The 113519-nt window shown below is 63.1% G+C and carries 101 protein-coding genes (2 of these 101 running past the window's edge); 55 read left to right on the top strand and 46 right to left on the bottom strand.

The annotated features are described in order from the left end of the window. A protein-coding gene (locus J2Y48_RS16680; protein ID WP_310420214.1) for a zinc-binding dehydrogenase crosses the window boundary here: on the bottom strand, positions 1-805 show its 5' portion. It extends 197 nt beyond the left edge of the window; only the first 805 of its 1002 coding nucleotides appear in the window; its start codon is at positions 803-805; the stop codon falls past the left edge of the window. 299 nt (positions 806-1104) lie between these two features. Here J2Y48_RS16680 and J2Y48_RS16675 point away from each other — a divergent pair, with 299 nt between their 5' ends. From J2Y48_RS16675 to tcuB, 13 genes are all read left to right on the top strand, one after another. Continuing rightward, the gene (locus J2Y48_RS16675; RefSeq protein WP_310420212.1) at positions 1105-1689 is read left to right on the top strand and encodes a thiamine pyrophosphate-binding protein; all 585 of its coding nucleotides are present in this window, start codon (positions 1105-1107) and stop codon (positions 1687-1689) included. A gap of 14 nt (positions 1690-1703) precedes the next feature. Next, the gene (locus tag J2Y48_RS16670; protein WP_310420210.1) at positions 1704-2324 is read left to right on the top strand and encodes a thiamine pyrophosphate-dependent enzyme; all 621 of its coding nucleotides are present in this window, start codon (positions 1704-1706) and stop codon (positions 2322-2324) included. Positions 2325-2342: 18 nt separating this feature from the next. Next, on the top strand, positions 2343-3755 hold the full coding sequence (locus tag J2Y48_RS16665; RefSeq protein WP_310420208.1) for an aldehyde dehydrogenase family protein: 1413 nt from the start codon (positions 2343-2345) through the stop codon (positions 3753-3755). 22 nt (positions 3756-3777) lie between these two features. Continuing rightward, entirely contained in the window at positions 3778-5886 is a 2109-nt protein-coding gene (locus tag J2Y48_RS16660) for a hydantoinase/oxoprolinase family protein (RefSeq protein WP_310420206.1), read from the top strand. A 1-nt stretch (position 5887) separates the two neighbouring features. Then, complete coding sequence (locus tag J2Y48_RS16655) at positions 5888-7474, top strand: hydantoinase B/oxoprolinase family protein (RefSeq protein WP_310420204.1); 1587 nt, start codon at positions 5888-5890, stop codon at positions 7472-7474. A 15-nt stretch (positions 7475-7489) separates the two neighbouring features. Further along, the gene (locus tag J2Y48_RS16650) at positions 7490-7849 is read left to right on the top strand and encodes a RidA family protein (protein ID WP_310420202.1); all 360 of its coding nucleotides are present in this window, start codon (positions 7490-7492) and stop codon (positions 7847-7849) included. An 88-nt stretch (positions 7850-7937) separates the two neighbouring features. Beyond that, positions 7938-8972: an ABC transporter substrate-binding protein gene (locus J2Y48_RS16645; protein ID WP_310420200.1), complete on the top strand. Its 1035-nt coding sequence runs from the start codon at positions 7938-7940 to the stop codon at positions 8970-8972. Between the two features lie 171 nt (positions 8973-9143). Then, the gene (locus tag J2Y48_RS16640) at positions 9144-9941 is read left to right on the top strand and encodes an ABC transporter ATP-binding protein (RefSeq protein WP_310420197.1); all 798 of its coding nucleotides are present in this window, start codon (positions 9144-9146) and stop codon (positions 9939-9941) included. A gap of 37 nt (positions 9942-9978) precedes the next feature. Then, complete coding sequence (locus J2Y48_RS16635) at positions 9979-10713, top strand: ABC transporter permease (RefSeq protein WP_310420195.1); 735 nt, start codon at positions 9979-9981, stop codon at positions 10711-10713. Between the two features lie 29 nt (positions 10714-10742). Beyond that, positions 10743-11483, top strand: coding sequence for a sulfite exporter TauE/SafE family protein (locus J2Y48_RS16630; RefSeq protein WP_310420193.1), 741 nt, complete (start codon positions 10743-10745; stop codon positions 11481-11483). A 120-nt stretch (positions 11484-11603) separates the two neighbouring features. Then, the gene (locus tag J2Y48_RS16625; RefSeq protein ID WP_310420191.1) at positions 11604-12551 is read left to right on the top strand and encodes a LysR substrate-binding domain-containing protein; all 948 of its coding nucleotides are present in this window, start codon (positions 11604-11606) and stop codon (positions 12549-12551) included. A 137-nt stretch (positions 12552-12688) separates the two neighbouring features. Further along, on the top strand, positions 12689-14044 hold the full coding sequence (tcuA, locus tag J2Y48_RS16620) for an FAD-dependent tricarballylate dehydrogenase TcuA (protein WP_405030240.1): 1356 nt from the start codon (positions 12689-12691) through the stop codon (positions 14042-14044). A 2-nt stretch (positions 14045-14046) separates the two neighbouring features. After that, entirely contained in the window at positions 14047-15207 is a 1161-nt protein-coding gene (tcuB, locus tag J2Y48_RS16615; RefSeq protein ID WP_310420188.1) for a tricarballylate utilization 4Fe-4S protein TcuB, read from the top strand. Between the two features lie 175 nt (positions 15208-15382). On the opposite strand, the gene J2Y48_RS16610 is transcribed toward tcuB, so the two are convergent. The 12 genes from J2Y48_RS16610 to J2Y48_RS16555 form a co-directional block, all read right to left on the bottom strand. Beyond that, positions 15383-16756, bottom strand: coding sequence for an aspartate aminotransferase family protein (locus tag J2Y48_RS16610; protein ID WP_310420186.1), 1374 nt, complete (start codon positions 16754-16756; stop codon positions 15383-15385). A gap of 33 nt (positions 16757-16789) precedes the next feature. Beyond that, positions 16790-18286, bottom strand: coding sequence for an NAD-dependent succinate-semialdehyde dehydrogenase (locus tag J2Y48_RS16605; protein ID WP_310420184.1), 1497 nt, complete (start codon positions 18284-18286; stop codon positions 16790-16792). A 118-nt stretch (positions 18287-18404) separates the two neighbouring features. Further along, complete coding sequence (locus J2Y48_RS16600) at positions 18405-18887, bottom strand: Lrp/AsnC family transcriptional regulator (RefSeq protein WP_310420182.1); 483 nt, start codon at positions 18885-18887, stop codon at positions 18405-18407. A 141-nt stretch (positions 18888-19028) separates the two neighbouring features. Beyond that, positions 19029-20342, bottom strand: a complete 1314-nt coding sequence (locus J2Y48_RS16595) for an aspartate aminotransferase family protein (RefSeq protein WP_310420180.1) — start codon at positions 20340-20342, stop codon at positions 19029-19031. 14 nt (positions 20343-20356) lie between these two features. After that, complete coding sequence (locus J2Y48_RS16590; protein ID WP_310420178.1) at positions 20357-21025, bottom strand: isochorismatase family cysteine hydrolase; 669 nt, start codon at positions 21023-21025, stop codon at positions 20357-20359. Beyond that, complete coding sequence (locus tag J2Y48_RS16585) at positions 21022-22053, bottom strand: branched-chain amino acid ABC transporter permease (RefSeq protein WP_310420177.1); 1032 nt, start codon at positions 22051-22053, stop codon at positions 21022-21024. Before J2Y48_RS16585 ends, J2Y48_RS16590 begins: the two co-directional genes overlap by 4 nt. A 13-nt stretch (positions 22054-22066) precedes the next feature. After that, positions 22067-22957 carry a branched-chain amino acid ABC transporter permease gene (locus J2Y48_RS16580; RefSeq protein ID WP_310420175.1) on the bottom strand — a complete coding sequence of 297 codons (891 nt, stop codon included), beginning with the start codon at positions 22955-22957 and terminating at the stop codon, positions 22067-22069. A gap of 5 nt (positions 22958-22962) precedes the next feature. Beyond that, positions 22963-23670: an ABC transporter ATP-binding protein gene (locus J2Y48_RS16575; RefSeq protein WP_310420173.1), complete on the bottom strand. Its 708-nt coding sequence runs from the start codon at positions 23668-23670 to the stop codon at positions 22963-22965. Further along, positions 23663-24397, bottom strand: a complete 735-nt coding sequence (locus tag J2Y48_RS16570; protein ID WP_310420171.1) for an ABC transporter ATP-binding protein — start codon at positions 24395-24397, stop codon at positions 23663-23665. The genes J2Y48_RS16575 and J2Y48_RS16570 overlap by 8 nt, the downstream gene beginning before the upstream one ends. Before the next feature lie 52 nt (positions 24398-24449). Further along, positions 24450-25622 carry an ABC transporter substrate-binding protein gene (locus J2Y48_RS16565; RefSeq protein ID WP_310420169.1) on the bottom strand — a complete coding sequence of 391 codons (1173 nt, stop codon included), beginning with the start codon at positions 25620-25622 and terminating at the stop codon, positions 24450-24452. Positions 25623-25739: 117 nt separating this feature from the next. After that, on the bottom strand, positions 25740-26390 hold the full coding sequence (locus J2Y48_RS16560) for an isochorismatase family cysteine hydrolase (protein WP_310420167.1): 651 nt from the start codon (positions 26388-26390) through the stop codon (positions 25740-25742). Continuing rightward, complete coding sequence (locus J2Y48_RS16555) at positions 26380-27195, bottom strand: N-formylglutamate amidohydrolase (protein WP_310420165.1); 816 nt, start codon at positions 27193-27195, stop codon at positions 26380-26382. Before J2Y48_RS16555 ends, J2Y48_RS16560 begins: the two co-directional genes overlap by 11 nt. Before the next feature lie 157 nt (positions 27196-27352). On the opposite strand from J2Y48_RS16555, the gene J2Y48_RS16550 reads away from it, so the two are divergent. The 4 genes from J2Y48_RS16550 (at position 27353) to J2Y48_RS16535 (ending at position 32220) form a co-directional block, all read left to right on the top strand. Further along, positions 27353-28255 carry a MurR/RpiR family transcriptional regulator gene (locus tag J2Y48_RS16550; protein WP_310420163.1) on the top strand — a complete coding sequence of 301 codons (903 nt, stop codon included), beginning with the start codon at positions 27353-27355 and terminating at the stop codon, positions 28253-28255. Beyond that, the gene (locus tag J2Y48_RS16545; protein ID WP_310420161.1) at positions 28245-29558 is read left to right on the top strand and encodes a glutamine synthetase family protein; all 1314 of its coding nucleotides are present in this window, start codon (positions 28245-28247) and stop codon (positions 29556-29558) included. Before J2Y48_RS16550 ends, J2Y48_RS16545 begins: the two co-directional genes overlap by 11 nt. Positions 29559-29924: 366 nt before the next feature. Beyond that, entirely contained in the window at positions 29925-31157 is a 1233-nt protein-coding gene (locus tag J2Y48_RS16540; RefSeq protein ID WP_310420159.1) for a M24 family metallopeptidase, read from the top strand. A 190-nt stretch (positions 31158-31347) separates the two neighbouring features. After that, positions 31348-32220 (top strand): LysR family transcriptional regulator, encoded by an 873-nt coding sequence (locus tag J2Y48_RS16535; protein WP_310420157.1) that lies wholly within the window; start codon positions 31348-31350, stop codon positions 32218-32220. A gap of 34 nt (positions 32221-32254) precedes the next feature. On the opposite strand, the gene J2Y48_RS16530 is transcribed toward J2Y48_RS16535, so the two are convergent. Next, positions 32255-33148: a LysR family transcriptional regulator gene (locus J2Y48_RS16530; protein ID WP_310420155.1), complete on the bottom strand. Its 894-nt coding sequence runs from the start codon at positions 33146-33148 to the stop codon at positions 32255-32257. Positions 33149-33285: 137 nt separating this feature from the next. Here J2Y48_RS16530 and J2Y48_RS16525 point away from each other — a divergent pair, with 137 nt between their 5' ends. The 6 genes from J2Y48_RS16525 to J2Y48_RS16500 all read left to right on the top strand — a co-directional run bounded on the left by J2Y48_RS16525 (position 33286) and on the right by J2Y48_RS16500 (position 39071). Then, a complete protein-coding gene (locus J2Y48_RS16525) occupies positions 33286-34479 on the top strand; it encodes an MFS transporter (protein WP_310420153.1) in 1194 nt (397 codons plus the stop codon). Between the two features lie 70 nt (positions 34480-34549). Further along, positions 34550-35383 carry an aldo/keto reductase gene (locus J2Y48_RS16520; protein ID WP_310420151.1) on the top strand — a complete coding sequence of 278 codons (834 nt, stop codon included), beginning with the start codon at positions 34550-34552 and terminating at the stop codon, positions 35381-35383. Between the two features lie 332 nt (positions 35384-35715). Beyond that, entirely contained in the window at positions 35716-37215 is a 1500-nt protein-coding gene (locus tag J2Y48_RS16515; RefSeq protein WP_310420149.1) for an ATP-binding protein, read from the top strand. Beyond that, positions 37212-37793, top strand: a complete 582-nt coding sequence (locus J2Y48_RS16510; RefSeq protein WP_310420147.1) for a response regulator — start codon at positions 37212-37214, stop codon at positions 37791-37793. The genes J2Y48_RS16515 and J2Y48_RS16510 overlap by 4 nt, the downstream gene beginning before the upstream one ends. Before the next feature lie 94 nt (positions 37794-37887). Continuing rightward, entirely contained in the window at positions 37888-38373 is a 486-nt protein-coding gene (locus tag J2Y48_RS16505; RefSeq protein WP_310420145.1) for a heme-binding protein, read from the top strand. A gap of 53 nt (positions 38374-38426) precedes the next feature. After that, entirely contained in the window at positions 38427-39071 is a 645-nt protein-coding gene (locus J2Y48_RS16500; protein WP_310420143.1) for an ankyrin repeat domain-containing protein, read from the top strand. A gap of 63 nt (positions 39072-39134) precedes the next feature. Here J2Y48_RS16500 and J2Y48_RS16495 read toward each other — a convergent pair whose 3' ends face one another. The 5 genes from J2Y48_RS16495 to J2Y48_RS16475 form a co-directional block, all read right to left on the bottom strand. Beyond that, positions 39135-40589, bottom strand: coding sequence for an amidohydrolase family protein (locus J2Y48_RS16495; RefSeq protein WP_310420141.1), 1455 nt, complete (start codon positions 40587-40589; stop codon positions 39135-39137). Continuing rightward, the gene (locus tag J2Y48_RS16490) at positions 40582-41676 is read right to left on the bottom strand and encodes an amino acid ABC transporter permease (protein WP_310420139.1); all 1095 of its coding nucleotides are present in this window, start codon (positions 41674-41676) and stop codon (positions 40582-40584) included. Before J2Y48_RS16490 ends, J2Y48_RS16495 begins: the two co-directional genes overlap by 8 nt. A gap of 2 nt (positions 41677-41678) precedes the next feature. Further along, on the bottom strand, positions 41679-42827 hold the full coding sequence (locus J2Y48_RS16485; RefSeq protein ID WP_310420137.1) for an ABC transporter permease subunit: 1149 nt from the start codon (positions 42825-42827) through the stop codon (positions 41679-41681). A 68-nt stretch (positions 42828-42895) separates the two neighbouring features. Beyond that, complete coding sequence (locus J2Y48_RS16480; protein ID WP_310420135.1) at positions 42896-43924, bottom strand: amino acid ABC transporter substrate-binding protein; 1029 nt, start codon at positions 43922-43924, stop codon at positions 42896-42898. A 129-nt stretch (positions 43925-44053) separates the two neighbouring features. After that, entirely contained in the window at positions 44054-45529 is a 1476-nt protein-coding gene (locus tag J2Y48_RS16475; protein ID WP_310420133.1) for an amidohydrolase family protein, read from the bottom strand. A gap of 170 nt (positions 45530-45699) precedes the next feature. Here J2Y48_RS16475 and J2Y48_RS16470 point away from each other — a divergent pair, with 170 nt between their 5' ends. The 8 genes from J2Y48_RS16470 (at position 45700) to J2Y48_RS16435 (ending at position 55733) form a co-directional block, all read left to right on the top strand. Further along, positions 45700-47265: an ABC transporter substrate-binding protein gene (locus J2Y48_RS16470; RefSeq protein ID WP_310420132.1), complete on the top strand. Its 1566-nt coding sequence runs from the start codon at positions 45700-45702 to the stop codon at positions 47263-47265. Positions 47266-47365: 100 nt separating this feature from the next. Continuing rightward, a complete protein-coding gene (locus J2Y48_RS16465) occupies positions 47366-48865 on the top strand; it encodes an amidohydrolase family protein (protein ID WP_310420130.1) in 1500 nt (499 codons plus the stop codon). Between the two features lie 273 nt (positions 48866-49138). After that, positions 49139-50107 (top strand): ABC transporter permease, encoded by a 969-nt coding sequence (locus J2Y48_RS16460; RefSeq protein ID WP_310420128.1) that lies wholly within the window; start codon positions 49139-49141, stop codon positions 50105-50107. Between the two features lie 19 nt (positions 50108-50126). Then, complete coding sequence (locus tag J2Y48_RS16455; RefSeq protein ID WP_310420126.1) at positions 50127-51086, top strand: ABC transporter permease; 960 nt, start codon at positions 50127-50129, stop codon at positions 51084-51086. A 4-nt stretch (positions 51087-51090) separates the two neighbouring features. Then, positions 51091-52284 carry an amidohydrolase family protein gene (locus J2Y48_RS16450; RefSeq protein ID WP_310420124.1) on the top strand — a complete coding sequence of 398 codons (1194 nt, stop codon included), beginning with the start codon at positions 51091-51093 and terminating at the stop codon, positions 52282-52284. Further along, positions 52284-53771 carry an amidohydrolase family protein gene (locus J2Y48_RS16445; RefSeq protein ID WP_310420122.1) on the top strand — a complete coding sequence of 496 codons (1488 nt, stop codon included), beginning with the start codon at positions 52284-52286 and terminating at the stop codon, positions 53769-53771. Before J2Y48_RS16450 ends, J2Y48_RS16445 begins: the two co-directional genes overlap by 1 nt. Continuing rightward, positions 53764-54747: an ABC transporter ATP-binding protein gene (locus tag J2Y48_RS16440; protein ID WP_310420120.1), complete on the top strand. Its 984-nt coding sequence runs from the start codon at positions 53764-53766 to the stop codon at positions 54745-54747. Before J2Y48_RS16445 ends, J2Y48_RS16440 begins: the two co-directional genes overlap by 8 nt. Further along, complete coding sequence (locus tag J2Y48_RS16435) at positions 54744-55733, top strand: ABC transporter ATP-binding protein (protein ID WP_310420118.1); 990 nt, start codon at positions 54744-54746, stop codon at positions 55731-55733. The genes J2Y48_RS16440 and J2Y48_RS16435 overlap by 4 nt, the downstream gene beginning before the upstream one ends. Positions 55734-55742: 9 nt before the next feature. On the opposite strand, the gene J2Y48_RS16430 is transcribed toward J2Y48_RS16435, so the two are convergent. Beyond that, entirely contained in the window at positions 55743-56420 is a 678-nt protein-coding gene (locus J2Y48_RS16430) for a GntR family transcriptional regulator (RefSeq protein WP_310420116.1), read from the bottom strand. A gap of 131 nt (positions 56421-56551) precedes the next feature. Here J2Y48_RS16430 and J2Y48_RS16425 point away from each other — a divergent pair, with 131 nt between their 5' ends. Both J2Y48_RS16425 and J2Y48_RS16420 read left to right on the top strand, forming a co-directional pair. After that, positions 56552-57181: a flavin reductase family protein gene (locus tag J2Y48_RS16425; RefSeq protein ID WP_310420114.1), complete on the top strand. Its 630-nt coding sequence runs from the start codon at positions 56552-56554 to the stop codon at positions 57179-57181. A 22-nt stretch (positions 57182-57203) separates the two neighbouring features. Further along, positions 57204-57926, top strand: a complete 723-nt coding sequence (locus tag J2Y48_RS16420; RefSeq protein ID WP_310420112.1) for an aspartate/glutamate racemase family protein — start codon at positions 57204-57206, stop codon at positions 57924-57926. Positions 57927-58204: 278 nt separating this feature from the next. Here the strand turns inward: J2Y48_RS16420 and J2Y48_RS16415 are convergent, their stop codons facing one another. Further along, positions 58205-58894 (bottom strand): TetR/AcrR family transcriptional regulator, encoded by a 690-nt coding sequence (locus tag J2Y48_RS16415; protein WP_310420110.1) that lies wholly within the window; start codon positions 58892-58894, stop codon positions 58205-58207. A gap of 95 nt (positions 58895-58989) precedes the next feature. Here J2Y48_RS16415 and J2Y48_RS16410 point away from each other — a divergent pair, with 95 nt between their 5' ends. The 5 genes from J2Y48_RS16410 to J2Y48_RS16390 are packed head-to-tail and all read left to right on the top strand — an operon-like array spanning position 58990 to position 63532. Next, on the top strand, positions 58990-59355 hold the full coding sequence (locus J2Y48_RS16410; protein WP_310420108.1) for a hypothetical protein: 366 nt from the start codon (positions 58990-58992) through the stop codon (positions 59353-59355). Further along, positions 59352-60671, top strand: a complete 1320-nt coding sequence (locus J2Y48_RS16405; RefSeq protein WP_310420106.1) for an FAD-binding oxidoreductase — start codon at positions 59352-59354, stop codon at positions 60669-60671. The genes J2Y48_RS16410 and J2Y48_RS16405 overlap by 4 nt, the downstream gene beginning before the upstream one ends. Positions 60672-60700: 29 nt before the next feature. Then, positions 60701-61711: a TRAP transporter substrate-binding protein DctP gene (dctP, locus tag J2Y48_RS16400; protein ID WP_310420104.1), complete on the top strand. Its 1011-nt coding sequence runs from the start codon at positions 60701-60703 to the stop codon at positions 61709-61711. Beyond that, complete coding sequence (locus J2Y48_RS16395; protein WP_310420103.1) at positions 61708-62241, top strand: TRAP transporter small permease subunit; 534 nt, start codon at positions 61708-61710, stop codon at positions 62239-62241. The genes dctP and J2Y48_RS16395 overlap by 4 nt, the downstream gene beginning before the upstream one ends. A 1-nt stretch (position 62242) precedes the next feature. After that, a complete protein-coding gene (locus J2Y48_RS16390) occupies positions 62243-63532 on the top strand; it encodes a TRAP transporter large permease (RefSeq protein WP_310420101.1) in 1290 nt (429 codons plus the stop codon). On the opposite strand, the gene J2Y48_RS16385 is transcribed toward J2Y48_RS16390, so the two are convergent. From J2Y48_RS16385 to J2Y48_RS16375, 3 genes are all read right to left on the bottom strand, one after another. Further along, on the bottom strand, positions 63529-64836 hold the full coding sequence (locus J2Y48_RS16385) for an O-antigen ligase (protein ID WP_310420099.1): 1308 nt from the start codon (positions 64834-64836) through the stop codon (positions 63529-63531). The two genes, J2Y48_RS16390 and J2Y48_RS16385, sit on opposite strands and share 4 nt — an antisense overlap. Positions 64837-64843: 7 nt before the next feature. After that, positions 64844-66052, bottom strand: coding sequence for a polysaccharide biosynthesis/export family protein (locus J2Y48_RS16380; protein WP_310420353.1), 1209 nt, complete (start codon positions 66050-66052; stop codon positions 64844-64846). Between the two features lie 84 nt (positions 66053-66136). Further along, the gene (locus tag J2Y48_RS16375; RefSeq protein ID WP_310420097.1) at positions 66137-66814 is read right to left on the bottom strand and encodes a sugar transferase; all 678 of its coding nucleotides are present in this window, start codon (positions 66812-66814) and stop codon (positions 66137-66139) included. Positions 66815-67558: 744 nt separating this feature from the next. Here J2Y48_RS16375 and J2Y48_RS16370 point away from each other — a divergent pair. Further along, a complete protein-coding gene (locus J2Y48_RS16370) occupies positions 67559-67852 on the top strand; it encodes an exopolysaccharide production repressor protein (RefSeq protein WP_310420095.1) in 294 nt (97 codons plus the stop codon). 164 nt (positions 67853-68016) lie between these two features. Beyond that, positions 68017-69021 (top strand): glycosyltransferase family 2 protein, encoded by a 1005-nt coding sequence (locus J2Y48_RS16365; protein WP_310420093.1) that lies wholly within the window; start codon positions 68017-68019, stop codon positions 69019-69021. A gap of 21 nt (positions 69022-69042) precedes the next feature. On the opposite strand, the gene J2Y48_RS16360 is transcribed toward J2Y48_RS16365, so the two are convergent. Together J2Y48_RS16360 and J2Y48_RS16355 are read right to left on the bottom strand one after the other, a co-directional pair. Next, positions 69043-69984, bottom strand: coding sequence for a polysaccharide pyruvyl transferase family protein (locus J2Y48_RS16360; RefSeq protein ID WP_310420091.1), 942 nt, complete (start codon positions 69982-69984; stop codon positions 69043-69045). Positions 69985-70027: 43 nt separating this feature from the next. Continuing rightward, positions 70028-70987, bottom strand: a complete 960-nt coding sequence (locus J2Y48_RS16355; RefSeq protein WP_310420089.1) for a glycosyltransferase family 2 protein — start codon at positions 70985-70987, stop codon at positions 70028-70030. A 124-nt stretch (positions 70988-71111) separates the two neighbouring features. On the opposite strand from J2Y48_RS16355, the gene J2Y48_RS16350 reads away from it, so the two are divergent. The 9 genes from J2Y48_RS16350 (at position 71112) to J2Y48_RS16310 (ending at position 82517) form a co-directional block, all read left to right on the top strand. Further along, complete coding sequence (locus tag J2Y48_RS16350) at positions 71112-72593, top strand: lipopolysaccharide biosynthesis protein (protein ID WP_310420088.1); 1482 nt, start codon at positions 71112-71114, stop codon at positions 72591-72593. 398 nt (positions 72594-72991) lie between these two features. Beyond that, a complete protein-coding gene (locus tag J2Y48_RS16345; RefSeq protein ID WP_310420351.1) occupies positions 72992-74110 on the top strand; it encodes an acyltransferase in 1119 nt (372 codons plus the stop codon). 14 nt (positions 74111-74124) lie between these two features. Further along, a complete protein-coding gene (locus J2Y48_RS16340; protein ID WP_310420086.1) occupies positions 74125-74904 on the top strand; it encodes a glycoside hydrolase family 16 protein in 780 nt (259 codons plus the stop codon). A gap of 110 nt (positions 74905-75014) precedes the next feature. After that, positions 75015-76226, top strand: coding sequence for a glycosyltransferase (locus tag J2Y48_RS16335; protein WP_310420084.1), 1212 nt, complete (start codon positions 75015-75017; stop codon positions 76224-76226). Then, positions 76216-77241 carry a glycosyltransferase family 2 protein gene (locus tag J2Y48_RS16330; protein ID WP_310420082.1) on the top strand — a complete coding sequence of 342 codons (1026 nt, stop codon included), beginning with the start codon at positions 76216-76218 and terminating at the stop codon, positions 77239-77241. Before J2Y48_RS16335 ends, J2Y48_RS16330 begins: the two co-directional genes overlap by 11 nt. Next, positions 77238-78179 carry a glycosyltransferase family 2 protein gene (locus J2Y48_RS16325; protein WP_310420080.1) on the top strand — a complete coding sequence of 314 codons (942 nt, stop codon included), beginning with the start codon at positions 77238-77240 and terminating at the stop codon, positions 78177-78179. The genes J2Y48_RS16330 and J2Y48_RS16325 overlap by 4 nt, the downstream gene beginning before the upstream one ends. Then, positions 78176-79192, top strand: coding sequence for a glycosyltransferase family 2 protein (locus tag J2Y48_RS16320; RefSeq protein WP_310420077.1), 1017 nt, complete (start codon positions 78176-78178; stop codon positions 79190-79192). The genes J2Y48_RS16325 and J2Y48_RS16320 overlap by 4 nt, the downstream gene beginning before the upstream one ends. Before the next feature lie 4 nt (positions 79193-79196). Then, a complete protein-coding gene (locus J2Y48_RS16315) occupies positions 79197-80102 on the top strand; it encodes a UTP--glucose-1-phosphate uridylyltransferase (protein WP_310420074.1) in 906 nt (301 codons plus the stop codon). Positions 80103-80192: 90 nt separating this feature from the next. Next, positions 80193-82517 carry a Wzz/FepE/Etk N-terminal domain-containing protein gene (locus J2Y48_RS16310; protein ID WP_310420072.1) on the top strand — a complete coding sequence of 775 codons (2325 nt, stop codon included), beginning with the start codon at positions 80193-80195 and terminating at the stop codon, positions 82515-82517. A 17-nt stretch (positions 82518-82534) separates the two neighbouring features. Here the strand turns inward: J2Y48_RS16310 and J2Y48_RS16305 are convergent, their stop codons facing one another. The 6 genes from J2Y48_RS16305 to J2Y48_RS16280 form a co-directional block, all read right to left on the bottom strand. Further along, complete coding sequence (locus J2Y48_RS16305) at positions 82535-84520, bottom strand: FAD-dependent oxidoreductase (RefSeq protein ID WP_310420070.1); 1986 nt, start codon at positions 84518-84520, stop codon at positions 82535-82537. A 72-nt stretch (positions 84521-84592) separates the two neighbouring features. Further along, entirely contained in the window at positions 84593-85654 is a 1062-nt protein-coding gene (locus J2Y48_RS16300; RefSeq protein ID WP_310420068.1) for a glycine betaine/L-proline ABC transporter ATP-binding protein, read from the bottom strand. Beyond that, entirely contained in the window at positions 85647-86534 is an 888-nt protein-coding gene (locus J2Y48_RS16295) for a proline/glycine betaine ABC transporter permease (protein WP_310420066.1), read from the bottom strand. Before J2Y48_RS16295 ends, J2Y48_RS16300 begins: the two co-directional genes overlap by 8 nt. A gap of 100 nt (positions 86535-86634) precedes the next feature. Then, a complete protein-coding gene (locus J2Y48_RS16290; RefSeq protein ID WP_310420064.1) occupies positions 86635-87636 on the bottom strand; it encodes an ABC transporter substrate-binding protein in 1002 nt (333 codons plus the stop codon). A gap of 66 nt (positions 87637-87702) precedes the next feature. After that, positions 87703-88533, bottom strand: coding sequence for a pyrroline-5-carboxylate reductase family protein (locus tag J2Y48_RS16285; protein ID WP_405030239.1), 831 nt, complete (start codon positions 88531-88533; stop codon positions 87703-87705). After that, complete coding sequence (locus tag J2Y48_RS16280; protein WP_310420060.1) at positions 88511-89143, bottom strand: TetR/AcrR family transcriptional regulator; 633 nt, start codon at positions 89141-89143, stop codon at positions 88511-88513. The genes J2Y48_RS16285 and J2Y48_RS16280 overlap by 23 nt, the downstream gene beginning before the upstream one ends. Before the next feature lie 145 nt (positions 89144-89288). On the opposite strand from J2Y48_RS16280, the gene J2Y48_RS16275 reads away from it, so the two are divergent. Together J2Y48_RS16275 and J2Y48_RS16270 are read left to right on the top strand one after the other, a co-directional pair. Beyond that, a complete protein-coding gene (locus J2Y48_RS16275) occupies positions 89289-91325 on the top strand; it encodes an NADH:flavin oxidoreductase (RefSeq protein WP_310420058.1) in 2037 nt (678 codons plus the stop codon). Positions 91326-91327: 2 nt separating this feature from the next. Next, positions 91328-91933, top strand: coding sequence for a dimethylsulfoniopropionate lyase (locus tag J2Y48_RS16270; RefSeq protein ID WP_310420056.1), 606 nt, complete (start codon positions 91328-91330; stop codon positions 91931-91933). A 39-nt stretch (positions 91934-91972) separates the two neighbouring features. Here J2Y48_RS16270 and fabI read toward each other — a convergent pair whose 3' ends face one another. The 4 genes from fabI to J2Y48_RS16250 all read right to left on the bottom strand — a co-directional run bounded on the left by fabI (position 91973) and on the right by J2Y48_RS16250 (position 97154). Beyond that, positions 91973-92755, bottom strand: coding sequence for an enoyl-ACP reductase FabI (gene fabI, locus J2Y48_RS16265; protein ID WP_310420349.1), 783 nt, complete (start codon positions 92753-92755; stop codon positions 91973-91975). Between the two features lie 61 nt (positions 92756-92816). Further along, on the bottom strand, positions 92817-93986 hold the full coding sequence (locus J2Y48_RS16260) for an acetate kinase (RefSeq protein WP_310420053.1): 1170 nt from the start codon (positions 93984-93986) through the stop codon (positions 92817-92819). Between the two features lie 5 nt (positions 93987-93991). Further along, positions 93992-94957 (bottom strand): phosphate acetyltransferase, encoded by a 966-nt coding sequence (locus J2Y48_RS16255; protein ID WP_310420051.1) that lies wholly within the window; start codon positions 94955-94957, stop codon positions 93992-93994. A 70-nt stretch (positions 94958-95027) separates the two neighbouring features. Beyond that, positions 95028-97154, bottom strand: a complete 2127-nt coding sequence (locus J2Y48_RS16250) for a DUF3141 domain-containing protein (RefSeq protein ID WP_405030243.1) — start codon at positions 97152-97154, stop codon at positions 95028-95030. A gap of 474 nt (positions 97155-97628) precedes the next feature. Between J2Y48_RS16250 and J2Y48_RS16245 the strand changes: the two genes are divergently transcribed. The 4 genes from J2Y48_RS16245 (at position 97629) to J2Y48_RS16230 (ending at position 102516) form a co-directional block, all read left to right on the top strand. Next, complete coding sequence (locus J2Y48_RS16245; RefSeq protein ID WP_310420347.1) at positions 97629-98081, top strand: YqaA family protein; 453 nt, start codon at positions 97629-97631, stop codon at positions 98079-98081. Positions 98082-98180: 99 nt separating this feature from the next. Further along, the gene (locus J2Y48_RS16240; RefSeq protein WP_310420047.1) at positions 98181-98555 is read left to right on the top strand and encodes a hypothetical protein; all 375 of its coding nucleotides are present in this window, start codon (positions 98181-98183) and stop codon (positions 98553-98555) included. Between the two features lie 151 nt (positions 98556-98706). Beyond that, complete coding sequence (locus J2Y48_RS16235) at positions 98707-99162, top strand: DUF411 domain-containing protein (RefSeq protein WP_310420045.1); 456 nt, start codon at positions 98707-98709, stop codon at positions 99160-99162. A 321-nt stretch (positions 99163-99483) separates the two neighbouring features. Beyond that, positions 99484-102516, top strand: coding sequence for an aminotransferase class III-fold pyridoxal phosphate-dependent enzyme (locus J2Y48_RS16230; protein WP_310420043.1), 3033 nt, complete (start codon positions 99484-99486; stop codon positions 102514-102516). Between the two features lie 136 nt (positions 102517-102652). Here J2Y48_RS16230 and J2Y48_RS16225 read toward each other — a convergent pair whose 3' ends face one another. The 10 genes from J2Y48_RS16225 to J2Y48_RS16180 all read right to left on the bottom strand — a co-directional run. Beyond that, complete coding sequence (locus J2Y48_RS16225) at positions 102653-103786, bottom strand: P1 family peptidase (RefSeq protein ID WP_310420041.1); 1134 nt, start codon at positions 103784-103786, stop codon at positions 102653-102655. A 24-nt stretch (positions 103787-103810) separates the two neighbouring features. Then, entirely contained in the window at positions 103811-105079 is a 1269-nt protein-coding gene (locus J2Y48_RS16220) for a glycerate kinase (protein ID WP_310420039.1), read from the bottom strand. Between the two features lie 6 nt (positions 105080-105085). Further along, a complete protein-coding gene (locus tag J2Y48_RS16215) occupies positions 105086-105403 on the bottom strand; it encodes a Dabb family protein (protein ID WP_310420037.1) in 318 nt (105 codons plus the stop codon). A 9-nt stretch (positions 105404-105412) separates the two neighbouring features. Further along, complete coding sequence (locus J2Y48_RS16210) at positions 105413-107068, bottom strand: GMC family oxidoreductase N-terminal domain-containing protein (RefSeq protein WP_310420035.1); 1656 nt, start codon at positions 107066-107068, stop codon at positions 105413-105415. Between the two features lie 171 nt (positions 107069-107239). Continuing rightward, positions 107240-108016: a 3-ketoacyl-ACP reductase gene (locus J2Y48_RS16205; protein WP_310420033.1), complete on the bottom strand. Its 777-nt coding sequence runs from the start codon at positions 108014-108016 to the stop codon at positions 107240-107242. Next, a complete protein-coding gene (locus J2Y48_RS16200) occupies positions 108013-109521 on the bottom strand; it encodes a GMC family oxidoreductase (RefSeq protein WP_310420031.1) in 1509 nt (502 codons plus the stop codon). The genes J2Y48_RS16205 and J2Y48_RS16200 overlap by 4 nt, the downstream gene beginning before the upstream one ends. A gap of 9 nt (positions 109522-109530) precedes the next feature. Continuing rightward, entirely contained in the window at positions 109531-110646 is a 1116-nt protein-coding gene (locus J2Y48_RS16195; protein ID WP_310420029.1) for a sn-glycerol-3-phosphate ABC transporter ATP-binding protein UgpC, read from the bottom strand. A 5-nt stretch (positions 110647-110651) separates the two neighbouring features. Further along, on the bottom strand, positions 110652-111533 hold the full coding sequence (locus tag J2Y48_RS16190; RefSeq protein ID WP_310420026.1) for a carbohydrate ABC transporter permease: 882 nt from the start codon (positions 111531-111533) through the stop codon (positions 110652-110654). Continuing rightward, complete coding sequence (locus J2Y48_RS16185; protein WP_310420024.1) at positions 111530-112411, bottom strand: sugar ABC transporter permease; 882 nt, start codon at positions 112409-112411, stop codon at positions 111530-111532. The genes J2Y48_RS16190 and J2Y48_RS16185 overlap by 4 nt, the downstream gene beginning before the upstream one ends. Positions 112412-112611: 200 nt before the next feature. Next, positions 112612-113519, bottom strand: partial view of an ABC transporter substrate-binding protein gene (locus tag J2Y48_RS16180; protein ID WP_310420345.1) — the 3' portion only. The gene runs 307 nt beyond the window's last position; 908 of the gene's 1215 nt are visible here — the last part of the coding sequence; its start codon lies beyond the right edge, outside the window — the gene reads right to left on this strand; it ends in the stop codon at positions 112612-112614.

Below are 113519 nucleotides of genomic sequence, written 5' to 3'. Positions count from 1 at the left end.
AGCGCACATCGATGTCGCAGAGGTGGCCGGCCGTGGAGCCGCAGGTGAGGATCCGCCCGCCGGTCGCCATGCTTCGCTGGGTCTGGATCCAGGTGTCGCCGCCCGTGAAGTTGATGGCGACGTCGACGCCGGTTTTCCCGGTGGCGGTCCAAACCGCCCGCGAAAACTCCGGCGTCTCGACATAGTTGATGATGTGGTCTGCACCCAGCGCCTTGAGCTTCTCGCCCTTCTCCTCGCTCGACGTACAGGCGTAGACCTCGCAGCCGACCATTTTTGCGAACTGCAGGCACGAAACGCCGACGCCGCCGCTTGCGCCAAGGATCAGGACCTTTTCACCGGCCTTTATGTGGCCCCTTGTGAACAGCATGCGGTGGGATGTGCCATAGGCGATCGGAAGCGCTGCCGCGTCCTCGAAGCTCACATTGTCCGGGATCTCGATCAACTGGCGTCCGTCGACGGCGATGTATTCGCACAGGCCGCCATTGCCGTTTTCGCCGAGCACCCCTCCCGTGGGGAAACGGGGGAAAAGGACGACGCGCTTGCCGAGCCACTTGTCAGAAACGCCGGCGCCGACAGCGCGGACGATGCCAGCAATATCGCCGCCCGGAATGCGCGGCATGGTCGTCGGCATGTCAGGCATGCCGCGGATCACAAAGACATCCATGTAGTTGAGGCCGCACGCCTTGATTTCCACGAGGGCTTGGCCGTCGCTCGCCTGGGGGACAGGCCACTCTTCCAGATTGAGCTGGTCGACGCCGCCATGAGCGCGAATGGCCATTGCTCTCATGGTTGTATTGTTCGCCATGATTGAAACACTCCGTTGCTGATCGAGGGGGAGAATAGGTGTGCGGCGGCGTCGCCACAAATGATTAGAAAATCGGTATTAATCAGTTTTGATTATTAATGCCGGGAAGCGGACAGTTTCGTTGTGGCGCCCAGATGTGGGTTCTCTCAAAGCCGCAAACGCAATCAGGACCCTTGCCGGCGGTCCTCCTATGTCGGACATGATTTATCTGAAAAAACGAATAATAAGCGCAAAATAATCATTTGCGCTTCTAGCTGCCCGCAATTAGCGTTTTCATATCGAGGCTGGCAGCGGCCAAAATGAAATTGCTGTCAGCCGGCTTGTTGAGGCCGAATAACAATAAATCCGAGGTGAATTCAGTGGCATCGGACAGTTTTTCAGAGGAATGGGCAAGCACGTTTGTTCGTGTCCTCAAGGACAATAATGTAGATCTCGTTACCTACATTCCGGACAACGTTCTGCGCCCGCTTATCGATGCAATCGAGGCAGACCCGTACTTTACGGTGGTTGTTCCGACCCGTGAGGAAGAGGCCGTCGCCATTGTAGCGGGCGCCTACATGGCCGGACGCCGCGGCATCACCCTGATGCAGACGAGCGGGTTTGCCACCATTGCCAACACACTGGCGTCGTTGGCCTGTCCGTTCCAGCTGCCGGTGGTGATGGTGATTTCGGAGCGGGGCACGCTTGGAGAGTTCCAGCTCGGCCAATCCATGGTCTGCCGGACGATGCGCCCAGTCCTTCAGAGCCTCGGCATCGAAAACTTCGCCATCCAGGACAAGTCGCAGGTCGAGTTCATCGCGGGCAACATGATCCGCCAGGCGTTCGCCACCAAGACCCCCGCCGCGATCATCCTGTCGCCCCTGTTAACCAAGCGGCCGCATTGAGGAGACGGGCAAAGATGTCTGTTATCGAAAGCACCACATCCCGCCATACGGCCAAGGTCATGAACCGGAGCGCGCTGACGCGGCGCCTGGTGGCGAAGCTGAACAACGAGGAAGCCGTCATCGGCGGCATCGGCAACAGCAATTTCGATCTCTGGGCAAGCGGACAGCGCCCCCAGAACTTCTACATGCTGGGCAGCATGGGGCTGGCAAGTTCGATCGCGCTGGGCGTTGCGCTTGCGCAGCCGAAACGCAAGGTTTTCGCGCTTGACGGCGATGGATCGATCCTGATGCAGCTCGGTTCTCTCGGAACGGTCGCCTCAGTCAATCCTGCCAACCTCTGCATTATCCTGTGGGACAACGGCCTGTACCAGATCACCGGTTCCCAGAAGACGCTGACATCGCGCGGAGTGGATCTGGTCGCCATTGCGCGGGGCGCCGGCCTTGCCCAATCCGAGTGGGCTCAGGACGAAGAGCATTTCGAGGCGCTCGTCGATGCTGCACTCAATCAGGATGGTCCCAGACTGATCAGCGTTCGTATCGACGGCGAAAAGCCTGCCGGAACCACCGACCGCGACCCGGCCAGGATCCGTATCAACTTCATGCGCGGCCTCGCAGAGTCATCAAATCCTGTCTGAACCCGGGAAGGGCACGTCATGTCTAAGCTTCTGATTGCCGGGAGATGGTGTGAAGGCGAGAGCATCGACACCCTGCGCGACAGTTTCTCCGGAACGGCGTACGGCGAGATGCATGTCGCATCGGCCGAACAGGTGGAGGAAGCCATCACCGGGGCGGTCGAGGCGGTCGCTGAATCCACGCTTGGTCCCTACGATCGCTATTGCATTCTCATGGACGCTGCGCGCCTGCTCCGCTCCCGGCGGGAGCAGTTGGTCGCCACGATGCGGAAGGAGGCCGGCTTCACGCGGGCCGATGGCGAGAACGAGGTCAATCGCTGCACTCAGACGCTTGAGTTGTCAGCCGAGGAGGCCAAGCGTTTGAATGGTGAGCTCGTGCCGATGCTGGCTGCTTCGGGGGCGCGGGATCGAATGGGATTCACCATCCGCGCGCCGCGCGGTGTGATCTGTGCGATTACCCCGTTCAATTCGCCCTTGAATACCCTTGCCCATAAGGTCGGCCCGGCAATTGCGGCGGGAAACGCGGTTGTCATAAAGCCGTCCAGCTACACCCCTCTGTCGGCGGTAGCGCTGTGCGAGGTCCTGCTGGAGGCCGGCCTGCCGCCGCGCCTGCTCTCGCTTCTTCACGGACCGGGCGGCCGCATCGGGCGTCAGCTGCTTTCGGACCAGCGTATCGCCTACTACGCCTTTACCGGCAGCACGCAGGTGGGCAGGGAAATCCAGCAGGCCGCGGGCCTGCGCGGCACGCAGCTCGAACTCGGCAGCATCGCGAGCACGATTGTCTGTGACGACGCCGATATCGATCTGGCGATTCCGAAGATACTGAACGCTGGTTTCAGGAAGGCGGGCCAGGTCTGCACGTCAGTCCAGCGGCTGTTGGTCGACCGCCGCATTCACGATGTGTTCGTCCGGCGACTGGTTGAAGCAGTTCGCACGGTCAAGGCCGGTGATCCCGCCGATCCGGATGTGCTGGTCGGGCCAATGATCAGTCTCGCTCATGCAGAGCGCGCCGAGAGTTGGGTATCCGAAGCTGTGGCAGCGGGGGCCAAGGTGCTCGTCGGCGGAACGCGTGAGGGCGCGGTCATGGCGCCGACCGTTCTTGCCAATGTCAACGAGCGCATGAAGGTGGTTTGCGAGGAGATCTTCGCGCCGGTCCTGAGCATCATTCCCTTCGACACGGTCGAGGAGGCGGTCGAGCGGGCCAATGCGAGCCCGTACGGGCTTGCGGCCGGCTTGTTCACGTCCAACCTGCACCGCGCCCTTCGAATGGCCCAGTCTCTCCGTTTCGGAGGCGTACACGTCAACGAAGCTTCGAGTGCGCGGGTGGATGTGATGCCATTCGGCGGCGTGAAGGACAGTGGTTTTGGCCGTGAAGGCCCCGCCTACGCCGTTCGGGAAATGTCCGAAGAACGATTGATAACGATTTCCTATTGAAGCCTAGAACAGGTTGCGACAAATGAGTGAAACACCCAATCAAGAAAGCCGGCTGCGGGTAGCAGTCGACATCGGCGGCACTTTTACTGATGGTGTGGCCACGATGGAGCCCGCCGGGCGGATATGGGTCGCCAAATCGCCCACCACGCCAGCTGATCCGGGGCAAGCGGTTTCGACGGTGCTGGAGGACCTGCTACGTCAGGTGGACACGACGCTCGGGGAGGGGGCGGCCAATCTGCGGGAAGTCGTGCACGGCACAACGCTGATTACCAATACTCTCATCGAACGAAAAGGCGTGAAAACGGCCCTGGTGACCACGAAGGGGATGAAGGACGTCCTCAACATCGGTCGCGAGTGGCGCTACGATATCTATGACCTCGACATCGAGCTGCCCAAGCCGCTGATCGACGACGAGTGCCGGGTCGAGGTGGATGCCCGTATGGACGCGCGCGGCGAGGAACTCGACGCCCTCACGGACGAGGACCTGGACGGGCTCATTCGCGAACTTTCGCAGATCGACACGGATTCGATCGCGGTCTCGCTGCTGCACTCGTATACCAACACGGACCACGAAAAGCGTATCGGCGAAAAGTTGCGGGCCGCGTTGCCGGGCAAGTCGATCTCTCTTTCTTCCGATCTGGCGCGCGAGATCAAGGAATTCGAGCGGACGTCCACCGTTGCGGCAAACGCCTATGTGAAGCCGATCGTCGAGGACTACCTCGAGGAACTCGATTCGCGCATCGCCAGCGTAAAACCTGGCACGCCGCTTCGCGTCATGGTCTCCAGCGGCGGGTTCTGTTCGGCAAAGACGGGCGCGGATTCGCCTATTCTCCTCCTGGAGTCCGGCCCTGCTGCCGGTGTGCTGTCGGCATTGAACACCGCCCAACAGGTCGGCGTCGACAAGGTGCTCGCCTTCGACATGGGCGGCACCACCGCAAAGGCTTGTGTCGCGGTCGATGGGGACGCGCCGGTGACCCACAGCTTCGAATGCGCTCGCGTCGAGCGCTTCAAGCGCGGGTCCGGTCTGCCCATCCTCATTCCGAGCATCGAACTTATCGAGATCGGTGCGGGCGGCGGCTCGATCGCTCATTGCAACCGCCTCGGCTTGCTCAACGTGGGGCCGGAATCGTCGGGATCCGTGCCCGGACCGGCCTGCTACGGGCGGGGAGGAACGGATGTCACTGTTACCGATGCCGACCTCCTGCTCGGCTATCTGAACGGTGAAAACTTCCTCGGCGGCTCGATGACGCTGAACAAGGCGGCCGCGCAGGCGGCGGTGACGCGTCTGGCCGATCAGCTGGGCGTGTCGCCGCTCGACGCCACCTGGGGCATCTGCAACATGGTGAACGAGAACATGGCGAGCGCCGCGCGGATCCATATTGCCGAAAACGGCCACGATCCACGGGATTTCGCCATGATCGCGACCGGCGGTGCCGGTCCTGTCCACGCCGTCGACGTGGCGCGCAAGCTGCGCATTCCCCGTGTGATCGTGCCAATCGCCGCCGGTGCCGGATCCTGCCTCGGCATGCTCGCCGCGCCGCCGCGTATCGACCGCGCCTGGTCGCGTCCGCAACTGCTTGCGGACATCGATTGGTCCGACGTCGCCGACAATCTCGAAGCGCTGCGCAAGGACGCATTGGGCGAGCTGGAGGCCGCGGGTGCGACCACGATCGAATGGACCGTCGGCGCGGAGATGCGCTACGAAGGGCAGGGCGCGGAAATATCCGTGATGGTGCCTTACGAGGACCTGGCCGGCGAACCCGCTCGAACGTTGCTGAGCGCCTTTGAGGCCCAGTACGAGAAGTTGTACGGTCGATTGGTCCCGAATGCGGCTGCCCAGGTCATGACCTGGCGGCTGGTGGGACGCGCACCAAACAAGGCACACGCCTTCGAATGGGGCGACGACCGGATCAAGGCCGTCCCGTCCGGCCGGCGTGAGATCTTCCTTCCGCTGCTCAAGCAGTTTGCCGAGGTGCCGGTCTACAACCGCTACTCGACCCCGCCGGGCGCGGTCCTGCAAGGGCCGCTCATTCTCGAAGAGCGGGAATCGACCATCGTCGTCGCCGTCGCCGCTGATGTGGCCATCCTGAGCGATCTGACCGTCTCTGTAACAATCAAGGAATTCGATTGACATGAACACGATCGAACGCATCAGGACGGCAGCGCCTGAACAGAAGCCGACAGCAACATCGAAGTTCGACCCGATCGAACTGGAGATCCTCTGGAAACGTCTCATCAGCATCGTCGATGAAGCATCCGCCGCTTTCGTGCGCACCTGTTTCTCGACTTTGGTTCGCGACGGCAACGATTTCGCGATCGTTCTCACCGACACCAAGGGCCGGTCGCTGGCGCAGTCGACGATGAGCCTTCCGGGTTTCATCGGCTGCCTGCCGAACACCGTCCGGCATTTCCTCGAGAAATATCCGGCCGATACCATTCGCCAGGGCGATGTTTTCATCACGAACGACCCATGGAAAGGCTCGGGCCACGTACACGATGTGACGACTGTGACGCCCCTGTTCTACAAGGACAAGCTCGTGGGGTTCGCTGCAGTCGTCTCCCACCTGCCCGACATTGGCGGCAAACTGCGCAGCAACAGCAGCCGTGAGATTTACGAGGAAGGCCTCCAGATCCCGATGATGAAGCTGCTGGACGGGGGCAAGCCCAACGACGTCCTCATCGAGATGATTACCGAGAACATCCGCGTTCCGGAGCAGGGAATGGGTGACATTTGGGCGCAGGTTGCCGGCTGCCGCACCATGGGCGAGCGCCTGAAGGGTCTGCTCGACGTGGTCGATCTCGACGAACTCGGCGCAGAGGTCCGCCGCCGGTCGGAAATGGCCATGCGGGAGGCCATTCGCAAGATTCCGGATGGCGTCTACCACTCGCAGGTCCAGCATGACGGCTTCGAGGAACCCGTCATCATCAAGTGCGCGCTGACCGTCAAAGGTGACGAGATCACGATCGATTATTCCGGGACGAGCCCGCAGCTTCCCTACGCACTAAATGTCGTGCCAATCTACACGTTCGCCTATACGGTCTACGGCATCAAGGCTGTCCTTTGCCCCGACATCCCTAACAACGAAGGCAGTTTTGTTCCGATTTCCACAAGCGCACCGCAAGGATCCCTGCTCAATCCCTCCTATCCTGCTGCTTCCGGTGGCCGCAGCGCGATCGGCCACTTGCTGCCGCACGCGGTCTTCCAGGCCTGGGCGGATGTCATGCCCGAACGCATCTGGGCCGCAGGTTCGCCGAATTCGTCGCTGACGATGTCGGGTGAGTACCGCTCCAAACGCTTTGCCGTCGTCAACTTCCTCAATGCGGGACAGGGCGCCAATGCCAAGCGGGCGGGCTTCTCGGCAACAAGCTTTCCGGCCAACCTCGGCAACACGCCGGTGGAAATGATGGAAAGCCTGGCGCCCATCCGTGTCCTGCGTCGTGAATTGAGAACGGGCAGCGGCGGCGCAGGAAAGAACAACGGCGGCAACGGCCTCAGCTTCGAGTTCGAAGTTCTTCAAGATGCGTCCGACGTGATGACGTCCTTCCTGATGACGCAGTGCAAGTCCCCCACCAACGGTTTGAATGGTGGTGGAAAAGGCGAGCCCGGCCAACTGCTTGTGAACGGCGAACGGGTCGATCCGACCCTACCCCGCGTCCTCAGGGCAGGGGACCGTGTGCTGATGCAAACCGCTGGCGGCGGCGGCTACGGCGCGGTGTAAGGAGGAAACGACGACATGACGAAGAACGCTGACATTTCCCACATCGACCAGAACCAGCGACGCAGCCGCGCGATCGTTCACAATGGGCTCGTCTACACCGCTGGCCAGGTGCCGGACGATCTTTCGCTGGATATCGCAGGACAGGCACGGCAAGTGCTCGACAAGATCGACGCGCTTCTTGCGGAGGCCGGAACGGACAAGTCGCGCGCGCTCACCGCGCAGGTCTGGCTGAGCAGTCGCGATGACCTGGCGGCCTTCAACGCGATTTGGGACAGCTGGGTTGTCCCCGACCACACGCCGACCCGAATTTGTGGCCGTGTAGACATGAACAATCCGGCTTGCAGGGTGGAGATACAGGTCACGGCGGCAGTCTGAAAAACCGGAAGGTAGATATCTCCAGGCGAATCGAAAAAAATAAGAAAAATACGAAACTAGGGAACGATCAAAAAATTGGGAGCATACGATGCTGAATCGCAGATCATTTCTTGTGAAATCCGCCCAATTGTCGGCATTGGCCGCTGTCGGGCTTCCCTCCGTGGCCTCGGCTCAGGAGAAAACTGTCCCATTCTCACTCGATTTCCGCATCTATGGCGGAAATAGCCCGTTCTTTCTCGGGAACGCAGCGGGAATATACCAGGAACTCGGCTTCTCGGCCAATCTGGAGGGCGCCTCCGGATCGGCAGAATCCATCCGCCGGGTTGCAACCGGAACGCACCAGTTCGGCTATGCCGACATTCAGACATTGATCGAATTTGCCGTTGCCAATCCGGAGGCAACGCCCAAGCTGATCCTGCCGATCCTGGATCACTCACCCGCCAGCATCATGACGATCGGCGGGGAGTCGATAAAGTCGCTCGCAGACCTCAAGGGCAAGAAGATCGGCGTCGCTGCAAATTCGGCGGCGACGAAGATCATGCCGGTCGTGCTCAAGCTCAACGACATTGCGCCGGACGAGATCGAATTCACGGCCGTCGATGTCCGCATCCGCGACACCATGCTGATGCAGGGGGAGGTCGATGGCGTCGTGGGCTACGACTACACCTCGGTCTTCAATTTCATCGAGAACGGGGTCAAGCGCGAGAACATCAATATCCTGTACTTCGATCAGTTTGGCTTCGACTTCCCGGGCAACGCATTGATTGCCAGCCAGAAGATGATCGCCGAAGAGCCCGACTTGTGCCGTGCCGTCGCTCTTGGCACGGCTCGGGCATGGGGGGCGACGTACAAGGATACGGAAGCGGCAATCAATGCCACCGTCGCCCGCGAACCTCTGCTCAAGCCGGATGTCGAACTGCAGCGCATGAAGTTCATTCTGGAAACGCATGTCCAGACTGAATCGGTCAAGCAGAACGGTATTGGTTATCTGGATCCCGCGCGTGTTTCGAAGGGACTCGGGCTGATGGCCGAGGGCTTCGGATGGGAGAAAGCCCCAGAACTTGCGGACTTCTACGACGCCTCCTTCCTGCCCAGCGCCGAAGAACTGAAAATCCTTGGCTGACGGCGCGCTTTTATGACTGCGTCGGCCCCGTCCTGGCGGGGCGGCGCTCACTGTTTTTTTGAATGATGCAGGTGTTGGTCGTGGGTCTGCGCAGAGGACGGGTTCACGACACCTTATCCCCAGTTGCGGGAGATCAGGCCGCCGGTGTCGTGTGGTGCATGGAGCCGAAGAATGAGCAATTTTGTGAAACTGGAGGGTGTTGACCTCCGGTACGGCGGCAGCAGAGGCGTTCTTGCGCTCAACGGGACGGATATCGAGATCAAACGCGGCGAGTTCGCTGCGGTCGTCGGCCCCTCCGGTTGTGGCAAGTCGTCTTTGATGAAGCTGGTGACCGGGCTCACTCCCCCGACGGCAGGTAAGATCACGGTCGCGGGTCAGGAAGTCACCGGGCCGCTCAAATGCGTCGGCATGGCATTTCAGAATCCGACGCTGCTGCCGTGGCGAAAGCTTCTGGACAACGTGATGCTTCCGCTTGAGATCGTGCAACCGCATCGCCGCCGTCTTCCGCTCCACCGTCAGGAATACGTCGAGAAGGCGAAGAGCCTGCTGAAGATGGTAGGCCTGAACGGATTCGAGGAGCGGCATCCCTGGGAGTTGTCAGGGGGCATGCAACAGAGGGCGAACCTGTGTCGGGCGCTGATCCATGAGCCGGATCTGCTGATGCTCGACGAGCCATTCGGCGCCTTGGACGCATTCACCCGTGAAGAACTGTGGGGCGTGCTTCAAGACATATGGATGGAGAAGAAGTTCACGACGATCCTGGTGACCCACGACCTTCGCGAAGCCGCCTACCTGGCCGATGTGATCTACGTGATGAGTGCCCGGCCCGGACGGGTGATCGCGACCCATCGAGTGGACCTTCCGAGGCCGAGGACGATCGAAACGACGTTCGAGCCTGCGTTCCTGGAAATCGTTCACGCTATACGAAATCAGATCGCGCAGATCCGCGATGAGATCAAGGCCGCCTGACATGACGACGTCCAAGAATTATGTCCTCCATCTCGCCATGCCCTGGCTGGTGATCGTCGTCCTCCTTCTCGTGTGGGAAGGGGCCGTTTTCCTCTTCAACGTACCGTCGTTCATCATGCCGTCTCCGACGGCGATCGTGCATGCCTTCGCGGAATATCAACCCATCATCCTGCATCACGCCGCGCTGACCATGACTAACACCATGATCGGCTTCGGGTTGGGTGTGGTTGTCGGGCTGCTGCTGGGCATTCTCATCGGTACGGTGCCGCTGGCCTATTCCGGGCTCTATCCGGTGCTGATCGGCTTCAATTCCGTCCCGAAGGTCGCGCTGGTGCCCATCATCGTCCTGTGGCTGGGTATCGGCCAGCCCACGGCCATCGCGACAGCATTCGTCCTGTGCTTCTTCCCGATCGCGGTGAATGTGGCGACCGGTCTTTCGACGGTCGAGCCCGAGGTGGAGGACGTGCTGCGGTCTCTCGGGGCCAGCAAGCTTGATCTCATCAGGAAGATCGGCCTCCCGCGGGCGATGCCTTACTTCTTCGCGTCGCTCAAGATCTCCATCACCCTGGCGTTTGTCGGCACCGTTATCGCCGAGACCATCGCCTCGAACGATGGCATCGGCTACCTGATGATGCAGGCGTCCTCCCAGTTTCGTGTTCCGCTGATGTTTGCGGGCGTTGCCGTCATCGCGGCGCTTGGGATCATAACCTATGTCATCTTCGCGCTGATCGAGCGGAGGATGACCAGGTGGGCTGTTCGCGGGAAGCACTGAGTACGATTTTATAGGCAGCAGTAGAAGTCATGGAACCCGTATCGACGGCGATGGTCTTCGTAGCAATCGCAATCGGGGCCTTTCTGAAGGGGATCACCGGGCTGGGGCTACCTGTCGTGGCTCTCCCGGTGCTTAGCTACTTCTTGGGGCTCCCACACGCAATCAGCGTGCTGATGCTTCCGATCCTGATCACGAACCTTCATCAGTCTGTTCAGACGCGTGATGCATGGCGTGAGGCCGAATTTCTCTGGCCGGGGCTCCTGACCGGCGCTGTCGGCCTGAGTGCCGGCACGTGGATCCTCAATGTCATGGACCCGAACAGGCTCAATCTTGGCCTTGGCCTGATGCTGTTTCTGTACATCGGCCTGCGGCTCTTTAGTCCGCAGTTTGCCTTCGCAAACAAAACCGCGGGTCGGTTCGCGCCTCTTGCCGGCTTCCTCGGTGGTTTTGCACAAGGCTCAACCGGGCTTTGTGCCGCCGTCATCGTGCCCTTCCTGCAATCGACCCGCATGAGCCGAACGGCTATCGTTTTTACGATTTCGACCGTGTTCCTGATCTTTTCGATCTTCCAGTTTGTCACCTTTCTTGTTGCGGGTCTCATCAAGCCCAGCTTTCTCGTGGAAGGTGCCCTTGCCCTGATCCCCGTGGCGATCTTCATGCCGCTTGGCGGCTGGCTGAGCCCCAGGCTGCCAAAGAAAACATTCGACCGCATCTTTCTTGTCGTTCTTACGGTCGTTGCGATGGGGCTGATCGAAAAGGCGATCTGGTGATTGTATTGACGGTGCCGACATGTTGGTTTGCTTCGCGGCCTGTTCGCGAGCCTCGCATAAGGTCAAGATTGCACAGGTTGTCCGTGGCCGGTCCTGCCATCGAAGTTCAAGGGAGTAGGCATGGAGTTGCGGCAGCTCAAGTATCTGCTGACGGCGGTCGAGTGTGGAAGCCTCGGCAAGGCCGCCGCTCAGCTTGGAATGGCGACGTCGGCGCTCAGCCAGCAGATCAGCCGCCTTGAAAGCGAGCTGTCGACGCGCCTTCTGGTTCGCGGGGCGTCAGGCGTGACGCCGACCGAGGCAGGCGCCGTGTTCTGCGGGCACGCCACGCTCGCCCTCAGGCATCTGGACGCGGCGGTCGCCTCTGCGCAGGGGGCCCGCCTGTCCGGTGTTGTATCACTGGGCCTCGCCCCAACCACCTCTTCGGTTCTGGCGCTGCCCCTCATTGAGGCCATGGCGCGCCGCTATCCTGCCATCCGTCTGCAACTCGTGGAAGGGATGTCCGGGCACCTTGAGAACATGCTGAAGGCACGCCAGATCGACCTGGCGATCCTGTTCAATTCCGAATCAGTCAGCTTCGCAGGAAGTGAAGCCATTCCCCTGCTTGAAGAAAGCCTGTTCCTGATCGGTTGCCCTCCGGAAACGCTGGAGGGCAATACTTCTCCTCAGGAACTAAGCGCGGTGCGGCTTGCGGAGGTCGCATCTTTGCCCCTCATCCTCCCGAGCCGGGGGCACGGCCTGCGGGCCAGCCTGGACCGATCTTTCGCAACGGCGAAGACAAGTCCGAATATCGTGATGGAGATCGATTCCCTTGCCGTCATCATGGACGCAGTCGCCGCAGGGTTGGGCTATACGATCCAACCCGGCGCGGCCTTGACACGCACCACCATGAAGGGACTGGCAGTTCGCGCCATTGCGGATTCCGGTGCCTACCGCACCAATCTCCTGGCGAGTCTCCCGGACCACGAGCTATCGCCTGCAGCGCTTGCCCTGCGTGCTCAACTGCGAAAAGTGGTGGGCCGTCTCGTTCGCGGGGGCAAGTGGTTCGGTGCAACTCTTCACGAAGAGTGAAGCCTCCTTCATCTGAGCCTGATGGTCGCGGCAGCGGGACTTTTCTAGAGGTGTGACAAGTTACCTCTGGGGGAGTTGCGGTCTTGGTCGATGTGTTGGTCATTGGAGGCGGAAACGCGGCCTTGTGCGCGGCTCTCATGGCAAGGGAGGCGGGTGCTTCCGTCCTGATGCTCGAGGCATCGCCGAAGGAGTGGCGAGGGGGCAACTCCCAGCACACCAGGAACCTGAGATGCATGCATGATGCACCGCAGGACGTGCTTGTCGACGCCTATCCCGAGGAAGAATTCTGGCAGGACCTGCTCAAGGTTACGGGCGGCGAGACGAACGAGCACCTCGCGCGTCTTGCAATCCGAGCCTCGTCGACCTGTCGCGACTGGATGCGCAAGCATGGCGTGAGGTTTCAGCCGCCGCTCTCGGGAGCGCTGCACGTTGCCCGCACCAACGCGTTCTTCATGGGTGGGGGCAAGGCGCTGGTCAACGCGTACTACCGCAGCGCGGAAGCTCTCGGCGTCAAGGTGCGGTACGACACACCGGTCGCCGAGCTCATCCTCGATGGCGACAGGTTTGTCGGGGCGATTACGGAAGCCGGCGAAAAGATCACCGCCAAGACAGCGGTTCTGGCAGCGGGAGGATTCGAATCCAACCGGGAATGGCTGCGCGCAGCCTGGGGACGCAACGACAGAGGCGAGTGGCCGGCCGACAACTTCCTTATCCGTGGCACCCGGTTTAACCAAGGGGTGCTGCTGAAGTACATGATGGAAGCGGGCGCCGACATCATCGGCGATCCCTCGCAGGGACATTGCGTGGCGATTGACGCGCGCGCTCCGCTCTATGACGGAGGTATCTGCACGCGCATCGATTGCGTCTCCCTCGGCGTCGTCGTCAATCGGGAAGGTGAACGCTTCTACGATGAAGGCGAGGACTTCTGGCCAAAGCGCTATGCCATCTGGGGTCGCCTTGTTGCACAGCAGCCCGGCCAGATAGGCTATTCGATCATCGACAGGAAAGTAATCGGGCGCTTCATGCCGCCAGTCTTTCCAGGCATCACGGCGGAGAGCCTTCCCGAACTGGCGGAAAAGCTCGGCCTGCCCGTCGGCACTTTCATGCAGACGGTCAACGCGTACAACGCGGCGTGTCAGCCCGGAACCTTTGACCATACGACCCTCGATGACTGCAGAACCGACGGCGTGTCTCCGCCAAAGACGCACTGGGCGCAGCGGATCGATAAGCCGCCATTCTACGCCTATGCGCTTCGTCCCGGGATCACGTTCACTTACCTGTCCCTGAAGGTCGACGAAACGGCTGCGGTGCGGTTCGCCGATCGTCCCAGCCCGAACCTCTTCGTCGCCGGTGAAATGATGGCGGGCAACGTGCTCGGCAAGGGCTACACCGCTGGCGTCGGCATGAGTATCGGCACGGCCTTCGGCCGGATCGCCGGAACGCAAGCGGCGGCCGCAGCGGCTCGCGGCGAACAACAGATCAGGAGACAGTAGAAATGGCCGTCATCGACAATCTGATGGACCTTGCCGGCAAGGCCGAACGGGAACTCGATGCCAACGTCGCCGAGGTCGACCGCATCCTGCACATCTGCAACGCCTGCCGATACTGCGAAAGCTTCTGCGCCGTCTTCTCCGCAATGACGCGAAGGCTCGACTTCAATGTGGCCGACGCGCATTACATGGCCAACCTGTGTCACAATTGCTCCGCATGCCTCTATGCGTGTCAGTATGCGCCTCCGCACGAGTTCGGGGTGAACCTGCCCAAGACGCTGTCGCGCGTGCGTCGCGACACCTATATGGAATACGCTTTTCCGAGGGCTTTCGGAGAATTGTACCGCCAAAATGGTCTTGCCGTCGCAATGGCAGTCAGTCTCGGCGTGGCGTTGTTCCTCATTGCAACGATCTTGAGCCAAGGCAGCCTCTTCATCGACGGACTGGAGGCCGACTTCTATGCGATCTTCCCCCACAACGTTCTCGCCGTCACGTTTGGCGCAGCCTTCGGCTGGTCGGCCATCGCGCTCGCAGTCGGCGTTAGCCGCTTCTGGCGGCAGGTCTCGGAACCCGGACATTCCGTGCTTGTGCCGGACGCCATTGGAGCGGCCGCAAAGTCCGCTCTGACGCTGAAGTATCTCGGGGGCGGCCACGGTGACGGGTGCAACAACGAGGACGACGCATTCACGCTGTGGCGCCGGCGTTTCCATCACCTTACGTTCTACGGGTTCATGCTCTGCTTCGCGTCCACGTCGGTGGCGACGCTCTATCACTATTTGTGGGGCGTGGAAGCTCCGTATCCAGTCTTCAGCCTGCCGGTGTTGCTCGGCACCGCTGGCGGCATGGGCCTCATCATCGGCCCGGCAGGTCTCTTTTGGCTGAGCATGCGCCGCAACGACATGCAGATAGACGAAAGGCAGAAGACCATGGATCGCGGCTTTATCGCGCTCCTCTTCTTCATCAGCCTCACCGGACTGGCACTGCTCGCATGGCGCGAGTCCACATGGATGCCATTCCTTCTGGCGATCCACCTGGGATTCGTGATGGGGCTTTTCCTCACCCTCCCTTACGGCAAGTTCGCCCACGGCATCTTCCGTTCCGCAGCACTTCTGAAGCATGCAATCGAGAAGAGAAAACCAAATCCGGTTCAGGCCGGAAGCGAATGAACCAAGCGTCCTGGGGGCCTTCGTCTCCGGAGATTTGGTCCCGCTGGCGCTCGATCGGTTTTTCCGGTCGGCGCTGCGGAAGCAGTTGCCGGCAGCGAAACAGTTTCCACCTTTCAGCTGCCGAGGCGGCGGGGTGAGGCAGCAGTAGCCGCTGCCTCTGCCAATTCAAGCAGGATCAGCCGAGAACGGACTTCACCGCGTCGGCTGTCGCCTTCACGACGATATCGGCCTCGTCCCTGGTCAGGCACAGCGGCGGCGCAAAGCCGAGGATGTCGCCCTGCGGCATGGCGCGGCCGATGACGCCGCGTTCGACCAGCGCGGTTGCGATCTGCGGACCGATCTTCTTCGAAGGATCGAAGAAGACGCGGTCGTCCTTGTCCTCGACGAATTCGACCGCGGCCATCATGCCGTCGCCGCGTACCTCGCCGACATTCCTATGGTCGCCGACGGCCTTGGCGAGCTCGGCGCGGAAATAGGCGCCGGTGGAGCCGGCATTCTCCACGAGACCGAGTTCGTCGATGAGCTCGAGATTGGCGACGCCCGCAGCGGCGCAGATCGGGTGGGAGGAATAGGTCCAGCCATGGCCGATGGCGCCGAGTTCGTCTGAGCCATTGACCAGAACGTCCCAGACCTTGTCAGCGACGATCGTGCCGGAAAGCGGCGCATAGGCTGAGGTGAGGCCCTTGGCGATGGTGATCAGCGCCGGCTTCATGCCGTAATGGTCCGAGCCGAACATCGTGCCCAGGCGACCGAAGCCGGTAACGACCTCGTCAGCAACAAGCAGGACGTCGTACTTGTCGAGCACTGCCTGGATCTTCTGCCAGTAACCCTTCGGCGGCGGCACGATACCGCCGGTGCCGAGGATCGGCTCACCGATGAAGGCCGCGACCGTCTCCGGTCCTTCGGCAAGGATCATCTCCTCCAGCTTGTCGGCGCAATACTGCGAGAACTGCTCCTCGTCCATCAAGCGGTCCGGACGGCGGAAGAAATAGGGGGCTTCCGTGTGGAGAATCGGCGCCCGCGGCAGGTCGAAGGCGTTGTGGAAGAGGTGGAGGCCGGTCAGCGAGCCGGTCATGACGCCCGAACCGTGGTAGCCTCGCCAGCGCGAGATGATCTTCTTCTTCTCCGGCCGGCCGAGGATATTGTTGTAATACCAGATGAGCTTGATGTTGGTCTCGTTGGCATCGGAACCCGAGAGGCCGAAATAGACACGACTCATGCCTTCCGGCGCGCGATCGATAATCATCTTGGAAAGCGTTATCGAAGCTTCGGTGCCGTGGCCGACATAGGCGTGGTAGTAGGCGAGGTTCTTCGCCTGTTCGGCGATCGCATCGGCGATCTTCTGGCGGCCGTAGCCGACATTGACGCAGTAGAGGCCGGCAAAGGCGTCGAGGCTGGTTTTGCCGTTAGTGTCGGTGATGTAGACGCCTTCACCGCCGCCGATGACACGCGTCGGCGTCTCGCCCCGGGCATGCATGCCCATATGCGTGGAGGGATGGAAGAAGTGGTCGCGGTCCCAGGCGGTCAGTTCGTTGCGTCTGTCGAGCATGGTCTTTCCTTTCAGTTGGGTTCGGCGCCGCGGTCAGGCGGCCGTGTCGATGCAGAGATATTTGAGTTCGGTGAAGGCCTCCGTGCCGTGGCGCGAGCCTTCGCGGCCAAGGCCGGATTGTTTCCAGCCGCCGAAGGGGATCGGGCTGCCGGTGATTTTCACGCGGTTGATTGCCACCATGGCGTATTCCAGAGCCCGGCCAAGGCGCATCTGGCGGGCACCATTTTCGGTGACGACATAGGCGGCGAGGCCGTATTCGCTGTTATTGGCGCGCGCGATCACTTCCGCTTCGCTGTCGAAGGCAGTCACGGCGGCAACCGGGCCGAAGGTCTCCTCGCGCATGATCAGCGCGTCGTCGGAAACGTCCGTGAGCAAAGTCGGTTCATAAAACAGCAGACCGGCCGTGTGACGCTTTCCGCCCGTTAGGAGTTTTGCGCCATGCCTCAGCGCATCTGCTACCTGCTCTTCCACCTTGGCGATCGCGCGCTCATGCATCAGCGGACCGATCTCGACGCCGGCCTCCAGCCCGGGGCCAACCTTCAGGGCTTCGATCCGGCGCTTAAATGCCTTGGTGAAGGCCGCAAGGGCGGGACGCTCGACATAGATGCGGTTGGCGGCGAGGCAATCCTGGCCGGAGGTCGCGAACTTGGCGTTGATGGCGATGTCGACAGCCTTTTCGATATTGGCATCGGCAAAGATGATTAGCGGCGCATGGCCGCCGAGTTCCATCACGAGTCGCTTCATGGTCGGCGCGCATTGGCCGGCGATCAGCTTGCCGATCTCGGTGGAGCCGGTAAAACTTATGGCCCGCACGCGGGTGTCTGCGTTCAGGCGGCCAACGATCGTCACCGCATCCCCGGTAACCACATTGAAGACGCCGGCAGGCAGACCTGCCCGTTCGCCGAGTTCGGCAAGCGCGAGCGCGGAAAGCGGGGTCTCGCTGGAGGGATGTGCGACGACGGTGCAGCCGGCGGCAAGGGCGGCCGCTGCTTTTCGGGTGATCATGGCGGACGGGAAGTTCCATGGCGTTACGATGCCGACGACGCCAAGTGCCTCGCGGCGGACGATCATCTCTGCACCGGCCAAGTGGCTCGTGACGCCTTCGGCGTTGAGGCGTTTTCCTTCCTCGGCATACCACTCGATGAAGGAGGCAGCGTAGTCGATCTCGCCACGAGATTCCGAAAGCGGTTTGCCCTGCTCCAGTGTCATCAGCAACGCAAGGTCCTCGCGGGCTTCAAGCATAAGTCCATGCCAGTTGCGCAATATGGCGGTGCGTTCCTGCGGCAGCATGTCCCGCCACACGGGGAATGCCTTGGCCGCGGCGGCAACCGCCTCGGATGTCTGCTCGCCATCGAGGGAGGCGACCCAGGCGAGGGGGATGGCCGACGCGGGATCCGTGACCTTGAAGCTGTCGCCGTCGCTGCCGGCAACCCAGCGTCCACCGACATAGGAGAGCTCCCGCAACAGATGCGGATCGCCGAGGCGGGCAAGCGCGTCGTGAAAGGGCGTGCGGGCGAATGCGGCGGTCATGGCGGCCTCCTCTGGATTTGTGGGAGGAGTGTGCCAGAGGCGGGGCGACAGATTGTCTATTGCCGGGGCCAAGGGTAGAGACTTTGGCCAATGGTGGAGGCTGAGATAGACAATCTCTCTATTCGGAGGCGGGAAGCAGGGTCGTGAGTGGCAGCACGGTCTCCTCCTTCACCGTCTTGGTGACGATGTAGGTGAAATAGCGGTCGATGCCGAGTTCGCGATCGAGCAGGCTGTCGACGAGGCGCTGATAGGCGTCGATGTTAGCCGCCATGATCTTCAGGATGTAATCAACCCCGCCGCCGACCGACCAGCAGGCGACGATTTCCGGCGTTGCCGCAACGACGCGCTCGAAGCGTTCGAAATCGGACTGGCGATGATTGGCGAGCGTCACCTCCATCATCACGCTGGCGACTGGCGCGACGCGCCGCACCGCGAGGCGGGCATGGTAGCCGGTGACGATGCCCGCCTTCTCCAGCCTGCGCAGGCGCAGCCAGCAGGGCGTGGGTGAAAGGCCCGCCTTTTCGGCCAGCGCCAACTTGGTGATCCGCCCGTTTTCCTGGATGGACTCCAGGATGCGCAAGTCGATGGCGTCGAGCTTCATGCAGGTCCCCTTCGCGCCACAAAGCGTTTGACGCTGGTGCCAAGCGCACCGGCCGGTAGAGGCCGTGGCAACCCGCCGTCAGTTATTTTTCCGTTTTTGCCAGGCCGATCGGCGTGTCGCGATCGTAGGATGAAGTCAGGTCTACCAGCCCGCAAAATCGACCAGTAAGCTTTCGTCGACCCGCCCCGCAACGACATCGGCGAGTGCCTGGTCGAGAATGGCGGCGCCTTCAAGCGCCTGCCCTTGCGTGAGCGTCAGGGGCGGGGTGAACTCCAGCACATTGGAACGCACACCGACATAATAGAGAACGAGGCCGAGCTGAAAGGCGCGGAGGACCGTAAGTGCCGTTTGCCGCGCAGCCGGTTCGCGGGTGGTGCGATCCGTCACAAGCTCGACGCCGAGCGCAAGGCCGTGGCCACGGACATCGCCGATCAGAGCATGACGCGCGGCAAGACCGTGAAGCGCTTCCCGCAGTGCGCGCCCGGTTCGTTCGGCATTCTCGATGAGATGGTCGCGCTCGATCGTCTCCAAAACGGCGAGCGCCGCCGCGGCGCAGACCGGATTGCCATGCACGGTCTGCAGGGAGAACGCCACTGCGTGATTGAGGATCGCTTCGGGGCCGACCACGGCGGAAATCGGCAGGCCGCCGCCCAGGCCCTTGCCGAACACGACGATATCCGGCTCGATGCCGGCATGTTCGAAGGCGTTGAACCGGCCGCTGCGACCGAGGCCGACCTTCACCTCGTCCGAGACGAGGAGGATGCCGTGGCGGCGGCAAAGCGCCTCGATCGCCCGGAAGAAGCCGTCGGGCGGCACCAGCATGCCTCCGTCCGACTGGATCGGCTCGATGAAAAAGGCGGCGACCTCTTCCGGCGGCACCTCGGTCGCGAAAAGCCGTTCGAGATGGGCGAGGGCCGCGTCCTTTGCCGCCTCGGGACTGCCGGCGGCATAGCTGTTCGGATAGGGCACGAGCGTCAGACCCTTTGCCCGCGTGCCTTGCTGCGCCGGATGGCCGGAGACGGCCATGGAGCCGACGGTGCCGCCATGATAGGCGCCGTCGAAGGCGAGAATGCGCGGCCGGCCGGTGGCGGCAACCACCATGCGAGCGACGGTTTCGTTGGCATCCGAGCCGGAATGGCCGAACCAGACACGGCCGCGGGCGCGCTCCGGCACAAGCGACAGCAGCTTTTCGGCGAGCAGGACGCAGGGTTCGTTTGCGGCGGAAAGGTAGCTTGCTCCCGCCTGATCGGAGAGCGCGCGGTTAACGGCCTCGCGGAGGGCAGGGTGTGAGTGACCCAGGCTCGCCGCGCCCCAGGACGCGGCGAAATCGAGAAGCTGCCGGCCGTCGTCGCCGGTTACATACGCGCCACTGCCGCCAACGATCGCCTGCGGGAAGAACCGCAGATGCGCCATTTTCGAGACGGATCGGCTTTCGCGTGCGTAGAGACCGGACATGCAGCTACCCTCACCTATTTGAAGAAGGCCAGAACCTCGTCGAGCTGGACGACGTGGCAGTAGATCATGTTCATGATCTCCAGTTCCCGCCGGTGCAGCTCATCCGTCGCCGCCGCGCCGCAGTCGTCGACCACCACGACGCCGAAACTTTCGTCGGCGAGGCTGCGCACGGTGGAGGAGACGCACTGGTCGGTGAAGATGCCGCAGCAGATGACGTTCTTGATGCCCATATTATGCAGCACGAGGCGCAGGTTCGTGCCCGTCAGCGCGCTGTCGGTCGTCTTGCTGATAACGATTTCGTTGGAACGCGGCTCGAGTTCCGGCACGATCTGGCCTTCGGGCAGGTCCTGCGGCAAGAGCAGGTAGTTGAAGCCCGGCTTCTTCTGGCTGAGCGAGCGGTCGCGACCATCGGGTTTCAGGCAGGCGATGCGGGCGAAGATGACCTCTACCTTGCGCTTGCGGCATTCCTCGATGAGGCGGGCCGTGTTCGGGATCACCGTCTTGCGCATCCGATCGTAGAAAGGCTGCCAGCGGGCGGTTTCCTCGGGCGTATCCTTCGGGTCGAGATAGGTGTTCTGGATATCGATGACGAGAAGCGCCGTCGTCTCCGGATCGAGCACGATGTCGTCCGGCGCCTCAGCGTTGGCATAGTAAAAGGAACGATAGGCGGTTTTCCAGCTCATGAGGTAGCAATCTCCTTCTCGCGGCGGGTGCGGGTGAGAATGTGGCCGATCTCGCGGTTCGGGAAGAGACCGCCCGGCTTGACGATCATCACGGCGATCATGGCGAGCGCCAGCACGATCTCGGTGAGACCAACGACCTGGCCGGCGCCCACCGCGGTGGCGTTCAGTGCGCCTTCGGTGCCGCGCAGGCCTTCATAGGCGAAGGTGACGAGGATTGCGCCGGCGACGGCTCCCGTCACCGTATTAGCTCCGCCGATCACCAGCATGGTGATGATGAGGAAGGTTTCCTTCAGGTAGAAGGCCTTCGGTGCGAAGGAAGTGATGAAGTGACCCCACAGCGCCCCGCCGATGCCGGCGATGAAGGCGGCGAGGATGAAGGCTCGCCAGCGCAGGTGCGGTATGTCGGCGCCGAGCGCGGCTGCGGCGACCTCGTCCTCACGGGACGCGCGGAGCAGCTTGCCGGTGCGCGATTCCTTGAAGAACAGCGCCACGACCACTACGACGGCCGCGACGATGGCGGCGATCGGCATGTCCGTGGTCTTCGGCAGGCCGAAGAGGGTGCGCGGGCCGTTGGTGAAGGCGCTCCAGTTGTTCATCACGGTGTAGAGGACGACGAGCAGCGCGAAGGAGGTGATGACGGCCGCGGCATCGGAAAGCCGCATCAGCGGATAGGCGACGACCGCCGCCACGACCGCGGCCACCAGACCGGCTGCGAACATGGCGAGAAGCGGCGAAACCTCCACGGCCTTCATGAACTCGTAGAGATCGGGCAGCGCCATGCCCTTCATCTGGGCCGGGATGGTCAGCACGGCGGACGTATAGGCGCCGAGACCCATGAAGCCGATATGGGCGAAGGAAAGCAGGCCCGAATTGCCCATGAAGGTCTGGAGGCCGACGACGAGCACCAACGAGATCAGGAGATTGGTGGCGATACGGTCGTAGAGACGGATGCCGAGGACCTGGCTGCCGACCGCAATGACGGCGATGACGGCAATCAGAATGAGCGCAGTGAGATAGGAATGTTTCATGAGGTCCGCTCCTTCAGGTCCGCTGGCCGCTCGCCGGGCCCTTGATAAGGCCCTGGGGGCGCCAGAGCAGGATCAGGATGACGAGGCTGAAGGTGAAGGCGTCGCGGAATTTCAGGAGATCCTGCGACAGGGTGTAGTTGAGCGTCGTATCGATCAGCGCCAGCAGGAAGCCGCCGACGACGGCGCCGGGAAGGCTCCGCATGCCGCCGATGACGGTGGCGATGAAGGCGACGAGCAGCGGCTCCAGCCCGACGCCCGGCACGACCGTGCCGATGCGACCGATCCAGAGGATGCCGACAACGCCGGCAAGGAAGCCGGACAGTGCGAAGGCCGAGGAGATGATGAGGTTTGCCGGCACGCCGAGCATGCGGGCCATGGTGAAGTTCGTCGCAGCGGCGCGCATGGCGATGCCGAGCGTCGTCTTGCGCATGAGGAAGGCGACGGCGGCAAGCAGCACGATGGAGGCGGCGATGGTGATGAGGTTGCGCACCGGCGTGATCGCCCCGCCGATCGAGACGGTCTGCGAGAAGATTTCCGGCAGCGGCACGTTGCGCGGACGCGGCGAGATGAAGAGCAGCGCCGCGTTCTGCAACAGGTTCGAGAAGGCAAAGGAGGTGATCAGCACCGCCGTCACCGATTTTGCCCGCACCGGACGGAAGGCTGCGTAGTCGGTGAGAATGCCAAACAGCACCGCCATGGCGACCGCAAGCGCGGCCATGACGAGCCAGGGCAGGCCCGAGCCGCTTGAAAGATACATCGTATAGCCGGCAACCATGATGAGTTCGCCATAGGCAAAGTTCACGAGGCGCAGGATGCCGTAGATGATGACGAGGCCGAGCGCCATGAGGGCATAGGCCCCGCCAAGGCTCAAGACGTCGATGACGAACTGGATCGCGAAAGCCATGGGGATCAGCCTCCCAGATAATGCGCGCTGAGATCGCTGCCGGAGCGGATCTCGTCCGCCGTGCCGGATGCGACGATGGCGCCGAGCCGCATGACATAGGCGCGGTCGGCAACGGAGAGCGCCTGGTTCACGTTCTGCTCGACGAGCAGGATGGTGAGGCCCGATTCTTTCAGCGTCGCGATCATCTCGAAAATGCGCTCGACGATGGCGGGCGCGAGGCCGAGCGAGGGCTCGTCGAGGAGCAGCACGCTTGGCCGCGCCATCAGTGCCCGGGCGATGACGAGCATCTGCTGCTCGCCGCCGGAAAGCGTTCCTGCCGCCTGGCCGGAGCGTTCGGCAAGCCGCGGAAAGAGCGTGTGCAGCTTTTCGAGGTTCTGCCGGTTTCCGGCCTGGTCGCGGCGGTGGATGTAGGCGCCGAGCATGAGGTTCTCGGCGACCGTTAGGTCAGAAAACACGTCGCGGGTTTCCGGCACGGTGGCAAGGCCCGCGCGGATAACCTGTTCGGGATTGGCAGCGGTGATGTCCTTGCCTTCGAGCGCAATCGAACCGCCCGCCGCCTTCAGCGCGCCGGCGATGCATTTGATGGTCGAGGATTTGCCGGCACCGTTTGCACCGAGCAGGCTGACCAGCTCGCCCTTGCCGACGGTGAAGCTGATGCCGCGTACGGCGCGGATCGTGCCGTAGCTGACGGACAGATCGGTGACGTCAAGCATGGACCGCCCCCTTGCCGAGATAGGCCTCGATGACGGACGGATGGCTGCGGACATGGGCGGCATCGCCCTCGGCAATGGTGCGGCCGGAGGCAAGGACATGCAGCCGGTGGCAGAGGCGCATGATGAGGCTCATGTCGTGGTCGATGATGAGCAGGCCGAGACCGCGCGTCTTCGGCAGTTCGGAAAGCGTGTGCAGCAGGGTCTCGGACTCGGCGTCGTTCATACCGGCGGCCGGCTCGTCGAGGAGCAGGAAACGCGGCTCGGCGGCGAGCGCCCGGGCGATCTCGACCCGGCGCTTGTCGCCGTAGCTGAGGCTTTCGCCCAGCTCGTCCGCCTTCGCCGAAAGGTTGAGCTCGGCAAGAAGGCCTGCTGCGCGCTCGGCCGCGACAGCGCGGGAGGCGCCCTTGGCAAGTGCTGCGGCCTCGACATTCTCCAATACCGTCATCGTGTTGAAGAGACGGACGATCTGAAATGAGCGGCTGACGCCGGCAAGGGCGATCTCGCGCGGCGAGAGACCGGACAGAGTGGTGTCGCCGGCAAGGATCGTGCCGGTCGCCAGCTTCACCTGGCCGGTAATGGCGTTGATGAGCGTCGTCTTGCCGGAGCCGTTCGGCCCGATCAGGCCGACGACCTCGCCGGTGAGGACGGAGAGCGACACATGGTCGAGGGCGCGGAGGCCGGTGAATTCCACCGACACGTCGTTTACCGCGAGACGCGTTTCAGACATGGCTTTTCCGAAATTGGGAGGGCCGGCTTTGAAACCGGCCCGGGAATGCGGATCAGGGCTTGGGCAGGGATTCCGGCTTGCGCCAGCCGACGAAGCTCGGCTTGCCACCCTTCAGCTCGATAATGGCCGCGGCCTTGTTCGGCACATGGCCTTCTTCCGCGGTGCCGTAGTCGAGGTCGCCGGTCAGAAGCTTGTACTGGCCGTCTTCCAGCGCCTTGGCGAGCGCGCCGCCTTCCGTCGTGCCAGCCGCCTTGATTGCGTCGGCGATCATCATGATCGTGTCCCAGCCGGTCGAGACGAAGGACGTATCCGGCGCACTGCCGTGCATCTGCGTATAGAGCTCGATGAATTTCGGCATGTCCGGATGCGCTTCCGGGCCCATCCAGGTGTGGGTGACGAAAAAGACGTTGTTGCCGAACTTTTCGCCGAGCGACTCGTGCATGGCCGGGTCGTCATAGGCGTCGCCGCCGAGGACCGGCGCATCATAGCCGACTTCCCGCAGCGCACGGATGATCACGCCGATATCCGTGCCGTAGGACGAAACGAAGATCACGTCTGGCTTCTTGCCGAGCGCCTGGAGACGCGCGAGCTGCGCGGAAAAGTTGTTGTCGCCGTTGGTATAGGTGTCTTCCAGCAGGATCTCGCCGCCATCGGCCTTGAACTGCTCGACGAAATATTTCGAGAGCGACTTGGTATAGGCGATGAACTGGTCGGTTACGACATAGGCCGTCTTCCAGCCCTTCTCCTTGACCGCGAAATCGGCTGCCGTCGCGCCCATCGTGGTATTCCACATGGAGAGCGTGAACTGCTTGTCGCCGAGCGACCAGGACGAATAGAGCGGGTCGGAGGCGCAGGTCGAGATGCCGACGAGGCCAGCCGACTGCGCTTCGCGGCTTGCCGGCGAACCGAAGTCGAAGTCGCACGGCGCGACGATGACCTGAGCACCCTTGTCTATCAGCTCGACGGCGACGTTGCCGACTGTCACAGGGTCGGACTTGCCGTCCATATTGATGAACTCGATCTGCTTGCCGAGCACACCGCCATTGTCGTTGAGATATTTCACCGCCACCTGGGCGCCGTTATAGCCGGGGGTGTCGAGCGGGGCCTGGATGCCCGTCATCGACAGCGCGCCACCGATCACGATCTTGTCGTCGTCGGCAAGGGCAGCGGAAGAGGCAAGCGCCAGGCTCGCCGCCAGAAGCAGTTTGGAAGTTCTCGTTGTCATTGTCGTTCCCCTTATGATGCCTTGTGGCAGTGAATGGAGCGGGCCGGCCTTTTGTTTTGTTGTACGTCCCGCTTTCGAATGCTCCTTGTTGCGTTTCGCCGATCCTTCCCGGCAGTCTTACTGCCCGATTTCCTTCAGGAGATCATCGGTCGAGATCTGGCGGCAATAGCCCTTGATGGCGTTGAGCGAAAAATCGTGCCGCTCCTGCGAGTAGGTGCCGCAGGCATCCGGCACGAGCGTCACGAGATAGTTGAGATCGCAGGCGTCGCGTATGGCCGATTCCACGCATTGATCGGTCAGGAGGCCGCACAGCACGATCTGCTTCACGCCGAGATTGCGCAGGACATAGTCGATATGGGTGGAGATGAAGACGCTGGAGGAGCTTTTCGGGAAAACGATCTCGTCTTCCAGCGGCTCCAGTTCGTCGATGACCTTGCCGTCCCACGATCCCTTCGGCACGTTGAATCCGGTGATCTTGTAGTCGAGGCTGCGGTCGCGGCCATCCTTGGTCAGGCTCTCGATCGTCGTGTGCAGCACCTCGATGCCCGCCTTGCGAAAACCGTCGAGCAGGCGTTGCATATTGGGGATCGCCACCTCGTGGATGCGCTTGAAATAATAACCGTACTTGCCTTCGATCTCGGCATCGGAGACGTCCTTGAACTCACCGCCCTCGCGGCGCACGGAAAAGTTCTGCACGTCGATGAAGAGGATGGCGGAGGCGGCCGGGTCGAGCGGCACGTTCCGCGTGGTCAGATGGTCAGCGGCCATCAGGGGTTCCTTCGAGGTTTTCGGCCGCAAGGCGCAGAGGCATGGCGAGGCGCTCGGCCCATTCCTGTTGCCCGCGGGCGTCGTTGATGAGATCGTTGCGTATTTCGAGAAGCACGTGCGGAATGCCGCGCCGCTCGCCATGCACCGGGATCGTGTAGTCCGAGATATCGTCGACGTGATACGGCGCGTTGAGTTTCACCGTGACGTCCGGATTGGCCGCGCGAAACGCCTCCGCCAACCGCTCGGCCAGACGGGCATCGCGGTTATAGAGAAGGCCGAGTTCGAAATCGCGCACAGCGCCGGTCGCGCGCATGACCGGCGTGAAACTGTGCACCGAGACAAGGAAGGATGGCTTGCCAGCCGCCTGCCGCTGGTCCAGCGCCGTGGCGATGGCCTCGTGCAGCGGCTGGTGGATTTCCACGTAGCGGGCGCGGCGTTCCGTGTCGGAGATATCCGCGTTGGCCGGGATTGTCGTGCCATCGCTTTGCAGGACGACGCAGTCCGTCGCTTCGAAGGGGCGGTTGCAGTCTACGACAAGGCGGCTGTAGCGCTGGAGAATGAGTGCGGCATCGAGGCGCTCGGCAAGGCCGCGGGCAACACCCTCGGCGCCGACGTCGTAGGCGATATGCCGATCCATCTCCTCCGGGGCGATGCCGAGGTCGCCGAGTGCCAGAGGCACGCTGCGACCCGCATGTTCGCAGGTGAGAAAGATAGTCGAGGCGCCGCCGGCGTTGATCCGCACCACGGGATCGGGGTCGCCTGCACTCAGCACTCTGGTCGTGTCGCGATCAGTAAACCTGAGCATGCAAACAAATCCGTCAAACGGTCCGGCAGGGCCGGAAGCACGGGCTTCGATGACGGACAGTCAAAGAAATTTTTCAATCATAGTCAATCTTATTTTTTCCGTTTGACTAAATTTTTTCATGGCGCAAATATCCGCCCCAACAAGGGAACGAACGCCAATGAGCGATGGAAAATCATCGACGACGGTCCGCACGAGAATTCGCGAGGCCGCCGCGCAGCTGACTGCCAGCGAGCGGAAGATCGCAAACGCGATCCTCGCGGACTATCCTTTCACCGGCCTTGAAAGCATCCAGGAGCTGGCAGCAAAGACCGGCGTCAGCGCGCCCTCCATTACCCGTTTCGTCAGCAAGATCGGCTGCGGTGGCTTCCATGATTTGCAACGCCACTTGATTGCCGAGCTGAAGGAGGGGCAGCGTTCGCCGCTCGACCTGAAGTCCACCCAGAAGCCGGTTGGTCAATCGGAGTTTCTGCCGGAATACATCGCGCGGGTTTCTTCCGTTCTGCAGGAAATGACAGCGACCGTCTCGCTGGCGCAGTTCGATATTCTTGCCGCTCTCCTCGCGGATTCCTCGCGCAATGTCTATTTGCTTGGCGGCCGCATCAGCGACAATGTCGCCTCCTTCCTGTCGATCCATCTGCGGCAGATCCGCAGCGGCATCTACCATATGGCCGACAATCCGGAGTTCTGGCCGGAGTATGTGCTGCGCATGCGCAAGAAGGACGTGGTCGTGCTGTTCGACTTCCGGCGGTACCAGCCCAGCCTCTCGCGCCTTGCCGAGGCGATCGCGGAAAAGCAAGGCGCGACCATCGTCGTTGTTACCGACAAATGGATTTCTCCCGCCGCACGCAGCGCCGACCACATCATCGCGCTGCCGATCGATGCAGGCACGGCCTGGGACACGGTCGCGGCCGCAATTGTTCTCGTCGAGGCGCTGATTGTGCGCGTCTCCGAAGCCGATTGGGAGGCAACGCAGAAGCGCATCGGCGATTGGGACGGCATCCGTTTCTCGCTGCCGGGATATGACCAGAACCAGATCAATGGGGACGCAGATGAAACGTGAAGAAATGATGGTTGCCTGCTGCGGCGATCTCTCGGGGAAGGTGCGCGGCAAGGCCTTTCCGCTGTCGCAGATGGAAAAGCGTCTGAAGCGCGGCGTCGGCTGGACGCCGACCAATGTGCAGATCACCTGCTTCGACGCCCTCGCCGAAAGCCCCTTCGGCTCGCTCGGCGACCTCGTGCTCATTCCCGATCCGGCAACCAGCGTCAGCATCGAAAGCGAGGAGGGGGCGCCGAACGAGAATTTCGTCCTCGGCAATATCCGCTATACGGACGGGCGCCCCTGGGAGTTCTGCACGCGCTCGATCCTCGAAGCGGCGCTCGAACGTTTGCAAAAGGTGGCGGGCGTCACGCTTTACGGCGCCTTCGAGCATGAATTCCAGATCAAGCATCTTGTCTCGGAGGTCGGCAAGGCTTTCACGCTCGGCGGCTTCCAGGAGGAGCGCCATTTCTGCGAAGCGATCATCGCCGCGATGCGTGAGGCCGGCGTGACGCCGGATACGATCCTGAAGGAGTTCGGCGCCGGCCAATTCGAGGTGACGATGGGGCCGCAGATGGGCGTCACCATCGCGGACCACTCCCTGATTACGCGGGAGCTCGTCGGCCTGGTTGCGCGCGAACTCGGGTATGATCCGACCTTCACGCCAATCCGCGATCCAGCCGGCGTGGGCAACGGCGTCCATGTGCACATGAGCATGCTGGATTCGACAGGCAATCCCGTTACCTACGATCCGAACGGCAAGCACGAGCTTTCCGACGTTGCGGGCAAATTCGTCGCGGGCATCCTGAAATATCTCGACTCGATCGTCGCCATTACCGCGCCGAGCGTGGTTTCCTACCTGCGCCTGACCCCGCATCGCTGGAGCGCTGCATTCAACAATCTCGGCTTTCGTGACCGGGAAGCCTCGGTGCGTATCTGCCCGGTCTCCGACATCAGCGACATCGCCCGCGCCTCCCAGTTCAATTTCGAATTCCGTGCCGCCGATGGTGCGGCAAATCCGCATCTGGCGCTCGCCGCGATCGTTCATGCCGGCGTACAAGGAATCGAGGAAGGCTTGGAGGTGCCCGAGGCGACCCAGGAAGATCTCTCGTTGCTGAGCACCGAAGCTCTGGCCGCCCGCGGTTATGTCCGCCTGCCGCAGACGCTGGAAGCGGCCCTCCAGCGCTTCAGGGAGAACTCGACGGTTTGCGGCTGGTTTCCAGAGGGGTTTGCCGACGTATACGTGAAGCACAAGGAAGGCGAGATCGCCTTTTTGGCCGACAAGTCCCAGGCGGAGATCTGCGCCGCATACGAGCGTGCCTATTGACGGTGTCGCCTGGCTTGCTGGGGCGCGTGCGTCACTTCAAGTGAAGATCGGCCGCGCCCGTATCTAAGGCGCGGCCACATCGCCTCATGCAGACTCCTAGCTGAGGATGATAGCACCCGAGCAGTACTTCGCGATGGGAGCATCATCCAGACGCCCTGGTTTTGCGCCACTTGTTCTCGAACACGGGATCTATGACCAGAAGGAAGGCTTCCGGAAGGAAGGCGTGTGCTGTCACCTGCGGAGCCGGTAAGAGCCGCGAATGAATTCTATCAAGGCATGTCCTTTTTCTATTTCACCGCCTTCTCGGCAGTTCCTAAGCTGAGCGACCTCTCGCACTGGGAGCATCTCGCTTAGGAGACACCGAGAATGAATACAGGCATACAGTCGGACGATCTGCCCCGGCTCCAGGAAATGCACAATGGGGAGAAGGTCGTCCCCACCTTCAGCGAAGCTGAGATGAAGCGTCGACAGGACGGCCTGCGTCGAATTCTGGCCGATCTGAAACTGGATGCGGCGCTGCTGACGTCCCACCACAACATCAATTATTTCGCCGACTTCATCTATTGCTCCTTTGCCCGCCGCTACGCCCTGATCGTGACGGATAGCAAGGCGACCAGCATTTCCGCCGGCGTGGACGCCGGCCAGCCCTGGCGCCGGACCTTTGGCGACAACATCACCTACACGGACTGGCGCAAGGACAACTATTTTCATGCGCTCCAGCGCCAGTTGAAAGGCATGAAGCGGGTCGGAATCGAGTTCGACCATGTCACGCTGGAAACCCGCGCGCTTCTGCAAGAGGCGTTTCCGGACGTGGAGTTCCGCGACATCGGACAGCCGGTCATGTGGATGCGCACGATCAAATCGCCGGAGGAGATCGCCATCATCACCGAGGGCGCCCGCACGGCGGACGTCGGCGGCGCGGCCATCAAGGCGCTGATCGCCGAAGGCGTGCCCGAATACGATCTCGCGCTTGCCGGAACACAGGCGATGGTCCGTCACATCGCGCAGGTCTATCCGCACGCGGAGCTAATGGACAGCTGGGTCTGGTTCCAGTCCGGCGTCAATACGGACGGCGCGCACAACCCGGTGACCAGTCGTCGGCTGCAGAAGGGCGACATCCTGTCGATGAACTGCTTCCCGATGATCGCCGGCTACTACACGGCGCTCGAGCGCACCATGTTCCTGGACCACGCCTCCGACGAGCATCTGCGGATCTGGGAGATCAACTGCCAGGTCCACCGCCGCGGCCTTGAGCTGCTGAAGCCGGGTGCGCGCTGCGGGGACGTCGCCGCCGAGCTGAACGAGATGTATCGCGAGCACGGCCTGCTGAAGTACAGGTCGTTCGGCTACGGCCATTCCTTCGGCGTCATGTGCCACTATTACGGCCGCGAAGGGGGCGTGGAGCTGCGGGAGGACGTCAACACCATCCTGCAACCCAACATGGTCGTTTCGATGGAGCCCATGGTCTCCATCCCGGAAGGAAGACCAGGGGCCGGCGGATACCGCGAGCACGACATTCTGGTGCTCAAGGAGGATGGCAGCAACGAGAACATCACCAAGTTCCCGTTTGGACCAGAACACAACATCATCCCGGCCTGATGCGAAGCCGAAGGCGCCCACCCAAAAGGTTGGGCGCCTTCGACGTTCCAGGATGCGTGCTCACGGAGGCCGCGCGCTAGGACGCGGTACCGCTTTGCCGGCGCCACGAGTTCGCCTAAAACCCGGCGGCGGCCGAATGGAGGCCGCCCATCGCAACTGTCTGCAGTCACGATACAACGAGGTTCTTTCAATGCGGAGTATTCCGACCGATCTCTTGCGAACTTTCGTCACCATCATCGACGTGCGCGGCTACACCCGCGCCGGCGAGCGTCTCGGTCGGACGCAACCCACGATCAGTTCCCAGATAAGGCGGCTTCAGGACCTGCTCGGCGTTCAGCTTTTCAGCCGTGACATCAAGGAAGCCGGCGGCGTCTATCTCACCGAGGAAGGGGAGATCGTGGCGACTTACGCCCGGCGCATGCTGCTTCTGAACGACGAGATGATGCTGCGGATTTCCCGGCGCGACACGCGCGGCAAGCTGCGGCTGGGCATCCCCAGCGACTACGCGGATCATTTCATGCCCAAGCTCATGGCCGGCCTGACTTTCGAACAGGCAGGCTTCACCTTCGAGGTTGTCTGCGACCTCTCCTACGTCCTGCTGAAGGGATTGCGCGAAGGCCAGTTCGACATCGTGGTCGCGATGACGGCGGACGGGCCGGCGGAGTCGGCATTCATGACCTGGCGTGAGCCGCTGACTTGGGTGGGCAGCAGTCCCGAGGCTGCGCTTGATGATCCGCTGCGCATCGTCAGCTTCCCGGAGGGCTGCGTTTACCGCCGCAGCATGCTTGGTGCGCTGCAGCGGGAAGGACGCAACTTCGATCTCGTCTATTCGAGCCCGAGCCAGTCCTGCATCGAATCCGCGATCGCCAACGGCTTTGGTGTCAGCGTCCTGGCGAAGAGGGTCCTGTCCGACAAGGTCTGCCAGATCGGCCTCGACAAGTCGCTGCCGCGTCTGGAGGATGCCGTCGTCGGCATTTATGTCAGCGACCGCGCCCGCTCGGCCACCCAGAGCTTTGCTGCGCGCTTCGCCGACATGTTCGTAAGCCACAACGCTGAGGACTGACTGCATCGAGCAGTGTTTTATCTAGCGCCAGTTCTCAAATCTTCTCCACCAGAAAGTCGATGAACGCCCGGATCCGTGCGGCAAGATGCTCGTGCCCGGCGAAGACGGCGTGGATGACTTCAGTGTCGCCAGGATTAAAGTCCTCCAGCACCGGCACCAGCGCTCCGGCGACAATGTCCGGCTCGACATGGAAACGTCCGATGCGGCCGAGGCCGAGGCCGTCGAGACAGAGCTGGCGCAGGATCGCGCCGCTGGAGACCAGCATGTTGCCTGTAACGTCGTAGGCTGAGACGGTCTGGCCGTCCTCGAGGAGAAACGGCCAATCGTCCATGCTACGGCGGAAATTGAAGCGCAGGCAATTGTGGCTGGATAGCTCCGCTGGATGTTTTGGCGTGCCGTGTCGTTCGAGATAGGCCGGCGCAGCGATGACGACCTTGCGGCTTTCCAGCAGTTTTCGCGCTTTCAGCGAGGAATCCCGCAAGGGGCCCGATCGGATGGCGACATCGGTGCGTTCGCCGATCACGTCGATGACGCCGTCGGTGAGCGTCAAGTCCAGTTCGATCTCCGGATAAAGTGCCAGAAAGGCCGGCACGAGCGGCAGGATATAGCGCTCGCCGAAGCCGACCGAGGCATTTACCCGCAGCGGCCCGCGCGGCACGATCCGCGCGCCCTCGGCCACGATGCGCTCGGTTTCGGCAATGTCGGAGAGGATGCGCCGCGCCCGCCCCAGATAGACCTCGCCTTCCGGCGTCAGCTCCAGCCGGCGCGTGGTGCGCACGAGAAGCCGTGCGCCGAGCCGGTCCTCGATGCGGGTGACGAGCTTGCTGACGGCGGAAGGCGACAGACGTAGCTTGCGGCCGGCGGCCGAAAAGCTCTTCAGTTCCGCCGCCAGCACGAAGACTTCCATTTCGCCTGCGCGGTTGTCCATTCCTCACCCGTGAATTCAATTCACATATGCTTATCCACTTCCGCGGATTAACGCGCAAGTGGCCGTGCCCCATATTCCGCCCCGAACAAACTTCAACCCAAAAGGATCCGGTCTAGAGCCGGGCGCGGGGACCCGCCATGCCACTTGCCCTCTTTGCCCTTACCGTCGCGGCCTACGCGATCGGCACTACGGAATTCGTGATCGTCGGCCTGCTGCCGACCGTCGCCACCGACCTCAACATCACCCTGCCGCTCGCCGGCCTCATCGTTTCTGTCTATGCGCTTGGCGTCACCTTCGGCGCGCCGTTGCTCACCGCGCTCACCGGAAAGCTCGGCCGCAAGCCGCTGCTGCTCGGTCTCATGGCCCTCTTCATCGCCGGCAATGCGATTGCAGCGCTTTCGCCAAGCTATGAAATGCTGCTTGTCGGCCGCGTGCTTTCGGCCTTCGCCCACGGCGTCTTCTTCTCCGTCGGCGCCACCATCGCGGCCGATCTTGTGGCACCGGACCGCCGGGCCTCGGCCATCGCCATGATGTTCATGGGCCTGACCGTTGCCATCGTCACCGGCGTGCCGCTCGGCACCTTCATCGGCCAGACGTTCGGCTGGCGCGCCACCTTCTGGGCCGTGGCCGCCCTCGGCCTCGTCGCCTTCGCCGCCATCGCCCTGCTGCTGCCGGCAAACCTCAAGCGCGAAAAGCCGGCGGGCCTGATGGAACAGGTGCGCGTGCTCGGCTCGGGCCGCCTGCTCATCGTCTTCGCCATGACGGCGCTCGGCTATGGCGGCACCTTCGTGACCTTCACCTTCCTCTCGCCGCTGCTGCAGGAAATCACCGGTCTTTCCGAGGGCACCGTCAGCCTCGTGCTGGTGCTCTATGGCGCGGCCATCGCCTTCGGCAACATCGTCGGCGGCAAGGTGGCCGACCGCGACCCTGTGAAGGCGCTCGTCGTGCTCTTCGCCTTGCAGGCCGCCGTGCTTGTCATCCTCACCTTCACCGCGCCGGTGCCGGTCTTCGCGCTGGTGACGCTCGCCGCCCTCGGCTTCCTGTCCTTCGCCAATGTGCCAGGCCTGCAGCTTTATGTCGTCAACATGGCCAAGCGCCACCGCCCGGCCGCCATCGACGTCGCCTCGGCGCTCAACATCGCCGCCTTCAACCTCGGCATCGCCGCCGGCGCGTGGATCGGCGGGCTGGTAGTCGACTCGCCGCTCGGCCTTGGCGCCACACCGTGGATCGGCGCCATCCTCGTCGCCGCCGCGCTCGCTCTGACCCTTCTGAGCGGCGCGCTCGACCGGCGCGAACGCAGCCAGCCGGATGCCGCCTGTCAGCCCGCCTGAAGCCCATTACCCCGCCCGGGGCGCTCCCCCTTCAGTTCCGGCGGGTCACCAACCTCACAAGGAGAAACCCATGAAAACCGTCAATGCCAATGGCGCCCGCATCCCCCAGCTCGGCTTCGGCACCTTCCGCATGCCGGAAAACGAAGTCCTCTCCATCCTGCCGAAGGCGCTGCAAAGCGGCTTCACCCATGCCGATACCGCCCAGATCTACGAGAACGAGGCGGCCGTCGGCGAGGCGATCCAGCAATCCGGCATCGCGCGCGAAAACATCTTTCTCACCACCAAGGTCTGGGTCGCGAACTATGCCAAGGGCGCCTTCGCTGCCTCCGTCAAGGAAAGCCTGCGCAAGCTGAAGACCGACCATGTCGATCTTCTCCTCCTGCACTGGCCGAACGAGGTCGTGCCGCTGGAGGTGCAGATCGCCGAACTCAACGCCGTGCGCGAACGCGGCCTGACCAAGCATATCGGCGTCAGCAACTTCAACACCGCGCTGATGACCGAGGCTGTGCGCCTCAGTTCCGCGCCGCTCGCCACCAACCAGGTCGAGTATCATCCCTTCCTCGACCAGACGAAGGTGCTTGAAGCCACGGCCACCTATGGCATGGCGCTTACCGCCTACTATGCCATGGCCGGCGGCAAGGTGCCGAACGATCCGTTGCTGAAGGAGATCGGTGAGAAGCATGGCAAGTCGGCTGCGCAGGTTGCGCTGCGCTGGCTGATCCAGCAGCCGGACGTGGTGGCGCTCACCAAGACGGCGACGGAGGCACGGCTTGCCGAAAATCTCGCGGTCTTCGACTTTGCGCTGACGGCGGACGAGATGATGCGCATCCACAAGCTTGCCCGGCCGGACGGCCGCATCGTCAGCCCGGATGGCCTGGCACCGGCCTGGGACGGCGCGGCCTGACATGTCGGTTGCCCGCACAGCCTGACCTGGCGGACATTTCGATCCCGCAGGCCCGGAGTAGCGTCCTAACTCGGCAGATGCACGCTGGCTTAGGCGTTACTTCGATGCTGCTGGGCCGTTGGGCGCCGCCCATGCCCAAGCCCCCCTTCTCGGTTCTGACCTTAGTTCTGAGGCTTGAGCACTCACCCATTGCGGAGTTGCGGTTTCCAGGGATTTCCGCCAACGAAAGGGGCGGCGTCTGGTTCAGACGCTGGGGCGGGTTGGTGAAAAGCCGCGGCCGCCTTCCATGAAGAGTTGGACAAGATGCGGGCAGCCGGGTACGCAGAATGAAGATGAAACGCAAACGTCATTCCGTCCTGGTGCTGCTCGCCGGTCTCGCCACCGCCATGTTTGTCGCCGCGCTGGTTGCAGCGTTCAACTATCGGGCCGGCTTGGACGACCTCAACAGCAGCCTCTCAGCGGCGGGCACGCGCCTCGGCGAGAAGCTTGCGCAGCACGAGGCGCATCTTACTGCCCTTGCGGCAGTGGTTCGCATGGGGGAGCAGGAGCAAACCGAAAGTGTTCGGGGGCTCGCCGAGGCGATAGCTTCCTTTTATCCGCGCATCATAGAAATCGCGACGATCCATGTGGAGGGTACGAGCGCGGTAATGAAGCGCTATGACCGGCCAAACGATCCCGAGATAAGGGAGCAGGGCTCCGCCGGACTGCCTGTTATGACGACGCCGGGCAGCACGGCGGTTCGCAGCCAGACCGATGACGTGCAGCACTATGAGATCTACAAGCTGGTCGCACCGGGGCTCTATCTGCTGATGAAGATCGATGCGGGTGGACTGGTTGCTGACGGGCTGTTTCCCCACGACTACGGCTATCAGTTGTGGCTGGGGGAAACCCGACTGATCAACCGTCCCTTGCGTGCTTCGACACTGCTCACCGCTACTCGCAACCTTGATGTCAACAGCGTCAGCCAGCCATTGCGACTGGAAATAAGCCGGGGTTTTCGCGCCACGGAGCTGTTGCCGCCGATGATTGTCCTGCCGCTTCTCTCGTTGCTTGCGGCGGCATTCTATTTGCTTGTCGCATATCGCCGAGCGGTGCGTGCGGAGCGGCATCAAGAGCGTCGAGCGGCTTTGCTCGAGCAGGAAACGAAACTTGCTCACGCCGGGCGTGTGAATGCCCTCGGCGAAATGGCATCGGGCATTGCGCATGAGTTGGCGCAGCCTGTCGCAGCTCTTCTGAGCCAGAGCCAGGCAGCGCGCCGGGCGATCGCGCTTGAGAGGCGTGATATCCTGGAACAGGCGTTGGATGCCAATGTGCGCGAGGCAAAGCGCGCCGGCGACATTCTCGGGCGAATGCGTGCCTATATTGCCGGCGGAGCATCGCAGCTCGAAACCATTCCACTGGAGCGCGCCTTGACCGAAGCAATGCGTCTTGCCGAGCCCGATCTCGCTAGACGCGGCATCGCTCTCGATACCGTCATCGTATCCGGTGAGCGCCTCGTGCGTATCGAGACGATCGGTTTTCAGCAGGTGATCCACAATATCCTGCGCAATGCTGCGGAAGCGCTCGACGGAAAGGACGATCTTCGCATTTCCATACGCGCTGATGGCTCGGACAAGCAGGCTGTGCTCACGATTACCGACAACGGCCCGGGCATTCCCGCCGCGGCGCTGCCGCATATCTTCGAACCCTTCTTCACCACCAAGCCGGAGGGCATGGGCTTGGGCTTGCCGCTTTGCGCACGGTTGATTGAGAAAATGGACGGCAGCATGGAGGCGGTCAATGCGGGGGGAGCGCGGTTCATCGTCCGCCTGCCGCTGGAGACGACGCGATGATCTATCTGGTGGATGACGACGCCGCCGTGCGGGAAGCGCTGGCGATGCTGCTTTCGACCTACGGCAAGGAAGTCGCGACCTTTCCGGATGCTGCGCATCTCATAGCGCATGCGGACTGGACGAGACCGGGTGTTCTGGTCCTTGATCTGCGGCTGCCCGCCGTCAGCGGTCTTCAGCTCATGACGCAATTGTCGGCGAAGGGCATCTCCTGGCCGACGATCATGATCACCGGCCATGGCGATGTCGAAGCCTGCCGCCGGGCCTTTCGCGCAGGCGTGACCGATTTTCTGACGAAGCCGGTGGACGAGCATGTGCTGATGGAGGCGATCGCAGCCTGCGAAGTGCAGCTTGCCGAACATCTGGCTCAGGCCGAGACAGCTGCACTCCTCAAACAGTTGACCGGGCGCGAAGCGGAGGTCATCGAACTGGTGTCGAAGGGGCTCGGCAGCAAGGAAATCGCCGCGGCGCTGACTGTCTCGGTGCGGACGGTCGACAGCCATCGTGCCAATATTGCAGCCAAGCTCGGCACGCCGTCAGTGGCGGAGCAGACGAGGCTCTGGCTGAGCGCGCATCGGTAATCTTACCGATAGGTGTCGGTTGCTCTGCGAATATCGCAGGGTGCGGCAAGCTTTTACCTTGGCTTCAGGAAATGGTTCCGTTCTGGAGATTCAAATGAAGCACACCGTTCTTGCTGCCGCTCTTGCCCTGATCGCCGCACCGGCGCTCGCCGACGATACGGTCGCCCTGCCAAGCCTCGGCACCGGGCTTGCCGTCGATCTGGCGCAGGCCGCCGTCGCCGCCTGTGCCGCTGACGGTTACAACGTGGCTGCCGCCGTTACCGATCGCTCGGGCATCCTGCTTGCGCTGGTACGTGCGGAAAATGCCGGCGCTCACACCGCCGATGCGGCAACCGCAAAGGCCTACACGTCGGCGTCCTCGCGCAACCCGACGAGCGGCATGGCCAAGACCGTGGCGGAAAACCCGGCTGCGGCCGGCCTGGTCGATATTCCGGGCTTCCTCGTTCTGGCCGGCGGCGTTCCGGTCAAGGTCGGCAAGGCAACGATCGGCTCCATCGGCGTCGGCGGCGCTCCGGGGGGCCAATTCGACGAGGCTTGCGCCATGAAGGCCCTTGAAACCCATGCCAAGCGCCTGAAATAATTCCTTCGCCCGCGCGCCCATTCGGCGCGCGGGTTTTATGCTACGAGGCAGCAATGCGACTTTTTCTTCTGGCAGGAGTCCTGATCATGGCACTAGGCGGCAATGCGCAGGCCACGGTGTTGAGCGCCGTGGAAAGCGGTGACCATGGCGGATTGGAACAGGCGTTGGCCGCCGGCAATCCCGTGGACGAGCGCAACACGCAGGGCCAAACGCCGCTTCTGGTGGCGGTTTGGAAAAACGATGTCGAGGCTGCGCGCCTTCTCCTTGCCGCCGGAGCCGACGTCAACGCCAAGGACAGCATTCAGGATAGCCCGTTCCTCGTGGCCGGGGCACAGGGTCGAACGGACATCCTGCGCATGATCCTTGCTCATGGAGCAGATCTGACCAGCACCAATCGGTATGGTGGCACCGCCCTAATCCCGGCCGCGGAGAAAGGCCATCCCGATGCGGTGGACATGCTGATCGCCGCCGGGATCGATGTCGACCATGTCAACAAGCTGGGATGGACCGCCTTGCTCGAAGTCGCGATCCTCACCGATGGCGGGCCTGCCTCTCAGCGTATCGTCCGTTCCCTGCTTTCGGCGGGGGCAGATGTGGGCATCAAGGACTTCGACGGAAAAAACGCTTTAGTCCACGCTCGCGCCCGCGGACTTTCCGCAGTTGCCGCCCTGCTCGAAGCCGACAAGGCCAAAGACTGAGCCGGATCGTAAAACGTTCGCGGTTGGCGATCTGGCCAGGCAGCCGCATTGCGATCGCGCGGGCTACTGGGCACTCGGCTGCCTGGTTGGCAAGGACAGCGGCGCAAGTTCGGAAAGCGACCTGCCGCGGGGATCGTTCGCGGCGATGCGGCTTGTCGTGAATTTCGACGCCTCCCGCATGACCTGCACGGCCGCATCATAGTCCAGTCCGAGCAGCCGCCCGCCGCGCGCAATGCAGCGGCCGTCCACATAAACGGCCTCGACCGCCCTTTCGGCGGCGCAATGCAGCAGGTTGCGTAAGGGATCGTAGACCGGTTGCATGGCGGGGTGGTTGAGATCGACCAGCGAGAAGTCCGGTCTGGCGCCGACGGCGATCCGGCCGATATCCTGCCGGCCCAGCGCTTTCGCGCCGGCAAGCGTGGCCATATCGAGGATGTCGGCGGTCTTCAGGTCGAACACGCTCTTGCCGGCGATACGCGAGCAGATCAGCGCCCGGCGCATCTCTTCCAGCATGTTGTAGGGGTAGCTATCGGTGCCGAGGCCGACATTGATGCCGGCGCGGCGATAGCGGCCGATAGACTCCAGTATCATGCCGCTGCGCGAGAAGGTGACCGGGCAGTGGGCGACGGTCGTCCCACGTCTTGCGAGCAGCGCCATGTCGGTTTCGGTGCGCTGTCGTGTCCAGGAATGGCTGTCGATGAAGATGCAATGGCCGAGGATCAAATTGCCATCGAGGATGCCGAGGCCTTCGAGATACTGCACGGCGGTCTGGCCCGTCCAGCGCAGCAGTTCCTCATGTTCGGCCATGGTCTGGGCTGCGTGGACGGTGATCGGAACGCCGCGGCTTCTTGCGGCTGCGGCGGCTTCGATCAGCAGTTCTGAAGAGCAGGTCTCCACCTGGGACGGGGAAACAATGCCGCCAAGCCGGCCGGAAGGATGGTTCTGGGCGGCATCGACGCAGGCCAGCGCGCGCTCGTAGGCTTCCCGTCCACGGGCATGATCCCAGCGATACTCGAGGCGGTGGCTGTCTTCGACATACCAGCGGGCCTCGCGAAAGCCCGGTGCTGCATAGGCGCGGGCGCCGCTTTTCGCGAGCGTCGGCAGCCAGGCGTCGTGTGGGCCGGCGATATCGACCAGCGTGGTGACACCGCTGCGGATGAGGTCGCCGAGCATGACAGTCAGCGAGGCTTCGCGGGCTTCCTCGCTGATCTCGATCAGGGTCGAGTATTCGTACATCGCCTGGCCCCAAAGGGTGGCGGTGCCCATGTCGTCGAAGATGCCCTTGGACAGCGGCTCCTCGTCGGAATGGCAATGGATGTTGACGAAGCCCGGCAACAGCATGCGGCCGCGCCCCTGTTCCTCCTGCTCGAACGGACCGGTATAGCGGTCGCCGACGTGGAGGATCGCGTTGTCGTCGAAGGCGATGTCGCCATCGGAAAGATAGGCATGGGTGCCGGTCTCCTCGTCATAGGCGACGATCGTCTCGACATTGCGGATGACGCGGATGGCCTTAGTCATGGGTCGTCCTGAAATAGCGCTCGAGGAAGCGGCTATAGGCTCCCATCAGCGCGCTGAAGGTGAAATAAACGGCGGCGGCGAAGACATAGCCTTCCAGCACGGCAATGCCCTGCCAGGCCGGATCGCGCATCGCAGAGCGCACGGTATCGAGGAAATCGAGCAGGCCGACGATGGTGACGAGAGTGGTGTCCTGGAAGAAGCCGATGAAGAGCGCGACGAGCGGAGGGATGACCTTCTTGATCGCCTGCGGCAGCACGATCTTGAACATCACCGGCCAATAGCCCATGCCAAGCGCCGCACCGGCTTCGAGCTGCCCCTTGGGCACGTCCTGCAGGCCGCCGCGCACGATCTCCGCGATATAGGCGGCGGCGAAGATGATGATGGCGATCTGCGCGCGCAGCAGCTTGTCGACCGTGACGCCATCGGGCATGAACAGCGGTAGCATCACCGTTGCCATGAAGAGGATGCTGATCAGCGGCACACCCCGGACGATCTCGATGAAGCACGTGGCCAGGACGCGGATCACCGGCAGCTCGGATGCGCGCGACAGCGCAAGCAGGATGCCGAGCGGCAGCGCGCAGGCGAGACCGACGAAGGACAGCATGAAGGAGAGCGGCAGGCCGCCCCATTGCGTCGTCGGAACGGCGGGCAGGCCAAAGATGCCACCGGCCATGAGGGCGTACAGGCCGGGCAGGATGGCCACGACCCAGAGCAGCAGGAGCCCGCGGCCCCAGAACCGAGGCACCATGGATACGACCGCCGCGCCCATGAAGACGAGGAGCGCCAGAAGCGGCCGCCACTGCTGCTCGAACGGATAGAAGCCGAATGCCATGTAGCGGAGCTTGGCGCTGAGGAACGGCCAGCAAGCGCCGCTGGCCGTCTTGCAGTCTTCCGGCGTGCCGGCGAATGTCGCGTTGAGGAAAAGCCATTGGGTGGCGAGCCAGGCGATGGCAAGGAGGCTTACGCTGCAAAGCACTGTTATCAGCGCGTTGCCCGGCGTGCCGAACCAGTCCTGCCACCAGCGCGACGATGGCCGGGGAGGTGCTTCGCTTGTGGTGGCACCGAGCACGAGTTGAAGCTCTGTCACGGTCAGCGCTCCTTCAGGGCGACGCGTTTGTTGTACCAGTTCATGAACAGCGAAATGGCGATCGAGAGGCTGAGATAGGCGCCCATGAAGATCGCGATGGTCTCCATCGCCTGTCCGGTCTGGTTCATGACGGTGTTGGAAACCATCACGAGATCCGGATAGCCGATGGCGATTGCCAGCGAACTGTTCTTGAAGACGGTGAGATAGGTGTTGGTGAGCGGCGGAATGATCAACCGCAGCGCCTGGGGCAGGATGACGAGACGCATGGTGCGGCGCCGCGGCAGGCCGAGCGCCATCGAGGCTTCCCATTGTCCCTTGTTGACGGCCTGGATGCCGGCACGGACGATCTCGGCGACATTGGCCGACACGCTGAGCGCCAGCCCGAACAGCAGGGCGACAAATTCAGGCTTCACCTGCAGTCCGCCGGTCAGGCGGAAGCGGCCCTTTTCCGGCAGGTCGAAGGTCATGGCGATACCACCCAGGAGCAGCACCAGTGCGATCGGTGCAATGCCCGCGATCCAGGCGATGAGGGCGCCATGGTTCGGCCTGCCCGTCGCAACCCTGCGGCACAACGAAAAATACCTGATGACGAGCGCCGAAACCATCCCGAGCACGACGGCGGCGACAGCTATGGCAGAGCCGCGCTCGAACGTGACGGAGGGGATGACCAGGCCGCTGTTGGAAAGATAAACGTGCGGTGCCAGCGGAAGGGCCGCGCGCACGGGTGGCAGCACGTTGATGATGACGGCATACCAGAACAGCAGATAGAGCAGCAGCGGAACGTTCCGGAGCGCCTCGACATAAGCCAGCATGAGCCGCTGGAGCAGCGGATTGCGGGACATGCGGCCGATGCCGACCAGAAGCCCCAGGACCGTGCCGAGGACGGCGGCCAGCAGCGAGACCTTGATGGTGTTGGCGAGGCCCACCAGCAGCGCGCGGGCGACTGTGTCGCTCGGCTCAAAGGCTATCGCGGCCTCACTGATGACGAAACCGGCCTGTCGTGACAGATAGGCAAAACCGGTCGCGATGTCGTTCTTGGCGAGATTGTGGCTTGCGGTCGAAAACATCGACCAGGCGATGAGGGCGATGACGCCGATCGCCAGCCATTGATAGAAAAGCGCGCGGTAGCGCGCATTGTACAGCAGAGCCATCGGTGCCCTCCGTCCTGAGAACCGCGAGAGGTGTTTGCGCCCGCAGGGTACGGGCGCAAACCTCTAACTCAACGGAAAGGCGGAGCGTAGAGCAGGCCGCCGGCGTTCCACTGGGTATTCGGACCGCGGGTCATGCCGAGGCGGGTCTTTTCGCCGAGGGCGCGGTCGAAGACCTCGCCGTAATTGCCGACGGACTTGATGACGTTGTAGCCCCACTTGTTGTCGAGCTTCAGCATCTCGCCGAGATTGTCGGCAACGCCCAGCATGCGCTGGACTTCCTGGTCGTCGCTCTTCAGCTTCTCGTCGACGTTGGCCTGGGTGATGCCCTTTTCTTCCGCCGCCATCAGCATCCAGACGGACCAGGAAACGATGTCCCGCCAGTTGGCATCGTTCTGGCGGACGGCCGGTGCAAGCGGTTCCTTGGAGATCGTTTCCGGCAGGACGACATAGTCGTCGGGGTTGTTGGCGACAGCGCGGATCGAGGCGAGGTCGGAGCGATCCGAGGAGATCGCATCGCAGCGGCCGCTGAAGAAGGCGGCGCGGTTTTCATCCGGGCTTTCGAAAACGACCAGCTCGAACTTCGCGCCCAGCTTGCCAAAGAAATCGCTGAGGTTCTGCGCCGTCGTCGTGCCCGGCAAGGTGCAGATGGCGGCGTCCTTCAGTTCTGCGGCGCTGGTGACGCCGAGCGACTTCGACACCATCAGGCCCTGACCGTCATAGAAGACGACGGGCGCGAAATCGAGGCCGAGCGAGGCTTCGCGGGTGAAGGTTTGCGTCGTCTGGCGCGACAGCACGTCGATCTCGCCAGACTGCAGCGCCTGGAAGCGGGTGTTGATGTTGGTCGGCACGTATTCGACCTTGTCGCCGTCGCCGAAGACGGCAGCCGCCACGGCGCGGCAGATGTCGGCGTCGAAGCCTTCCATGCGGCCCTGATCGTTCGGGGCAGCAAAGCCCGGCGTCGCAAGCGAGACGCCGCAAACCAGCTTGCCGCGCTGCTTGATCGTGTCGAGCGTATCGGCATGGGCGATACCGGCTGCCGTCGTTCCCAGAAGTCCGAGAACTGCACCGAGGCAACCTGCCAGAGTCCGTCTATTCATTCATTCCTCCCGTTTGGCGGCATTACCGTCGGCAGCTCCTCTTCCGCCTTTGGATGCGATAATGCATACAGTATTGTCTACAATAGCTTTCATTCATTGGCAACACCGAGTCTTGCTGCGTCAGCACGATCAGCAAGTTGGCGGCTGCGGCGGAATGACCGGCTCCTCAAAAGTGCGCAGCAGTCGGCCCCAGCCGGGGTCGTGCATATGGGCCTGGAGACCGGCACGCGCCGCCAAGGCAAGCGCTTCCTCTTGGCCGAGGGAGATGGCCGCGTCGACGTCCGTGGTCAGCACCCGGCCTCCTTCCATCAGAAGCTTGCCGTCGACGATGACGGTATCGACATCGCTTCCCAGGACTTGATGGATGAGGCGGTGGACGGGCATCCACATCGGCATCAAATGCGGCTTGCGCATGTCGATGATGGCGATGTCCGCCTTCTTGCCGACCTCGAGCGAACCGATCTCGTGCTCCATGCCGATGGCGCGGGCGGCATCAATGGTGATCATCTCGAAGACCTTGCCGGGCGGCAGCAGATAACGGTCGTGATTGTGAAGCAGATGCTGGGTGAACTGCGCCAGCCTCGCGGTCTGGAGCATGTCGAAGTGGCGGCTGGGGGCTGCGCCGTCCGTGGTGATCGCGACCCGAATGCCCTTGGACATCATCTCCATGATCGGCGTGGAGCGGCCGGGCGGCGCATGGGTAACATGTGTGCCTGTTTCGGCCAGGATATCGATCTCCTCGTGCGAGATGCCCCAGCAGTGCTGCAGGTGGATATCCGGCCCCAGGAGGGCGTTTTCCTTGTCTTGAAAGGCCATGCGGATCTGGCCGGCGAAGGCGTCGGAATGCAGGCGAACGCCCCATTTTCGTGCGGTTTCACGAACGCGGCGCGCCTGCATCCGGTCGTTTTCAGTGAGTTTCACCGCCTGATCCGGCGTCGATGCGTTCGACGGCTCAACCGATGGAACGATCGTGAAGGGCGTGAGGAATACCTGGATGCGGCCGTCGGCGCTGCCGTTCAGCGTTTCGATGACCGCCTCGGTGCCCTCGATCATCTCTGCGAAGCTGACCTGGCGTCGTTGCGGCGCACCGCTTTCCCAACGCGTCACAGGATGCGGCCAGGGCAGGCCGGAAGGGCCGACGCAGATGATTTCACGCAACCCGATCTCGCTATAGGCGCGGGCGTGGTTGATCGCAAAGACGGGATCATCTGCACGCGGCATCGAGGTGATGATGCTGGCACCGGTTGTCACTCCGGCCCGCAGCCGCTCGATGCCGGAGACGAGACCGTCCGCATACCAGTAGTCGCGCGTGACATAGTGGTAGTAGGCGGGGGTGACGACCTTCATCCATAGGGAATTGGTGTCGGCGGCGATGCTGCGGATCAAGGCGTGGCCGGCGTGGCCATGGGCGTCGATCAAGCCGGGAATGATCAGTTTGCCGCGACAATCGATGACCTGCTTTTCCGGGTGCCGCGGCAGGAGTTCGTCCGCGGTGCCGATGTCCACGATCCTGTCATCCTGGATCGCCAAAGCGCTATCCTCGATGATCCGCCTTTCGCGGTCCACGGTCACCATGGTGCCGTGCAGCAGCAGAAAATTTCCCATCCCATGCCCTCGCTTTTTCCGGTGTTTGTCGTTTTGGCGACTTTTATGGAGAATTTGGGTTACGATAATTGTCTACAATATCATTGACAATAGAGAAGGGTGAAACAATACTCCCCTTCGCCTGGGGTCTAGGCCGCACAGGCTTATCAACGATCCATAAGGGGGGAATAATGTCCCGTTTGAAAAGCTTCCTTCTTGCCGCGATGACCGCGACTGCCATCGCCGTACCGGCCAGCGCCGAGACGCTTCGCTGGGGCGGGCGCGCCGATCTCTACTCGCTCGACCCATATTCGGTGCCTTCGACCTCGAACCTCGCCTTCCTCAACCACATCTATGAGGGCCTGGTGCGCTACGGGCCGGAGTTCCAGATAGAGCCGGCGCTCGCCACCGAGTGGAAGCTGATCGACGGCAAGACCTGGCGCTTCACGCTGCGCAAGGGCGTGAAATTCCACGACGGCGCCGATTTCACGGCCGACGACGTGGTCGCCTCCTTCACCCGCGTTTCGGATGCGACCTCGCCGCTGCGGGGCAACATCCCGCTCTATGCAGGCGTCACCAAGGTGGATGACTACACGGTCGACATCGCGGTCACCGCGCCGACCTCGCTGTTCCTCAACGACATCACCAACATCTTCATCTTCGATGCGGGCTGGCTGAAGGCCAACAACAGCGAAAAGCCGACGGACGTCGCCACGAAGACCGAAGGCTACACGACCATGCACACCAACGGCACGGGTCCGTTCAAGCTCGAAAGCCGCGTGCCGGACAGCAAGACTGTGCTCGTCGCCAATGAAGGCTGGTGGGACGAGAAGAAGCACAATCTCGACCGCATCGAATTCACGCCGATCGCCTCTGCGGCAACCCGCGTCGCAGCAATTCTCTCCGGCGAGATCGACCTGATCGATTCCGCGCCGATCCAGGACCTGCCGCGGCTCGAATCCTCCCCGGGCCTCACCGTGAAGAAGCGCACCGAACTGCGCACCGTCTTCCTCAATTTCAACCGCAAGGAAAAGCTGGAAGACGGCCGCCCGAACCCCTTCAATGATCTCCGCGTGCGCCAGGCCGTCGAAGCCTCTGTCGACCGCGACCTGATCAACAAGAAGGTGATGCGCGGGCTGGCACGCCCGTCCGGCTCGCTGATCGCGCCGGAAATCTCCGGCTACGACAAGGCGCTCGACACCTATACGCCGGCCGATCCGGAACTCTCGAAGAAGCTCCTTGCCGAGGCCGGCCAGTCGGATCTCGCCTTCACCTATACCTGCATGAACGACGAGAGCATCAACGAGGAAGACATCTGCTCGGGCATCGCCAACATGCTGAAGCGTGGCGGCTTCAACCCGACGATCGACATCGCTCCGCGCGCCGTGCAGACGCCGAAGCGCAGTGCCGGCAAGGCGGACATGTTCAACCTCAGCTGGGCGAACGAGCCGACGCTCGATGCCTATTCGCTGCTGGCGCAGGTGCTGTCGACCAAACAGGGCGCGATGGGCGTCTCCAACTACGGCAACTGGTCCAACCCGGCGCTCGACAAGCTGGTGGCGGCAGCTGCGCAGGAGCCGGACAAGGCCAAGCGTCTTGCGCTCGAAGGCGAGGCCCTGAAGATCGCCAAGGATGAGGTCATGCTGATCCCGCTGCACCAGCAGCCGATCGCCTGGGCCATGCTCGGCACCGTCAAGAGTGTCGATTTCCGCGCCGACAACAAGCCGCGCCACTGGCTGACCCAGATGGGCGACTGACGGCAGCGCCAGAGGCTTAGGCTTTGACGGGAAAAGAGCGTTTCATGATCCATGAAGCGCTCTTTTCATATGGATTTCAAATACATCATCCGGACATGCCATGATATCTGATCCTCTGCACATGCTTACCCTTGGCGAGCGGCCGGCGGGCCGTACGCTTCTGACCGCAGACTGGCTGCTTGCCTGGCGCGACGGTGGTCATCGTCTCGTGCCGCACGGGGAGATGGTCATGGAAGACGGGGCGGTGATCTTCGTCGGACCGGCGTTTCCGGGGGAGGTTGCCCGCCGTATCGATTTCGGCGCGGCCCTTATCAGCCCCGGCCTGATCGATCTCGATGCGCTGTCCGATCTCGATACCTATACGCTGGTTCTCGACAACCAGCCGGGATGGGCGAGGGGGCGTGTCTGGCCGCGTTCCTATGTCGAGCGTGGACCCTATGAAATGTATAGCCCGGAAGAGCTGGCTTTCCAGAAACGTTTTGCTTTCGGCCTCCAGCTTCTGAATGGCGTCACCACGGCGGCGCCGATCGCCTCGCTCTATTATCGCGAATGGGGTGAGACCGTCGCCGAATTCGACGCGGCGGCCGATGCGGCCGGCGAAATGGGCTTGCGCGTCTTTCTGAGCCCGGCCTATCGCTCCGGCGGCATGGTGCTGGAGGCGCCCGGGCAAATGCTGCCGGTGTTCGATGAGGAGAAGGGATTGCGCGGCCTGGACGATGCGATTGCCTTCATCGAGCGCCAGCAGGGCCGGCATGGCGGTCTCGTCAACGGACTGCTTGCACCGGATCGTGTCGAGACCTGCACGCTGGAGCTTCTGAAGCGGACAATGGCGGCGGCACGAGACCTGGACTGTCGCGTGCGGCTGCACATGGCGCAGGGGCCGATGGAACTCGAAACCATGCAGAAGCTGCATGGCGCGACCGGACCGCGATGGATGGCCGATCACGGCCTGCTCAGCGAACGGCTGATCGCGCCCCATGCCACCTACGCCACGGAGGATGACCTTGGGCTTTATGCGGCCCATGGTGTTTCCATCGCCCATTCACCGCTGGTCTCGGCTCGCATGGGCAGTCTTCTCCATTCCTTTGCCGCCTGTCGCAGGCTTGGGATCAATATCGGCATGGCGACGGACACCGCGCCGCCGGATATGCTCATGAACCTGCTGATGGGCCTTGCCGCCTGTCGCATCAGCGAGAAGAAATCCGACGCGGTGCTCTCGGCCGATCTGTTCGACGCGGCGACCTTGGGCGGCGCAGCAGCGCTTGGCCGCGATGATATTGGCCGGCTTGCGCCGGGGGCTCGGGCCGATGTCGCCGTCTTCCGCCTCGACGATCCCAGGATGACGCCGAGCGTCGATCCGATCACGACACTCGTGCTCGGCGGCTCCGGCAAGGTCACCCAGGCCGTCTTTGTCGATGGCCGGCTATCGATGCTGGAGGGGAGGCTTGCGGGGCTGGACATGCAGGAAGCCCGTGGCCGTGCGCAGCGCCAGTTCGAACGGCTCGTCGCGAAATATCCGGACAGAAGCTGGGGGCATCCGCCCGTCGAGGCATTGTTTACGCCGAGCTATCCGTTGTGGGCGGGCAGGGAAGGCGATTAATGTTGGTAAAAGCGGAAAATTTAAGCGCCAATATTGTCGACAATTGCGTTGACAAATGTTGACGGCGTTGTCTTAATAGCTCCAGACGAAAGCCAAGGGAGGTGGTTGTGCGCGGAGGAGCGCTCGTCTCGCTACCGCAGCAGATTGTTGCGGTTGGGCCCAGGCTGCGTGCCGTTCGGTCCGGTCCTCTGTGTCGGTCTCTCCCAGCTTTTGAAGTCATTGAACGAACCGTCCGGCGGCTGCCGCGGACGGCGCGAAGCCGAGAGGTCACTCATGCTGGTCTTCATCATCAAGCGCCTCGGGAATGCGATCCTGGTGATGCTTGCCGTCGCCATGCTCGCCTTTCTGATCTTCCGGCTCGCGGGCGATCCCGTCGAACTGATGGTGGGCGAGCAGACATCGCAGGCGGACAAGGATGCGCTGCGCGAGCGGCTCGGCCTGAATGATGGCCTCGTGACGCAATATGTCCGTTTCGTCGGCGATGCCGCCCAGGGCAATTTCGGGGTTTCCTACCGCAATGGCCAGAAAGTGCTGCCGCTGATCGCCGAGCGCTTCCCGGCGACGCTGGAGCTGGTCCTGGTGGCGACCATCATCTCGCTGGTCCTCGGCCTGCCGCTCGGCGTGCTGACCGCCATCAAGCGCGGCAAATGGTACACGGAGGGCCTGCAATTCCTCTCCATTGTCGGGGTGTCGCTGCCGAGCTTCGTGGTCGGCATCCTGCTCATCCTCGTATTCGCCGTCATCCTCGGATGGGCGCCGTCCTTCGGGCGCGGTGATGTGGTGCAGATCGGCTGGTGGTCGACGGGCCTGTTGACGCCGTCCGGCCGCGCCGCCCTCATCCTGCCGTCGATCGCGCTGTCGCTCTACCAGATCACGCTGGTCATGCGGCTGGTGCGGGCGGAGATGCTGGAAGTGCTGCGTTCCGATTTCGTCAAGTTCGCTCGGGCGCGCGGCATTCCGCGCTGGCGCATCTATTTCCGCCATGCGCTGCGCAACTGCCTGATGCCGGTCGTTACCATGACGGCCATGAATGTCGGCTCGCTGATCGCCTTTGCGCTGATCACCGAAACCGTCTTTCAGTGGCCGGGCATGGGCATGCTGTTCATCCAGGCGGTGACCTTCCTCGATATCCCGGTCATGGCGGCCTATCTCTGCATCATCTCCTTCATCTTCGTCGTGCTCAACACGCTGGTCGACATCACCTATGCGGTGATCGATCCCCGCCTGCGCACCGCACGCTAACCCGAGGGGACCCGGTTCTATGACCCTTTTGCAAACCGCCAAACCGCAAACGGAAAAGCCCGCCCACCCGTCGCTCCTGAAGCGCATCCGCAACAGCGATGTCTGGTGGTCCTTCACCCAGAGCCGGTCGGCGCAGATCAGCGCGCTGGTGCTGGCGATCCTCATTCTCGCGGCGATCTTTGCACCACTGATTGCCCCGCAGAATCCCTATGACGGCGCCTCCCTAGACATGTGGAAGGCGGAACTGCCGCCGATCTGGAGCCAGGACGGCGAATGGCCCTATCTGCTCGGCACGGATACGCAGGGGCGCGACATGCTCTCGGCCATCCTCTACGGCACGCGCATCTCCATCGTCATTGGCATCGCCTCGGTGGTGCTGTCGCTGGTGATCGGCATGGCGGCGGGCCTCGTCGCCGGCTATTTCGGCGGCTTCACCGATAACCTTTTGATGCGCATCGGCGATATCACGCTGTCGATTCCGACCATCCTCGTGGCCATCCTCGTTTCTACGGTCGTGCGGCAGATGCTGCCGGAAAGCCTGCGCGAGGTCGGGGCGTCCGCCGTGCTCGTTCTCGCCATCGCGCTGTCGGCCTGGGTGCAATATGCGCGAACCGTGCGAGCGCAGGCGATCGTCGAAAGCGGCAAGGATTATGTTGCGGCGGCAAAGCTCATCGGTGTGCCGGCCCGGCGCATCATGGCGCTGCACATCCTGCCTAACACGCTAACGCCGATCATGGTCGCCGCCACGCTGAACTTCGGCATGGCGATCCTGACGGAGGCAACGCTGTCGTTCCTCGGTATCGGCATGCCGCCGAGCCAGCCATCGCTCGGCACGCTGATCCGCATCGGCAATCAGTTCCTGTTTTCCGGTTCCTGGTGGATCGTCCTGTTCCCCGTCATTCAACTCTGCCTGCTGGTCGTCACCGTCAATATGCTCGGCGACTGGCTGCGCGACGCGCTCAATCCCAAACTGAGGTAATTCCATGCACGATCTTCTTCTCCGCAATGTCAGGCCGATGGCCGGCGAACGCTGCGACATCCTGATCAAGGATGGAAAGATCGCAGGCCTGGGTGCCTACCAGCCGGCGGCCGGCACGGCCGTGGAAGATGGGCATGGCGCGATCGTCGTGCCGGGGCTCATCGACGCCCACACGCATCTCGACAAGACGACCTGGAACATGCCCTGGCACGTCAACAATCGCGCGGCGATCTTGCGCGAGCGCATCGATTTCGAGCGCGAAAACCGCCTCGAGATCGGCATCGATCCGCATCGCCAGTCGATGCGCCATGCGATCGGCCTCGTGGCGAACGGCGCCACCCATATCCGCAGCCATGTCGATATCGACCCGACCCACGGCCTCTCGCTGGTGGAAGGCGTGTGGCAGACGCGTGAGAAGCTCAAGGGCATCATCGATATCGAGATCGTCGCCTTCCCGCAGTCCGGCGTCATGGTCATGCCGGGCACGGTGGAACTTCTGGATGAAGCGCTAAGTCAGGGCTGCGAGGTGCTGGGTGGCATCGATCCCTGCGGCATCGACCGTGACCCGAAGGGCCAGCTCGACATCCTGTTCGCTTTGGCGGTCAAGCACGGCGTTCCGATCGACATCCACCTGCATGAGGCCGCCGATCTCGGCGCCTTCACCATGGAACTGATCTTCGAGCGCATTCGCGCCAACGGCATGGAAGGCAAGGTGGCGATCAGCCACGCCTTCGCTCTCGGGATGAACGACTATGTCAGGGTCGGCAAGCTGATCGAAGAGATCGCCCGCCTCGACGTCGCGATCCTGACGACGGGCGCGCCGTCCGCCAACGTGCCCTCGATCATGCGGCTGAAGGAAGCGGGCGTCCGCGTCGGCGGCGGCTGCGACGGCATTCGCGACACCTGGGGCCCGTGGGGGCAGCCGGACATGCTCGACCGCGCCAAGGTGATCGGTATGAAGAACGGGCTGCGCTCGGATCACGAGCTCGCCCACGTGCTGCACGTCGTCTCCCAGGGCGGCGCTGATGTCATGCGACTGGAGGGTTATGGCCTCGATGTCGGCTGCAATGCCGACTTCACGCTGTTGACCGGCGAGACCCTTGCCCATGCAGTCGTTGACATCGCGCCGCGACCGCTGGTCGTCAAGGGCGGTCGCGTCGTTGCCCGTCAGGGCAAGGCGATCGTGGAGATGCCGTGATGACCGATATCTCCCTGGAACTCGGCCGCCGTCCCGAAGGCCGCACGCTCGTCACCGCCAGCTGGGTGGTCGGACACAAGGACGGCAGCCATCGTCTGCTGCGCAACGGCGAAGTGGTCTTCGAACACGGCGAAATCCTCTTCGTCGGCCATCGGTTTCCCGGCGAAGTGGTCCGCCGCATCGATTTCGGCAATGCGCTGATCAGCCCCGGCCTGATCGATCTCGACGCGCTTTCCGATCTCGATACCACCATTCTCGGCATCGACCATCACCCCGGCTGGGCCAAAGGCCGCGTCTGGCCGCGCTCCTATGTCGAAGCCGGCCCCTATGAGATGTACAGTCAGGAAGAGCTGGCCTTCCAGAAGCGCTTCGCCTTCGGTCAGCTGCTCTTGAACGGCATCACCACGGCCGCACCGATCGCCTCGCTGTTCTATCGCGAATGGGGTGAGACGGTTGCCGAATTCGATGCTGCGGCTGATGCCGCCGGCGAACTCGGCCTCCGGGTCTATCTCAGCCCCGCCTATCGCTCCGGCGGCATGGTTCTTGAAGAGCCGGGCCGCATGGTGCCGGTTTTCGACGAAGAGCGCGGCTTTCAGGGCCTGAAGGACGCCATCGCCTATATCGAGCGGCAGAACGGCCGCCACGGCGATCTCGTGCGTGGCATGCTGGCGCCCGACCGGGTCGAAACCTCCACCCTGGCGCTGATCCAGCGCACGGACGCGGCGGCGCGCGATCTCGGCTGCAAGTTCCGCCTGCACATGGCGCAGGGCAGCATGGAGGTGGACACGGTTCGCGCACTCCACGGTTCGACCGCACCGGTCTGGCTCGCCAAGGCCGGCCTGCTCAGCGACCGGTTGATCGCGCCGCACGCCACCAATGCAACCGAGGAAGACCTGGCGCTGTACGCGGCGAACGGAGTTTCCATCGTCCATTGCCCGCTTGTCTCCGGCCGTGGCGGCAGCATCCTCAATTCCTTCTCCGCCTGCCGCAAGCACGGCATCAACATCGCCATGGGCACGGATACGACGCCTGCGGACATGTGGATGAACCTGCTTGTGGGCCTGATCACCGGCCGCATCGCCGACGGCGCGTCCGATCAGTTGCGTTCGGCCGATCTCTTCGATGCCGCCACGCTCGGCGGTGCCCGGGCCTTGGGCCGGTCGGATCTCGGCCATCTGTCGCCCGGCACCCGCGCCGATATTGCCGTCTTCGATCTCGATGATGCGGTCATGGCGCCGTCGATCGATCCGATCACGACGCTGGTTACCGGCGGGTCGGGCAAGGTCACCCGCGCCGTCTTCGTCGATGGCCGCGTCTCCATGCTCGCCCGCAAGGTGGCGGGCATCGACATGGAGGAGGCGCGTAGGAAGGCGCAGGCCCAGTATGACGGGCTGATCGCCAAATATCCCGAGCGAAGCTGGGCCAATCCCCCGGTTTCGGAGATCTTCCCGCCGAGCTATCCGATCGAGGTGGACGAAAATGGGTAAAGCAGAACAGGCGGTCATCGATGTCCGCAATCTAAAGGTCGAGTTTCCGGGGCGGCGCGGCACCGTGACCGCGCTGTCGGATGTCAGCCTCTCCATCCGCGCCGGCGAAATCCTCGGCGTGGTCGGCGAATCCGGCGCCGGCAAGTCGATGACCGGCCTTGCCATCCAGGGCCTGCTCGAACGCCCCGGCCGCATCGCCGATGGCGAGGTCTGGCTCGGCAAGCGGCGCATCGATACGCTCGGCGACCGGGAGATGGAGCGTATCCGTGGCCGCGAGATCGGCGCGATCTTCCAGGATCCACTGACCTCGCTCAATCCGCTCTTCACGGTCGGCGCTCAGCTTACCGAAACGATCCGCCAGCACCTGTCGCTCAGCAAGGTCGAGGCGCGAGCGCGGGCGGTGCAGCTGCTGAAAGATGTCGGCATTCCCTCGCCGGAGGAGCGGGTCAACCATTATCCCCATCAGTTCTCCGGCGGCATGCGCCAGCGTGTGGTGATCGCGCTTGCGCTTGCCGCGTCCCCTAAGCTGATCATCGCGGACGAGCCGACGACGGCGCTCGACGTGTCGATCCAGGCGCAGATCATTTCGCTGCTGCGGCGTCTGTGCAAGGAGAAGCAGACGGCCGTCATGCTGGTGACCCACGACATGGGCGTGATTGCCGAAGCTGCGGATCGCGTCGCCGTCATGTATGCCGGCCGCCTCATCGAGATCGGCCCGGTCGAGCAGGTGCTGCATGCACCACGTCATCCCTACACACAGGGGCTGATGGCCTCGATCCCTTCGCTTGGCGCGCGGGTGGCAAAGCTGAACCAGATCGACGGCTCGATGCCGCGGCTCGATGCCATCCCGGCCGGCTGTGCCTTCAATCCGCGCTGCGTTTCCGCCGGCCCGCGCTGTCTGCGCGAAAGGCCCGAACTCATAGCCGTCGGCGAAGGCGCCAGCGCTTGCTGGCTTAACGCGGGAGGAAACGCATGACCACATCCGCTCAGAAAGCACCGGCCCTGACCGTCAACGGCCTGGTCAAGACCTTCGATGTTTCCGCGCCCTGGCTCAATCGTGTCATCGAGCGCAAGCCGCGCCAATTCGTGCAGGCGGTCAACGACATCGACTTCACCGTTCCGGCCGGCGGGTGCCTCAGCATCGTCGGCGAGAGCGGCTGCGGCAAGTCGACGGTCGCGCGGCTGGTCACCGGGCTGTACCGGCCGAGTGCCGGGGAAATCCGCTTCGCGCCGGGCCGCAAGGGGGCACCGCTTTCCGCCCAGATGATCTTCCAGGACCCTTATGCCTCGCTCAATCCGCGCTGGCGGGTGAAGAACATCATCGCCGAGCCGCTACGCGAGTTGAAGCTGCGCGAGACGCCGGCCGAGATTACCGAGCGCGTGGAGGAGCTGCTGCGCACCGTCGGTCTTTCGGCCTCGGACGGCGAGAAATTTCCGCACGAGTTTTCCGGCGGCCAGCGCCAGCGCATCTCGATCGCCCGCGCGCTTGCGAGCGAGCCGGAATTTCTCGTCTGCGACGAGCCGACCTCGGCGCTCGACGTTTCGGTGCAGGCGCAGGTTCTGAACCTGATGCGCCGGCTGCAGGACGAGCTGGGCCTGACCTATCTCTTCATCAGCCACGACATGAGCGTGGTGCGCCATATGTCGGATCGCATCGCGGTGATGTATCTCGGCCGGATCGTGGAGGAGGGGGATACGGAAGAGCTTTTCGCCCACCCACGCCATCCCTATACGCAGCTTCTGCTGCAGACCATCCCCAATATCGACGCCCCGCGGCGCGACCGGGAACCTTCGGGCGGCGAAGTGCCGAGCCCGCTCAAGCCGCCATCCGGCTGTACCTTTCATCCGCGTTGCCCGCTCGCAACGGCGCGCTGTTCCGCGGAAGTGCCGGCCATCCGCGCGCTGGGCAACGGCACGCGCGTCGCCTGCCACCTCGCCGTGGAAGAGGCGGTGCCTGCCTGACGTTATGCGTCAGGCAAGTGCTGCGCGCAGATCATGGGAAAGGTCGCGGATTTCGCTGAGGTCGAGTTCGGATTCAACGTGCTCGAGATGATGGGCCATCAGATGGGTCGCCGTGTCGGCATCGTTGGCGGCGATCGCCTCGACGATGTCCGCGTGCTCGTCCGGCCCGCAATTGAAGCGATTGGTGTTGCGGTAAACGGCGGTTATCAGCGAGGAGCGAGAGATCAGGTCGCGCATGGTCGTGAACAAGAAGTCGGAGCCCACGGTTTCGGCGAGCAGCAGATGGAAACCGCCGGAGAGCTTGATGATATCGGTCGTGACATCGTTGGCATTGGCAACGCGTTCCTTGGCGACGTGGTCGCGCAGGCGCTTGAGATCGGCCTTGGACACCGACTTGCACAGCCGATCCACGACGCAGCGTTCCACCGTGCGGCGCACGAAGAAGACATCGCGGGCTTCCTCGACCGAAGGCTTGGAGACGAAGGCGCCACGATTGGGCACGATGGTGACGAGACCGTCGCGTTCAAGAACGGCAAGGGCCTGGCGGATGCGGGCGCGGCTGACATTGAAGATCGCCGCCATCTGCTCTTCCTTTAGCTGCACACCGGGACGGAGCCTGCGCTCGGCGATGGACAGCCAGACTTTCTCGACAATTTGTTGCGTGGACGGGCCGGATTGCTCGGACATCGGATTCACTCCCCATTGGGGCTAGACAAGCGGGATGCAGCAGAAAAAGTCAACTGTAACAGTAGGATTTTGATTGCAGAATTGTCAACAATATGAGACTACATTGTAGATCATAAATCCGGAAAAGCGCCATGGAATTCGACTTTACCGAGCTTGAGCCGCAAAGCCGCTACCGTCTGTTGACGAACTTCATCGGGCCCCGGCCAATTGCGCTCGTGACGACCCGTTCGTCCGCCGGCCACAACAATGCGGCTCCGATGAGCTTCTTCAACGTCTTTTCCCACGATCCGCCGATCGTGGTGCTCGGCATCCAGCCGCGCCTGACGGGCGAGGAAAAGGACACGATGGCGAATATTCGCCACACGCAGGAGTTCGCTATCAACATGGTCGACATGGCGCTGTCCGAGCAGATGCTCGTCTGCGGCCTGGGGTTCGACAGCGAAGTCGACGAGCTTTCCATGGCCGGGCTGACGGCTCAGGCCTGCAGCAAAATCGATGCGAGCTACGCTGCGGAATCGCCCTGCGTTTTCGAATGCCGGGTCGAGCGGCTGATCGATTACCCGCGCCGCACTCTCGTTCTTGGCGAGGTCGTCCACATGCATGTCCGTCGGGAATGCCTGGACGAGGAGGGGCGCTATGTCGACCCCGAGCGCTATCAGCCGATCGCGCGTCTGCATTCCGACAATTACATCACCTCCGACCGCCAGTTCGTCCTGAAGGCTCCGCCGATTGCCGATTTTATCAAGCCGCAGGGCGAGTAAGGGCTTTGAAAGGTTTGCCTACATGCACATCCGTCTGATCAATCCCAATTCCACGGCCTCCATGACCGCGCAGGCGCTGGAGAGCGCGCTGCGGGTCAAGCAGAAGGATACGCATGTCTCGGCCGTCAACCCCGTGAACACGCCCGTCAGTATCGAGGGCGGTGCCGACGAGGCGATGGCTGTTCCCGGCATGCTCGACGAGATCCGCAAGGGCGAGCGCTTGGGCGTCGATGCCTATGTGGTCGCCTGCTTCGACGACCCGGGGCTCCATGCCGCGCGAGAAGTGGCGCGCGGACCTGTCATTGGCATCTGCCAGGCGGCTGTGCAGGTCGCCATGACCATCAGCCGCCGCTTCTCGATCATCACGACGTTGCCCCGATCGATCCCGATTATCGAAGACCTGGTGAGCGACTACGGCGCGGAGCGCCACTGTCGCATGGTTCGTGCCATCAATTTGCCGGTGCTCGGTTTGGAGGAGGATCCGGCCGAGGCCGAGCAACTGCTGATCCGCGAGATCGAGGCGGCGAAAAAGGAAGATCGGGCGGAGGCCATCATTCTCGGCTGCGCCGGCATGTCCGCTCTCTGCGATCGGTTGCGCGAGGCGACGGGCGTCCCCGTCATCGACGGTGTTACGGCAGCGATCAAGTTGGCCGAGGCGCTGGTCGGTGCCGGCTACACCACCTCGAAGGTCAACGCCTACGACTATCCCCGCTTGAAAGAACCCAAGATGGCCGCGTGCGCCTGAATAAACGGCATGGGACAAGGCGCTATCTAAGCCGGCGGTGGCATGCGGGCCAAGCGTTGGCATCCGTAGTCGATGAACGCCTATCTCTGGGTTATCAAATACGTGGCGATTACACCGATCAATTATGAAGCAGACCCGGAGATGTACGCTCCATTGCTCTGATCGCCGCATGGTGCGTCATCACATGGAAGAGCGGCCTGTGATCAGTTGCGAAGTCGAGACGGACCGCTTCTCGATGATCGTCACCACTTGCGGCACACCGACATCGACCAGCCACCTCAACGGTGCGGAATGGGCTCATCGCTCCAGAGATCCTTGCGTGCAATGATGCGGACACGGAAGGCGCGTTCGGCTTCGGCGCTCAGCGTTTCGTCCGTATAGGTCTCGAAGTAGGTCGACAGATAAGACAAGCGGGCCGACAGCGGCTCGTGTATGTTGAGGGCGTAGTATCCCATCTGCGTATAGTAGAAGTTGCGGGCGCGGATGAGAGCCTGGCGCTCGGGAAAGCCATGGGACGCGAACATGGCAACAAGCGCATCCATCCGCTGTTGATCGGACATTGCGATGTTGCGCTGAAGCTCCGCGTCGCCGCGCGCCCAGTCGCGCACCGCGAAATCGAGCCGGGGATCGAACAGTTCGGGATCGATCCAGCACATGAAAAGGGCAAGAACCCGGTCCTCGAGTGATCCCGGAGAGGTCGCGGCACGGATGATGCTGGCGGTATTGGACTGCTCCCACACCTTGAGCATCGCCGTGAGCAACGCTCCGCGGTCTGCGAAGTGCCAGTAGAAGCTGCCCCGCGTGACTCCGAGCAAATCCGCAAGACGCGTAATCCTGACCGAATCGATGCCGTTTTCGATCAGAACCCGCAACGCTTTGTCGAGCCAATCGGCGCGCGTCAGGCGCGGTTCGGCGCGGTTCTCCCCGGCGGCAGCGCTGACTCGCTCGATCAGTTCGCGGTTCGTCATTGACATCTCCATACAGGCATGCATGTGTCCATACACATGTGTCTTGTCGTCGTGATTTATTTAGATCAGACAGAACGACCGGGTGGAAGAGAAAGATGACGGACCAAGCCAAGGCGCCGGCGCGAGTAAACCGCTTTTCAGCGCTGAACTTTCAGCCGCGTTTCGCCTATCCTGAGATGGCGGATGTCGTGGAGGTTGCCGGGCTTGCCGATCGCAGTGAGCTTTCTGGCGGCTTTGCCCGTTTTCGTGATGCGGATATTCCGTGGCAGGTGGAATATGACGAGCTGATCCTGGTGATCTCGGGCGAACTTTCCGTCGAGACACCCGCGGGTCTGCTCGAAGCGGCGCCGATGGACACGATCTGGCTGCCCGCCGGCACGCCGGTGTGCTATCGCTCGAAGGATGCGCTGGTCTTTTACAGTCTTCAGCCTGCAAGCTGGGCGCGCGGGGTTGCCGCATGACCCGCATTACGCTGCTTCCCAAGGATGACCGGGTGAACGGCTGGAGTGCGCTTCTGCCGTCGCGCCAGCCTCGCCCGCCGCTGACCGGTGATATCAGCGCCGATGTCGTTGTGATCGGCGCCGGCTTTGCCGGGATCGGCGCGGCGCGGCGTTTGGGTGAGTTGCGCCCGAACGCAAAGATCGTCGTTTTTGATGCGCAGCAGCTCGGCGAAAACGCCTCGGGGCGGAACTCGGGCTTTGCCATCGATCTGCCCCACAACGTCGGCTCATCGCTCGAAGAGTTGGCCAAGGGAAATGCCTACATGCGGCTCGCCCGTGCAGGGATCTCGTCCCTGCGCGACTGCGTCGAGCGTTACGGCATCGACTGCGACTGGAGCGAGGACGGGAAATATCATACCGCCACCTCGGAGAGAGGGGGGGAGGAGGTTCTCAGGCCGACGATCAAGGAACTGGACCGGCTGAACGAGCCCTACGAATGGCTGGGGCGCGAAGAGACCGCCAAACGGCTTGGCACGCGCCATTTCGCGGCGTCGGTCTACACGCGCGGGACGGTGCTTCTCAATCCTGCCGCCCTGAATCGCGGTCTGGGTGAAAATCTGCCCGAGAACGTGACGCTTTATGAAAATTGCCCGGTGCTCGAGGCGGATTTTGGCTCCACGATCACGCTTAAGACCGCGCAGGGCTCCGTCAAGGCGCCGAAGGCCGTCCTGGCCGTGAACGGGCTCGCCGCGCGCTTCGGTTTCTGGAAGGGCAAGCTCCTGAACTTCGCCGCGCACGCCAGCCTTTCGCGTCGTCTGACCGAGGCGGAACAGGCTGCGCTCGGCAATATCGCGCCGTGGGGCTCGACCCCGGCGAATGCCTTCGCGGGCATTACCATGCGCTACACGAACGATCACCGCATCCTGATCCGGCAGAACATCCATTTCTGCCCTGGGTTGCGGCAATCCGACGAGCGCCGTCTGAAGATCCGCGCAGAGCATCAGCGCCTGTTCGACCACCGTTTCCCGATGCTCCAAGGTGTCACGATGGAGCATACCTGGACCGGCTATATCTGCCTCTCGCGCAATGGAGCGCCGGGTTTCGGTCAGGTCGCCCCGAACGTCTGGAGCGCGGTATGCCAGAACGCCGTGGGCGTCGCCAAGGGCACGATCAGCGGGCGGCTTGCCGCGGAAATGGCGCTTGGCGAGGACGATCCGCTGATTTCAGACATGATCAGCCTCGGCACGCCGACGCCGGTCCCGCCGCGGCCTTTCCTCGACATCGGGGTAAGGGCGCGCTTCGCTTACGAGATTTTCAAGAACAAACACGAGGCCTGAGGGAAGACAGCCCTGGGGGAGGAGACACGATGAGATATGCAATGTGCAACCTGAAAGCCGCGGCGTTGGCGGCTGTGATTATATCCTGCACGGCATGGGCGGGCCCGGCCGTGGCCGAGACGCTGAAGATCGCAACCGATTCCGGCGCGAAAGGCTCGGATGCGGGCAACGCGATCGAGAACTGGGCGAAGGAGATCGAGACCGCCACGAATGGCGAACTGAAGCTCGAAATCTTCTATCAGAACGAACTTGGCGGCCAGCAGGAGGTGTTCGACCTTCTGATGGCTGGCGACGTGGATCTGATGCTGAACTGGCCGATGACCTCCTACGACAAGCGCATCTCGCTGATCTATACGCCCTACATGTTCACCGACTGGTCTGCGGCCCTGGCGGCCTATGGCAAGGATGGCTGGCTGAGCAGCGCGCTGTCTGAGGTCTATGCCGATGCCGGGCTGAAGTATCTCGGCGCATGGCCGGAAGGCTTCAACGGGGTCGGAACCAAGGGCGGCCATGCGACCACCGTCGAGGCAGCCAAGACCTTCAAGGTCCGCGTGCCGCCGGTTTCGCCCTTCACCGAGACCATCGCCGCCATGGGCTATCAGACCGCGACGATCGATTGGGGCGAGCTTTACTCGGCGCTTCAGACCGGCGTCGTCGATGGCGACAGTGCCAACGTGATCTTCTATGACTTCAAGTACTTCGGCGATGTCTTGACCGACTACGTCCACAGCCGCCAGCAGTTCCTGACCGGCATCCTGACCGCCAACATGGAAAGCTGGGACAAGCTCTCGCCTGAACAGCAGCAGGCCGTCGCCGCCGGGGCCGAAAAGGTCATGCTGGCGCAGTTCGAGGCCGCCAAGCGGGCCGACGACGGCTATGTCGAGGATTGGAAGAAACTCGGCCACAAGTACGTCGAGCTGAGCCCCGAAGAGCTTGAATCGCTGCGGAAAACCGTGCGCGAGGCGGTCTGGCCGCAGATGGAGCCGCTCATCGGCGCGGATCTCCTTGATCTCGTCCGGCAGAACGCATCCGCCGATTGATCCCTGTCGCCATCGAGGTTCGCGTGATCGCCTTCCTGACATCAATAGACCGGGTCTTTGCCTGGCTCTTGCGCGCGACCGTTCTGGTGACCAGCGCAATCGTAACGCTTGCGCTGGTCGCTTTGGTGATCTGCCGGTTCTTCTTCAACTATGCGCTGCTTGGCATGCATGAGGCGAGCCTTCTCGCAGCGATCTGGCTTTACATGGCAGGGGCCGTTCTGGCCTCGCGCCGCGCCGAGCATCTGGTTGTCGATTTCCTGGCAACCTCGCTTCAATCGCCCCGCGTCAAGGCGATCCACAGTCTCGTCGTCGCTGCCCTGACCCTCGTCATTGCCGGCTTCTTCGCGCTCTGGGTCTGGAAGATGCTGGCATGGGGAATGAAGCGCCCCCAGGCCATTCCGGTCCTTGACCTGCCGTTGTGGTCGGCGCAGGCATCGCTCGCGCTCGCCGCAGTTTCGGCCATCCTCTACGCGCTGCGGGACCTCGTCCGCACAGGCCTTCAGATCGTTCATTCCAGCAGGGAGGCCTAAGATGGAGGCGATACTCGTCCTGGGGCTGTTGCTTGTCCTTCTGGGGATCGGCCTTCCCGTTGCATGGTCCTTTGCCGGTGTCGTCGCCGCGCTGGTCTGGATCTATGACGTGAACCTCAACACCCTGATGCTTCAGGGCTTCAGGTCGCTCAATTCAGTGATCCTGCTGGCACTGCCCCTGTTCATCCTCGCGGGCTATCTCATGCAGTCGGGCGGGATCGCGAGCCGGCTCGTCGCCTTCATCGAAATGGCCATCGGTCGGCGGCGCGGCGGGCTTGGCAATGCCATGGTCGGGGCATCGGGCGTTTTCGGTGCGATTGCCGGCACGGCCACGGCGGCAGTGGCGGCGATTGGGACGCTGATGATCGACCCGATGGCCGAGCGCGGCTATCCACGCGGCTATTCGGCGGCTCTTCTCGGGGTTTCCTCGTTGCTCGGAATCCTCATTCCACCGTCGATCACCATGATCCTTTTCGCCGTGGCGACCCAGCAATCGGTCGCGGCCTGCTTCGCGGCCTCGATCGTGCCCGGGATCATGCTGATGATCGGGCTTATGCTCTTCAACCGCGCCCAGATCGGGCGTCGCATCCACGAGCTTCACGATGAGCGCAGGCTCTCGGGGCCTGAGAAGAGGCGCATCACGCTGCGCACACTGCCGGCGCTTTCCCTGCCCGTGATCATCATCGGCGGCATCTACGGGGGCTATTTCACCCCGACCGAGGCGGCCGCCTTCGCCGTCGTCGCCGCCGTCACCATCGGTATTTTCGTCTATCGCGACATGAGCCTTGCGCGGCTGCGCGACAGCACCGTGGCGGCCGCCGAGACCACCGGCTCGATCGTGCTGATCCTGCTCTTTTCCTTCGTGATCGGCCGCATCCTCGTTGCCGAGCGCATCCCGCAGGACCTGACCGAACTTGTCGCCCAACTCGTCAGCAACCCGATCGGGGTGATGATCCTGGTGAACGTCTTTCTGATCATCGCCGGGGCGCTGATCGACGATGTCTCGGTCACGGTCGTGATTGCGCCGCTGCTGCTGCCGTTGATGGTCTCGGTCGATGTCCATCCCGTTCACTTCGCGGCGATCGTCGCGACCTCGGTGGTGATCGGCGCGAACAGCCCGCCCATGGCGCCGGTGCTGTTCATGGCCTGCCGGATCGGCAAGGTTTCTGTCCATCACGCCGTCGGTCCTGCTCTGCGGATGATGGCCTTCGTCGCCTTGCCGGTGATGGTGCTGACGACCTTCATCCCGGCGCTGTCGCTGGCTCTGCCGCGCTGGCTGGGCCTGCTCTAGCTGCGAAGGCGTTGTTGCGGGCTGGCGCCTGTGGCGAGTGACGCAACAGGAAGTCGGGGAACGGCCGGCCAGGGTGTCGGGCCTGCCATACGGCGCGACTGACGGATGGTCAGCTTGCCGGCGGCGACATAAAGGAGGAACGAGCCCACATGATAGGGCGTCATGATGTCGATCTCGACGAAAGCGCGCATTGCGAGCAGCACAGCCAGCCCCAGCAGCAGCGCGGCCTCCGGATGGCGGTCAGTCGAGAGGAAGCGGCCAAGATGCCCGGCGATCGTGACGACCAGCACCATGCACAGCAGCAGGAGCCCGATGGCACCTGTCTCGACCGCGGCCCCGATGAAGGTGTTGTGAAAGTGAAAACCGGTTCGGGTGCCGATGTAGAATTCCTCCCACAGCCGCTCCGCTTCCGAAAAGCCCTGGACCCAGTACGCCTGATAACCGACACCAAACCACGGATTGGCCGCGGCCGCCTCGATCCCCTGTTGCCAAAGATAGGTTCGGCCAGTCAGTGTCGCGTCCTTGCCGAAGGCTCCGAGCACGAGGCCATAGCCCCCGGCTGAGATGAAGGCGACAGTACCGACTGCAAACAGGATGGTTCCGCCGACAAACAGCGACTTGCGGTTTCGCGGCGTAAGCCACGTCAATATGTTAAGGCCAATGCAGCAGCCGACAACTGCAACCGTCGTCAGCACGGAGGTCGCCGACTGCGATACGGCAAGGGCATAGCCAGAGAGCAGTCCCACGCCTGCGCTCACGGCCATCCACAGACGGCGCTCGCCGAGGATCGTGACCGCCGCGACCGCGAAGTAAACGCCAAGCGAGGCGTAGAAGCCGAGCTGGTTCTTCGAGGCGAAGGCGCCAACGAAGCTCACCGTGCCGTCGAGCGGGTCGGCATGATACACGCCGAAAGCGAAGGAATAGAGGAGCACGAGGCCGACTCCAACCAACACACCGCGCGCCAGCGTCGCAATGTCGATCGTGCGCATGGCAATCAGCGCGCAGATAACATGCGACAGGTACTGGATGCCCGTGCGCAGCGTCTGCGCGGGGGCGGCTGACCAGAACATCGACAGGCAGGCGAAGACCGCGAATGGGAGGATCCAGAGGTAGCGCGAGTAGTTGCCGAGTACTCTGCGGTAGTCGAGCAGGACAAGCGGGAGCCACAACCCGTAATAGGCGAGGATGGATACTTGGCCGAACAGCGTCGAGTAGGCAAACACGAAGAGAGACAGGGCCACCGCAACGATGCCGTAGGCCCGGTTCTCACCGGGCGTTACCAGGCTGGCCTTGGCGATCCTCATGCGAGCCTCATCGCATGGCCATGTTCAACTGAACCTTGACCACGTCGCCGGGCAGCACTTCCGTCGTCTCGTCAGCCGTGATTTCGGTCGCTTGACCATCCTTTTGGCGGACGATCACATAGGCGATGTCGGCACCGGAACCGTTCTCCTTGGTGGCGGCCGCTTCCGTCGATTGCAGCAAGGCTTCCGACACCAGCTTCTGGCTGGTTGAAAGCTTCAATGTCACCGCCTCCAGTTCGCGTTCGGTGTTCTGCAGTTCCTGCGCAAGCATTGCATCCCAATCGTTCTTCAGATTGGTCTCGTCCTGGTTTGCCTTGCTGGCGTCCTGCTTGGCTTTAAGCGACGCTGTGTCGATGTCGAGCAGCGAAGCCTGCACATCGGCGATCCTCTGCTCGAGCGACAGCTTTCGCGAGCTGACCGTCAGGCCCTTTTCGGTGAGACTTTCGACCTTTTTGAGATCCTCATCGACAAGGGAAAGCTGGCGGGCCTGCGTCTCCGACTTCTTGGCAAGCGAATCAATCTCGTTCTGCAACAGCGCCTTCAGGTCTGCCAGCGCCGCGAGCTGGACCTTCTGCCTGCGGTCGCGGGATTCCATCAGCGCCGTCTCGCTTTCCACGAGGCTCGTCTGGTCGGGCGCGTCCTTCAGTTCGCCGGGCGGAGCGATCTTATCCTTCTTGGCGATTTCGGCCTGCAGCCTGGCGCGCCGGACGAGGAGCCGGTTGCGCTCCGCCACCAGCACCGACGCATCCCCGTCCGCCCGGATGAAGTCGCGGGCAAAGCGCTGCCCCGCCTCACCGCGGCGCAATCCGCCGCCGAGGCTGATGGCCTTGAGAACCGTCATGCTGGGGGCGAAAGGATATTCGCCGGGATCCTGTACCCCGCCGGCGACATAGATCGGCCGGTACTGCGCCAGCTCGACAGAAGCCGAGGGCAGGTCGCGCAGCGCGAAGAGCTTCTGCATCCGATCGCCAATTTCGGCGGCCACTTCGGCGGTCGTCTTGCCGGCGACCGGAAGTTCCCCGACGAGCGGCAGGGATATTTGCCCGGATGTGCCAACGGCATAGTCGCCGCTGAGCGCAGACCAGTCCCGAACGGCCCCCTCGGCGGTCTGCCACTCGACAACGCGGATGCGCAGCTTGTCGAGAACGTCGAGCCGATATTCATCGGCACGTGCCGGACCACTGTGCAGCAACCCCAGCACCAGACCGAGGGCCATGCCGGCGGTGGAAGTGCGAATAGGGAATCGTCGCGGCATCGCAGCCGCTCTAACCTTCGTCATGGATGTACCCGTTCAGTGAGATCAGTAGCTGCCGCGCGACAGGCAGACGGCGGGGATCGTCCTGGCAACGATGATGACGTCGTTGGTCAGCGACCAGGTCCGGACATACTGGGAGTCGAATGCGATGCGGGCGGCGTAGGAGACATCGTTGCGTCCGCTGACCTGCCAGAGACCGGTCAGGCCCGGGCGCGTCTGCAGGTAGTAGGCGGCGGCAGCCTCGTAGAGCTCGAGCTCGTCCTCGACGACGGGCCGCGGCCCGACGATGCTCATCTCGCCACGGAGGATGTTGAAGAGTTGCGGCAGCTCGTCGAGGCTGAGCTTGCGCAGCACGGTGCCGACGACCGTCACCCGCGGATCGTCCTTGAGCTTGCGGGTCGTGCGCCACTCCTCATAGGCATCCGGGTTGGCCTTGAGGTGTTGCTGGAGGATGCGGTCGCCGTCGACCCGCATGGTCCGGAATTTCAGACAGCGGAAGCTGCGCCCGTTGTGGCCGACGCGGCGGTGTCCGTAAAACACCGCGCCGCCATCGGACATTTTGACGAGCAGGCTGATCAGCAGGAAGATGGGGCTGAGAAAAACGAGTGCCATCGAGGCGGCCAGGATATCAAAACCGCGCTTGGTAATTCCGCCAAGCGGCGGGGCGCCGGCTGTACCGGTGCTGAGAAACGTCGAACTGGCCGATCGTGTCGCGGACTTCATAGAGGGGGCTCCGTTCCGGTTTGTCGATTGGTCGTGTCCGCTTGGGACGCGGGCGCTATCCAACACGCAACGTTTGGTCAGAGTTTGTTTCAGGGGAGAATTTTTGGTGACAGCGCGTGAGGCCTCCTATTTAAGGTGCTTATAATATATGTTCATCATAGTTATAATTCTATTCTCGCATGTATCAGGTTGTCGTAATAAGTAATTTATATAGATAATATTACTATTTTTTGCGCTTGGCTAAATTTGATAGTTTATGCTCTGAGCATGTTCATCTTTTTCATTTCATGAGTTCTTTGTTTATATTTGTGAGCGGATGCAGTGTTTCTATTTAAAGCAAATTTCCTTCCGCTATTGCAGTGCAGCATTGCGCGGCGATGCGCTGATCGCAGGGGACTGCCGGTATAGATCCTGTAACAAAAGGTGATCACAAGGGAGCTGGTCGCATACATCAGAGGCTGCATCTGCGTTCAGCCGATCACGCAGTTGATGTAATGCGGCGGCAATACGGCCGAATGCCGCCCGATTTGGCCACGGTACGATTCGTTGCAGGAGACGAGGTCGAGCCAAGGCGATCACAACCTGTTGAATTGCCCGCCTTTTCATCCTGTTCAATAAGGAAGCGCAGCCAAAGATTGAACCTGCGACGCCCGGCGAATATACTCGACGCGCTCCCAAGGTGTCCGGGAGGAGGCCGCCTCGACATGACATTCCCAATTCATTCCATGGGCCCGAGCTAGCGCGATGTATGGTCCGCGTGTCTTCATAAGCATGGTCGGCACATTGCTGGTCTTCGGACTGGTGACGTATGGTCTGACGGGTTCGCTAACCGGGACCCTCATTCGAACTCTGATTTGCGCGGTCCTGCTGCAGGTTGGGTATTTCGCGGGTGTACTCTTTCTCGTTTGGAGGGAAGCGCGCGAGCGCCAACGGAAGGTTGATGAGGCGATCGTGCCCACTGCAGTGGGTGCTGAGGATAAATCGGCCTCGAGTCTGACGGTTTCCAGGCTGAACGAACCCGGGCCTTCCAACTACTGACGCCTTCTTAAGGGCCGCTTTCGCGCCATCTGTCACGATCATCTCCAGCATGGCCCCGAAGGGGACACGATCATTTTCCATGGTCCCGCCGTGCCGCTTCGCTCCTATCCTGGCGACTGGCACCCGCGTTTCACGCGCACTTGCAACGGAGAACGGTCGGAACGATGAACAATGGAATCTGCGTCATCATCGCTGCTAAGAATGCCGCCCCCACCATCGGGCGTGCCGTATCGTCAGCATTGAGGGAGCCGGAAACGAGCGAAGTCATTGTCGTCGACGACGGATCGACGGACGACACAGGCGGGGCTGCGCGCGCCGCAGACGATGCGAGCGGCCGGTTGCGCATCCTTCGTTTCGACGAAAACCAGGGACCGGCCGCTGCCCGGAACCACGCGATCAGGATGTCGCAAGCGCCGATCCTCAGCGTGCTCGACGCCGACGACTTCCTGCTGCCGGGACGCTCCGCGCGACTGCTTGCAGAAGACGGCTGGGACTTTGTCGCCGACAACATCGCCTTCGTCGACGAGGCAAGGGCATCGCAAGCCCATCTGGAGATCGCCGAATTCGAGGCAAAACCGTACCATATCGGCCTGGGGGCCTTCGTCGAAGGCAATATCTCCCGGCGCGGCGTCCGCAGGGGTGAAATCGGCTTCCTCAAGCCGCTGATCCGGCGTGATTTTCTCGACCGCCATGGGCTGCGCTACAAGCAACAGCTGAGGCTCGGCGAGGACTACGATCTCTATGCCCGAGCTCTTGCGCAGGGAGCGCGCTACAAGATCATTCACAGTTGCGGCTATGGTGCGGTCGTGCGCGGCGATTCCTTGAGCGGCAGCCACCGCACGGAGGACCTCAAGCGTCTCTACGAGGCCGATCGCGCGATGCTGGCCGGGCCGGCCCTGCTGCCAAAGGATCGGGCGTTGATCCGCAAGCACGAGCGCCATATCCGGGCACGCTATGAATTGCGGCACTTCCTTGATCTGAAAAAGCAGTTCGGCGTCGCGCGGGCCATCTCCTACGCTGTGACGCACCCCCTTGCATTTCCAGCCATCGCTGGCGGCATCCTGTCCGACAAGACCGCGCGTTTTCGCCGCCGCGCCGAGGCGCCGGAAGCGCTCGGGGGAACCGGTAGGATCCGTTACCTGCTCGCCGCGCCGCCGCGTGGGCAATAGACCGACGGTCGGGCCATCCTGTCAGAAATAGTCGCGGCGAACGCCTTCGAGTGTTGTGAGAAAGCGCTCCTTGCGCTCGCTGAGCGCGGCATCGGCGCTCAGTTGCGGCTCGGCACGGCTTGCCTGCCAGAGCGCCAGTGCGGAGGGCGCGGCAAGCATTCGCTTGGCGGCCGACCGCAGCGTCTTGCGGCTCGATAACGTCTCGCGAACCAGAAGTTCACCGTCGTCCTGCTGGCTGTCGGCGATATGGCGTCGCGGCTCGAACTCGACGCCCCAGAAACGGGTGCCCTTGAAGATCGCCTCCGCGCGGCTGGAAACGGGAACATAGCGTGGCCGGTAACTGACGCCGACAGTGTCCGCCCAGTCGTTCCACTTGAAGCTGTTGATGTTGGGCGACGTGGTCACCGCCACCCAGGGAACGCGGAACGCATCAGCGAGAATGGCGCCATGCATCGATTCGGCGATGATCATTTCCGACCGGGCGATTTCGGCGATCACCTCCTTTGCGTCACCGCGTGGGTCGATGTAATTGACACCGACCGTGGCGCAAACCTCCGGCCACAAGCCGGCAATCGCCGATTCCCAATGCGGCACGAAGCTCTTTCGATGTGCCTTCGCGAGATGGCGGAACTCCGGCATGTCGGCCACCATCACCGCCGGGTCGATGATCCCGAGTGCCTCGTCGATGCCGATCTTCTGCGCGGTCAGCGGCCCGCGGACGCAGCGGATATCCCATGTGGCGGTGTCGCGCATGTCGGGCAGCGCGCCATAGCCGAAGCCGCTTCCCAACACCAGCTTGCGGCCCTCCTTCGGCAGCAGCATCTCGTTGAGCACGGTCCCCACTCCGACCAGCAGCGTGTCAGGATGGACGTCGCGAAAGCCGGGCAGCAGGAAATCCCAGAGCCAGAGGTTCAGGTCGTCGCCGAAATTGCCGTGCTGTGATTCCCAGTAATAGGGCTTCATTCAGGTCTCCTGTGTCTTCGGGATAGGCGCGAGCGGATGATGCTCAGCGGGAAAACTTGCCGGCGGCAAGCTCGACGGCGCTGCGCAGCAGTACGGGATCGCGCCAGACCCATCTGGCGAGCAGGCTCAACTGCGGCAGCTTGCGCCGCTTGACCAGCCGCGCCTGGCTCCACAGCGCCTGCCGCCGCGCCGTGCCCTTGTAGGAGCGGATCGAGGTCGCCTCTGGCGAGCGGTGGGCAAAGCGACCCTCGAGCGTATCGAGCGCCACCCAGGTGTTGAACTGCTGTTTCAGGAACTGGGGGGAATCGTTGTCGATCCCGTGGAAAATGTTGATGCCCTCGCCACGAACCGCGCCGGGTGCGTCGCACAGGATGACATGTTCGGCCGCGAGCACGCAGTCGCAGAAGAACAGAACGTCTTCTGCCGCAAGCCGCAGCTTGGGATCAAAACGGATCGCCTCGAAAAGTTTTCTGCCGATGACCATGCAGGAGAGGTGCAGGAAGCTCCAGTTCTTCAGCATGACCCTGGAAAGTTCCGGAATTTCAACCAGCAGCGGCGTCTCCTGCAGGCGCTCGACGCGCTCCGTCTTTTCGAGATCAGCGACGCCGAAGTGGTAATAGAACGCGTCGCCGCCGGTGATGGAGGCCCAGTAGCAGTCGGCACCGAAGCGCGTCATGCCCTCATAGGCATTGCGCAGGTGTTCGGCGGTCCAGACGTCGTCGGAATCGAGGAAGGCGACGAACTCGGTGGCTGCGTCGACATGGTCGAGCGCGGTGTTGCGCGCCCCGCCCGGTCCGGCATTGTCCTGGCGGATAATCCTGATGCGGGATCGTTGCTCGGCAGGCAGCGGCGCAAGCTCGTCATCGATCGGATAGGGTGACTGGTCATCGACGATAATGATGTCGAACTCGGTGAAGGTCTGGGCGAAGACGGAGGCGAGCGCACGCCTCAGAATACCGGGTTCCTTCTGGTAGTATGGGATTGCAACGGTCAGCTTCGCCATCTTTTCGCCCTTGCGGTTTTCCTAAAAAGAGGTGTGCCTGGTCTTCTCCCAATGGGGTGCGGCCTTACCTACAGCGTTGATCCTAAACGATTTTCGCTTTCCTCAGCGCGCCTAGGATGCCAATATGCCCACCGTCATCAACGCGAAATCGGTCACACGAAACGTCGGCTGGAGCGTCCTATCCAAGACAAGCACATTCGGGCTGAAGTTTGTCACCGTGCCGATTCTGGCGCGAATCCTCACCCCCGAAGAGTTCGGTGCGGTGGCCGTTGCGCTCACCGTCGTGCAGTTCCTGGCGATGATCGGCGGTGCCGGTCTGGCATCCGCGCTGATCATCCAGCGCGAGGAAGACAGTGAGACGATTCACTCCGTTTTCTGGGCGAATCTGGCGATTTCCAGCCTGATGGCATTCGGCATCTTTCTGTGGGCCGAGCCGATCGCGGCGCTGCTCGGCGCCGCCGATGCGGCTTATCTCGTGCGGCTGCTCAGCCTGCTCATTCCGTTGCAGCTTGGCGGCGACGTCGCCTATGCGCTTTTGGCCCGGCGCATGCAGTTCAGCACGGATGCGCTGTGGAACATGATCTCCGAATCGGCCGGTGCGTTGGCCGCTGTCGTGCTGGCACTGGTGGGTTTCGGCGTCTGGGCGCTGGTCGCGCAGATATTCCTGTCGGCGCTGATTCGCCTGACCGGCCTGTTCGCGGTCTCGCGCTATAAACCGCGACTGGTGCTCTCACCGCGCCGCGTGTTGGGACTGACGCGGTTCAGCCTTGGCATGATGGGGTCGGAGATCGCTAACTTCGTCAGCTTCCAATCGCCCATGGTGATCATCTCCCGTTTTCTCGGTCTTGCCGACGCCGGCGCCTATTCGGCGGCGAATCGTTTCTCCAGCATCCCGAACCAGGTGGTGCTGTCTGCGGTCATGGGGGTGTTGTTTCCGGCATTCAGCAGCATGATGCAGGACAGCGCCCGCCGCTCGAACGCGCTTATGCTCAGCACCCAGGTAACGACCGTGCTGCTCGCGCCGATGATGTTTGGCCTCTGGGCCCTGGCCGAGCCCGCCATGCTGACGCTTTTCGGCCACCAGTGGGCCTATGCCTGGCCGGTGCTGGGCCTCTTGGCGCTGTCCAAGGGGATCCTCACCCCCTGCAGCACCTATATTCCGTATCTGAAGGGTGTCGGCCATGGCGGCACGCTGTTCTGGTGGGCTATCCTGCGCGCAGTGGTCACCACGGCTGCGGTCGCTTACGGCGCCTATGCTGGTTCGCTCGTTGAAGCCATGGTCTGGCTGTGCGTGGTCAATGTATTCGTGCTTGTCGGCTATTCCATCGTCGTCTTTCGCGCCGACGGTACGCCGTTGCTGCGCGGCTTCGTGCTGTCCTGCCGACCGATGTTCACCGCCATCATCATGGCCCTCATCGTTCGCTATCTGCTTGACCATTTCGGTCCTCTGGTGCCGAACGCCGCGGCGCAGGTTGTCCTCGGCGCCGCAGTCGGCAGCGCGATCTACGGCGGGCTTATCCTGCTCACCGAGCGGCCCCTGCTTACGAAGCTGGTGCAGCTGGCGCGCAAGCGCACACCGATCGGCGAGACAAGTCCCGTCGAATAGGGTGGCAAAGCCAGATACAGTCGCCATGGCCTCGCCACATTCTGTCGCGCTCGCCGTCAAATTGAACACTGCAACAGCCGCCCGAAGATAATTTCCCAATAAAAACGGCTGTTGGAGTACGGCCTTAAGTTGTGCGTCTCTGCGTTTATGAGCATGTGCTTCAATAGCCTAGGTGGGCGGGTGTTTTTCCCCCTTGAAGCTAGCAATCAACCGCCACCGCCTGTCGCGACCACCGCCTGCTGGCGATGCACTGCAACCGCAAGCGCGGGTGTTTTCTGCTGCATCGCCATATTTTTCTGCCTGAACCACCCTAACCTTTTTGGCGCGGGCTCGAGTCTGCTCTGTTTGAAACGACCGCCAAAGATGCGGCCCCAATAGAGGTGACTGACATCGTGGACATGAACGCGAACGTCTCTTCGCGGATCAATCTGATGCGCATCGTGCTCATCTCGGGGATCGTCTTCGTGCACGTGCCCTATGATTCGGCGAACAGCCCGTTTTCGGGCGCAAATGGTTTAATCGACTGGCTGCGGGTCTTTCTCGGCGACAGCCTGTTTCGTGTGGGCGTGCCCTGCCTCAGCGCAATCTCCGGCTATCTGCTTTTCCGACGCGGCCTGGAAAATTTCAGCTACGCAAAGACGATGCGGACCAAGGCGCTGACCGTGCTGGTGCCTTTTCTGCTCTGGAACGGTGCGTTTCTCGCACTTGTCTTCCTCGCCCAGAAGAATGGAATAGGCTTCGGATACTTGCCCGATGTCGTCGATGCGACGCCGCGGGAAATGGCGAGCCTCGCCTTGGCGCTGGAAGCCTGGCCGATCAACCTGCCGCTCTATTTCCTGCGCGACCTGCTCCTGTGCCTGCTCCTGTCGCCGGTGCTTGCCCTGCTGGTGATCCGCTATCCGCGCGCCACCTTGATCGCACTGATCGCCTATGCCGTGCTCCCGCTGCCGAACGGCATTCTCCTGAAGAAGTCGATCCTCTTCGGCTTCAGCGTCGGCATCGCCGTCGCCTTGCACCGGATCGACCTGAAGGCCGTGGATCGGCACGCCGGCGTGATTGTGCTGGCCATGCTGTCGGCCACGCTGCTCCTTTCCATTGGTCTCTACCTGACCGGGCCGGTGTTTCCGCTTTGGCTGGACATTCTCCGCGCCATGACGGCGCTCACCGGCATCGTCGGGTCATGGGCCCTTTCCGAATTCCTCGTCCGCACGTCTCTCGGCACACGGCTTGCCGCGGGCGGCGGGCTCAGCTTCTGGATTTTCTGCGGGCACTACCCGCTGCTGCTGGTGTTCTGGATGGTCTGGAATCGTCTCGCAATCGACCACTACGTGCTCTTCTATTTCGCGGCCCCAGCGCTGGCGTTCGCGATCCTCGTTCCCTCACACGCTTTCGTGCAGCGAAGGCTTCCGGGCCTGCACGCGCTTCTGACCGGCAGCCGCACCTCGCGCCACGGTTCGCAGAAACAGCTCGCTCAGGCCACCGCCGCGAGCGTCGGCTACGCCACTCGGCAACGCTGAAACGGAGATCAATCATGACAAGACGACCCCACTCCCTGATCCTTGCCGCTGCGTTTGCCGCAGTCCTGTCAGCCCCGGTGGCTGCACAGGAGGGCGCAACCGGAGCATCCTTCGTCGAGAATTTCGACAAGCTGGACACATCGGTCTGGTACGTCTCGGATGGCTGGAACAACGGCGCGCACCAGAACTGCACGTGGTCGAAGGACCAGGTCCGTGTGGAGGGCGGTGTACTTTCCCTCACCTTCGAGCAGCGCCAGCTTGGCGAACGGGAATATGCCTGCGGAGAGATCCAGACACGCAGCCGCTTCGGCTACGGCACCTATGAGGTCCGGATGAAAACCGCCGACGGTTCCGGTCTCAACTCGGCCTTCTTCACCTATATCGGTCCGGCCGACAAGAAACCGCACGACGAGATCGATTTCGAGGTGCTCGGCAAGAACACGGCCAAGGTCCAGCTCAATCAGTACGTTTCCGGCAAGGGCGGCAACGAGGCGCTGGCGGAGGTGCCCGGCGGCGCAAACAAGGGCTTCAACGACTACGCCTTCGTCTGGGAAAAAGAGCGCCTGCGCTACTTCGTCAACGGCAAGCTCGTCCACGAGGTGACGGATGCCACCAAGCTTCCCGTCAATGCCCAGAAGATCTTTGCCAGTCTCTGGGGCACCGACAGCCTGAGTGACTGGATGGGCACGTTCACCTACAGCGCGCCGACGCAGCTCCTCATCGACCGGATCGCGTTCACCGCCGAAGGGGAAGCGTGCCAGTTCGCCGCATCCGTGGCCTGCACGCTGAACTGAAAACCACACGCGCCGTCACGCAATTGTCGGCCACGGCAGGGACCCCCGTCGTGGCTGCCATAAGATTTAAACGCGCCTGGTCCGCTCCGGGCAGGAGAACGGGAATTCTGATGCTGCGAATCCTGTATTTCGCACACGACCTTGCCGACCCGGCAGTCCGGCGCAGGGTGCTTACCCTGCAGGCGGGCGACGCCAAGGTGACGCTCGCCGGGTTCCGCCGCGGCGAGAAGACGGGAGTGCCAATCAACGGGGTTACGCCAATCGAGCTTGGCGTGACCGAGGATGCCCGCTTCGCCCAGCGCGTCGGCGCGATTGCCGTTGCGCGCCTGCGGCTCGAGCGCGCCTTGCAAGGTGTCGCGAAGCCGGACCTGATCATCGCGCGCAATCTCGAAATGCTCGCGATCGCGCAAAAGGCCGTGTCAGTCTTCGGCGGCGATGTGCCGATCGTCTACGAGTGCCTGGACATCCACCGCCTGCTGCTGCGCAAGGATTGGGTCGGTCGGGCCATGCGGACTGTAGAAGCCAGGCTCGGGCGGAACGCGCGCCTGCTCGTGACGAGCTCGCCCGCGTTCGTCGAAAACTATTTTCGTCCGCTGTCCGGCATCGCTGCACCGGTTCTTCTCCTTGAAAACAAGGTCCTGGAACTTGATGACGACGATTCGTCCGTACCCGAGCCGCGTTGCCCCGCCGCGGGCGACCCCTGGAGGATCGGCTGGTTCGGTGCATTGCGCTGCCGCAAGTCGCTGGACCTGCTTTCGAGCTTCTCGCGCGCAATGGGTGGCAAAGTCGAGATCATCATTCGCGGCCGTCCGACCTATGCCGAGCTGAAGGACTTCGACAGCTTCATGCGCGGCCAACCCTTCATGAGCTTTCGCGGCGCCTACCGCAATCCGGAAGACCTCGGGGAGATCTACAGCGAGGTCCAGTTCTGCTGGGCCATCGACTTCTTCGAGGAAGGCCTGAACTCGGCCTGGCTACTGCCGAACCGGGTCTATGAGGGCTGCCGATACGGCGCAGTTCCCATCGCGATCAAGGGTACCGAGACAGCCCGCTTCATCGCCGGCAAGCGGATCGGCCTCACACTCGAGGATGCCTCCATCGCAAGCCTGGTCGAGCTGTTTTCGGCGATCGACCGGCAAAGCTATGCCGACCACTTCGACCGCATCGCAAGGCTGGGCGCCGGGCAATGGACCTTTGGCCGGGGCGACTGCCAAGCCCTGGTGCATCGTCTCGCGAAAGTGGCCGGGACGCCGCAACCGAGCGGTCGCCCCCGTGCCTTGGCGGAAGCCGCAACAATGGAGATCGACTGCCATGACAGGTGAAACGCTCAGATCCGTGCGCTGCCTGATCATCATTCCCTGCCTCAATGAGGCCGAGCACATCGGCCCGCTGATCGACAAGCTCGGCGGCGCGCTTGAGGCGCTCGATTCGAGACTGGTCGTCGTCGATGGCGGCAGCACCGACGGTACGCGGGAGATTGTTCGCGAGATCGCGGCAGAAAACCCGAAGGTCCACCTGCTCGACAACCCCCGGCGCATCCAGAGCGCGGCCGTCAATCTCGCCGTCGCCACCTTCGGTGCGCAGTACGACTACCTGATCCGGATCGATGCCCATGGAAAATACCCCGACGACTATTGCCAGGTTCTGGTGGACGAGGCGACGGCGACCGGTGCCGATTCCGTCGTTGTCGCCATGCAAACGGTTGGCTTCGGCGCATTCCAGAAGGCGACGGCCTTTGCGCAGAACTCGAAGCTCGGCAATGGCGGCGCCAGGCATCGCGTTGGCGCGGCCAGCCATTGGGCCGACCACGGCCACCACGCCCTCATGCGGATTGCAGCCTTCCAGGCTGTCGGCGGCTACGACGAAGCCTTCAGCCACAACGAGGACGCCGAACTCGATTACCGGCTGAACCGGGCGCGATACCGCATCTGGATGACCGACAGGACAAGCATGATCTACTATCCGCGCGCCAGCGCCGGGCCGCTCTTCCGTCAGTATTTCGCCTACGGACGCGGCCGGGCGCGGAACTTTCTCAAACATCGCGCCTGGCCGAGCCTGCGCCAGATGATCCCACTTTCGGTCGCGCCGGTGGCAGCGGGTGCATTGCTCGCCTTCATCAACTGGGCCGCGGTCATTCCGGTCGGGTTCTGGGCTGTAGCCTGCCTTGGCTACGGCTTCTGGATGGCCGTCGGGCAACGTAACCCCTACGGCCCGCTTGCCGCCATTTCGGCGATGGTCATGCATTTCGCCTGGTCTGCCGGCTTCTGGCGCGAGCTTCTCGATTTTCGCCGCAGGCGAATGGAGGCCTATGGTGCCGACGCGCGGGTGACGCCATGACCCCGACGCCGCAAACACTGCCTTTTTCCTGCATCGATATCGCGGTGTGCACTTTCAGGCGTCCGGAATTGGAGCGGACGCTGCGATCGCTGGCTGCTATCGACGTGCCCGCCGACAGTTCGGTGCGCATCATTATCGCCGACAATGATGTGGTACCGAGCGCCGCCGGCCTCGTCGAAAGCCTGCGCGCCGAAATCCCCTTCGGGATCGACTACGTCCACTGCCCCGCGTCGAACATCTCGATTGCGCGCAACGCTTGCCTCGATCATAGCCGCGGCGAGTTTCTCGCCTTTATCGACGACGACGAAACCGCTTCGCCTGAATGGCTGGCCCGTCTCATGGAAACGATGAGCGAAACGGCAGCCGACGTCGTCCTGGGGCCGGTGAAGGCGCAGTACGGCGCCGCACCGAAATGGATGCGTCGCGCGGACTTGCACTCGACCGGCCCGGTCTGGGTCGGAGGCGAAATCCGTACCGGCTACACTTGCAATGTCCTGCTTCGTCTCACCGCCAGGCCTATTGTGGGGCGTCGCTTCAGCCTGTCGCTCGGCCGCACGGGCGGCGAGGACACCGAGTACTTCTCGCTCGCAAATCGTGCCGGTGCCCGCATTGCCTTTGCGCCAACCGCCTGGGTGCACGAGCCGGTGACCGAAAATAGGGCTACGTTCGGATGGCTTGCCAAGCGCCGTTACCGCATGGGGCAAACCCACGGCCGGCTGCTTGCCGGTCGCCCCCAAAATGCTGGCAGAGCTGCGCAGGTCGGACTGGCCGCCGCAAAATCACTCTTCTGCGCCGGCGCCTGCGTCGCGACGGCTATGTTGCCGGCTCGCGGCTACGGCTATGCGCTGCGTGCCATCATGCATGCCGGTGTGGTGAGCGGCCTGATGGGCGTGCGGGAGATCGAGCAATACGGCCTGCCGGAGACACGCACGCCATGATCGAACCTCCTGACGTCACCTTCGTCATCGCTGCCTACAATTCCGCCGAGACGATCGGTCGGGCGATCGAGAGCGCGCTCGCCCAACGCGATGTCGTCACGGAAGTCGTGGTCGTCGACGATGCCTCGTCGGATGCGACGCGCGACATCGTCGGCCAGATCGCCGATCCGCGCGTGCGCTTGATCACTTTGGCGCAGAACCGTGGCCCGGGCGGTGCACGCAATGCCGGCCTCGAAGCGGCACGCGGACGATGGATCGCGATCCTCGATTCCGACGACACCGTGGAACCGGACCGGCTGGCACGGCTAATTTCGCGCGCCGAGAAGGCGAGGGCGCAGATCGCCGTCGACAATCTTGATGTCATCGCAGCCGACGGCTCCCGCCAGCGCATGTTTTCGGAAGCGGAGTTGGCGCGGCAGAATCAGCTGACGCTGCCAGCCTTCATCGCCTCCAATGTATTGTTCCGAACCGAGCACAATTTCGGCTACATGAAGCCGGTGTTCGCACGGAGCTTCCTTGCGGACCACGGCTTGCGCTTCGACGAGACGTTGAAGATCGGCGAGGACTACATCCTGCTCGCCTCGGCGCTGGCCCGTGGCGGCAGATGCGTGGTCGAGCCGACCGCCGGATATGCCTACCATCTGCGCGAGGGATCCATTTCCCGTGTCCTGAAGCCGCATCATGTCGAGGCGATGATCCTGTCCGATCAGCGCTTCGTCATCGATCACCGCCTCGACCGGGCTGCGAAGGCGGCACAACAGCGCCGCAGCCAGAGCCTTTACGAGGCGCGCTCTTTCCTCGCGCTGGTCGAACATCTCAAACGCGGTGCTTTTTTGCGCGCGCTCGGCGAGGCCATCGGCAATCCCGCCGCGATCCGGCATCTGCGCATGCCAATCGCCGCCCGCCTGCGCCGTCTCCTGGGCCGTTCCGCGCCTTCCTCCATACGCTCCGCCGCCAAACCGGCAGGCGGACGATCGATCCCGGGCAAAAGCCCATACAGCAGCAAAGGATAACGCCATGGACACAATCAGACCTGTGCGCAAAGCCATCATTCCGGTTGCAGGAAACGGAACCCGCTTCCTTCCCGCTACCAAGGCCATGCCGAAGGAAATGCTGACCATCGTCGATCGCCCTGTGGTGCAATATGCGCTGGACGAGGCGCGCCAAGCCGGCATCGAGCACATCGTCTTCGTCACCGGGCGCAACAAGCAGGCAATCCAGGACCATTTTGACGATGCGCCAGAACTGATCTCCTCGCTTTCGCGATCGGGCAAGGACGCGCAGGTTTCCGAACTGGAGGCGATGCTCCCGGCGGCGGGCACCGTCAGCTTCACGCGGCAACAGGCTCCATTGGGTCTCGGCCACGCCGTCTGGTGCGCGCGCGACCTGATCGGCGACGAGCCGTTCGCGCTGTTGCTGCCCGACATGATCTGCCACGGGCCGCGCGGCTGTATGGCGGGTCTGATGGACCTGTACGGATCCACCGGCGGGAATGTCGTCGGCGTCGAGCAGTGCGCTCCTGAAGAGGCGTCGAAATATGGCATCGTCGGCAAGGGGCACACGGTGCCGCATGGCTTCGCCGTCACCGAAATGGTGGAGAAGCCGAAGCAGGGAGAGGCGCCCTCGAACTTTTTCCTGAACGGCCGCTACATCCTCCAGCCGGAGATTTTCGGCTTTCTCGCCCGCCAGCAGCGCGGCGCCGGCAATGAGATCCAGCTTACCGACAGCATGCTGAAGTTGTCGCAAACCCAGCCGTTCCACGCCCATCCCTATGCGGGGCGCACCTTCGATTGTGGCTCGAAGCAGGGCTTCATTGAAGCCAACGTCGCCTTTGCGTTAGCGCGACCCGACATCGGCGGAATGGTGTTTGAGTCCGTCAGGGACATGGTTCTGTCTCATCAAGGCCGCATCCACGCGGCATAAGCGTGCCCCCGGCCAAAGCCGGGACCAAGCCGATCACAGACCTGTCCCGGTCCCCGGGGCAGGTTTCCCGATCCGGGAGAGCGAGGTTTCATGAACCAGAGAAGTCTACCGTTGACCAGACCGTTGCCGCGAAACGCGGAGAGCTCCGATTCTTTCATCGACCTCGATCGTCTGCTTTCCGCCGTGCAGCGGCGTGCAAAGACGATCGCAATCCTCACCGGTGTCTTCATCGTCGGCGGCATTGCCTATCTCGGTTTTGCCACCCCGCTCTACACGTCGATGACGCAGATCCTCATCGACGACAGCATGTCGCGCTACGCGGAAGATCAGGAGGCTTCGCCCCAGAGTGGCCAGCAACTGGATACGCGCATCGCCAGCACGGTTGAACTTCTGCGCTCCGGCAAGCTGGCGCTGCGCGTCGTTGACCAGGCCGACCTCTCCGGCGAACCGACCTTGATCGACCCGGCGCGCTCGCCCATCGCCACGGTCAAATCATGGGTCAAGGCGGTCATGAGCGTCTTCTCTGGAAGCGATCCCGTTTCCGAGGACGCGGCCGCAAATGCCAGGCGGCAGAAGGCGGCGGCGATGCTTCAACCGTCGTTGAAGGTCGAGCGGGTCGGTCGGAGCTCCGTTCTTTCGGTTGCCTTCACCTCGCCGGAACCCCAGCTGGCGGCACTGATCGCGCGGACCTATGCCGACGCCTACCTCTCCGACCAGCTGAGTGCAAACCTCGAGGCCTCCGAACGGGCCACCGTCTGGCTTCAGGAGCGCCTCGACGACCTCGGCCAGCGCTCGCAGGCCGCCGCGATGGAGGTGGAGACCTATAGGCGCGAGAACAATCTGACCTCGACCCGCGGCGAACTCATGTCGGAACAGCAACTCGCCGACCTCAACAGCCAGCTGATCGTTGCCCGGGCGGATTTCGCCAGCGCCTCGGCCCGCTACGAACAGTTGAAGGCGATCGTCGAGAAGGGACCGGAGAGCGCTGTCCAGAATTCCACTGTCGCCTCGAAGGATATAGACAGCTCCGTCATCCAGGACCTGAGGACACGATACTCCGCCGTCAGCAAACGCGAACAGGACGTGACGCAGAATTTCAGCGCCGACCATCCGCAGGCCGTCGCGCTGCGGGCGGAGCGGGAAGACCTGTCGAAACAGATCTTTCGCGAGCTGCAGCAGATGACGGCAACCTATCGCAACGAATACGAGGTCGCCCGAAAGCGTGAACAGTCGCTGCGTGACAGCATCGACACGGTGTCCGGCACGAACTCTGACGCCAACCAGGCGCTGGTCAAGCTTCGCGAGCTGGAGCAGAAGTCGACCGCGCTCAAGGCCCTCTACGACACCTACCTGAACCGCTACGAGCAGGCTTCGCAGCAGCGATCGTTCCCGATCGCGAGGGCGCGGGTGATTTCCGACGCGGGCGTGCCGGTTTCGCCGTCCAGTCCGAAGAAGACGATGGTGCTCGCGCTATCGGCGGTCCTTGGCCTGATGGCAGGCGGGGCCTTCGCCTTCCTTCAGGAGATGCAGGAACGTGGCCTGAGGCTGGAAAGCGACGTCCGCAGGCTCCTGCGGCACAGGTCGATTGGCTATCTGCCATTGATCGGCAAGCGGCCGAAGAAGCGCTTTCACCTGCGCGATCTGCTCCGTCCACGGCATGTCGAGCCGGATGCGCCCGAGGAACCATTGCCCCTCGAGCGAATGACCCGCATCGTCCGCGAGGCGCCGCAATCGACTTTTGCGGAAACGCTGCGGCATGCCAAGCTTGCCTGCGACGTGCTGTTGCAGCGGCGGCCGAACAGGGTCATCGGCATCATTTCGGCCGCTCCTGGCGAGGGAAACACCACCTTTGCCGCCAACTTCGCCCTCCTGCTCGCTTCGATGGGCAAGCGCACGCTGTTGGTGGACGCCGACCTGCGCAATCCTTCCCTCAGCCGGATGCTGAAGCCCGCGCCGAAGGCCGGTCTGGTCGAAGCGGCACTAGGCGAGGTGCCCTGGGCGTCGACGATCAAGGTCGACCAGCAGACGAAGCTCGCGATCCTGCCGCTCGCGCCGCGAGCGCTCGACGACGAGTTTCACTACACCAACGAGATCTTCGCGGCTCCTGGCATGGCCACGTTGATGGAGAATGCACGCAAGACCTTCGACTACACCGTCGTCGATCTGGCGCCGCTCGGACCTGTGGTGGATGCGAAGGCCTTCGCGCAGCACGCCGACGGCTTCGTCCTGGTGCTCGAGTGGGGCAAGACGCCCGCGCGTCTTGTCAGCGAGATCCTCGAGGCCGAGATCGACATCAATTCGAAGATCCTCGGCGTCGTGCTGAACAAGACCGACATGGACGAACTTCCCTCCTACAGCGATCAGGGCGGATCGGAGAAATTCCGCAAACATTATGCCAAGTATTACGTCGACTAGCTGCGGAGCATCTTAAACTAGATTTCGAGTCCCGCTTTCCGGCCTTCGAAAAACGCGTATGGCGCCTGGCGCGGGGCTGCGCAATCGCCGATCTGGCGCATGGCCAGTCCCTTCGCCGCCAACCCCGGCATCAGCCAGTCGGCCGGAAAATTTGTCGTGGCGGTGACGAGCGTCTCGGCGTCCACGAAGCGGCGCTCTGCCGTGTTGTGGTCGATGATGGTCGCGCCGTTCCCGTGCCATTCGGCGATGCTGGCTTCGACAATCCACTGCACTCCGAGCTTCCGCAGCGCCTGCCGCATCGGCACGTCGGCAGCGGTTCTCTGCAATTCCTTGCCGACGAAGGGGTCGGGCGTGAGGATTGTCACCTGATGGCCTTCCTCGGCAAGCTTCCAGGCCGTGCCGCAGCCGCGCCAGCCGCCGCCTTCGTCCAGAAGCAGGACGCGCTTGCCAGGTCTCGCCTGCCGGGCCATGACGGCTTCGACCGTGAAAACGTTGCCCCTCTCGATGCCCGGAAGCGCGTCGACCGTCGGCAGCGCTTTCTGAAACACCGTTTCCGGGGAATAGGAGCCCGTCGCGACGACGACGACATCAACGTCTGACGGCTCGATATCATCGGCGTCGATGTAAGTGTTGAGGCGAACCTCTACGCCCAATTTTTCCAGTTGCCGCTCATACCAGGCGATGAGATCGAGGATTTGCGCCCGTCGGGGCTGCATGCCGGCCAGGAGGAAGTTTCCGCCGAGCCGGCTCGAGGCTTCGGCGAGCACCACGTGATGGCCGCGCTCGGCGGCAACCCGCGCCGCCTCCAGCCCGGCCGGGCCGCCGCCGATCACCAGCACGCGTTTCGGATCGCCCGTATTGAGAGAGCGGTCGCCATTCCATTCGGCCTCGCGCCCGACGGACGGATTGATCAGGCAACTGATCCAGTAGTCCCGCGACCGGCGGCCCCAGCACATCTGGTTGCACGAGATGCAGCCGCGAATGTCCTCGGGGCGATCCTCGCCCGCTTTCGTCGCCAGATGCGGATCTGCGATCTGGCCGCGCACGATCGAGACGAGATCCGCAGCACCTTCGCCCAGCACCGTCTCCGCGTTTTCCGGGGTCCTGATGTGGCTTTCGGCGATCACGACGGCGTTCTTGACCACGCCCTTCAGGACGGAGGCGAGGTCGGCGCCGAGCTTTTCCGGATGGAGGAAGGTCGGCATCAGCTTGTAGAAATCGAGATAGCCGCCCGAGCCGCAGGTGACATAATCCATAAGGCCCAGTTCGTCGTGCAGCCTTATGATCTCGGCGAGCTCATCGCGCTGGAGGGCAACGTTCACATCCGGTTCGTCGCTGACGGCGAGGCCGATGATGAAGTCGGGGCCGCAGACCTCGCGTATCCGCGTCAGGATCTCCCGCGACATGCGCGTGCGGTTTTCGAGCGAACCGCCCCATTGGTCGTCACGCCGGTTGCACCAGGGAGTCCAGAACTGGTCGACCATGCCGAGATACGCCGCCCAGACTTCGACGCCGTCGAAGCCGGCGTCGCGACATCGCCGCGCGGCCTGGACGAAGCCGTCGATCGTTTCCCAGATTTCCGCCTCGGTCATCGGGTGCGATCCGTCGCTGTCGTGATAGCTGGGCAGGCCGGACGGCGACCAATGCGGATGGAACGAGTTGTCGGAGTCGCCATGCGCCCCGACGTGATAGAGCTGCTGGATTGCGACCGCTCCGTGCCTCTTGATGGCCCCGACCACTTTCTTGAAGTGGGGAACCACCGCGTCATCGGAGTGGCGGAAGTTGCCGCGGGTGAGAACGGCCGCCGCGTGCACGGGCATGGGCTCGACGACGATCATCGCAGCGCCGCCGATCGCCCGCTCCTCATAATAGGCGGCGTGACGCTCGGTGGGCAGACCCTCGACGGCCATGTTGGCGGTATGCGCGCCGAAGACGATCCTGTTCTTCAGCGTGTGCGAGCGCAATCTGAGCGGAGAAAACAGGCGAGGGAATCTTTTCGACATCGCGCAAGTCCGAGCGTGCAGTTGGGTTCTAAATGACAAGGTAGGCCGGCGCCTTTCGCCGGCCGGCTTCTTTCAAGCTGCGGCCTTGTGGCCAGGGTCACCGGAGTTGACCATTGCCGCTGCGAGCTGGCGGAACGTCACGGTGCCGATGGGCTTCCCGGATGGATCGACGACGGTGACGTCCCCTTCGGGTGCGGATGCCAAGATGCGCACGGCCTCCTCGATCGTGATGCCGGCGACTATTTCCGGCCCGCCTGCGGCGTTCGTGGCACCCAGCGGGCTCATGACGGCCTCGACATGGACGACGCGGCCCCGGTTCACCTCCTTGACGAAGTTGGCGACATAGTCGTCGGCCGGGCGCAGCACGATGTCCTGGCTGGTGCCCTGCTGGATGACCTCGCCGTCGCGCAGGATGGCGATCTGGTCGCCGAGTCTGAGCGCTTCGTCGAGGTCGTGGGTGATGAAGACGACCGTCTTCTTGATCTCCTTCTGGAGGTCGAGAAGGACGGACTGCATGTCCATGCGGATCAGCGGATCGAGCGCCGAATAGGCCTCGTCCATGAGCAGCACCGGCGCGTCGTTGGCAAGCGCCCGGGCAAGGCCCACGCGCTGCTGCATGCCGCCGGAGAGCTGGTTCGGGTACTTCTGCTCGAAGCCCTTCAGGCCGACGCGCTCAAGCCACTGCATGGCGGTGTCGATGCTCGTCTTGTGAGATAGGCCCTGGATTTCGAGGCCGAAGATCGTGTTGTCGAGCACGCTGCGGTGGGGAAGCAACGCGAACCTCTGGAACACCATGGCCGTCTGGTGGCGGCGGAACTGGCGCAGGTCGGCGTCTGGCATCTTCACCACGTCGACGCCGTCGACGAGGACCTCGCCGACCGTCGGATCGATCAGGCGGTTGATGTGCCGGATAAGCGTCGACTTGCCGGAGCCGGACAGCCCCATGATAACCTGGATGGAGCCCGACGGCATCTCGATGTTGATGTCCCGCAGGCCGAGCACGTGCCCGTGCTTTTCGTTCAGTTCGGCCTTCGTCAGCCCGTGCTTGACGGCTTCGATGTGAGCTTGCCCGTTGGGTCCGAAAATTTTGTAGAGGTGGCGGATCTTGATTCCGCCAAAGACGTGCTCAGCCATGCGCGATCTCCCGGTGCCTCTGGAGGCGCTTGCCATAGGCCTGGCTGACGCGGTCGAACATGATGGCGATGCCGACGATGGCAAGGCCGTTGAAGATGCCGAGGGTGAAGTACTGGTTGGCGATCGCCTTCAGCACCGGCTGGCCGAGACCCTGTACGCCGATCATCGAGGCGATGACGACCATGGCGAGCGCCATCATGATCGTCTGGTTGATGCCGGCCATGATCGTCGGAAGCGCCAGGGGGAGCTGTACCTTGAAAAGCTTCTGCTTGTTGTCGGCGCCGAAGGCGTCTGCGGCTTCCAGCACGTCCTTGTCGACCAGGCGGATGCCGAGATCGGTCAGCCGGATCATCGGCGGGATGGCGTAGATGACGACGGCGATGAGGCCGGGAACCTTGCCGATGCCGAGCAGCATGACGACGGGGATCAGATAGACAAAGCTCGGCATCGTCTGCATGACGTCGAGTATGGGATTGACGGTCCGCTGCACCCGATCCGAGCGGGACATCAGAATGCCGATCGGAATGCCGATCGCGATGGACAGCACGGTACAGACGAAGATCATCGAGATCGTCCGCATCGTGTCGTCCCACATGTCGAAGTAGCCGATCAGAAGCAGCGTCGCGAGACAGCCGAATATGATGCGGACGCTTCGCGTGGCCGCATAGGCAATGGCCAGGATGAGGAGCGTGATGATGGGCCAGGGGGTCTTCAACATGAACCGCTCGGCGGCGATCAAAAAGTGCTGCAGCGGCGTGAAAGCGCCTTCGATTGCGTCACCGTAGCTGCGTGTGAATCCGCGGAAGCCCTCGTCTATCGCCTTCTTCAGGTTTCGAAGGGCGTTGTCGTCCATGTGCGGAAATTTATAAAACCAATCCATTCGGTTCCCCTTCTCCCAAGAGCCGATCTGTTCTTCTTGTTGTTTCGGCGTGGAAGGCGCGATGTGCCGTGAGCACATCGCACCTTCGTTGGCAGCGCCCTTAGAGCGCGGCTTCGATCTTCGCTGCGGCGTCGGCAGAAACCCACTGCTTCCAGATGTCCGGGTTCTCCTTGAGGAACTGCTTGGCGCCGTCCTCGCCGCTCGCCTGGTTGTCGGTCATCCAGGCCATCAGCTTGGCGATCGTCGCGTTGCTCCAGGAGCGCTTGGTCAGGTAGTCCATGACCTCCGGGCCGGCCTTTTCGGAGAAGGGCTTTGCGACGAGGGTCACGATCGTGTCGACTGGCCATGCGCTCGGCTTCGGGTCGGGGCATTCCGCGACCGTCACGCAACGCTTCCATTCAGCCTCGTCGTAGGGCACGCCGGCCTCGAGCTGGACCATCTCGTACTTGCCGAGCAGGGCGGTCGGTGCCCAATAATAGCCGACCCATCCTTGCTTGCGCTCGTATGCCTTGGCGATGGAACCATCGAGGCCCGCCGCGGAGCCGGTGTCAACGAGCGCCCAGCCTGCCTTTTCCGCATCGAAAGCCTTGTAAAGCTGAGCGGTAACGACGGTGCCGCCCCACCCTTGCGGGCCGTTGTAGATCGCGCCCTTGCTTGGATCTTCGGGAGCGGGGAACAATTCGGGATGCTTCAGGAGATCGGGAATGGTCTTGATGTCGGGATGCGCGTCCGCGAAATACTTCGGGATCCACCAGCCCTGCACGCCGCCATCGGGAAGCGGCGAGCCGACCTGCACGATGCGGCCTTCCTCGGTTCCCTTCTTGACGACGTCGGGCAGGAGGTCGACCCAGGCTTCCGGGGCGATATCCGGCTCGCCCTTTTCCGACATGGACGTGATGGTCGGGACGGTGTCGCCGATGGTGATCTCGGCGTTGCAGCCATAGCCTTCGTTGAGGATGATCTTGTCGAGGTTGGAAATCACCTCGGCGCTCTGCCAGTTCATGCTGGCGATGCTCACGTTTCCGCACTCCGCAGCATTGGCCAGCGACGAACCGGCGATAGTTCCGAGAATGAGGCATGTCGATGCAAGCAAGCTTTTCATTATCGTTCCCTCTGTTTGCGGCTTCTTCTTTCGAGCGGGGTGCCGCTTTGGCCCGCCCTGACGGAGCTACGAGGCCTCCCCCATGCGCACCGATTTCTGGAGTGCCGCCGACAGTCCGCGCGCAACGGCGGTGCTGAAGCCCGCAGCGCGCATCTCCTCGATCGCGGCCGCCGTGGTGCCGCGATAGTCGAGGAAGGTCTTGACCGTGTCGGTGGGACAGTCGTCTCTTTGTTCCAGCAGCCGGCCAGCGCCTACGATCAGCGTGTTGACAGCCCGCTGCGCCACCTGCGGGGCCAGCCCGTGCGCGACGGCGTCGGTCATCATCGCTTCGGCAAGCAGCGCCGGGAAGGCTGGCCCGGAACCGGTCAGGCCGGTGAGGTAGTCGATCTCGGCCTCTGACCGAACCTCATCCTGAATGCCGCACGCATCGAAGACAGCACGTACGATAGCGCGGTCCGCGCCGCCCACCTCCGGGGTGGCGATCCACGGCGTATACGACTTGCGCACCTCGGCGGCGGCATTCGGTAGAGACCGGATCACGCGCCGGGTCTGGTGATGCTTGCAAAGCGCTCCCAGGCGAATGCCGGCCATGACCGAGATGAGGAGCTTGCCTTCTGCGTCGACGTTCAGGCCAGGCCAGTCGGCTGGACGGACGGAGAGGATGACGACGTCCGAGCGATCGGCCAGAGCCTGGTTGTCCGGTGTCCAGAAAGCGCCGGGGAAGCGTTGCGGACATTCCCGGCGATAGGAAAGCGAGAGGTTCTGAGGTTCGACAATGCCGGCGTCCAGCATCGCTGCGGCAATGGCTCCGCCCAGCCAGCCGGCACCGCCGATCACGCCAATCCTCAAGCCCTTGCCTGTTTCCACCGAGACCTCATTTTTTTTGCTTGTAGCCATGGCGGGCGAAGAAGCGGTCGAGTTCTCTCTGCTGGGGAACCTGACCGGTATAAATTGCGATGTATTCCGGGATGCGCTTCGCGCGCAGCGCAAGGTCTTCCTTGGACTGCATGGAGATGTATCCGATCTGGACGAGGTAGGTCGTTCGTGCGCGAACGTCCGCAGGCCCTTCGCCATAGCCAAATCGCATGAACATGCGTGTCAGCGCTTCTATCCTCGTCTGATCAGCGCGCTGAACCTCTTCGAGGATGTCCGGCGATTGCAGCGCCCAACTGCGGACGGCAAACTCGAACTGGGAATCGAAAAGCTCCTTGTTCAGCCAGCAGTCGAAGACGTTCAGCGTCGCTTCGGCAAGCGACTCCGCGTAGGCTTCGGACTGTTTCACAAGATTGCCCGTATTCTTTTCCCTCCAGCGCGCGATGAGCGCACTCAACAGTTCCTCCCGGTCTTTGAAGAACCAGTAGAAGCTAGTCCGGGAGAGATTGAGCCGCTTGGCGAGCGGCAGGATCTTTACCGAATCCACTCCGGATTCGAGCAGGGAGTCATAGGCCGCTTCGAGCCATCCGTCGTGAGAGCCTCGCCAGCCGCTGTCACTCATCGCCTGTTCCATGATTGCCTCCTAGCAAATCCAGCGTGCCGCTACAAGCAAAATGTACAGCCGTGTCAATATTCCGTACCTTCCTGTTTTTGATAATTGACGCGTATGTACATTTCCGTTTAGCCTCACTCAAAGTCCCTTAAGCCGGAGCCGTCGCATGTCGAACGATCCCCTCCTTCAGCCCTTCCAACTGAAGCATTTGACCCTTCGCAACCGTATCATCGTCACGTCGCACGAGCCCGCTTATCCAGAGGATGGCATGCCGAAGGGACGCTACCGAGCCTATACCGTGGAGCGGGCGAGGGGTGGAGTGGCGATGACGATGACGGCCGGCTCCGCGGCGGTCTCGAAGGACAGTCCCCCGGTCTTCAACAACCTGCTCGCCTACAAGGACGAGATCGTTCCGTGGATCCGGGAAATGACCGATGCCGTCCATGAAACAGGCGCGGCGATCATGATTCAGCTCACCCACCTCGGCCGCCGCACACGCTGGGACAAAGGCGACTGGTTGCCGGTGGTCGCACCGTCCCATCACCGCGAGGCGGCGCACCGGGCCTTCCCGAAAAAGCTGGAAGACTGGGATATCGAACGCATCATCAAGGATTTCGCCGACGCGGCCGAGCGCATGAAGGCGGGCGGCATGGACGGCGTCGAACTGGAGGCCTATGGCCACCTGATCGACCAGTTCACGTCGCCGCTGACGAACGAGCTCGATGGCCCGTATGGCGGCGGACTGGAAAACCGCATGCGCTTCTGTCTCGACGTGTTCAGGGCGATCCGCAAGAGGGTCGGCGACGACTTCATCCTGGGCGTTCGCTATACCGCCGACGAATGTCTGCCCGGTGGAACCGGAAAGACCGAGGGCATCGAGATTTCAAAACGCCTGCGGGACAGCGGCCTGATCGACTATCTCAACGTCATCCGCGGCCATATCGACACGGACCCCGGCCTCACCGACGTCATCCCGATCCAGGGCATGGCCAGCGCGCCGCATCTCGATTTCGCCGGTGAGGTTCGCGCGGCCACGAACTTCCCCACCTTCCATGCGGCAAAGATTCAGGACGTCGCGACGGCGCGTCACGCCATTGCCGCCGGCAAGGTCGACATGGTCGGCATGACCCGCGCCCACATGACCGACCCGCACATCGTGCGCAAGATCATGGAAAAGCGAGAGGACGACATCCGCCCCTGCGTCGGGGCGAACTACTGTCTCGACCGCATCTATCAGGGCGGCCTGGCCTTCTGCATCCACAACGCGGCCACCGGCCGCGAGGAGACGATGCCGCACGAAATCCCAAAGGCCGATGTGCGCAAGAAGGTGGTGATCGTCGGCGCTGGCCCGGCCGGGCTTGAGGCCGCGCGTGTTTCCGCCGAGCGCGGCCACGAGGTCGTGGTAATCGAGGCGGCGGACAAACCCGGCGGCCAAATTCGACTCACGGCGCAGAGCGAGCGCCGGCGCGAAATGATCAGCATCATCGACTGGCGCATGGGCCAGTGCGAGAAGCTGGGCGTCACCTTCCGCTTCAACACCTGGGCGGACGCCGCCACGGTCACGGCAGAAAATGCAGACGTCGTGATCATCGCGACCGGCGGCCTGCCGCATACTGAGGTTCTGTCGAAGGGCAACGAACTCGTCGTCTCGTCCTGGGACATCATCTCCGGCGACGTGAAGCCCGGGTCGAACGTGCTCGTCTATGACGACGCCGGCGACCATGCCGGCCTCCAGGCGGCCGAATTCATCGCCAGGGCCGGCGGTAAGGTCGAGATCATGACGCCGGATCGCTCCTTTGCGCCGGAAGTCATGGCGATGAACCTCGTTCCCTACATGCGCTCGCTGCAGAAGCTCGACACGACCTTCACCGTCACCTATCGGCTCGAGTCGGCGGAAAAGAGCGGCAACCAACTCATTGCTCACGTCGGCAGCGACTACGGCGGCGTCGCCAAGCAGCGCGCGGTCGACCAGATCGTCGTCAACCACGGCACCATTCCGCTGGACGACCTTTATTTCGAGCTGAAGCCGGGATCGAAGAACCTTGGGGAAGTCTCCTACGACGAACTGATTTCGGGTGAACCGCAGACTGTCGAGCGCAACCCGGAAGGCACCTACCAGCTCTTCCGGATCGGCGATGCGGTCGCCGCCCGCAACACGCATGCGGCCATCTACGATGCGCTGCGCCTTGCCAAGGATATCTGACGATGGCGCGGAGCGAAGCATTGCAGAAGTTCCTCGACGCGGCGCTTGCCGCGTACGACAGTTTCGCGCACGACCCACAGTCGCGGCGATCCATCACGCAGATTTTCGCTGGTCTGGAGACGCCGCAGCCGGAGCAATCGAACATTGGAAAGCGGCTTCCGGTTTGCGACCGCTACCTCGAAAGCACTCTTGCGACGAAGACCGGACACGCGTCCCTTGATGTCCTGGTCGAACGCTTCAAGGCGCTCGAACCACTCTTGGAATGGGAACAGCGCGAGACGCATGGCATCACTGCCAGCGAGAACTTCCCGGACAGTCACGCCAATGCGCTGATCGTTGGACCGGGCGGCCTTGAGGATCGCAAGGACATCTGGCTGGGCGCGACCCTGATGGCGCCGAACGTTCGCTATCCGGATCACGACCATGCGCCGGAGGAAACCTATCTGGTCCTGTCCGATGGCGAGTTCATGCACGGCGATTCCGATTGGTTTTCTCCCGGCATCGGCGGGTCGTTCTACAACCCGCCGGGCATCAGGCATGCGATGCGCTCGAAAGAGCGCCCGTTGTTTGCCTTCTGGGCCCTGCTGCCCGACCAGTCGAGGCAATGACAAGACGAACACACTGTCGGATCCGCCAGTCCGCCGCGTTCAGTCGATGATGTGGTATCCCCCATCGATATAGAGGGTCTCCCCCGTGATGAGCCGGGCGGCGTCGTGCGCGAGGAAGGCGGTTGCCATGCCGACGTCATCGATGCTCACCAGGCTGCGGGCCGGTGCGGTTTCCTGCGCCTTGTGCAGCAGTTCATCGAACTGCGGAATGCCGGAGGCGGCGCGTGTTGCGAGCGGCCCCGGAGAAATGGCGTGCACGCGGATGCCTTTCGGGCCGAGTTCTGCCGCCAGGTAGCGCACCGAACTTTCCAGGGCGGCCTTGGCGACGCCCATGATATTGTAGTTCTTCACCACCATCTGGCTGCCGTAGTAGGTCATGGTGAACAGCGTGCCGCCGTTTTTCATCAGCGGCTCCGCCAGGTGAGCCATGCGCAGGAACGACCAGCACGATATCTCCATCGTCGTGAGAAAGCCGTCGCGCGGGACGTCGACGACGCGTCCCTGCAGCGTGTCTTTCGGCGCGAAGGCGATGGAATGGACGAGAAAATCGATCTCGCCCCATTGCTTTTCGATGCGGTCGAAGACTGCCTCCATCTGCCCCGGCACGGCGACGTCGAGCGGCATCACGATCGGTGCCTCCAATTCACTCGCCAGCGGTTCGACATACGGCTTGGCCTTGTCGTTCAGGTAGGTGACGGCAAGCTCTGCGCCGAGCGCCCTGAACGCCCGGGCACAGCCCCAGGCGATCGACTGGTCGTTGGCGATGCCGACGATCAGGCCCTTCTTGCCCGCCAACAATTTTGCCTGCACGTGTGGGATCATCTGCGCCTCACCGTTCGAGAATTGCCAGGGTGCCATGCGGCACGTGCGAACTGCAACCTTATCAGCCGAGCAGTGCCAGCGTGTGGCGGGCGACCATCAGTTCCTCGTCGGTCGGGACGACAAGGAGGCGCACCTTGCTGTCCGGCTCGGAGACATCGAGCTCGCCGGCGGTGTTCCTGGCCGGATCGATCCGGGCGCCGAGCCACTCGAGCCTTGCTGCGATCCGCGCGCGCATCGCGGGCGAGTTTTCGCCGATGCCGGCCGTGAAGACGAAGGCATCCAGGCCGCCGAGCGAGGCGGCAAGCGATCCGGCATGCAGGCCGATGCGATGAACAAAATGATCAAGGGCAAAGGCCGCGCGAGGATCCTTGCTCTCGAGAAGCATCCGCACGTCGTTGCTGACCCCGGACAAGCCTTTCAGGCCCGAGTCCTTGTAGAGGAGGTCCTGCACTTCCTGCGCTGTCATTCCCCGTTGTTGGAGCAGGTAGAGAATGACGCCCGGATCGATCTGCCCGCAGCGCGTTCCCATCGGCAATCCGTCAAGAGCGGTAAAGCCCAGCGTGCTCTCGATGCTCTTGCCGCCGGAGATCGCGCACATCGAAGCGCCGCTGCCGAGATGCGCCACGATCACCCGGCCGCCGGCGATGTCCGGCGCCACCTCACGCAGCTTCCCCGCAACGTATTCGTACGACAGACCGTGGAAGCCATAGCGCCGGACGCCCTCGGAATAGAAGCGCTCGGGGATCGCGTAGTGGCTCGCCACCGGGCTGTGTTCCCGATGGAACGAGGTGTCGAAGCAGGCGACCTGTGGCAGGTCGGGTCGGCGCTCAAGGATTACGCGGATCGGTGCAAGGTTGTTCGGCTGATGCAGCGGCGCGAGCGGCACGTAGCGCTCCAGCCTGGTCAGGACGTCCTCGTCGATCAGCACCGGCCGGTCGTAGTCCGGCCCACCGTGGACGACCCGGTGGCCGACCGCAGCAAGGCGGCCCTCATGGTGCTCGCGAAGCCAGGCGCCGACAGCCCGCATGGCGGTGGGCAGGTCGGGCACGTCGGATTGCGCATGGGTTTGATCGGCGAGAACCTGTCCGTCGCTGCCCTTGATGCGCAACCGGGGCGCCGTACCGATGCCCTCCAACTGGCCACGCAGCAGTTTTTTCAAGTCATCGCCGATGGCGAAGACCTCGAATTTCAGACTGGATGAACCCGCATTGACGACGAGGATAGTGTCCATGAGCGTCACCCGTTCTTGACGGCGGCGGCGCGCAGGCGCGCGGCGGCGAGCAGGACGGCAACCGCGCAGGAGGCCAGGCGAGTGCGAACCGAGTCCGCCCGCGACGTTAGGACGATCGGCACCCGCGCACCGAGAACGATGCCGGCCGCATCGGCCCGGGCGAGAAACGTCAGGTTCTTTGCCAGCATGTTGCCGGCCTCCAGATTGGGCACGACGAGAATCTGCGCACGACCCGCGACCGGCGAGGTGATTCCCTTGATCTTCGCCGCGTCCGGGTCGATTGCGTTGTCGAAGGCGAGCGGCCCGTCCAGAAGTCCTCCGGTGATCTGCCCGCGCTCGGCCATCTTGCAGAGCGCTGCCGCATCGATTGTGGAGGGGATTTTCGAGGTGACCGTCTCGACGGCGGAGAGGATCGCCACACGCGGCGTCCCGAGGCCGACCTGGACGAAAAGGTCGATCGCGTTCTGGACGATATCGCGCTTGGCATCGAGGTCGGGGGCGATGTTGATCGCCGCATCCGTGACGAAAAGCGTTTCGGAATAGGTCGGCACGTCCATGACGAAGACATGGCTTATCCGCCGTTCGGTGCGCAGTCCCGTGGTCGACGAGGTAACGGCGCGCATCAGTTCGTCGGTGTGCAGACTGCCCTTCATCAGCAGTTCGCCCTTTGCCTCGCGGATCATCTCCACGGCCTTGGCCGCCGCGGCATCGCTATGCGGCACGTCGACGATCTCGTAGGCGTTGATGTCGAGGCCGTGCGCCTTCGCTACCGCGTCGATCTTGTGAGCCGGGCCGACGAACGTCGGTACGATCAGGTCCGCCTCGGTGGCCTCGATCGCGCCGCGTAGCGACGTCTCGTCGCAAGGGTGGACGACAATCATCTTGGCGGAGGGCGATTGCTTCGCGCGTGCGATCAGGCGCTCGTATTTTTCGTGCGTGCCCTGCTGTGGGGGACTGCCGATTTCCGTCATGGGTTCGATCCCCTTCCCGTTGTTCCTATTCGCGCTTTTGCCGCAGCCACCGGTCTGGACGTCCGGCCATTCAATGCCGGACCATCTTCACGCGTGGTGCCTTGGCGGCCGACGATGGCTCGACGGCCGTTAGCTTGCCGTCGGGCAGGAACAGCCGCGCGATCGTCTGCCAGCGCTGTTCTGCCTCCCCGGTCAGTTCGCCGCGTGCGGTGATGATCTCCTGCAAGGCGGTCAGGCCTTTCCGGCACAGTTCCGGATCGGCCGGCAACAGTTTGGGAATCGCCGCAAGCGCTCTTTGCTCGTCGATCAGCAGCATCAGGAACTGGTCGCGGATGAGGGATTTGAATTCGCCGAGCGTCAAATGGGGCTGGCCGTCTTTTGCGGCGCGCAGGCGGCGGATGGCGGCGAAGCCGCGTTCGTCCGCGCTGCCACGCGCCATCGACACGTAGAGCAGCGCGCGCGCCAGGCACTCGCGCATTCCCCCTTCGTCGATACGCCCCTTCAGTTCCTGCCGGCGCGACTGAAGGATCGTTCGGTGCAAGCCCGTCTTGCCGGCCTTTCGCTGCGGCGCATTGCTGGCGGGGTCAATGCCGACTGAAGCTTGCAGCAGCGGCGAGCCGTATACGGAGAGGAACGTCGCTTCCGACGCGGTTTCCACCCATCGCCGCCAGGCGTCGAGACCGGCGACGATCTGACGAGAGGCGACCTGTTCGAGGCCAAGCAACGGATTGTCGGCAGAAACGGGCCGGCGTTCGCTTTCAGCCTGCTCGGCCAGATCAGCCACGGCCGCCATCAGCGGGTTGGCATCGGAGAAGACCTCGTATTGAAGCCGCAGGGGGTGAAGCTTGCGCAGCCACTCGCCATATCCGTCCGGCAAGAGATCGCGCAGGAACGGCTGCACGAACGTTTGATAGAGGGCCAGATTGGTCTCGGAAATCCTCGCTGCGGTCGCAAAGCGGCGATCATCGGCGGCGTCGTTGCCGCCGAGCGCCCGGACGTCGTCGAGCGTCCGCGCCTCGCACCGCATGATCCAGTCGCCCGTCACCAGTTCGCCACCCGCGGTGTCATCGGCCCTCGGCTCGAAGATTGCCTCGTACAGGCCGGGCGGCAAGGCATCGATCAGGTCGATGTTGTCGGCGAATTCTCCATGTTCCTTGCGCGCGACGCCGCCCGACACGAAGATGCCGAGATGGCCGACGCTTTCGTGCACGGTATAGACGATGGTCTGTCCGTAGGCACGGATCTCGTCGACGTCGTCATAGAGATCGAGGAGCCAGTCGAGCGCCTGTTGCGGCGGGGTGATGTTGTCGCCCTTCGAGCAGAATACGACGATCGGCGCCCGGATGTTCCGCAGATCGATCGTCGCCCCGTCGGACGTCTTGATCTCGGCGGCTGCCAGCTTGTTGCCGACAAAAAGCTCGTCGACGATGAACTGGATCTCTTCGGCGTTGAGATTGACGTGACCGCCCCACCACTGTTCAAAGCCGAGATAGCGCGGCGCCTCCGTGTCGATCTTGGAGTAGAGGTTGTACTGCTTGGTCCAGAGGGTATTGGCCGGGTTCTGGTTCTCGAAGTTCTGCACCAGCCAGGCGCCGTCGAACTTGCCCTGGCCAATGTCGCTCAGCAGCGCGGTCAGCCAGCTGCCGCCCAGCAGACCGCCGCTGTAGCGCATCGGATACTGGCCGTGCACCCCCGCCCAGTAGGAAAGCGGCGCCCCCGCAATGATGATCGACCCGAAGAGCTCGGGGCGAAGTGCCGCGAGAATCATCACCGCCCAGCCGGCCTGGCAATTGCCGATGACACAGGGCTTGGCGTCCGCATCCGGATGCAGCGCAATGACCCTCTCCAGGAAGATCGCCTCTGCCCTGGTGACGTCCTCGATCGTCTGGCCAGGAACCGGTTCCGGAAGGAAGCCGATGAAGTAGCACGGGTGACCGGCGCGCAGGGCGACACCAATCTCGCTGTCGGCCTTGAAGCCACCGATGCCCGGACCGTGTCCGGCCCTAGGGTCGACGACCACGAACGGGCGGCGGGTCTCATCCACCTCCGTGCCCTCGGGTGGCACGATCCGCACGAGACCATAGTTGACGGGCCGCTCCAATGTACGGCCATCGATCAGGATTTCCGGCGTATAGCTTAGAACATGTGGCGCTGTCTCAGCGGCGTGGGTGCGGTACTGATTGCCACGCTGGCGCATGACATCCCAAAACAGAACACTTCGCTGCGTTGCGTCCAGGAAGTAGTCGAATGCGGCCCCCCACGGGCCGAACTGGGAAGACAGTTCACCTTTGGCCTGCGTCGTTGAAGGACTGTTCATGCGTTGCTCCTTCATTCGCGCTTTGGTTACCGCGCCGTGTTGCGGCAACCATGCTGTAAGTAGATGTAATTCTCCAATAGCCGTGGCGAGGCCCGTCTGTCTTCCAGACAGAGCATATGCTCACGGGCCGGTATTCGATTGAAATCCTAGCATCGGTCCATAGCGCAGGTGTGCAAAGAATTTATGGCAATGACGCATTTTTTTGCCTCTTTCTCAAGGTCGGCGCGGCCACTCAGTCTTCGGATTTAATTGGTCGGGTTCACCTACTGGGCAAGCGCGGTTGGTAGCACCGGTTTACTTGCCAAGCTGAAACTGAGAGAAGAAGCGCGTTTATAGGAATGCGGAAATCACATGATGACCAGCGTGGGCGCCTACGTCGGCCTGTTTCTCACGGCCTTCGGGGCCGCGACCGTGCTGCCGTTTCAGTCCGAGCCCGTCCTGGTCGGTCTTCTGGTGTCGGGACAGTTCTCCGTTCCCAGCCTCGTTTTGGTGGCAAGCATCGGCAACATAGCCGGTGCGGTGTGCAACTGGATCCTCGGACGGTTCATCGATCGGTTCGGTGACAGAACGTGGTTCCCCGCAAAACGGTCTTCGCTCGACAGGGCGGGCAAATGGTATCGGCGGTATGGCCGCTGGTCACTGCTGCTGTCGTGGATGCCGTTGTTCGGTGACGCGCTGACCGTCTTTGCAGGCGTTCTGAGAGAGCCGCTGTGGTCTTTTCTGCTGCTGGTGGCCGTTGCAAAGACGGGCCGCTACGTTGCCCTGGCCGCGGCGACGGTCGGGGCCCAGTCTGCGCTTGGCTATTGAAGCACGTCTCCCAAGGGGGGAGCCAACCAGGTTGCGGCCGTGCGTCGCAATGCGCGCAGCCCGCTTCCAACCGCCGCCGCCGCGTGCCATTCTGCACCCATGTCTGCAATTGCGGTGTTCCGACGACTCTACTTTCTGCTGGCTTTGCTCGGGATCGTGTTCGCTCCCGTGTATGCGGCTGCGGCCGCGCCGGCAATCACGGGCACGTTCGGGGCACATCAAGGTGTGATGCCCGGAATGGAATCCGGCATGGACAAGGACGACTGCTGCCGCAGCGAACTGCCGGCACAGACGCGCGATTGCGGCGGCCTCTGCCCTCAGGCGTTGACCTGCTATTCGTCCGCCATAGCCTGCGAGAACTCGCCGAACTCTCTTGTCCGGCGCGTGCCGCGTGCAGTTTTGCATGGCCCGCTGCGCGACGACCAACGACCGTCGGCCCTCGTTGAGCCGCCCACGCAGCCTCCCAAGGCCTGACCAAACACCTCGAGAAATGTCGACAGCGTCCCCGCGCAGGATATCGTGCAGACCAGCCGGACCTCGGATTCGACGGACAAGGCAGACTTCGGTTGGCGTCAGGTGGATTCTGTCGATCGGCTATATCTCCGAAACAGGATGGAGAAAGACAATGAAGAGAAGACAATTCCTCTGGTCCGTCGCCGCGGCCAGCGCGATCGCAATAGCTGGATCAGCACGCGCTGCCGCCGAAAGTATCCTGGTCTACAAGGACCCGAACTGCGGTTGTTGCCAGGCCTGGGCAGACGCGATGACGGCAGCCGGGTTCTCGGTGAAGATCGTAAATGTCGACGATCTCGACGCGATCAAGCAACGGTTTGCGATTCCAGCGCAGCTGCAGGGCTGCCACACCGCGATTGTCGCGGGGTACTATCTCGAGGGCCATGTCCCTCTCGAAGCCGTCACCCGTCTCCTCGCCGAACGTCCCGCCGTAGCCGGGCTTGCGGTGCCTGGAATGCCGAGCGGATCGCTGGGCATGGGCGATGATCCCGGTGCCAACTATGACGTCCTGGCAGTCGCCAAGGACGGATCGAGCAAGGTCTACCAGCAAGTCCGACCGAGAGCCTGACGATCCGCACACGCGGACAGCGCTGCCGGCGGTTGGATCCCGCCGGCGGCGTGATGATAGAGGCGTCACATTCTTCAACGAAAACGTGCTTATCCAATGAAAAACGACAACGGGGATGCGACCAGGCCTATTGCTGCTTGTCGGTGGCGTTGAACATGGCCACGGTGAAACTACGCAAGACCTGCGCAAGGACGCGATTGCAGATTTCACTGCACGGGCTGCAGCCGGACTGAAGCGATCTTGACGGGACGGTCATGGCGGTAAGCCAACATTTCGCGCTTATGACGGGCGACACGAGCTGGTAGGGGAGTCGGCAAGGAAATGACGGACATCAGAAATGAACCCAGCCATGAAGCCGAGGCGATAGGTGCGTTGCTTCGCGACAACTATGGCATGGCGGGTGAGATTACGGCCCTTCCTGGAGAACACGATCTCAACTACCGCGTCCGCTCGGCGAGCGGTGAGGCGTTCCTGCTCAAGCTGCATGCTCCAGGCGCGCCCCTTGAGCTGGCAATGCAAATGGCCGTCCTCGATCATCTTGTACGTGTCGCGCCGGATCTGCCGGTCTCGCGCACGCTGCCCGACATGAACGGCGCCGCGATCTCGACAGCGCATGTGCGCGGCGAGCGGGTAGCGCGCCTGCTGACGTGGCTGCCCGGTGAGGTCTGGTCGCGCTCGGCGGCGCGTGGCGATGAGAGCATCGAAACGCTCGGTCGTCTGCTCGGCGAACTGGACCGCAGTCTCGAGAGCTTCAACCATCCCGGTGCCGTTCGCCACTACGCCTGGGATATCGGGCGTGCCGGGATGCATCTGGAGAACGTCGGTCTCATCGAGGACGCCGAAAGGCGCGAGGCCTCCCGCGTCATCCTTAACCGCTTCACCACGGATGTGCTTCCGCGCCTCGAAACCTGCCCCCGACAAATCATCCACAACGACGCCAACGACTACAACGTGCTGCTCGATGGCGAGGGGTGCGTCAGCGGCCTGCTCGATTTCGGCGACATGGTCGAGACGTGGCGGGTGATCGAGATCGCCGTCGCCGGTGCCTATGCGCTGATCGGCACGGCCGACCCGGTCGAGACGATCGGTCGGCTCGCTGCGGCCTATCACGCGGTCAACCCTATCAGCGAGGTCGAGGCGGAGCTGATCTTCGATCTCGTCTGCACGCGCTACGCGGTCAGCATGTGCATGGCCGCCCGGCAGATCCGCGACAATCCCGAAAACACCTACCTGCTGGTCAGCCAGGACGACGTGTGGCGCGAACTGCAGCGGCTGCAGCGTGAGAACCGCTCGATAGCCATTGCCCGCATTCGCGACGCCTGCGGCTTCGCGCCGATTGCGCACGCGCCGCGCGTCGAGCGCTGGCTGGAGCGCAACGCGCATGCGTTCTCCCCGGTCGTGCGCCCCGTGGTCGCCAAGCCGACGGTGCTTGCTTTGGACCTGACGGCCCACGGCCCGGATGCGCAGGCCTGGGCGAGCCTCGACGCCGCCGGCGCCGAGGCGCTGGTCGATCAGCGTGTGGCCGAGCATGGGGCCGATTTCGCGATCGGCCTCTACGGCGAGGACCGCGTCATCTACAAGGGTGACGCCTTCGAGACAGCATCGCCCGGCGCGCGCCGGACGGTGCATCTTGGCGTCGATATCTTCGCGCCGGCCCATGAGCCCGTGCATGCGCCGTTCTCCGGAAAGGTCGCCTTCATTTATGACGACGCGGTTCCCTTCGGCTTCGGCCCGACGGTCCTGCTCGAGCATCAAACGGACGGGGGCGACGTCTTCTGGACGCTCTACGGCCACCTTTCGCGCGAAAGCGTCGCAAAACTGTCGATCGGCCAGGCCATAGCCGCCGGTGTGGCGTTCTGCGCCTTCGGTGCGGCCTCGGAAAACGGCAACTGGTCGCCGCACCTCCACTTCCAGATCGTCACCGACCACCTCGGCCTTGAGGCGCGGATGCACGGCGTTGGCGTACGCAACCATTGGCAGGTCTGGCGCGCCATCAGCCCGGATCCAAGCGTCATCCTCGGCTATTCCGTGCCCGCCTCGGTGATCGTCGCGCGCGACAAGGCGTTCCTCGTCCGCGAGCGCCATCGCCGCATCGGCCGTTCGCTCAGCATCGCCTATTCCGACGCCCCATTGAAAATCGTCGGCGGCGAGGGGACCTACCTGATCGACGAGGATGGCACGCGCTGGCTCGACATGGTCAACAACGTCTGCCACGTCGGTCATTGCCATCCACGCGTCGTCAAGGCGGCGCAAACGCAGGCGGCAAGGCTCAACACCAATTCGCGCTACCTGCACGATTCACTGGTCGAATATTCGCGGCGGCTGGCGGCGCTGTTCCCGGATCCGCTCAATGTCTGCTTCTTCGTCAACTCGGGCAGCGAGGCGAACGATCTGGCGATCCGGCTGGCGCGCGCCTACACCGGCAATCGCGACATCATCACCGTCGACCACGCCTATCACGGCCATCTCTCCAGCCTCATCGACGTCAGCCCCTACAAGTTCGCCGGCAAGGGCGGGGAGGGGAGGCCGGCGCATGTGCGGGTCGCCGAAATGCCTGACCTCTATCGCGGCCGCTTCCGCTACGGCGACGAACACGCCGGGCGCGAATATGCCGACGACGTGCGCAGCCAGATGGCGGCACTCGCAGCGGAGGGGCGCCGGCCGGCGCTGTTCTTCAGCGAGGGCATCCTCGGCACCGGCGGGCAGCTGACTCTGCCGGCCGGCTATCTGAAGGAGGCCTATGCCCATGTGCGCGCCGCCGGCGGGCTGTGCCTGGCCGACGAGGTGCAGGTCGGCTTTGGCCGGGTCGGCAGCCACATGTGGGCGCACGAGACGCAAGGGGTGGTGCCGGACATCGTCACCATGGGCAAGCCGATCGGCAACGGCCACCCGATGGCCGCGGTCGTGACAACGGAAGCCGTCGCTGCGGCCTTCGCGAACGGCATGGAATACTTCAATACATTCGGCGGCAATCCCGTCTCGGCCGAGATCGGCCTTGCGGTGCTCGACGTGATCCGCGACGAGCGGCTGATGCACCACTGCCACGTCGTCGGCGACCGGCTGATGGACGGTGCCCGGGAACTGGCCAAGCGTCACCCGATCATCGGCGACGTGCGCGGCCACGGCCTCTTCAACGGTATCGAGTTGGTGCGCGACCGCGAGACGCTGGAACCGGCGGCAGGCGAACTCGAACTCGTCATCGCGCAGATGAAGCAGAGGCACCGCATCCTCCTGAGCAGCGAGGGTCCTCACCACAACGTGCTGAAGATCAAGCCGCCGGCGCCGTTCAGCACTGAGGACTGCGATTATTTCCTCAACGCGCTCGACGACACGCTCGCCACCTTGAGCTACTGACAAGAACGACGATGCGTCCGGATTGGGCCGGACGCATCGTGGTGCAGCTAGCCCCTGAAAAGGCGTGCTGCATCCGTCTCGCGGGTCAAGGCGCCGAAGGTATTGACGTCGGCAGATGTTGGGGCGCTGCGGTGCTCTACCGCGTCATGCGCCCGTATTGGCGCATCACATCGGCCAGCAGATCGTGCGGAATCGCCTCGATCCGAAAGCGGTCATGGACGGTTCCGCCCAGCGTTTCGGCCGCCAGCATGGCATTGACGATCGCCTCGTCGACGCTGTCGACCGCCGCCAGGTAGACCGCGTCTAGTTGTTCGTCGTTGATGATCTCGAGCGTGAGGAGCGGCGGCGCGCGGTGGGCCATCGGTTGCGGATTGGCCGTGGAAAAGGCCAGGAAGATATCGCCGGAACTGTTGCCGCCAGGCGTGCCGTTGCGGCCGATGCCGATCGAAGCGCGGCGCGCCAGCCGCTTCAACTGGTGGGGTGCCATAGGCAGGTCAGTGGCGATGACGACGATGATCGAGCCGCGCTCCTGCATCTGGCTCTGCGGAGTTCCGTCGCGCATGTGCTGTCCGACGGGAACGCCGCAGATCGTCAGCCAGTCGCGCTGGCCGTGATTGGCCTGGACCAGCGTCCCGATCGTGTAGTCCTTCCCGCCAAGGGAGACGATGCGTGACGCGGTGCCCGTGCCGCCCTTGAAGCCGTAGGTGATCATGCCGGTGCCGCCGCCGCAGTTTCCTTCCTGCACCGGGCCGGAGGCCAGGCTCTCAAGGGCGGCAAACACGTCGGTCTCGGTCAATGGCAGGCCGTTGATGTCGTTGAGGACGCCGTCGTAGGTCTCGGCAATCACCGGCATCAGCCAGAGGAAATCATCGCTGTCGTAAGTCGAGGCATAGCGCTCGAGCATCCATTTGACCGTTGCGTGATGGGTCATGCCGACGGCGTGGGTGTTGGAGATCATCACCGGTCCCAGGAAAGTGCCGCCATCCTCGATCCAGTGGGTTCCCGTCATCTCCCCATTGCCGTTGAAGCGATGGACGCCGGCATAGACGGGCACCGGAACTGGCGAAGCGGCATGGGGCATGATCGCCGTGACGCCGGTGCGGACGGGGCGCTTGCGGCCCGGCCGGGGCGTGTCCTCGACAAGCGTGCGGAAACCGACTTCGATGCCGGTGACGTCGGTTATGGCGTTGAATTCGCCCGTTCGGCCGGAGAAGGGCAGGCCGAAGGCGCGGGCGCGAGGCTTGGAGCTTTGCAGATCTTTGTGGGTCATGGTCATTTCTGTCGGAAATGGGGATCAGAGCACCAGTATTGCCCGGAAATCATTAACGTTGGTGCCGGTCGGCCCGGTATGGAAAATGTCACCGATCGCCTCAAAGGCGGTGAACGCATCGTGGCCGAGCAGCCGTGCGCGCGGATCCTCGCCCGCGGCGCGCATGCGGGCGATCGTGCCGCCATCGGCAAACGCCCCGGCGTTGTTCTCCGAGCCATCCCGGCCGTCGGTGTCGGCGGCAAGGGCGTGGATGTCGGCAAGGCCGTCGATGGCAGCGGCGAAGGCCAGCAGGAACTCGCTATTGCGCCCGCCCTTGCCGTGGCCCTCGTCGCGGATGGTCACGGTCGTCTCGCCGCCGGAGAGGATCAGCACCGGCGTGTTGAAGGGGCGGTTGCGAGTGCGCACTTCGCGGGCGAGCGCCGCGTGCATCAGGCCGATGTCGCGCGCTTCGCCCTCGATGGAATCGGACAGGATGACGGTCTCGATCCCCGCGGCGTGGGCGCGCTCAGCCGCGGCTTCCAGCGAGACGCGGGCGGAGGCGATGACGTGATGCTCGTGATTGCCAAAGGCCGGATCATCAGGACCGGGGGCGGCCGCGGCGTCGGACGCCAGGTGCGCCATCACCCGCTCGGGCAGGTTCATCCGGTACTGGCGGACGATTTGCAGCGCATCCGTCGGCGCCGAGCCGTCCGGAACGGTCGGGCCGGAGGCGACATGGGCCGGGTTGTCGCCGGGGATGTCGGAGACGATCAGGCTGACTACCCTGGCCGGTGCGGCGGCGTAGGCAAGCCGGCCGCCCTTGATGCGTGAGACGTGCTTGCGCACCACGTTCATCGCCGAAATCGGCGCGCCGGAGGCCAGCAGCGTGCGATTGACGGCAACCTCGTCCTCAAGCGTGAGGTTGCCTGCCGGCGCCGGCAGCAGCGAGGAGCCACCGCCGGAGACCAGCGCGATGACGAGATCGTCCGCCGTCAGCCCGCCGACCGCTCCCAACAGTCGATCCGATGCGCCAAGACCCGCCGCATCCGGCACCGGGTGGGCAGCCTGCAGCACCTCGATCCTGCGGCAGGTCGCCATCGGCCCGTGCTGGGCGACGACAACGCCTTCAAGAGGCCCGTCCCACAGGCTCTCCAGCGCCGCCGCCATCTGGCTTGCCGCCTTGCCGGCGCCGACGACGACCGTGCGGCCCTTCGGCTTTTCGGGCAGATGCGCGCGGATGGCGGCGAGCGGGTCGGCAGCCTTGACGGCCTCGTGAAACAGGGACGCCAGGTAGGCGCGGGGATCATCGATCATGCGTGATCAATCCTCGGTCTCGAGGTCATAGACAAGGATGCCGCGCGCACCATCGAGCGCGGCGGCCACGATCTTGGCCCCCGTCTTCCGGTGCTCTTCGTCGGCGAGATAGGCGTCGCGGGCGAAGCTGTCGTCGAAATCGACGATGAAGCCGTCGGAAAAGCCCTTGTCCATGCCCGCTTCCGGGCTGACATTCGTACCGACGTGAACGGCGAGCAGGCCGGGCAGGCGGCCCTTCAGCGCGGCGATCTCGTCGAAGATTTCCGCCTTCTGGGCCTGCGAAATGGTGGGCTTGAAGCGGATGAAGACGCAGTGCCGGATCAAGGCGGGCTCCTATCGGATATCGGCACGGGCGCGCGGCCGCGTGTCGTTTCGTTCGTGGGCGAAAATCTGCGGCGAAAGCGGTTGAAAGTCACGGATTATGTCAGCCCCCTTCTCTCCGATCATGATCGTTGGGGCATTGGTGTTGCAGGAAGGCACGCGCGGCATGACCGAGGAGTCGCAGACGCGAAGGCCTTCCAGTCCATGCACCCTCAGATCGAGACCGACGACGGCATCCGCTCCGGTGCCCATCTTGCAGGTGCCGACGGGATGGTGGTCGGTTTTGGCAGTGGCGCAACCGTAGTCGAACAGGTCGTCGTCGGTGAGGTATTTCGGCCCCGGCAGCCGTTCGGCAAGCACATAGGGCTTTAGCGCCGCCTGCTGCATGATATCGCGGGCGATCTTCAGCCCCTCGATCGACATCTTGAGATCATGCGGATCCTCCCAGTAGTTCGGGTCGATCAGCGGGCTTGCGGCCGGGTCGGCGGAGGAGAGCCGGACGGTGCCGCGCGAGCGGGGGTGCAGATAGGCCGAATTCAGCGTCACGCCGGCATTCTTCAGCCTTTCCACGCCCGCCTCGATGCCCGAGCCGAGGCCGAGATGGAACTGGATATCCGGCGAACGGGCCTCCGGATCGGCATACCAGAAGCCGCCGGTCTCGAAGAGCGAGGAGGCGACGGGGCCGGAGCGGAACAGCACGTATTGCAGCCCGGCCCAGAGCGTGCGGTGGAGCTTGGCCACGTTGTCATAGGTATGGTCGCCGGTGCATTCGCTGATTACGAACAGGTCAAGGTGGTCCTGCAGGTTGGAGCCGACGCCGGCAAGGTCGTGCTTCACCTCGACGCCGACCGATTTCAGGTGATCGGCCGGGCCGATGCCGGACTGCAGAAGCAGCTTCGGCGAGCCGATCGCGCCGGAGGTGACGAGCACCTCGCGTTCCGCCCGGATCGTCTCGATGCCGCGCGCGGTCACGACCTCGACGCCGACGGCGCGGCTGCCCTCAAGCACGATGCGGGCGACGCGGGCGCCGGTGCGGATCGTCAGGTTCTTGCGGCTCTTGATCGGCGAGAGATAGGCGAGCGAGGCCGAGGAGCGGCGGCGGTTGCGCTGGGTGAGCTGGTAGAAGCCGACGCCGGCCTGCTGGCGGCCGTTGAAATCGTGGTTGTAGGGAATGCCGAGTTCCTGGCCGGCGCGGATATAGGCGTCGCAGATCGGCAGGCCGGAGACCGGCATCGAGACGCCGAGCGGACCGCCATAGGCATGATAGTCGTCGGCGAAGCGCTGGTTGTCCTCGGCACGTTTGAAATAGGGCAGCACCGAGCGGTAATCCCAGCCCTCGCAGCCGTCCTCGCTCGCCCACAGGTCGTAGTCGGCGGCGTTGCCGCGGGTGTAGAGCTGCGCGTTGATCGAGGAGCCGCCGCCGATCACCTTGGCCTGCGTATAGCGCAGCACGCGGCCGTTCATGTGCTTCTGCGGCACGGTCTCCCAGCCCCAGCTGGCCACGCCCTTGGTCATCTTGGCGAAGCCCGCCGGCATGTGGAACAGCGGGTTCCAGTCGCCGCCGCCGGCCTCCAGCAGCAGCACCCGCACGCCCGCATCCTCGCTGAGGCGGTTGGCGAGCACGCAGCCGGCCGGTCCGGCCCCGGTGATGATGTAGTCGTAGGTCATGCACTTTCCCTCAAGATCTCGCTTCAGTCCGGACCTAGTCAAGGCCCGCTTGCCCCTCATCCGCCTGCCGGCACCTTCTCCCCGCAGGCGGGGAGAAGGATATCTGTCGCGCCGCTTCTTCTCCCTCTCCCCGCCTGCGGGGAGAGGGCTGGGTGAGGGGCCGATCCATGCTCACAGCCGCCCGATCGAAAGCCCCCCATCCAGGTCGATCACCGATCCGGTGGCGAAGGCGAAGCGGCCGGAGGCAAGGGCTGCCACCGCCGACCCGATGTCGTCCGGTTCGCCCCAGCGCTTCATCGGCACCAGCCCGCCTTCGATCAACGCGTCGTATTTCGCCGAAACCCCGGCGGTCATGTCCGAGCGGATGATGCCGGGGCGGATCTCGAAGACGGAAATGCCGGTCTCGGCCAGCCGCAGCGCCAGCCCCTTGCTGAACGCGGCAAGGCCGGCCTTGGTCATGCAGTAGTCGAGGCGTTCGGGGGAACTCAACGTCGCCGAGACGGAGGTGATGTTGACGATCGCGCGCGGCTCGGCCGCGGGCGCGGCCAGCATGGCGCGCACCACCGCCTGGGTGAAGAAAACGGTGCCGCGCAGGTTGGTAGCGACGATCGTGTCGAAGTTCTCCGGCTTCAGGTCGAGAAAGTCGCCGCGCACCACGGAGGCGATGCCGGCATTGTTGACGAGGCAATCGATGCGGCCGAAGGCGTCGAGCACCGCCGCGACCGTTCCGGCATGACGCGCCACCTCGGCGAGGTCGGCCTTGAAATAGACAGCCTTCGCGCCCGTCTGGCCGAGGTCGGCAAGCATCTGGTCGGTGCTGGCATCGGTCTCCCCGATGCCGGTGATGGCAATGTCGAAGCCGTCGGCGGCAAGGGCGCGCGCGATGCCGAGGCCGATGCCGCGGCGGCCGCCGGTGACAATGGCGAGCGGTCGAGACGGGCCGGTCATGCGGCAAGCTCCCTTGTCCGGATGTGGTCGGCGACGCGCAGCGCCTGGGCGGCGACCGTCAGCGCCGGGTTGACGGCGGCCGAGGTCGGCAGGAACGAGGCGTCGACGACGAAAAGATTCGGATGGTCATGGGCGCGGCAGAAGACGTCGAGCGGCGCCGTCGCCGGGTCGTTGCCGATCCGCACCGTGCCGCACTGGTGCGAGGGGGTGCGCTTGTCGAAGGCGCGCGATAGCACGATTGGGAAGCCGGCCTTCTTCAGCACGCCCTTAAGCTTTGCCACCAGTTCGAGATGGGCGTCCCAGTTGGTGCGGGTCCATTTCAGCACGATCCGGTCGCCGTCGACGGTGATGCGGCTTTCGGGATGCGGCAGGTCCTCGCTCATGGCGTAAAAGTCGATCGCGTGGCGCGAGACGCGCTCCAGCAGCCATTCCGGCACGGAGGGCATGTTGGCCTTGAGGATTTTTCCGGAGATGCGGCCGAGCAACTGGACGTTGCCGAGCGGCGGCCCGCCGGCACCGTCCGTGAGGTAGAAATCGTTGAAGCCAAAGGTCTTCTGGTAGACCGAGTCATTGCGATAGCGCGGCGAGATCGCAATCACCGCACTCGAATTGTGGTTCATGAAGTTGCGGCCGACCTGGTCGGAGGAATTGGCCAGGCCGCGCGGGAAGGCCTCGCTGGCCGAGCGCAACAGCAGGGCGGCGGACTGCACGGCGCCGACGGCAAGGATGACGAGCTTCGGAGTGACGCTGTGCTCGTCTCCGTCTCGCATGTAGCGCACCGTCGTGATCGCGCGACCGTGCGGCGCGGCGTAGAGGCGGGTGACGCGGCTGCCGGTCTGCAGCCTGACGTTCGGATGCTTCAGCGCCTCGGCAAGGGCGGCGCTCTCGGCGTCCATCTTGCCGTCGTCGCAGTTGGGATGGGCGTCCCACGGCGTCTTCGCCTTCTTCAGCCAGCGTTCGATGTCGACGCCGAGCGGCAGGGCGTAGGGGTGCATGCCGGCGGATTTCAGCCGCTTGCGCACCATCGCGATCGCCGGCTCGTCGGGCACCGGCGGGAAGGGGTACGGGGCGGAATGCGGAGGTTCGGTCGGGTCTTCGCCAAGCGTGCCGCGGACCTGGTAGAGCCGCTCGGCCTGGGTGTACCACGGTTCCAGCTCCTCATACGGGAAGGGCCAGGCCGGCGAGATGCCGTCGCGGTGGTGCATCTCAAGGAAATCCTCGCGGCGGTAGCGCACGAGCACGGCGCCGTAGAATTTCGAATTGCCGCCGACATTGTAGTAGTTGCCGGGATTGAAGCCCGCGCCGTCGGCCTCGTACCAGGTCTCGTTCGGGCGGAAGTGGCCGCGCTGGAAGATCGCGCACTGGTCGCGGTTCTCCGGCCGGTCCTCGATCCGCTCGCCGGCCTCGAGGATCAGGATGCCGGCGCCCGTCGAGGCCAGGCCGGCGGCGATGGTCGCGCCGCCGATGCCGGAGCCGATGATGACGATGTCGGGCTGCGTGGTCATGCTGTCGTCTCAGGCGATGCGGCGCTGGCTGTCGGGATCGAAATAGACGGCCTTGTCGAGGTTGAAGGCGAGCCGCGCTTTCTGCCCGGCGGATATGCGCGCGTCGGCGCGAAGCCGGGCGACGATCTCCTTGCCGCCGAGGTGTGTCACGGCGAAGGTGTCGGCACCGGCGGGCTCGACCACCTCGATCAGGCAATCGCCCTCGGCGATCGTGCGGGCGTTGTGATCGGCGCCCTCGGGATCGGTCAGCGCCTCGGGGCGGATGCCGAAGACGACCTCCCTGCCGCGATAGGCGCCGAGGCCTTGCGGTGCGTTGTCGACGACGAGCCTCAGCGGCTCGGTCTCGGGACGGGCGAGCGAAACGGCCAGCGCGCCGCCATCCCCTTCGATCCTCGCCTTCAGCAGGTTCATCGCCGGCGAGCCCATGAAGTCGGCGACGAACATGTTGGCCGGGTTGTTGTAGATCTCGGCCGGAGAACCGAACTGCTGCAGCACGCCGTCCTTCAGCACGGCGATCTTCGTCGCCAGCGTCATCGCCTCGATCTGGTCGTGCGTGACGTAGACAATCGTCGTCTTCATGCGCTGGTGCAGGCGCTTGATCTCGGTACGCATGTCGACGCGCAGCTTCGCGTCGAGGTTCGACAGCGGCTCGTCGAACAGGAACAGTTTCGGATCGCGCACCAGCGCCCGGCCCATGGCGACGCGCTGGCGCTGACCTCCGGAAAGCTGGCCCGGCTTGCGGTCGAGCAGATGGCCGATCTGCAGCATATCGGCGACCTGCTTGATCGCCTTGTCGCGCTCAACCTTCGGCACGCCGCGGATCTCCATGCCGAAGGCGATGTTCCCGGCGACCGTCATGTTCGGGTAGAGCGCGTAGGACTGGAACACCATGGCGATGTCGCGCTTGGAGGGGTGCAGGCCCGCGACCGAGCGGCCGTCGATGGCGATGTCGCCGGAGGTGATCGGCTCGAGCCCGGCGATGGTGTTGAGCAGCGTGGACTTGCCGCAGCCCGAAGGGCCGACCAGCACCAGGAACCCGCCCTGCTCGATCTCGAGATTGATGTCCTTCAGGATTTCCAGCGAGCCGAAGGACTTGCGAAGATTGGCGATCTTGAGAAACGGCATTGCGGTCATCCTTTCACGGCGCCGGACATCAGGCCGCGGACGAAGTAACGGCCGGAGACGATGTAGACGATGAGGGTGGGAAGGGCTGCGAGGATCGCGCCCGCAAAGTGGACGTTGTATTCCTTCACGCCCGTCGAGGAGGAGACGAGGTTGTTCAGCGCCACCGTCATCGGCGTCGAATAGGGGCCGGAGAACGAGGCACCGAACAGGAAGTCGTTCCAGATGTTGGTGAACTGCCAGATGACCGAGACGACGATGATCGGCCCTGAGGAGGGCAGGAGAATGCGACGGAAGATCTGGAAGAAGCTCGCGCCGTCGATCTGTGCTGCCCGCACCAGCTCGGTCGGGAACGCCTCGTAGTAGTTGCGGAAATAGAGCGTGGTGAAGCCGAGGCCGTAGATCACATGCACCATGATCAGTCCCCAGATCGTGCCGGCTATGCCGAGCAGGCCGAGGATGCGGGCCATCGGGATCAGCACGATCTGGAACGGGATGAAGCAGGACAGAAGCAGCATGCCGAAGAAGATGTTCGAGCCGCGGAATTGCCACTTCGTCAGCACGTAGCCGTTGAGCGCGCCGACGATGGTGGAGATCGCGACCGCGGGCACGACCATCAGGATCGAGTTGAGGAAGAAGGGCCGCAGGCCCGTCGGCTGCACGCCGATCTGGGCGGTCGACCAGGCGGACAGCCAGGGCTCGATCGTCCAGGTCTGCGGCAGGTTCAGCATGCCGCCCTGGCGGATCTCTTCCAGCGGCTTCAGCGAATTGACCACCATCACGTAAAGCGGCAGCAGGTAGTAGAAGGCGAAGACGAGCAGCGCGGTATAGAGCAGCGCGCGCGTCAGGCGGCCGTGGCTGATGACGTTCTCGGAGCTTGCAGCACTCATCGGCCTTTGCCTCCGCGGATTTCGGAATAAAGATAGGGAATGATGATCGAAAAGATCATGATCAGCATGATGACCGCCGACGATGCGCCGATCCCCATCTGATTGCGGGTGAAGGTGTAGGAATACATGAAGGTCGCCGGCAGTTCGGTCGCCTGACCCGGGCCGCCGCCGGTCAGGGCGATGATCAGGTCGTAGGCCTTGATGGCGAGGTGCGCGAGCACTACGAAGGCGGACAGGAAGACCGGGCGCATCAGCGGGATGATGATGCGGCGATAGACGGTTGTCGTCGTAGCGCCGTCGATCTGCGCGGCCTTGATGATCTCGTTGTCGACGCCGCGCAAACCGGCGAGGAACATCGCCATCACGAAGCCGGAGGACTGCCAGACGGCGGCGATGACGACGCAGTAGATCGCCATATTGCGGTCCTTTATCCAGTTGAAGGAGAAGCTCTCCCAGCCCCAGAGATGCATGGTGTTCTCAAGGCCGATGCCGGGATCGAGGAACCATTTCCAGGCCGTGCCGGTGACGATGAAGGAGAGCGCCATCGGATAGAGATAGATCGGCCGCAACACGCCTTCGATGCGGATGCGCTGGTCGAGCAGAATCGCCAGACCCAGCCCGAGCACGCTGCAGATGATGATGTAGAGCGAGGCGAAGATCGCCAGGTTGGAGATCGCCCGCCACCAGTGCGGCAACGACCAGAGCCGGACGTAGTTCTGCAGGCCCACGAAATTGAAGGACGGCAGCATCTTGCTGTCGGTCAGGGAAAGAACGCCCGTATAGGCGATGAAGCCGTAAACGAACACCAGGACTATGAGAAAGCTGGGGGCGAGCACGAGCTTCGGCAGAAGCTCCTGCAGCCGGGCGCGGCTATCCATGATCGTTACCACCGTGTTTGTGCGGTTTGTGGTCCAGGGGTGGGTGCCCCTCATCGGCTGATGAAAGGCTGCCCTTCATCCGCCTGCCGGCACCTTCTCCCCGCAGGCGGAGAGAAGGACCAGGCCGCGGCGCCTCTATTCCCTCTCCCCGCTTGCGGGGAGAGGGCTAGGGTGAGGGGCGTCCTTGCCCCATCAGTCGCTTACTTCGCGCCTTCGACGGCTGCGACCAGTTCCTTGGTGGCTTCCTCGGAGGAGAGCTCGCCGTTGAACTGGCGCGTCACGACGTCATAGATCGCGTTCTTGACGGCAGCCGGGTTGGCGTGACCGTGTGCCATCGAGCCGTAGAGCGTGCCGTTGGCGTTGGCTTCGGCGAGGTCCTTGATGCCCTTCTTGCCGCAATCGTCGAAGGCGGTGTCCGGAACGTCGGTGCGGGCCGGAACCGAACCCTTGACCACGTTGAAGGCCGACTGGAAGGTCGGGCTCTCGATGGCGGACGCCATGGCGAGCTGGGCGGGGACCTTGTCCTCGGAGACCTTGAACATCGCGAACTGGTCGGAGTTGAAGGTGACCGAGCCCTGCGTGCCGGGGAAGCGCATGCACACGAAGTCGGTGCCCGGCTTCTTGCCGGCCTTCAGGAACTCGCCCTTGGCCCAGTCGCCCATGAACTGCAGGCCGGCCTTGTCCTCGATGACCATGGCCGACGCCAGGTTCCAGTCGCGCCCGGAGAAGTTGTCGTCGACATAGGAGCGCAGCTTCGTCATGCGGTCGAAGGCTTCCTTCATCTTGTCGCCGCCGAGCGCTGCCGGATCGAGGTCGATGAAGGCGGCCTTGTAGAAGTCGTTGCCGAGCGAGAGCACGACCGCGTCGAAGATCGTCGCATCCTGCCATGCCTGGCCGCCATGGGCGACCGGGGTGATGCCCTGGGCCTTGAAGTTGTCGAGCAGCGCGATCAGTTCGTCCCAGTTCTGCGGCTCCTTGCCGCCGGCCTTGTCGAGCGCCGCCTTGTTGATCCACACCCAGTTGGTGGAGTGGACGTTCACGGGTGCGGCGATCCAATGGCCGTCATACTTGGAGAACTGCTGCAGGGCGGTCGGGACGACCTTGTCCC

The sequence above is a fragment of the Mycoplana sp. BE70 genome, from assembly GCF_031455855.1.
Classification (GTDB): domain Bacteria; phylum Pseudomonadota; class Alphaproteobacteria; order Rhizobiales; family Rhizobiaceae; genus Mycoplana.
This window is presented reverse-complemented; position numbering and strand designations above follow the sequence as displayed.

What these genes read in the sequence shown, in the direction of transcription:
- J2Y48_RS16675 (WP_310420212.1), top strand. Translation starts at nt 1,105, where the DNA reads ATGAAATTGCTGTCAGCCGGCTTGTTGAGGCCGAATAACAATAAATCC.
- J2Y48_RS16670 (WP_310420210.1), top strand. Translation starts at nt 1,704, where the DNA reads ATGTCTGTTATCGAAAGCACCACATCCCGCCATACGGCCAAGGTCATG.
- J2Y48_RS16665 (WP_310420208.1), top strand. Translation starts at nt 2,343, where the DNA reads ATGTCTAAGCTTCTGATTGCCGGGAGATGGTGTGAAGGCGAGAGCATC.
- J2Y48_RS16660 (WP_310420206.1), top strand. Translation starts at nt 3,778, where the DNA reads ATGAGTGAAACACCCAATCAAGAAAGCCGGCTGCGGGTAGCAGTCGAC.
- J2Y48_RS16655 (WP_310420204.1), top strand. Translation starts at nt 5,888, where the DNA reads ATGAACACGATCGAACGCATCAGGACGGCAGCGCCTGAACAGAAGCCG.
- J2Y48_RS16650 (WP_310420202.1), top strand. Translation starts at nt 7,490, where the DNA reads ATGACGAAGAACGCTGACATTTCCCACATCGACCAGAACCAGCGACGC.
- J2Y48_RS16645 (WP_310420200.1), top strand. Translation starts at nt 7,938, where the DNA reads ATGCTGAATCGCAGATCATTTCTTGTGAAATCCGCCCAATTGTCGGCA.
- J2Y48_RS16640 (WP_310420197.1), top strand. Translation starts at nt 9,144, where the DNA reads ATGAGCAATTTTGTGAAACTGGAGGGTGTTGACCTCCGGTACGGCGGC.
- J2Y48_RS16635 (WP_310420195.1), top strand. Translation starts at nt 9,979, where the DNA reads ATGCCCTGGCTGGTGATCGTCGTCCTCCTTCTCGTGTGGGAAGGGGCC.
- J2Y48_RS16630 (WP_310420193.1), top strand. Translation starts at nt 10,743, where the DNA reads ATGGAACCCGTATCGACGGCGATGGTCTTCGTAGCAATCGCAATCGGG.
- J2Y48_RS16625 (WP_310420191.1), top strand. Translation starts at nt 11,604, where the DNA reads ATGGAGTTGCGGCAGCTCAAGTATCTGCTGACGGCGGTCGAGTGTGGA.
- tcuA (WP_405030240.1), top strand. Translation starts at nt 12,689, where the DNA reads ATGGCAAGGGAGGCGGGTGCTTCCGTCCTGATGCTCGAGGCATCGCCG.
- tcuB (WP_310420188.1), top strand. Translation starts at nt 14,047, where the DNA reads ATGGCCGTCATCGACAATCTGATGGACCTTGCCGGCAAGGCCGAACGG.
- J2Y48_RS16610 (WP_310420186.1), bottom strand. Translation starts at nt 16,756, where the DNA reads ATGCTCGACAGACGCAACGAACTGACCGCCTGGGACCGCGACCACTTC.
- J2Y48_RS16605 (WP_310420184.1), bottom strand. Translation starts at nt 18,286, where the DNA reads ATGACCGCCGCATTCGCCCGCACGCCCTTTCACGACGCGCTTGCCCGC.
- J2Y48_RS16600 (WP_310420182.1), bottom strand. Translation starts at nt 18,887, where the DNA reads ATGAAGCTCGACGCCATCGACTTGCGCATCCTGGAGTCCATCCAGGAA.
- J2Y48_RS16595 (WP_310420180.1), bottom strand. Translation starts at nt 20,342, where the DNA reads ATGTCCGGTCTCTACGCACGCGAAAGCCGATCCGTCTCGAAAATGGCG.
- J2Y48_RS16590 (WP_310420178.1), bottom strand. Translation starts at nt 21,025, where the DNA reads ATGAGCTGGAAAACCGCCTATCGTTCCTTTTACTATGCCAACGCTGAG.
- J2Y48_RS16585 (WP_310420177.1), bottom strand. Translation starts at nt 22,053, where the DNA reads ATGAAACATTCCTATCTCACTGCGCTCATTCTGATTGCCGTCATCGCC.
- J2Y48_RS16580 (WP_310420175.1), bottom strand. Translation starts at nt 22,957, where the DNA reads ATGGCTTTCGCGATCCAGTTCGTCATCGACGTCTTGAGCCTTGGCGGG.
- J2Y48_RS16575 (WP_310420173.1), bottom strand. Translation starts at nt 23,670, where the DNA reads ATGCTTGACGTCACCGATCTGTCCGTCAGCTACGGCACGATCCGCGCC.
- J2Y48_RS16570 (WP_310420171.1), bottom strand. Translation starts at nt 24,397, where the DNA reads ATGTCTGAAACGCGTCTCGCGGTAAACGACGTGTCGGTGGAATTCACC.
- J2Y48_RS16565 (WP_310420169.1), bottom strand. Translation starts at nt 25,622, where the DNA reads ATGACAACGAGAACTTCCAAACTGCTTCTGGCGGCGAGCCTGGCGCTT.
- J2Y48_RS16560 (WP_310420167.1), bottom strand. Translation starts at nt 26,390, where the DNA reads ATGGCCGCTGACCATCTGACCACGCGGAACGTGCCGCTCGACCCGGCC.
- J2Y48_RS16555 (WP_310420165.1), bottom strand. Translation starts at nt 27,195, where the DNA reads ATGCTCAGGTTTACTGATCGCGACACGACCAGAGTGCTGAGTGCAGGC.
- J2Y48_RS16550 (WP_310420163.1), top strand. Translation starts at nt 27,353, where the DNA reads ATGAGCGATGGAAAATCATCGACGACGGTCCGCACGAGAATTCGCGAG.
- J2Y48_RS16545 (WP_310420161.1), top strand. Translation starts at nt 28,245, where the DNA reads ATGAAACGTGAAGAAATGATGGTTGCCTGCTGCGGCGATCTCTCGGGG.
- J2Y48_RS16540 (WP_310420159.1), top strand. Translation starts at nt 29,925, where the DNA reads ATGAATACAGGCATACAGTCGGACGATCTGCCCCGGCTCCAGGAAATG.
- J2Y48_RS16535 (WP_310420157.1), top strand. Translation starts at nt 31,348, where the DNA reads ATGCGGAGTATTCCGACCGATCTCTTGCGAACTTTCGTCACCATCATC.
- J2Y48_RS16530 (WP_310420155.1), bottom strand. Translation starts at nt 33,148, where the DNA reads ATGGACAACCGCGCAGGCGAAATGGAAGTCTTCGTGCTGGCGGCGGAA.
- J2Y48_RS16525 (WP_310420153.1), top strand. Translation starts at nt 33,286, where the DNA reads ATGCCACTTGCCCTCTTTGCCCTTACCGTCGCGGCCTACGCGATCGGC.
- J2Y48_RS16520 (WP_310420151.1), top strand. Translation starts at nt 34,550, where the DNA reads ATGAAAACCGTCAATGCCAATGGCGCCCGCATCCCCCAGCTCGGCTTC.
- J2Y48_RS16515 (WP_310420149.1), top strand. Translation starts at nt 35,716, where the DNA reads ATGAAACGCAAACGTCATTCCGTCCTGGTGCTGCTCGCCGGTCTCGCC.
- J2Y48_RS16510 (WP_310420147.1), top strand. Translation starts at nt 37,212, where the DNA reads ATGATCTATCTGGTGGATGACGACGCCGCCGTGCGGGAAGCGCTGGCG.
- J2Y48_RS16505 (WP_310420145.1), top strand. Translation starts at nt 37,888, where the DNA reads ATGAAGCACACCGTTCTTGCTGCCGCTCTTGCCCTGATCGCCGCACCG.
- J2Y48_RS16500 (WP_310420143.1), top strand. Translation starts at nt 38,427, where the DNA reads ATGCGACTTTTTCTTCTGGCAGGAGTCCTGATCATGGCACTAGGCGGC.
- J2Y48_RS16495 (WP_310420141.1), bottom strand. Translation starts at nt 40,589, where the DNA reads ATGACTAAGGCCATCCGCGTCATCCGCAATGTCGAGACGATCGTCGCC.
- J2Y48_RS16485 (WP_310420137.1), bottom strand. Translation starts at nt 42,827, where the DNA reads ATGGCTCTGCTGTACAATGCGCGCTACCGCGCGCTTTTCTATCAATGG.
- J2Y48_RS16480 (WP_310420135.1), bottom strand. Translation starts at nt 43,924, where the DNA reads ATGAATAGACGGACTCTGGCAGGTTGCCTCGGTGCAGTTCTCGGACTT.
- J2Y48_RS16475 (WP_310420133.1), bottom strand. Translation starts at nt 45,529, where the DNA reads ATGGGAAATTTTCTGCTGCTGCACGGCACCATGGTGACCGTGGACCGC.
- J2Y48_RS16470 (WP_310420132.1), top strand. Translation starts at nt 45,700, where the DNA reads ATGTCCCGTTTGAAAAGCTTCCTTCTTGCCGCGATGACCGCGACTGCC.
- J2Y48_RS16465 (WP_310420130.1), top strand. Translation starts at nt 47,366, where the DNA reads ATGATATCTGATCCTCTGCACATGCTTACCCTTGGCGAGCGGCCGGCG.
- J2Y48_RS16460 (WP_310420128.1), top strand. Translation starts at nt 49,139, where the DNA reads ATGCTGGTCTTCATCATCAAGCGCCTCGGGAATGCGATCCTGGTGATG.
- J2Y48_RS16455 (WP_310420126.1), top strand. Translation starts at nt 50,127, where the DNA reads ATGACCCTTTTGCAAACCGCCAAACCGCAAACGGAAAAGCCCGCCCAC.
- J2Y48_RS16450 (WP_310420124.1), top strand. Translation starts at nt 51,091, where the DNA reads ATGCACGATCTTCTTCTCCGCAATGTCAGGCCGATGGCCGGCGAACGC.
- J2Y48_RS16445 (WP_310420122.1), top strand. Translation starts at nt 52,284, where the DNA reads ATGACCGATATCTCCCTGGAACTCGGCCGCCGTCCCGAAGGCCGCACG.
- J2Y48_RS16440 (WP_310420120.1), top strand. Translation starts at nt 53,764, where the DNA reads ATGGGTAAAGCAGAACAGGCGGTCATCGATGTCCGCAATCTAAAGGTC.
- J2Y48_RS16435 (WP_310420118.1), top strand. Translation starts at nt 54,744, where the DNA reads ATGACCACATCCGCTCAGAAAGCACCGGCCCTGACCGTCAACGGCCTG.
- J2Y48_RS16430 (WP_310420116.1), bottom strand. Translation starts at nt 56,420, where the DNA reads ATGTCCGAGCAATCCGGCCCGTCCACGCAACAAATTGTCGAGAAAGTC.
- J2Y48_RS16425 (WP_310420114.1), top strand. Translation starts at nt 56,552, where the DNA reads ATGGAATTCGACTTTACCGAGCTTGAGCCGCAAAGCCGCTACCGTCTG.
- J2Y48_RS16420 (WP_310420112.1), top strand. Translation starts at nt 57,204, where the DNA reads ATGCACATCCGTCTGATCAATCCCAATTCCACGGCCTCCATGACCGCG.
- J2Y48_RS16415 (WP_310420110.1), bottom strand. Translation starts at nt 58,894, where the DNA reads ATGACGAACCGCGAACTGATCGAGCGAGTCAGCGCTGCCGCCGGGGAG.
- J2Y48_RS16410 (WP_310420108.1), top strand. Translation starts at nt 58,990, where the DNA reads ATGACGGACCAAGCCAAGGCGCCGGCGCGAGTAAACCGCTTTTCAGCG.
- J2Y48_RS16405 (WP_310420106.1), top strand. Translation starts at nt 59,352, where the DNA reads ATGACCCGCATTACGCTGCTTCCCAAGGATGACCGGGTGAACGGCTGG.
- dctP (WP_310420104.1), top strand. Translation starts at nt 60,701, where the DNA reads ATGAGATATGCAATGTGCAACCTGAAAGCCGCGGCGTTGGCGGCTGTG.
- J2Y48_RS16390 (WP_310420101.1), top strand. Translation starts at nt 62,243, where the DNA reads ATGGAGGCGATACTCGTCCTGGGGCTGTTGCTTGTCCTTCTGGGGATC.
- J2Y48_RS16385 (WP_310420099.1), bottom strand. Translation starts at nt 64,836, where the DNA reads ATGAGGATCGCCAAGGCCAGCCTGGTAACGCCCGGTGAGAACCGGGCC.
- J2Y48_RS16380 (WP_310420353.1), bottom strand. Translation starts at nt 66,052, where the DNA reads ATGGCCCTCGGTCTGGTGCTGGGGTTGCTGCACAGTGGTCCGGCACGT.
- J2Y48_RS16375 (WP_310420097.1), bottom strand. Translation starts at nt 66,814, where the DNA reads ATGAAGTCCGCGACACGATCGGCCAGTTCGACGTTTCTCAGCACCGGT.
- J2Y48_RS16370 (WP_310420095.1), top strand. Translation starts at nt 67,559, where the DNA reads ATGTATGGTCCGCGTGTCTTCATAAGCATGGTCGGCACATTGCTGGTC.
- J2Y48_RS16365 (WP_310420093.1), top strand. Translation starts at nt 68,017, where the DNA reads ATGAACAATGGAATCTGCGTCATCATCGCTGCTAAGAATGCCGCCCCC.
- J2Y48_RS16360 (WP_310420091.1), bottom strand. Translation starts at nt 69,984, where the DNA reads ATGAAGCCCTATTACTGGGAATCACAGCACGGCAATTTCGGCGACGAC.
- J2Y48_RS16355 (WP_310420089.1), bottom strand. Translation starts at nt 70,987, where the DNA reads ATGGCGAAGCTGACCGTTGCAATCCCATACTACCAGAAGGAACCCGGT.
- J2Y48_RS16350 (WP_310420088.1), top strand. Translation starts at nt 71,112, where the DNA reads ATGCCCACCGTCATCAACGCGAAATCGGTCACACGAAACGTCGGCTGG.
- J2Y48_RS16345 (WP_310420351.1), top strand. Translation starts at nt 72,992, where the DNA reads ATGAACGCGAACGTCTCTTCGCGGATCAATCTGATGCGCATCGTGCTC.
- J2Y48_RS16340 (WP_310420086.1), top strand. Translation starts at nt 74,125, where the DNA reads ATGACAAGACGACCCCACTCCCTGATCCTTGCCGCTGCGTTTGCCGCA.
- J2Y48_RS16335 (WP_310420084.1), top strand. Translation starts at nt 75,015, where the DNA reads ATGCTGCGAATCCTGTATTTCGCACACGACCTTGCCGACCCGGCAGTC.
- J2Y48_RS16330 (WP_310420082.1), top strand. Translation starts at nt 76,216, where the DNA reads ATGACAGGTGAAACGCTCAGATCCGTGCGCTGCCTGATCATCATTCCC.
- J2Y48_RS16325 (WP_310420080.1), top strand. Translation starts at nt 77,238, where the DNA reads ATGACCCCGACGCCGCAAACACTGCCTTTTTCCTGCATCGATATCGCG.
- J2Y48_RS16320 (WP_310420077.1), top strand. Translation starts at nt 78,176, where the DNA reads ATGATCGAACCTCCTGACGTCACCTTCGTCATCGCTGCCTACAATTCC.
- J2Y48_RS16315 (WP_310420074.1), top strand. Translation starts at nt 79,197, where the DNA reads ATGGACACAATCAGACCTGTGCGCAAAGCCATCATTCCGGTTGCAGGA.
- J2Y48_RS16310 (WP_310420072.1), top strand. Translation starts at nt 80,193, where the DNA reads ATGAACCAGAGAAGTCTACCGTTGACCAGACCGTTGCCGCGAAACGCG.
- J2Y48_RS16305 (WP_310420070.1), bottom strand. Translation starts at nt 84,520, where the DNA reads ATGTCGAAAAGATTCCCTCGCCTGTTTTCTCCGCTCAGATTGCGCTCG.
- J2Y48_RS16300 (WP_310420068.1), bottom strand. Translation starts at nt 85,654, where the DNA reads ATGGCTGAGCACGTCTTTGGCGGAATCAAGATCCGCCACCTCTACAAA.
- J2Y48_RS16295 (WP_310420066.1), bottom strand. Translation starts at nt 86,534, where the DNA reads ATGGATTGGTTTTATAAATTTCCGCACATGGACGACAACGCCCTTCGA.
- J2Y48_RS16290 (WP_310420064.1), bottom strand. Translation starts at nt 87,636, where the DNA reads ATGAAAAGCTTGCTTGCATCGACATGCCTCATTCTCGGAACTATCGCC.
- J2Y48_RS16285 (WP_405030239.1), bottom strand. Translation starts at nt 88,533, where the DNA reads ATGGCTACAAGCAAAAAAAATGAGGTCTCGGTGGAAACAGGCAAGGGC.
- J2Y48_RS16280 (WP_310420060.1), bottom strand. Translation starts at nt 89,143, where the DNA reads ATGGAACAGGCGATGAGTGACAGCGGCTGGCGAGGCTCTCACGACGGA.
- J2Y48_RS16275 (WP_310420058.1), top strand. Translation starts at nt 89,289, where the DNA reads ATGTCGAACGATCCCCTCCTTCAGCCCTTCCAACTGAAGCATTTGACC.
- J2Y48_RS16270 (WP_310420056.1), top strand. Translation starts at nt 91,328, where the DNA reads ATGGCGCGGAGCGAAGCATTGCAGAAGTTCCTCGACGCGGCGCTTGCC.
- fabI (WP_310420349.1), bottom strand. Translation starts at nt 92,755, where the DNA reads ATGATCCCACACGTGCAGGCAAAATTGTTGGCGGGCAAGAAGGGCCTG.
- J2Y48_RS16260 (WP_310420053.1), bottom strand. Translation starts at nt 93,986, where the DNA reads ATGGACACTATCCTCGTCGTCAATGCGGGTTCATCCAGTCTGAAATTC.
- J2Y48_RS16255 (WP_310420051.1), bottom strand. Translation starts at nt 94,957, where the DNA reads ATGACGGAAATCGGCAGTCCCCCACAGCAGGGCACGCACGAAAAATAC.
- J2Y48_RS16250 (WP_405030243.1), bottom strand. Translation starts at nt 97,154, where the DNA reads ATGCGCCAGCGTGGCAATCAGTACCGCACCCACGCCGCTGAGACAGCG.
- J2Y48_RS16245 (WP_310420347.1), top strand. Translation starts at nt 97,629, where the DNA reads ATGACCAGCGTGGGCGCCTACGTCGGCCTGTTTCTCACGGCCTTCGGG.
- J2Y48_RS16240 (WP_310420047.1), top strand. Translation starts at nt 98,181, where the DNA reads ATGTCTGCAATTGCGGTGTTCCGACGACTCTACTTTCTGCTGGCTTTG.
- J2Y48_RS16235 (WP_310420045.1), top strand. Translation starts at nt 98,707, where the DNA reads ATGAAGAGAAGACAATTCCTCTGGTCCGTCGCCGCGGCCAGCGCGATC.
- J2Y48_RS16230 (WP_310420043.1), top strand. Translation starts at nt 99,484, where the DNA reads ATGACGGACATCAGAAATGAACCCAGCCATGAAGCCGAGGCGATAGGT.
- J2Y48_RS16225 (WP_310420041.1), bottom strand. Translation starts at nt 103,786, where the DNA reads ATGACCCACAAAGATCTGCAAAGCTCCAAGCCTCGCGCCCGCGCCTTC.
- J2Y48_RS16220 (WP_310420039.1), bottom strand. Translation starts at nt 105,079, where the DNA reads ATGATCGATGATCCCCGCGCCTACCTGGCGTCCCTGTTTCACGAGGCC.
- J2Y48_RS16210 (WP_310420035.1), bottom strand. Translation starts at nt 107,068, where the DNA reads ATGACCTACGACTACATCATCACCGGGGCCGGACCGGCCGGCTGCGTG.
- J2Y48_RS16205 (WP_310420033.1), bottom strand. Translation starts at nt 108,016, where the DNA reads ATGACCGGCCCGTCTCGACCGCTCGCCATTGTCACCGGCGGCCGCCGC.
- J2Y48_RS16200 (WP_310420031.1), bottom strand. Translation starts at nt 109,521, where the DNA reads ATGACCACGCAGCCCGACATCGTCATCATCGGCTCCGGCATCGGCGGC.
- J2Y48_RS16195 (WP_310420029.1), bottom strand. Translation starts at nt 110,646, where the DNA reads ATGCCGTTTCTCAAGATCGCCAATCTTCGCAAGTCCTTCGGCTCGCTG.
- J2Y48_RS16190 (WP_310420026.1), bottom strand. Translation starts at nt 111,533, where the DNA reads ATGAGTGCTGCAAGCTCCGAGAACGTCATCAGCCACGGCCGCCTGACG.
- J2Y48_RS16185 (WP_310420024.1), bottom strand. Translation starts at nt 112,411, where the DNA reads ATGGATAGCCGCGCCCGGCTGCAGGAGCTTCTGCCGAAGCTCGTGCTC.